This is a genomic window from Bradyrhizobium sp. 132, from assembly GCF_023074185.1.
Classification (GTDB): Bacteria; Pseudomonadota; Alphaproteobacteria; order Rhizobiales; family Xanthobacteraceae; genus Bradyrhizobium.
This window is the reverse complement of record NZ_JADPKY010000116.1, coordinates 1-99,133: the sequence shown is the minus strand read 5'-3', so window position 1 is coordinate 99,133 and position 99,133 is coordinate 1. Positions and strand designations below refer to the sequence as shown.

Sequence of the window (99,133 nt, the reverse complement as noted above, 5' to 3'; positions counted from 1 at the left end):
CCCCGTCAACCTCGATCCCCGCATGGCCAAGCTCGCCGGCGGCGTCCACCGCCTCGACGGACAGCTCATGGTCGTCCTCGACGTCGATCGCGTCCTCGAGCTCGCGCCCGAGATGATGGCGGCCTGATACGGCGGCACTACCGCCGACGTACCTGCAATTGGAAGTGCCCCCGCAAAGGGGGTAGAAGCAGAGGTTCACATGCGAACTTGTCTCGTCGTTGATGATTCCAGCGTCATCCGCAAGGTTGCGCGCCGGATCCTGGAGGGCCTCGACTTCCAGATCCTCGAAGCGGAAGATGGTGAGAAAGCGCTGGAAGCCTGCAAGCGCGGCCTGCCCGACGCAGTGCTGCTCGACTGGAACATGCCCGTGATGGACGGCTACGAGTTCCTCGGCCATCTCAGGCGCATGCCCGGTGGCGACCAGCCCAAGGTCGTGTTCTGCACCACCGAGAACGACGTCGCGCACATCGCGCGCGCACTGCACGCCGGCGCCAACGAGTATATCATGAAGCCGTTCGACAAAGACATCGTGACGGCGAAATTCCAGGAAGTCGGGCTTATCTGAGCGACCGCCCGGAGGCTGAACGGATCCTTCGGCGTTTGTTTTCAACTGAACCGTTTCAGTCCGAGTTGGTGAGTAATGAGCGTTGCGTTCGCAGGTAATTCAACCACGGGTTCGTCGCGCGAAGCCGGCCCGTTGCGGGTGATGATCGTCGACGACTCCGTCGTCATCCGCGGTCTGATCTCGCGCTGGATCGGTGCCGAGCACGACATGGAGGTCGCGGCCTCGCTGCGCACCGGGCTCGAGGCGGTCAACCAGATCGAACGCATCAACCCTGATGTTGCCGTGCTCGACATCGAAATGCCCGAGCTGGACGGCATCTCGGCGCTGCCGCAATTGCTGGCGAAGAAGCGCGATCTCGTCATCATCATGGCCTCGACGCTGACCCGCCGTAACGCGGAGATCAGCTTCAAGGCGCTGTCGCTCGGCGCGGCCGACTACATTCCGAAGCCGGAATCGACGCGCGAGGCGTCGGCTGCGGACATCTTCCATCACGACCTGATCCAGAAGATCCGCCACCTCGGCGCACGTCTGCGCCGGAAGCCCGCCGTTGCGAGCCCGCCGCTGGCGCCCGCAAGCCCGGCATCAGTCGCACGCGGACCGGCTGTCGCGCGGCCTGCTACGCCCGCACCGGCTCCGGCTATACATGCCGTGTCGTCGGGTCCGCTGACCACGCGTCCGTTCTCGACCCAGGCGCCGAAGGTGCTGCTGATCGGCTCGTCGACCGGCGGTCCTCAGGCGCTGATGGCGCTCGTCACCGAGCTCGGTCCGGTGATCGACCGCTTCCCGGTGCTGATCACCCAGCACATGCCGCCGACCTTCACGACCATCCTTGCCGAGCATCTGGCACGCACGAGCCGCAAGCCTGCGGCCGAGGCGGTCGATGGCGAGCCGGTAAAGCCGGGCCGCATCTATCTTGCGCCGGGCGGCAAGCACATGCGCGTCGTGCGCAGCGGCGCCGACGTGGCGATCTCGCTCGATGACGGCCCCGCCGTCAATTTCTGCAAGCCCGCAGTCGATCCGCTGTTCACCTCCGCCATCGGCATCTGGCATGGTGCCATCCTCTCCGTGATCCTGACGGGCATGGGCTCGGACGGCATGCGCGGCGGCAAGGACATCGTTGCCGCCGGCGGCAGCGTCATCGCGCAGGACGAAGCCACGAGCGTGGTCTGGGGCATGCCGGGCGCGGCGGCCCATGCCGGCATCTGCGCGGCGATCCTGCCGCTCAACCAGATCGGCGCCCGGGTCAATCGCCTGTTCGCAGGAGACCGCTCGTGACGCCGGTCGACTACGACTATCTGCGCAAGTTCCTGAAAGAGCGCTCCGGCCTCGATCTCTCCCCGGACAAGCAGTATCTGGTTGAGAGCCGTCTGCTGCCGCTGGCCCGCAAGGCTAGTCTTCCCGGCATTCCCGATCTCGTGCTGAAGATCAGGAACGGCGACGGGCGGCTTGCGACCGACGTGGTCGAAGCGATGACCACCAACGAGACTTTCTTCTACCGCGACAAGATTCCATTCGACCACTTACGCGAAACCATCCTGCCGGGTCTGCTTCGGGCGCGCGCGGCGCGCAGATCGCTGCGCATCTGGTCGGCGGCGTCGTCGACGGGGCAGGAGCCCTATTCGATCGCGATGTGCGTGAAGGAGATGGGCACAGCCTTCGCCGGCTGGCGCATCGAGATCGTCGCCACCGATCTGTCGCAGGAGGTGCTGGAGAAATCCAAGGCCGGCGTCTACAGCCAGTTCGAGGTGCAGCGCGGCCTGCCGATCCAGCACCTGATGAAATACTTCACGCAATCGGGCGACATCTGGCAGCTCAATGCCGACATTCGCGCGATGGTGCAGTTCCGCCAGCTCAATCTGTTGCAGGACTTCTCCCATCTCGGCACGTTCGACGTAATCTTCTGCCGCAACGTGCTGATCTATTTCGACCAGGACACCAAGGCGGTGATCTTCGAGCGCATGACGAAGGGACTGGAAGTCGACGGTACGCTGCTGCTTGGCGCCGCCGAATCCGTCGTCGGCATCACCGACGCGTTCCGCCCGATCGCCGACCGCCGCGGTCTCTATCAGCTCAACCCGACGCGCTCCGGCCGCCCGATGGGCGGATTGATGCCGCCGTCGTTGAAGGTCGCCGCGGCGCGGTAAACTGTCTTCCTTGTCCCCACAAGGTGAGGGGGAAGAGCGTAACTAACAAAATCGCATGCGGCAGAAACCGCGAGCCGTTGCCGGTGATCGGGCTTTCATCCTCGCGGATCGACAGGCCGCAGGGTTCGTGATTCACCAGCCAGCTTCCCACCACCGGATAGAAGCCTGAAAAATTCGGCAGCGGTGACAATGCCTGCCGCACAAATCCTTCGGCGCCGTAAGGGCCGGCCTGCTCGTCGAGCGGCATGCCGCCAGACACCAGCGTGACATTGGCGCCTTCGCGCGACAGCAGCGGCTTGCGCACACAGGAGCTGCCGAGCTCGGCCGCCCGCGGATCGTCCTCGAAGAAGGCCGGCAGCAGATGGGGATGGTTCGGAAACATCTCCCAGAGCAGCGGCAGGATGCCCTTGTTGGAGAGCACCGCCTTCCACGGCGGTTCGATCCAGCGCGTCGTTGCGTCCTTGAGCTTCGCGCCGAAGGCGTCGTGGAACATCCATTCCCAGGGATAGAGCTTGAAGGCGAGCGCTATGTCGCGGCCGTCGATATCGACGAAGCCGCCGGCCTGGTCGCGCCAGCCGATCGCCTCGATGTCGAGCAGTGTGGTTGTCAGTCCCGCCTGGCGCGCCGTGTCTTCGAGATAGGCGAGCGTGCCGGCGTCCTCGTCATTGCCTGTGGTGCCGGCGAGATGGACATGGCGGCCTGCGGCAATCTGCTTCCACGCTTCGATCAGCCGTTCGTGGATGGAGTTGAACTGGTCAGCGCGTGACGGGATGATTTGGCGATCGATCGCCTGTTCGACCCAGGTCCATTGAAACACCGCGGCTTCGAAAACCGAGGTCGGCGTATCCGCGGTGTATTCGAGCAGCTTTGCCGGCCCCTTGCCGTCGAATTTCAGATCGAGCCGGCCATAGAGGCTGCGGTCGTCTCGTGCCCAGCTTTCGGCGATCAAGCTCCAGAACGCGTCCGGTATCTTCAAGCGCTGCAGATGGCGCTCGTCGCCGATCACGCGGCCGGCAAGCTCCAGGCACATCGCGTCGATCTCGCCGGTCGGCGTCTCGATGCCGCGCTCGATCTCGTCGAGCGTGAAGGCGTAGTAGGCGCGCTCGTCCCAATAGCGCTCGCCGTCGATGGTGTGGAAGGCGAAGCCGTATTGTTCGGCAGTCTGCCGCCAGTCGTCGCGCTCGGGGCAGACGATGCGTCGCATGGATCAGCCGCCACCCGAAAAGCCGTGACCAAACGAGCCGAAGCCGCCGCGGCTCACGCCGCCGGAGCCTGAATCGGACGACATTCCCGACGAGGAATGGCTCGAGGAGTCGCTGCTGGAGAAACTCGATCGCGACGACCAGCGCGAGCCGCCGCCGCCTGACGAACCGCTTCTGCTGCTGCACGCGGCGCTTGCCTGCACCGACGCGGCTCCGTGGACTGTCGCCCCGGGAGCAGAGGGCTCGCAATTCTGCCGCGGCATCAGCGTGTAGGCGGTGGCGCCGACCGCGATTGTGCCCATCACCAGCAGCGCGACATGGCCGGAGCGCTTCACCGGCTGTTGCGGAGACGGCGGTCCCGCCGCCGGCCGGCGTTTGCCGAACTCCTTTTTGGAGGGCCTGTCGGCCATGTCAGTAGATCATGCAGGCGGCGTTGAGCAGGCCCGCGGCGAGCGACGACAGCCCGAGCCAGATCGCGGGCGCGAGCTCGCCGGCGGCGATCCGCGCCGACAGGTTCGGCACCGGCACCTTCACCAGAAAGAACACGACGATCTGAACGAGCAGCCCGATCATCGCCCATATCAGGCAGTCCAGCACATTGGCCGAATGCGCGATGGCGCTAACCAGCGGCGCCACGAAGCCCAGCAGGCTGAGGCCGAGCGCGATCGCGGCAGCCGGATCGTTGTCGCGGATCAGCTGGAATTCGTTGTGCGCCGTGATGCGGGTGTAGACGAACAGATACGCCACGATCGCGACCAGCCCGGTGCAGAAATAGACCAGGAAGGCGGGCAAGCCGGCCAGTGATTGCAGGATCATCGTTCCCCCATCGTGCAGCGACCATTCGTCGGCGGGGGAAGGATAGCGGTTCAATGGCGGGCGGACGATGAGGCCGCGTTCGTTCCCAAAAACAAAAACCCCGCCATTTGCGGCGGGGTCCAGGCTGGGAGGAGCAAACCCCTGGGGCTTGCGACGTAAACTGATCAGGCGGGAATGCGCTCTTCGACCTCGTGCGGCTCGCGCAGCACGTAGCCGCGGCCCCACACGGTCTCGATAAAGTTGCGGCCTTCCGAGGCATTCGCGAGCTTCTTGCGGAGCTTGCAGATGAAGACGTCGATGATCTTCAGCTCCGGCTCGTCCATGCCGCCGTAGAGGTGGTTGAGGAACATTTCCTTGGTGAGGGTCGTACCCTTGCGGAGCGAGAGCAGCTCCAGCATCTGGTATTCCTTACCGGTCAGATGCACGCGCTGGCCGCCGACTTCGACCGTCTTGGTGTCGAGGTTGACGACGAGGTCGCCAGTCTGGATGACCGACTGGGCATGGCCCTTGGAACGGCGCACGATCGCGTGGATGCGGGCAACCAGCTCGTCCTTGTGGAACGGCTTGGTCATGTAGTCGTCGGCGCCGACGCCGAGACCCTTGACCTTGTCCTCGATGCCGGCGAGGCCGGAGAGGATCAGAATTGGTGTCTTGATCTTGGAGACCCGGAGCTGCTTGAGCACGTCGTAGCCGGACATGTCGGGCAGGTTGAGGTCGAGAAGGATAATGTCGTAATCGTATAATTTACCGAGATCGACGCCTTCTTCCCCCAAATCGGTCGTGTAGACGTTGAAGCTCTCAGACTTCAGCATCAGCTCGATCGACTGCGCGACGGCGCTGTCATCTTCAATCAGCAAAACGCGCATGCCAGTTCCCCATAGTCGCCGCTCCTGGGCGTCAGGTCGGCCGCATTCGCGGCACACAACAAAACGCCTTTGAACAACTGATTCGGATCCTGACAACAGATGGTTAACAAATTCTGATTCTGGAACGCAAGCCCTGTAGATGCAATTTTGGTCGAATCGCCCTAAGGTCTTGTGTGCGAAGCAGCTTTCGTTATCCGGTTGCGTTCAAGTTCCACTTTAAGAGACGGGCCTAACCGACTCCCGCGACTCAACCTTCTTCTGAAGGGGAGTCACGCTCAGTCACAAAGACAGTGACGCAATGATTAACGATGCGGGTAAACACGAAGTTAAGCGCCGTTCAGAAATATGGCGAAATTTAAGGTTTTCGCCACGAACCCCCCGGGATCGCGCAGGCGATCACCCCATCAAGGCCCTCTTATGAAGGCACTCTCTTAATGAAAGCTCTTGCCGAATGAAGGCGCTGGCCGAACAGATCGGCGATATCGACGGCGTCAATATTTATGGCCGTGTGGTCGGCGTGCGCGGCCTGATGGTCGAGGTGGCCGGCCCGATCCACGCGATGTCGGTCGGCGCGCGGCTCGTGATCGAGACCGGCGGCAACCGTTCCATCCCCTGCGAGGTGATCGGCTTCTCCGGCAACAATGCCGTCGTGATGCCGTTCGCCGGCCTCGACGGCGTGCGGCGCGGCTGCAAGGCCGTTATCGCCAATTCCGCAAATCAGGTGCGGCCTTGCGCGGCCTGGCTCGGCCGCGTCGTCAATGCGCTGGGCGAGCCGATCGACGGCAAGGGGCCGCTGCCGCAGGGCCCGGCGCCAATGCCGTACCGCAATTCGCCGCCGCCGGCGCACTCGCGCAAGCGCGTCGGCGCGCCGCTCGATCTCGGCGTGCGCGCGATGAACACCTTTCTCACCTGTTGCCGCGGCCAGCGCATGGGCATCTTCGCAGGGTCCGGCGTCGGCAAATCGGTGCTGCTGTCGATGCTCGCGCGCAATGTCGATGCCGCGGTCAGCGTCATCGGGCTGATCGGCGAACGTGGCCGCGAGGTGCAGGAGTTCTTGCAGGACGACCTCGGAGAGGAGGGCCTGGCGCGCTCCGTCGTCGTGGTCGCGACCTCTGACGAGCCGGCGCTGATGCGCCGCCAGGCCGCGTATCTCACGCTCGCGGTCGCCGAATATTTTCGCGACGAGGAGCAGGACGTCCTGTGCCTGATGGATTCGGTGACGCGCTTTGCCATGGCTCAGCGCGAGATCGGTCTGTCCGCCGGCGAACCGCCGACCGCCAAGGGCTACACGCCGACCGTGTTCACCGAGCTGCCGAAGCTTCTGGAGCGCGCCGGACCGGGCCTGGGCGAGGGCGCCATCACCGCGATCTTCACCGTGCTGGTCGACGGCGACGACCATAACGAGCCGATCGCGGATGCTGTCCGCGGCATCCTCGACGGCCACATCGTGATGCAGCGCTCGATCGCCGAGCGCGGCCGCTACCCCGCCATCAACATCCTCAAATCCGTCTCCCGCACCATGCCGAAATCGGCCGACCCGCAATTCTGGCCGACCATCCAGCGGGCGCGCCAGGTGATGGCGACCTATGCCGACATGGAGGAATTGATCCGGCTCGGGGCCTACCGCGCCGGCTCCAGCCCCGAGGTCGACGAGGCGATCCGCCTGCACGAGCCGCTGGAGGCCTTCCTGCGCCAGCGCAAGGACGAAAATGCATCACTGGCGGACGGCTACCGCCAGTTGGCGCTAATCCTCGGCAATTTGGAAACGGAACGCTAACTTTGTCCCGTCATCATCCCATCCCACAGAGTAGCAGAGCCGGTCTTGGCCCCAGTCGGGCCCGTGGGGAGACCGGTGTTGTCCCACGTGCAGCCAAGGGACTTCTGGGGAGTACGAGTCGATGAAGTCACGTGATACCCTCATTCGCCTGAAGAAATTTCAGGTCGACGAGAAGCGCCGCCGGGTCACCCAGATCGAGACCATGATTGCCGACTTCCAGCGGATGTCGACCGATCTCGAACGCGAGATCTCGACCGAGCAGGAGCGTGCCGGGATCAACGATCCCTCGCACTTCGCCTATCCGACCTATGCCAAGGCGGCGATCCAGCGCCGCGAGAACCTGACCCGTTCGGCCGACGAGCTGAAGGGCCAGCTCGACGAAGCCAAGGCCGCGCTGGCCGAAGCCTTCGAGGAACTGAAGAAGGTCGAGCTCCTCGACGAGCGGGACCAGGCCCGCGAACGCGCCGAGGAAAACGCCCGCGAGCAGGCCGACCTCGACAGCATCGGCCTGATGCGTGCCCGCATGGGCGCCGTTGCCTGAGGCGCTAGCCGCCAGACCTGCGAGAATTTTGCAGAACCCGGACCCGCAAGGGCCGGGTTTTCGCATGTGCTGTCCACAGCGCGGCGACGCGCCCCCTTGGTGGTCGGCTTTGTCGCGCGCTATGGTGGCGGAGTGCCAGAGCCTGCGCGGAACGCGACGGGCCGCGCATTGGGGGGCTGAATGCTGACGCCAGCAGAGCTGGTCGGGCTGATTGGGGCGGTAGCGCAGGGCGATCAGGCCGCGTTCGAACGCCTCTACGTCGCCACGCGCGCGAAACTCTTTGGCGTCGTGCTCCGTATCTTACGCCGACAGGATATCGCAGAGGAGGTCATTCAGGAGACCTACGTCAAGATCTGGAACAGCGCCGGCCAGTTCAATCCCGCTCTTTCGTCGCCGATTACGTGGATGGCGTCGATCGCGCGCAACCGCGCCATCGACATCGTGCGCAAGAAGACGGAAGTCTCCATCGAGGAAGAGCCGCAGGCGATGGAAGTCGCAGGCGACAGCCCCGATCCGCTGGCGCGGAGGGAGATGACCGAGGAATTGAAGCGGCTCCTGGAATGTATCGGCCGGCTCGAGCCGGACCGTCAGAGGCTCGTGCTTCTCGCCTATTACAACGGCTGGAGCCGCGAGCAATTGGCGGAGAAATTCGCGGTGCCCGTCAACACGGTGAAGACGTGGCTCCGCCGCAGCATGTTGGATATTCGCGCATGTCTTGGACTATGAGGCTTGGGCTATGAGGGCTTGGGCTATGAGAGCTCATACTGTGAGGGTGGGTCTGGACCGCAAGTGATGGCCTATACGGAGGACCATATCGCGCTCGCCGCGGAATATGCGCTCGGTACGCTCGACGCCGACGAGCGCGCGCAGGTCGAGACCATGATGGCGGTGGACAAGGCGTTCGCCGAGATCGTGCAGGCGTGGGCGTACCGGATCGGCGTGCTCAACCAGATGGTCGGCTCGATCGAGCCGCGTCCGATCGTGTGGGAGAACATCAGGTCCGAGCTCGCGCGGACGGACTTTGCGCAGGAGCCGCCGGCGTTGCAGGACGTCGCGCCGCCGCTACCGCCATCTGTGCCGGAACTTTCCTCGCTCGACACCGTGTCTCCGGAGCTGCCGTCGCAGGATATGCAACAACCGGGGCCGCAGCCTCCCGAAGCGGAGCAGGGCGAAACGGCGCGCTCCGAGCGCGATGCGATTCCCGACGTCGTGCCGATATTCATGCCGCAGGTCCATGCGCCAGACCCGCAGGTCGCGCGTGTGCCGCCGGCGCCGGTCGCCGACAACAGCAATGTGATTCGGCTCGAGGGCCGTGTGAAGCGCTGGCGCACCATCGCATCCGCCGTCGGTGCACTCGCGGCCGCGCTGCTCGTGACGCTGTCGCTTCAGATATTCCGGCCCGAGGCGCTGCCGGGCGGCTTGCGTCCGCCCGTGCGCATCCAGACGGTCGAGGTGAAGACACCGGCGTCGCTTCCGCCTTCGTCGCAATACGTCGCGCTGTTGCAGGGCCAGGGCGGCGGTCCCGCCTTCATCCTCACCATCGACGGTGCGTCCAGGAATTTTACCGTGCGCAAGGTCGGCGCGACGCCGGAGCCCGGCAAGAGTTTCGAGCTCTGGCTGATCTCCGACAGGCTGCCGGGCCCGCGCTCGCTGGGCGTGATCGGCGCAGGCGATTTCACCGCACGACCGGTGCTCGGTTCGTACGATGCCGACGTCGTCAACGGCGCGACCTACGCCGTCACTGTCGAGCAGACGGGCGGCTCGCCCAACGGGCAGCCGACCTCGGCGCCGGTATTTTCCGGCAAGCTGATCGAGACCGTGCCGCCGTCCCAGCCGCAGGCGCCCGCGAAGAAGTAGACGCGCTGTCGCCACGGTCCGTTCCGCCGTCGCATCCCGACAAGTCCCGCCGAATCCGCCCCCGATTTGAACCTCTGCGCATTTCGCCGCGTCAAATGCCCGGAATTTGCAGTCGGCGCCGCCGATCATGGTGCCGGAGAGGGGCGAGAAATCAGATGGATGCAGCGAAAACGTCGGGCATCTTCGTTCACCAATATGCAGGGCTGCCACACGGCCCGGCCTTCGAACATTGGCGCGAGCGGACCTTCGGTTGCTGCGGCCTGGATATCGGGCCGAGCCGGGGCGACAGCATCGATTGCCGGCTCCAGGTCAGCATGGTCGATAATATCGCGCTCGCCATTCCCGAAGGTGCCTCCGCGCAATATTCACGCACCCAGAGCCACCTTGCCGACGGCAGCGACGATCTCGTCCTGATCGCGGGCCATGCGGGCCTCGTCCGCGTCGGGCAGAACGGCCATGCCGTGGAGCTTGCACCCGCGCAGATGGTGCTCGTCGACATGGGCATCACCGGCACCGTCGGCCATAGCGACGAAGATCGCTTCACCACCATCCGCATGCCGCGTCGCGCCCTGCTCGAGATCAATCCGCGCGCCGAGGACAAGCTGTCGCAAGTGCTCTCGGACGGCGCGGTCGCCGAGACGATCTTCCGCTACCATTCCCTTGCCGCCCATCAGGCGCCGCATCTCGATGCCGTCGGCCAGCGCCTCACCGCGCAGCACATGGTCGATCTCGTCGGCCTCCTGCTCGGCACCGACGCCGAACATGCAAGTCTCGCGCGCGGCCGCGGGCAGGCGGCGGCCCGCCTCGATCTCATGCGCGCCGACGTGATGGCTGCGCTTGGCCGCAACGATCTCTGCCTGTCCGAGATCGCCACGCGCTCCGGCCTGAGCCCGCGCCAGGCACAGCGCCTGTTCGAGCAGGCCGGAACGACCTTTACCGAATTCGTGCTGGAGCAGCGCCTGCTGCAAGCGCGCAAGCTGCTCGGCGATCCTCGCGCCAGGGCCCGCAAGATCAGCGACATCGCGCACTCATCAGGCTTCTCCGATCTGTCCTATTTCAACCGTGCCTTCCGCAAGCGCTTTGGCGCGACGCCGTCGGAACTGCGCGAGGCCTGAGCCGCGCTGAGAATTTGTGCTGCGCGCCGGTGCCACTGCAGTTGGTCCGCCCGGCCGGATGAGCTATACCTGTCTGAATGGTCAGACGGCTTGATCGTTCGTCGCTTCGTCGGCGCTCTCTTGGGAATGCAGTCAACGGACATGGCGCGTATTGTCGTGCTCGGCGCCGGGTTTGCAGGTCTGTGGGCGGCCATCGGTGCCGCACGCAAGCGCGACGAGATCGGTGCGGCCGGTCGTGACATCGAGATCTGTGTCGTCGATCGCAATCCCTATCACAACATCCGCGTTCGCAATTACGAGGCCGACCTCAGCGAGGTCGCGCTTCCGCTATCGCAACTGCTCGATCCGATCGGCGTCCGTCACGGGATCGGCGAGGTCGAAGCCATCGATCCGGCCCGGCGCGAGATTTCGCTGGTCACGGGTAGCGGCGACGAGACGCTGGCTTATGACCGGCTGGTGCTGGCGCTCGGCAGCGAAGTGATGCGTCCCGCCATTCCTGGCCTTGTCGAGCATGCTTTCGATGTCGACACCTATCCTGCCGCGCTCCGCCTCGAGGATCATCTCACTTCGCTCGGACGCAGCGCGCCTTCGCCGGGGCGCTCGACGGTCGTCGTGGTCGGCGCCGGCTTCACCGGCATCGAGGTCGCGGCCGAGATGCCCGACAGGCTGGCGCGCGCCGGCATCACCGGCAGCCGCCGTATCGTCCTGGTCGATCCCAATCCGGCGGTAGGCGCCACCATCGGCGCGCACGCGCGTCCCGTGATCGAGACGGCGTTGGCCTCGCTCGACGTCGAGACACGGCTCGGCGTCCGCGTCGTATCCGTCGAGGCCGCCGGCCTGCGCCTGAACTCGGGCGAGTTCATTCCGACGCGGACGGTGATCTGGTGTGCCGGGATGCGCGCGAGCCCCCTGGCGGCGAGCTTTCCGGACGCACGCGATCGCCTCGGGCGCCTTCTCGTCGATCCCCTGTTGCGGGTTGCGGATGTCGGCGGTGTGTTCGCCGCCGGCGACGTCGCCTCGAGCGTGGTCGATGGCTTGCATCCGACCGTGATGTCCTGCCAGTTCGCCCGCCCCATGGGCCGCTTTGCCGGCCACAATGTCGTCGCCGATCTCGCAGGCCTGCCGATGCTGCCGCTGCGCATCGACTGGTACGTGACCGTGCTCGATCTCGGCGGCTGGGGCGCGCTCTATACGGAAGGGTGGGACCGCGAAGTCCGTGCTATCGGCGCGGCCGCGAAGGCAACCAAACAGACCATCAACCGCAAGCGCATCTATCCGCCGCTCTCGGGGCGCAAGGACGAGCTGTTCGCCGCGGCAGCGCCGACAGTGCAGGCGCCGCCGCCGACCTATGGGGCGCGGTAGGCATCTGATCGGTGGCCGGTTAGAGCACGACGGCCGGGCACCTCCGTCATGGCCACCCCGTTACTGCATCTACAAGCCCTTGCGTTGCGCGACGGGCAAAACACGCGAGCGGTGGGTCAACGCGCGGGGTCAAAAATATTCCACTTTACCGAAATTCGGAAACGGCGTATGTGTCGTCTCACTCCGGCCCAAGGAAGAGGGGCGTATCGCGATCGTCACGAACGCGGGCCGGACGGCGGTGGACGCGGATCACACCGGCGCGAACGGCTTCGCAGGGCGGGCAACCGTGAGCGAAGGCCTCGCGCACACGACCGGTGTGATCGGCGTACGGCAAAATCGTGTGGTCCTGGCGCCCGGGGTCTGTGCGCCAAGTGTTGCGGTGATGTGGCGGCCCAACCGGGTCCGCACATCAGCCATCCGCAAGGCGACGGGGGCAATAGTGCATCGCTCCCCGGGGAGAGCACGACATAAGCCGTAAAACCGCTGCGCAGGGAAGGCCGGTTGTTTGGCTTCACCTGTATGCCGCTGTGCAATTTTCTTACGACAACTTCGCACAGTGGACCGCGGGTGCCAGCCGGCACCCGGTCTTCCCTGCGCCCTCTTTCTTGAGAGGGCAAGGCGACGAAGCAAAGCTCGGGCGAAACAAGCCGCGAGAGGGCGAAGGTGTGTCTACTGAAGAGAGGTCTCGTGCCCCGGACGCTGCGCAGCACGAAGTGATGCGCTGCAGAGCCGGGGCCCATGCATCAGCGGTTTGCGTGGCCTTCTGGGTCCCGGCTCGGCGCAGCAGCGTAAGAACGCTGCAGCGTGTCCGGGACAGGAGAGATGAATTCAGTCACGCGACGGAGGTACCTCCAGACATGAGAAAGCGCCCGTGGGGGGCGGGCGCTTTCTGTAGTCGACTTGGGGTTGGGGTCGTCTACATATCCACGTGGCGACTTTGGGGGGCTGATAAAGAGCCGCGTGAATTCCTGAAACTCAAATCTCCTTAACGAACGAGCGAAACGTTCGAGCTGGTGATAGCGACCGGCTTGCCGGCCTTCATGACGCGCGCGGTCTGGGTCAGGCCTTCGTCTGAACTCGTACGCGCCGTGATGCCGAGACCCGCCACCACGATGCCGGCAACAAGCGCGACGACCACGATCTTGAGGTGGGTCGACCGATCTGCGCTGTAAATCGAGTGGTTCATGGAAGGCTCCTGCCGCCATCTACCCGAAGTAGTCGCCTGCTTGTTTGGACAGGTTCATACTCCCGGTGCCCAACAACCTAGTATTGGGCGGATTCGTTCCCAAGAGGCGATCACAAGAGCGTGACAGGACGTGAAGATCCGCGATCAAAAGCGGTCCTTGTTCGTGCGATTTGGCAATTATTTCAAAGCGGTAATGTATCTGTCAGGTGCCTTGCCAGCCGTTCGTCGACAAGGCGCCCGAAACTGAAAAACCATTTGCCTGTGGCCAAAAAACACACGGCTTCTTAAGGCAAATCAGATGCTTCCGACTGTTTTCAACCTCGCCCGGGGGTGGATTTCGGCCTGCGACAGCACCGTCGTCTGGGCACGGAACCGCTCGACCAGGGAGCGCACGAAGGGACGAATTGCCGCAGAGGTAACCAGCACCGGGGCCTCGCCTTCGCGCGCGGCCCGCTCGAAGGCCTCGCGCACGCCGGTCATGAACTCCGACAGCTTTGAGGGCTGCATCGCGAGGCTGCGCTCTTCGCCTTGGCCGATAATGGATTCGGCAAAGGCTTGCTCCCAACGGGCCGACAGCGCAATCAGCGGCAGGTAGCCGTTGTAGGAGGTGTTCTGCGCACAGATCTGCCGTGCCAGACGGGCGCGGACGTGTTCGACCATGGTGGCGGGATTGCGCGAGAAGGCGAGCGAGTCGGCGATGCCTTCGAGGATGGTCGAGAGGTCGCGGATCGAGACGCGCTCGGCGAGCAGCAGCTGCAGCACGCGCTGGATGCCGGAGACCGTGACCTGTCCCGGCACGATGTCCTTGACCAGTTCGCCCTGCTCCTTCGGCAGCTCCTTGAGCAGCTTCTGCACCTCGCCATAGGAGAGCAGGTCCGACATGTTGGCTTTGAGCAACTCGGTGAGATGGGTCGAGAGCACGGTCGCGGCGTCGACGACAGTGTAGCCCTTGAGCGAGGCCTCCTCCTTGAGGCTGGCATCGACCCAGGTCGCGGGCAGGCCGAAGGTCGGCTCGGTGGTGTGGATGCCGGGCACCTGCACCTGGCTGCCGCCGGGGTCCATGACCATGAACTGGTTCGGCCAGATCTTGCCGGTGCCCGCGTCGACCTCCTTGATCTTGATGATGTAGGTGTTGGCTTCGAGCTGGACGTTGTCGAGGATGCGCACGGCCGGCATCACAAAGCCCATCTCGATCGCGAGCGAGCGGCGCAGCGCCTTGATCTGCTCGGTGAGGCGGTCGGTGCCGTCGGGGCCGTTGACGAGCGGCAGCAGGGCATAGCCGAGCTCGATCTTGAGGTCGTCGATCTTCAACGCCGAGGAGATCGGCTCCTCCGCCGCAGCGGAGCCCGATGCGCCCGGCGTTCCCGGCGCGGGCGCAGCCTTGGCGGCTTCGTCGGCCTTGGCGGTCGCCCGCTTGCGGTTGCGCGCGTTCCAGGCAAGTGCGCCGGCGCCGGCGCCGAGCGCCAGGAAGGGGATGGTCGGAATGCCCGGCAGCGCGGCCAGCACCAGCATGACCGCCGAGGACATTGCGAGCGCCTGCGGATAGCCGGAGAACTGCTTCATCAGCGCCTTGTCGGCGGCGCCGGAAACGCCGGCCTTGGAGACAAGCAGGCCCGCCGCGGTCGAAACGATCAGCGCCGGCACCTGGGTGACGAGGCCGTCACCGACGGTCAGCAGCGTGTAGCTGCGGCCGGCGTCGGCAAAGGAGAGGCCCTGCTGCGCCACGCCGATGATCATGCCGCCGACGACGTTGATGAAGACGATCAAGAGGCCGGCGATGGCATCGCCGCGGACGAACTTGGAGGCGCCGTCCATGGCACCGAAGAAGCCGCTCTCGTCCTCCAGCTCCTTGCGCCGCTCCTTGGCGACCTTCTCGTCGATCAGGCCGGCGGAGAGATCGGCGTCGATCGCCATCTGCTTGCCGGGCATGGCGTCAAGGTGGAAGCGGGCCGCGACTTCGGCGATACGGCCCGAACCCTTGGTGATGACGACGAAGTTGACGATGATCAGGATGGCGAACACGATGATGCCGATGACGAAATTGCCGCCCATTACGAAGCTGCCGAAGGCCTCGATGACGTGACCGGCCGCGTCCGTGCCCTCATGCCCGTGCGACAGGATCAGGCGGGTCGAGGCCATGTTGAGCGACAGCCGCAACATGGTCGAGATCAGCAGGACAGTCGGGAAGGCGGAGAATTCCAGCGGCGTCTGGATGAACAGCGACGTCATCAGGATCAGGATCGAAAGCGTGATCGAGATCGCCAGGAACAGGTCCAGCACGATCGCGGGCAGCGGCAGGATCAGCACCACCAGGATGGTGAGGACGCCGAGCGCTAGCGCGATGTCGCCGCGCCTGAGGATGTTGCCGATCTCGGCAAGGGTGGGGAAGCCGGCATTCGTGCTGCCTGCGCCCTGTCCCGCGGTGACATCGACCATGGTAGCTGCCTCTCCGCGCGACTGCCGTCCGCGCGCCCCAAACGTCTGCGCGGCGGCCGAAGGGCCGCCGTTCCGAAAGTGAGGCACCGCACTGGCGTCCACAGGGAACTCCCCGTTCTACGCGGCTGACGACACTCGACTCCACTCGGCAATTCTTGCCGGGTGTATGGTTAGCAAAGTGTTAACAGAGGGTGCGGCAGGAGGCCGGACCGGGGTATTTCGCGGCAGGTCAGGGACGAAAATCGTCATGCCCCGGGCTGGTCCGGACAAGCCCGGGCAATTCATCCCTGATCTGTCTGAAGACCAGAGGTCCGCGCGCAGATGCGCGCTCGTCCTGACGTAGCCTTACCGTGGTGATGATGCGGAGCGGGCGCGTCCTGCGCGGCGGTCTGGTGATGCGCATGTGCCCCGCATGGTCGTGCGAGGAATCGCCATGCATATGGCTCGTCTGCATCTTCTGATGCCACGCGCTGATTGCAAATTAATGGCAGCCGTGCGTTCGCCAAGCTCCTTCTTACCGCAGTGCACCGTGCATGCCCAATATCGCGCCACAATGCTTGACCCTGTGGTGATCCGCGACCATGGTCCGCCCGTGCACGCACCAAATCATTCAGGACAAACGCCTGAGACATTCAGCCCTGATTCCCGTCAGGCCTGGATGCGGCTTGTGATTGCGCTTCTGATCGGCTCGATCGGCGGCGTCGGCATGTGGGCCATCGTGGTCATGATTCCCGCGGTGCAGACCGAATTCGCCGCCACGCGCGGCGCGGTGTCGCTGGCGTTCACTCTCATGATGTTCGGCTTCGGGCTTGGCGGCGTGATCGCCGGCAAGATCACGGATCGCTTCGGCATCGTGTGGGCGATGGCGATCAGCATCGCTTTCCTCGGCGTCGCCAATGTGCTCGCGGGTCTGTCGACCCAGCTCTGGCAGTTCGTGGCGGCGTATTTCCTGATCGGGCTCGGCACCTCCGCAACCTTCGCGCCGCTGATGGCGGAGGCCTCGCACTGGTTCGAGCGCTATCGCGGCCTTGCCGTGACCATCGTTGCGAGCGGCAATTACGTCGCCGGCACGATGTGGCCGCCGATGGTGAATTGGGGCATGCAGACGATCGGCTGGCGCTACACGCATATCGGCATCGGCCTCGTCTGCGTGAGCTTGATGACCATCCTGGTGCTGGTCCTGCGCACGCAGATGGGCGACGACAAGGTGCGCAATCATGCCAATGCTCCGCCGCCGCGGGTCGATCTCAAGCTTTCGACCAACACGCTGACGGTGCTGCTCTCGATCGCCAGCATCTCCTGCTGCGTGGCGATGGCGATGCCGCAGGTGCATATCGTCGCTTATTGCGGCGATCTCGGCTACGGCGTGGCACGTGGCGCCGAGATGCTGTCGTTGATGATGGCCTGCGGCATCGTCAGCCGGATCGGCTCGGGCTTCCTTGCCGACAAGATCGGCGGCATCCCCACGTTGCTGATCGGGGCATTGGCGCAAGGCTTTGCGCTGGTGTTCTATTTGTTCTTCGACAGCCTCGCCTCTCTCTACCTGATCTCCGCGATGTTCGGCCTGTTCCAGGGCGGCATCGTACCGAGCTACGCCATCATCGTGCGCGAGGCGATGCCGGCGAGCCAGGCCGCAACGCGCGTCGGCATCGTGATCTTCGCCTCGGTGTTCGGCATGTCCTTCGGCGGCTGGGTGTCCGGGATGATCTTCGATGCCACCGGCTCCTACGCCGCAGCGTTCGCGAACGGCGTGGCGTGGAACGCGCTCAATATCGGCATCGTTCTGACGCTCCTGATCCGGTCGCGAATGAACGCGGTCAGGGCGAGACCGGGTTTCGCAACCTAAACCTCTCGCCCTGCCTTCAGCAGCGAGCAGCCGGTGATCTTGTAGCTGCCGTCGCCCTGCTGTTCGAGCGTGTAGAGCGCCTCCCAGGCTTCGCCATCGGCATCGACGATGTGAACGCGCTGCGAAATCGAATTGCCTTCGCTCTTGCTGTCGCCGAACTCAAAGCTCTTGTGCCGGTAAACCGGCGCGTAGCCGTTTTGCACCATGGACATGAAGATATCGGGCGCGGGGAATAACTCCCTGACCGCCGGTGCGGCGTAGGAATAGGCGGCTGCCGCATCGCCGCGGCCGAACGCCTGCTCCTGGGCGCGAATCACGCCCTGCGCCGTTGCGACATCGTCGGCGCGTGCCGAGACAGAGCTGAAGGCGACAATGAGACAGACGAGCAAGGCGGCGATGCGCATGACAGGCTCCGCGTTGGTATCCGGCGGTGCCGATCCTAGCACATCTGCGCAGCTATCGCTTCCGTTTCGCGACCGGCTTCGCCGCTTTGGCGGCGGGCGCCTTGGCTTTCGCGACCGGCTGCACGCGCAAGCCGTCGACGAACACGTCGAGCATCCGCAGCACCGAGGATTGCCAGCCGGGCTGGTCGTGCATGTAGCACATGCCGACGAGGGCCCGCAGCAGGTCCTCCGGACTGACGTCGCTGCGCATCTGGCCCGCCGCGACCGCGCGGTCGAGCAGCGAGCCGATTGCCTTGGTCAGACGGTCCATCGAGAAGGCAGCCAGATCCGACGAACTCTGGAACGTCAGCGCCAGCGCGGCCGACATGCCCTTTTTCGTGGCAACGAATTCGACGTTGGAGCGCAGCCAGCGCCGCAGCGCATCGACCGGGTCCTTCGCATTCTTCAACTGCTCGGCAAGCTCGCTGAGGTGTTCGACCTCGCGCCGGTACACCGCCTCGAACAAATCCTCGCGCGTCGGGAAATGGCGATAGAGCGTGCCAATGCCGACGCCGGCGCGTTTTGCGACGGCCTCCAGGCTCGCCTCGGGGCCGCCCGCATTGAACACGGCTTTCGCCGCCTCGAGCACGCGCTCGCGATTGCGCAGGGCATCGGCGCGGGGCTTCCGGGTCTGGGCGGTGTGCTCGTCCATCCACGCAATGTAGATCACGAATTGGTTAGATTGAACCCTTGGCTAGCTGCATCGCGTTGATGCGCACGGGCTTTTGACGAATTCCAAATATTTCCTGCCGGCCCTTGTTAAGCGGAGGATGCCTCCGTATCTTCGCGGAAGACGTTGGCTCGGATAATGTTCGGGCGGCGCGTATCGACGGCGGCCACGGCGGTGGCGCGCCGCGCGATCACTCATGTCCATCTCTGATCGGAGCCTTGTATGAACCACTCCATCAGCCTCACCGTGAACGGTGCGCGGCGCGAATTCGTCCTGGACGATCCGCGCGTCACGCTGCTCGATCTCCTGCGTGAGCGCCTGCATCTGACCGGAACCAAGATGGGATGCGACCGCGGCCAATGCGGCGCCTGCACCATTCTCGTCGACGGCAAGCGCATCAACTCCTGCCTCGCGCTCGCCATCAGCCATGACGGCGCCGATATTCTCACCATCGAAGGCGTCGCGCGCGGCGACCAGCTTCATCCCGTGCAGGCCGCCTTCATCGCCCATGACGGTTTTCAGTGCGGCTTCTGCACGCCCGGCCAAATCATGAGCGCCATCGGCATGATGAGCGAGGCGCAGGCCGGCAACGATCCCGAGCGCATCCGTGAATGCATGAGCGGCAATCTGTGCCGCTGCGGCGCCTATGCCGGCATCGTCGATGCCGTGCTCGACGCCCAGGCGAGTATGGACGAATCCAATCAGAGGTGCTCCGTCAGAGGTGCTCCGCATGAAGCAATTTGATTACGTCAGGCCTGCCACGGTCGCCGAGGCCGTCGCTGCCGCCGCGCAGCCGGGTGCGGCCTATCTCGCTGCCGGCACCAATCTGCTCGATCTGATGAAGGGCGGCGTCAGCCGTCCGGATCGTCTGGTCGACGTTACGCATCTCGACGGGCTCGATCAAATCGAATGCCTCGCCGACGGTGGTGTGCGCATCGGAGCACTGGTGAGCAACGCCGATCTTGCGCATGACGCCCACTTTGCAAAGTCCTACCCGGCCGTCGCCGAAGCGCTGCTCTCCGGCGCGTCAGCGCAACTGCGCAATGCCGCCACCATCGGCGGCAATCTCCTGCAACGGACGCGCTGCGCTTATTTCTACGACGCGGCCAGCCGTTGCAACAAGCGCGAGGCCGGCAGCGGCTGCGACGCGCGCGATGGCGAGAATCGCACCCACGCCGTGCTTGGCTGGAGCGAAAACTGCATCGCTACGCATCCGTCCGACTTTTGCGTACCGCTGGTCGCGCTTGACGCCGTCGTCGAGATCGAGGGCAGGAACGGGCGGCGCGAGATCGCGCTCGACGAACTGCACCGTCTGCCCGGCAATACGCCCGAGCGTGAATCCGCACTCGAGCCCGGCGACCTCATCGTCGCGGTGCGTTTGCCGGCCGCGGCCCGCGGCTTTGCCGCGCATGCACGCTATCTCAAGGTTCGCGATAGAACCTCCTACGCCTTCGCCGTCGTCTCCGCTGCGGCTGCGTTGCAGATCGAGAACGGCAAGATCGTGGAGGCGCGGCTTGCGCTCGGCGGCGTCGCCGCAAAGCCCTGGCGTGCCCGCGCCGCGGAGGACGTGCTCAGGAACGTCGCGCCAACAGCCGACGCTTTCCAGGAGACCGCATGGCGTGCGCTCACCGACGCAAAGCCGTCCGGCGACAACGCCTTCAAGATCGAGCTCGCGCGCCGCATCGTCGTGCGCGCGCTGAGCCTCGCCGCCGCCGGTACGCCCGCGCGTATCGCCGCGCTGCCGGCCTCTCCCTTTGCCTCGACGTCCGGAGCCATTCATGCCCGAGCTTAATCTCACCAGCGCGCCCGCCCATCTGCGCCACGGCTCGAATATCGGCCAGCCTCTGACCCGCCGGGACGGGGTCCTCAAGGTCAGGGGCCAGGCAACCTACGCTGCCGATAATCATCCGCCCGGCATGCTGTTTGCGGTGATGGCCGTCGCCAGCATCGCGCGCGGCCGTGTGACCTCGCTCGATGTCGCCGCTGCCAGGCGCCATCCCGGCGTGGTTGATGTCATGACATCAGACCACAAGCCTGAGCTCGCGATCGACCCCGAGATCAAGACCAATCCATTCGTATTCCGGATGGAGGTGTTGCAGAGCAATGAGGTCCGCTACGCCAACCAGCCCATCGCCGTCGTGATCGCCGAGACGCTGGAAGCGGCCACGGAAGGCGCGGCGTTGCTGGCGCCGCGCTATGAGACGCTGCCCGCGCTCGTGGGACTCGACGCCGGCGAAAGTTTCGTGCCGCCGGTTGTGGGCGTGGGCAATCCGACCGAAAATCACCGCGGCGATGTCGAGGCCGGCCTTGCCGCCGCCGAGAAGCAGATCGACGCGATTTACGAGACGCCGCCGCAATATCACAACGCGATGGAGCCGCATGCGATCGTGGCAAGCTGGAATGGCGACAGTCTGCAGATCGACATGCCGACCCAGGGTCTCATGCTGTCCCTTGCGCGTGTTGCCGAGTTGTTCGGCATCGCGCACGACAAGATCCACATCCGCAGCCCGTTCCTCGGCGGCGGCTTCGGCTCGAAGGGGCTCATGGCTGGTCCTCCGGTCCTCGGCATCATGGCGGCAAAGCTCGTCGGCAAACCGGTCAAGCTGGTGCTGCGCCGCGAGCAGATGTACGGCCCGGTCGGTCATCGCGCGCCGACGCGGCAGCGGCTGCGCATCGGCGCCGACGGCGAGGGGCGCCTGACCGCGCTCGATCACCATGCGAGGACCGTGTCGAGCACGTTCGACGATTTTTACGAGCCCGCAGCGGATGCCTCGCACACGCTCTATGCAGCGCCTGCAATCCGCACCTCGCACGACGCCGTGCGCGTCAACACAGGCACGCCGCTATTCATGCGCGCGCCCGGCGAGGCGACCGGATCGATCGCGCTGGAGAGCGCGATCGACGAGATGGCTTGGGCCTGCGGCATCGATCCGCTCGCCTTCCGCCTGAAGAATTATGCCGAGGTCGAGCCGATCACCGGCAAGCCGTTCTCGTCCAAGGCGCTGCGCGCCTGTTACGAGCAGGGCGCGGCGCGGTTCGGCTGGGCGAAGCGACCGCTTCAGCCGCGGCAGATGCGCGACGACGATGGCCTTCTGGTCGGCTGGGGCATGGGCACCGCGACCTTCCCGGCGCTGATGTTCCAGGCCGAGGCACGTGCGGTTCTTCGCCGCGACGGCTCCGGCGCGATGGAGATCGGCGCGCATGATATGGGGCAGGGGGCCTGGACGGCGCTTGCGCAAATCGCGGCCGACGAACTTGGGCTTGATATCGACCGCGTCGAGTTCAAGGCGGGTTCATCCGATCTGCCCGATGCCGGCATTGCCGGTGGCTCCGCGCATACGGCGACCGCAGGTGCCGCAATCCATAGCGCGGGCGCGGCCGTGATCGCAAAGCTCGCCGATCTCGCCGCCAACGATGAGCGCTCGCCGCTGTTCGGTGCCGGCAATGCCGGCGTGATCGCGCGCGATGGCAGGCTGATCCGACGCGACGACGAAAGCCGCGGCGAGGGCTATTCCGAGATTCTCGCGCGCGCCGACGTTGCCGAGGTCGAGGCGCGCGGCACCGGCGCGCCGAATCCGGCGGCGATGGAGGAGTATGCGATGCACGCCCATGGCGCCGTGTTCGCGGAGGTGAAAGTCGATCCCGAACTCGGCCAAGTCCGCGTCACCCGCATGGTCGGCGCCTTCGCCGCGGGGCGTATCGTCAATCCGCGCATGGTGCAGAGCCAGCTGTTCGGCGGCATGATCTGGGGCATGTCGTTCGCGCTGCACGAGGAGGCCATCACCGACCGCCGCAGCGGCCGGGTCATGAATGCCAATCTCGGCGAGTACCACATCCCGGTGAATGCCGACGTGCCGCCGCTCGACGCGATCATGGTCGAGGAGCACGATCCGCATGTGAACGCGCTCGGCATCAAGGGCGTCGGCGAGATCGGCATCACGGGCAGCGCAGGCGCGGTCGCCAACGCGGTCTGGCACGCGACCGGCGTGCGTGTGCGTCGTTTCCCGATCCGGATCGAGGAGCTGCTGACGAAGCTCTGAGGCCGCGGGCGGGCGAGGCCGTCTCGTTCCGCCGCGTGCTAGTGCAGCCTCTTGCGAAGAGCCTTGAGCGCTTCTCGCTGCGACTCGATGTAGTTCGCGATGGCCTTGCGCAGCTCCTCCGAATGGAGCTTGTCGCTATCGCGCTGCACTTCATCGAGTGCAGCCTCTGCATTTGCGAGCGTGATCTTCATAGCGAGCCCTGTTACGAAGCGGCTCCGGAAAGCGGAGGCTGCTTGGCTATGGCTCGAAACATATAGAGGATCAGGCTGCGGAAATTGAGATGGCTCAAGCTCCGTAAGATACCGGTGGCTCCGTAGGATCGCGGATAGCTTCAAAACGTCGGCGGTGTGCAGGCCGAGATCACTTCGCACGGTTTGCCGCCGACGCAGCGAAAACGATGCGGACGACGGCTCTCGAAATAATAGGCATCGCCGGGGTTGAGGATGCGCCGCTCGTCCTCGACGGTGACTTCGAGCTTTCCGGAGATCACGATGCCGCCTTCCTCGCCGTCATGGACGAGATGGACGCGCCCGGTGTCGCCGCCAGGCTCGTAGCGCTCCTTCAGGATCTGAAGGCTGCGGCCGAACAGATTGTCGCCGATCTGGCGATAAGAGATCGGCTTCTTGCCGACCTCGGTCAGCTCTTCCGAGCGATAGAAGATCTTGCGCCGGCTCTCCGGCTCCAGCGCAAAGAATTCGGCGAGCCCCATCGGAATGCCGTCGAGGATGCGCTTGAGCGCCCCCACGGACGGGTTCATCTGGTTGGACTCGATCAGCGAGATCGTCGAATTGGTGACGCCCGCACGCTTGGCGAGCTCGCGCTGCGACAGCTTCTGGCGCGCCCGGATAAATCGCAGCCGTCCACCGATATCGACGCTCATGTCCTGGTCCTTGCCCTGGTCCCGTGTTGCAGGTGTTGCGGATCGCGCAAATATGGCCCGGCAGCCCCAGTCAAATCAATGGTTTACAGGTCATCAGAAAAGGACTTGTTGCGCTTTTAAAGCCGTGGCTCTGGTAGCATGTCAGCAAAGGAGCGTGGCCCGTGACCCTTCATCAGATTCCGAACACCATCAAGACCGACTCGTTCTGGATGCCGTTCACGGCCAACCGGCAGTTCAAGAAGGCGCCGCGCCTGTTTTCCTCGGCCGAGGGCATGCACTACACCACCGTCGACGGCCGCAAGGTGATCGACGCTTCCGCCGGCCTCTGGTGCGTCAATGCCGGCCATGGCCGCAAGCAGATCGCCGCCGCGGTCGAGCGGCAGCTGATGACGCTGGACTTCGCGCCGTCGTTCCAGATGGGCCACCCGCTGGCGTTCGATTTCGCCGAACGCCTCGCCGAGATCGCGCCCAAGGGCCTCGACCGCATCTTCTTCACCAATTCCGGCTCCGAGTCGGTCGACACCGCGCTGAAGATCGCGCTCGCCTATCACCGGGCTAACGGTCAGGCGAGCCGCACCCGCCTGATCGGCCGTGAGCGCGGCTATCACGGCGTCGGCTTCGGCGGCACCTCGGTCGGCGGCATGGTCGCCAACCGCCGCGCCTTCGCAACCCTGCTGCCGGGCGTCGACCACATCCGCCACACCCACGATCTCACCCGCAACGCTTTCGCCAAGGACCAGCCGGAACACGGCGCCGAGCTCGCCGACGATCTCGAACGTCTGGTGGCCTTGCACGGAGCCGAGACCATCGCCGCCGTCATCGTCGAGCCGGTCCCGGGCTCGACCGCGGTGCTGCCGCCGCCGAAGGGCTATCTCCAGCGCCTGCGCGAGATCTGCGACAAGCACGGCATCCTCCTGATCTTCGACGAGGTCATCACCGGCTTCGGCCGCCTCGGCACCCCGTTCGCAGCCAACTTCTTCGGCGTCACGCCTGATATGATGACGACCGCCAAGGGCATCACCAACGGCACCGTTCCCTGCGGCGCGGTGTTCGCAAGCCGCAAGGTGCATGACGGCCTGATGGTCGGCCCGGAGAACGCGATGGAGCTGTTCCACGGCTACACTTATTCGGCGCATCCGGTCGCCTGCGCCGCGGGTATCGCCACGCTCGACATCTACAAGGACGAAGGCCTGCTGACGCGCGGCGCGTCGATCGCCGAATACTGGCGCGATGCGCTGCATTCGCTGAAGGGCCTGCCCAACGTCGTCGACATCCGCAATTGCGGCCTGATGGGCGCGGTCGAGCTGTCGTCGCGTGACGGCACCGTCGGTGCGCGTGGCTACGATGTCATGGTCGACTGCTTCAATCGCGGGCTGTACTTCCGCATGAGCGGCGACTCCTTTGCGCTGTCGCCGCCGCTGATCGTCGAGAAGAGCCACATCGACGATATCGTCTCGATCCTTGGCGACGCCATCAAGCGGGTGGCCTGATAATTGCTCTCGCCGTTGCGGAGTGTCCTCTTGCAGCGGCGAGCGTAATGCCGCGGGAGTTTGACGAAGCGTGAAAGTTTTGATCCTCGGCAGCGGTGTCATCGGTGTCACCTCTGCCTACTACCTCGCGCGTGCCGGTCATGAGGTAACGGTCGTCGACCGTCAGCCAGAGCCGGCGCTCGAGACCTCCTTTGCCAACGCCGGCGAAGTGTCGCCCGGCTATTCGTCGCCGTGGGCCGGCCCCGGCGTACCGGTGAAGGCAGTCAAATGGCTGCTGATGAAGCACGGCCCGCTGGTGATCCGGCCGAAGCTCGACCCCGTGATGTGGGTCTGGCTGCTTAAAATGCTGCGCAATTGCACCAGCGAGCGCTATGCGATCAACAAGAGCCGGATGATCCCGATCGCGGAGTACAGCCGCGATTGCCTGCGCGACCTGCGCCGCGACATCGGCATCCAGTATGACGAGCGCTCGCAGGGCACGCTGCAGCTGTTCCGCTATCAGGCTCAGCTCGACGGCACTGGCGAGGACATCGCCGTGCTCAAGCAATATGGCGTGCCTTACGAGGTGCTGAGCCGCGAGGGCTGCGTCGCGGTTGAGCCGGCTCTGGCGGGCGTGAAGGAGAAGTTCGCCGGTGGACTTCGCTTGCCGCAGGACGAGACCGGCGACTGCCACATGTTCGCGCAGGCGCTGGCCAAGCATGCCGAAGCGCTCGGCGTGCGCTTCATGTTCAACACCGGCGTCGATCGTATCGTCACCGACGGCGCGCGCGTCAGCGGTGTCGCGACCAGCGCCGGATTGTTGCAGGCAGATAGCTATGTCCTCGCGCTCGGAAGCTGGTCGTCGCGTCTGGTCGCGCCGCTCGGCATCTCGCTGCCGGTCTATCCGGTGAAGGGCTATTCGATCACGGTGCCGATCAAGGACGCCTCCGGCGCACCGGAATCGACCGTAATGGACGAGAGCTACAAAGTGGCCATCACCCGCCTCGGCAATCGCATCCGCGTCGGCGGCACCGCCGAAATCTCCGGCTTCTCGAGCCAGCTCTATGATGCGCGGCGCGCCACGCTCGATCATTCGCTGACCGATCTGTTCCCGCGCGGCGGCGATCTCTCCAAGGCGACGTTCTGGAGCGGTCTGCGGCCGATGACACCGGACGGCCCGCCTGTGATCGGGGCAACGCAATACGCCAACCTCCATCTCAACACGGGCCACGGCACGCTCGGCTGGACCATGTCCTGCGGCTCCGGCCGCGTGCTCGCGGACATGCTGTCGGGCAAGAAGCCGGACGTCGATGTCAGCGCGTTGACGGTGGATCGATACAAATATCGGTTCGGCTAGAGCTTATCCTCTCGTCATTGCGAGGGGCGAAGCGACGAAGCAATCCAGAGTGTCTCCGCGGTGAGAGTCTGGATTGCTTCGCTTCGCTCGCAATGACGGCGTGGAAGCTCCGCGTATTCCATCCATCACCGTCACCCTGAGGTGGCCGCTTCTTCGGCGGCCCTCGAAGGGCGACGGCCCGGCTCTATCGGGGCTGTGCATCCTTCGAGGCTCGCTTTGCTCGCACCTCAGGATGACGGGACTGAGATCGTGCTCGCGGAGCGAAAAGAAACTACCCCGCCCCCGTCACGCAATTCACCCACAGCACCACGGCTTTCGCATCCTCAGCCGGATTTGAAAACCGGTGCGGCCGCCGGCTCGCGAATCTAAAACTGTCGCCCGTCTTCAGCGACCATGTCTCGCTGTCCACCGTCAGCATCATCTCGCCTTCGAGCACGAGGCCGGCTTCCTCGCCGTCATGGGCGTAGAGCTCATCACCAGTGGAGCCGCCGGGCTCCAGATGCACCAGGAACAGATTGAGCCGGTTGTCGGCACTGGCCGGACTCAGCAATTGCTTCGACACGCCGGTGCGCCAGAGTTTCAGTTCGGGTCGCTGAAGCCCGCGCGTGACGATTTGGTTGGATGCACCGTCGGCGTTCGGGCTCGCGCCGAACAGCGCCGCGATGCCGACGCCGAGCACGTCGGAAAGCGTCGCCAGCACGCGCAGCGACGGCGACGACAAGCCGCGTTCGATCTGGCTGAGGAAGCCGATCGACAGGTCCGTGCGCGAAGCGACCGTCTCGAGCGAGAATTGCCGGATGCGCCTGAGATCGCGAATACGACGCCCGACCGCAACGTCCATCGCCGGCTCGGCCGCTTTGGCGATAGCCTTGGTGTTGGCTTTGGCCTTCACCTTCTTTGCCGGCTTTGCGGCGGCCGGTCTGCGCATTCTTTTGCCACCGCTCACGTCAAACCGCTTCCTTCATATGCATGAAAACCGCTTGCATCGGTCGTGAAAGTGTGACCAAATTTTCATATTGGTGAAAATAGGCCGAAACGGCTTGGCCCGCAACGTCTGAGATTATGACACGCGCGAGCGCCGCCATCGGCCGGACCCAAAGGGGAATGCGATGAAGCGTTTTGGTCTGGCCGCGGTCGCGGCACTCGCGATTGCAGCAATGTTGCCGGCTTCGGCGCAGCAAGTGCTGAAGGTCGGCTCGACGCCGACTGGAATTCCTTTCACCTTCCTCGACACCAAGACCAATACCATCCAGGGCATCATGGTCGATCTCGTCACTGAAGTGGGCAAGGATGCCGGCTTCAACGTGCAGATCGAGCCGATGCAATTCTCGACGCTGATCCCGTCGCTGACTTCGAGCAAGATCGACATCATCGCTGCCGCGATGTTCATCACGGCGCCGCGCAAGGAAGTCGTCGACTTCTCCGACCCGATCTACGCCTATGGCGAAGGCCTCGTGGTGCCGAAGAGCGACACCAAGGCCTACGCCACGCAGGATGATCTGAAGGGCGAGACGGTCGGTGCCCAGGTCGGCACCGCCTTCGTCGACGCGCTGAAGAAGTCCGGCCTGTTCGCCGACGTCAAGGCCTACGACACCATCCCCGACATCCTGCGCGACGTGAACACCGGCCGCCTCAAGGCCGGCTACGCCGACTATCCGATCCTCGCCTACAATCTCAAGCAGGGCGGTTTCCCCGAGGTGCGTCTCGTCGACGGCTACAAGCCCGTCACTGTCGGTTCGGTCGGCATCGGCGTGCGCAAGGGCGAGACCGCATTGCTCGGCAAGATCAACGCCTCGCTCGCGAAGCTGAAGGCCAACGGCACCATCGACAAGATCCTCGATAAATGGGGCCTGAAGGCACAGGGCTGATCGACGCTGATCGACAGAGCCAATCGATGAAAGCTGATCGATGAAAGGCTTCTGGCACGACGCGGCTGAATTCTTCCCGATTCTGATGAGCGGCGTCGTGCTGACGATCGTCGTCACCATCGGCTCGCTACTGCTCTCGACGGTGCTTGGCCTCGTTTGGGCGATGATGCGGGTCTCCGGCATCCGCGTCCTGTCGATGCTCAGCGCCAGCCTGATCAATGTGATCCGCGGCATTCCGATCATCGTGCTGTTGTTCTACCTCTACTTCGTGATGCCGGATCTCGGCGTCACGCTCAGCGCGTTGCAGGCCGCGATCCTCGGGCTCGGCATCGCCTACTCGGCCTATCAGGCGGAAAATTTTCGCGCCGGCATCGAGGCGATCGACAAGGGGCAGATCGAGGCGGCGCAGTCGATCGGCATGGGCTGGTGGCTCACCATGCGCCGCGTGGTGCTGCCGCAGGCGGTGCGCATCGTGCTGCCGCCTTACGGCAACGTCATGATCATGATGCTGAAGGATTCGTCGCAGGCCTCGACCATCACGGTCGCCGAGCTCGCCCTTCAGGGCAAGCTGATCGCGTCCTCGACCTTCAAGAACACCAACGTGTTCACGCTTGTCGCCCTGATGTATCTCACCATGAGCATTCCGCTGATCCTGCTGGTCCGTCACTTCGAGAAACGGGCCGGCAAGAAATGATCGAGCTTACCGACGTCCACAAGAGTTTTGGCGAGAACGAGGTGCTCAAGGGCATCACGGCGTCGGTGCAGAAGGGCGAGGTGGTCTGCATCGTCGGTCCGTCCGGCTCCGGCAAGTCCACCATCTTGCGCTGTATCAACGGGCTCGAAAGCTACGACCGCGGCGAGATCAGCGTCGAGGGATTGAAAGTCGACCGCGACGCGCCGTCGATCGTGAAAATCCGCACCCAGGTCTCGATGGTGTTCCAGCGCTTCAATTTGTTTCCGCACCGGACGGTTCTGGAGAACGTCATCGAAGGTCCGCTCTATGTGAAGAAGGAGCCGCGTGCGCACGCACTCGAGCGCGGCCGTGCCCTGCTGGTGCAAGTGGGGCTTGCCGAGAAGGCCGACGCACATCCGCCGCAACTCTCCGGCGGCCAGCAGCAGCGCGTCGCGATTGCGCGCGCGCTGGCGATGCAGCCCAAGGCCATCCTGTTCGACGAGCCCACCTCGGCGCTCGATCCTGAATTGGTCGGCGACGTTCTCGGCGTGATGCGCAAGCTCGCCGACGACGGCATGACCATGGTCGTCGTCACCCACGAGATGGGCTTTGCCCGCGACGTCGCCGACCGCGTGCTGTTCATCGACGGCGGCGTCATCGTCGAGCAGGGGCCGGCCAAGGCGCTGCTCAATCAACCCCAGCATCCGCGCACGCAGGACTTTTTGCGCCGCGTGCTGCATCCGCTCTGACCGGTCTTCGCCATGAATGCGCGCCTGCCTCTGCCGCCCTCGCTCTATGCCGATACTGCCGTCGCGCCGGTTGCCACGCCGCCGCTCGACGTCGACAAGACGGCCTCGGTCGCCATCATTGGCGGTGGCTACACCGGTCTGTCCACCGCGTTGCATCTGGCGGAGCAGGGTGTCGAGGCACTGGTGCTGGAGGCGCAGGAGCCGGGCTGGGGCGCCTCCGGCAATAACGGTGGCCACACCAATCCCGGTCTGAAGCACGACCCCGATCAGATCGAGGCCGATTTCGGCGTTGAGCTTGGCCGCCGCATGATCGATTTCTCCTACGGCACGACGAATTTCACCCACGATTTGATCCGCCGTTACCAGATCCCGTGCGAGGCGCGGCAGAACGGCACGCTGCGCGCGGCCTATAACGAGGCCAGCGCCGCTGCGATCGAGACAACCGCGCAGCAGTGCATCAGCCGGGGCATGCCGGTGTCGTACCTGAATCGCGAGCAGTTGCGCGAGATGACCGGTACAGATCGCTACATCGGTGCCATGCTGGACACCCGCGGCGGCGATCTGCATCCGCTCAGCTACGCCCGCGGGCTTGCGCGCGCCGCGATCTCGGCAGGCGCGAAGGTCCATGGTGAGACACCAGCGCTGTCGCTGCGCCGTGAGGGCAGCCGCTGGCGTATCGAAACGCCGCGTGCGGTGGTGCATGCCGACAAGGTGCTGCTCGCGACAAACGGTTTCACCGACGATCTCTGGCCGGCGCTCCGCCGCACCATCGTGCCGGTGTTTTCCTCGATCGCCGCCACCGCGCCGCTTTCGGATGAGATCGCGCGTTCGATCATGCCGACGCGTCCCGTCCTCTATGAGAGCGGCCACATCACCGTCTATTACCGCATCGATCAGCAGAATCGGCTGTTGATGGGCGGGCGCGGCCCGATGCGCTGGATCAGCTCGCCCACCGACGTCGCCTATCTCATGCGTTATGCAGAACGGCTATGGCCGCAGCTCAGGGGCATTGCCTGGACCCATGGCTGGAACAGCCGGCTCGCCATCACCGGGGATCATTATCCGCATGTGCACGAGCCGGCGGACAACGTCCTGATCTCGCTCGGCTGCAATGGTCGCGGCGTCGCGCTCTCGACCGCGATGGGCGCGCAGCTCGCGCGCCGCCTGATCGGCGGCGCCAAGGCCGAGATCGACATGCCCGTCACCGGCATCAAGCCGATTCCGATGCACGCGTTCTGGCCTGTGGGCGTGACGACCGCGGTAATCGCGGGCCGGGTGCGCGACCGGCTGGGGATCTAAGCTCAGCCCTCCGCCACTGCATCGGCCCAGGGCTGGAAAATCTCGACCGCGCCAAAATTCGTGTCGCCGTCGCGCATCACCACGCTCGGGCAGGCGAATTTTTGCGGCAATGACTGCACCCGCGCTTCTTCGTAGTCGAAGCGCGCCGCGAGCGTCTCGCGTATGTCCGCCGGCAGTCTGATATCGCCGATCACGATCGCGCCTTCGCTGGCGTCGATGCGCGGCTGATGGATGGCGGTATCGAGGTCCATGCCAAAATCCATCGCAAAGGACACGAGCTGCATCACCGAGGGCAGAATGCGGCGACCGCCGGAAGCTCCGACCGCGAGCCGCTTGCCGTCTTTGGTCTCCGCGATGACGGGCGTGTAGTTGGTGAGGCAGCGCTTGCCTGATACGAGCGAGTTGGTGGTGCCCGGCGTCGGGTCGAACCACATGATGCCGTTGTTCATGGCGATGCCACTGTGCGGCGTCACGTATTTCGAGCCGAAGGATGACAGCAGCGTCTGCGTCACCGCCGCCATGTTGCCGTGGCGGTCGACCACGGAGAAATGGGTGGTGCAGGCGGGTGCCAGATATTCCGCGCCGAGCGAGCGCTTGCCGTCGGCATCCCCCATGTCCTTGAGCCGCTCGCGATAGGCCGATTGCAGGGCCACCGCATATTCGGCATAGGCGGCCGCATCCGGCGCGCTCGCCGGCTCCAAATTCTGTTGCAACAGGCGCAGCGCATGAGCCATCGTCGGTCCGGCCGTGAGCTCGGGCGTCGCAAACACCTTTCCGCCGCGATAGGGAATCGCCAGCGGCTCGCGCAGATGGGCCCGGAACGCGGCGAGGTTCTCTACCGACAGCGAGCCACCGTCGGCCTTGATGTCGGAAGCGATGCTTTTGGCGAGGTCGCCCTGGTAGAAATCGCGCGGACCGGCGGCCGCGAGATGCGATAACGTCGCCTTCAGCGTGTCCAGCGGCAGTCGCGTCTCGGACTTGATGCCCCACGGCGCGCTCGGTGGCAGGCCGTCCTTCAGAAATGTTGCCGCGCTCGCGGGATAGCGTCGAAGGTCCGCCGCCGATGCAGTGATCATCAGCGTGGTCCACCAATCGACCAGCAGGCCTTCGCCGGCGAGGGCCGCTGCCGGCGCGACCAGATCTTTCCACGGCAGCGTGGCGTGGCGGCGATGCGCCTCCTCCATGCCGGCGACGACGCCGGGCACGGCAATCGCGCCGGGACCATGGATGTTGCGGTCGTCCTTCACCCGCTGCCAAGGGAACAGATCGGAGGCCGCGCCTTCGCCGCTGAGCGGATAGTCGGCGGCGCGCAGGCTTTGCGGCGCGCACATGCCGTAGTCGATCACCTCATAGCGATTTTCCGCGGCGCGGTAGAGCACCATCGCGCCGCCCCCGCCCATGCCGCTGTTCCAGGGCTCCAGCACGTTGAGCGCGAAGGTGGTCGCGACGATCGCGTCCACGCAATCTCCGCCCGCGGCCAGCACTTGTGCCCCCACTTCGGCCGCCCGCCGGGATTGCGAGGCGACGATGCCGCCTTTGGATGTGACGGCGGGCTTGCGGACGGTTTGGGCGTGGCTGAACTGGTGCGGCATGATGATGTCTGTGTGTCTTGGCTTGAATTGTCTGGGCTTCGTTGCGCTGAGCTCCGCAATTTGGCGGAGTGCTCGGACAATGGCACATCGCCCCCAATGAGAACATCGAAAGGGAGGCGCGACATGGCTGGTGTGAAGCAGGCGGGGAGGCGCCAAGACGCGAATGCCCGGGGCATAGGCGAGCGGAAGCGACGTCGTCCTTCGGACGGCTATGCCCGGGCATGACGAATTGAGAGACCGATCAGTGGGGAACAGAAGCCGCAGCGCTCAGCGGGCGCGATCCAGCCGGCTGGCCTCATACTTGGCGTGCCATTTCGGGCCGGGCCCGCGCATATAGTGAATCTCGGGGCGGTAGGGATTGCCCGCGACCCGGATCAACGTCTGCCATTTGGCGGCGACGAAGTTCAGGGGCTGGCGGAGCAGGCTCAGTGACGCGAGCAACATGGCATCACCTCAGTGCGGCTTGCCGAGCATGGCAGTGAAGGGGAGGTCGAAGATCTCCTCGCCGTCGTCGCCGCTGATATGGATCACCCAGTCACGCCAGTCCTCAGTGCCGGGCGTCAGGATCATCGAGCGCATGATCTGAGCAGCACGGTCACGGGCCTCGTTCAGATTGGCGACGGGGGTGCCGTACCGATCGACCAGCGTGCCTTCGGCATTGGAACAATGGAAATACATCTGAACCATACACGCCTCCTCGGAAATCCATTGGGACGGCAAAGCAATACCACCCGAAGCATTCGCGAAACATTCGGGCCGAGCCCGGTAAGGGAATCTACGGAGATTGGTCGGGACGAAGACCCCTGCGGGTTTGATCACAAGGGGGTGTTGATCAACTGGACGGCGTTGCCGCAGCATGGAACAACTTTGAACGGAAAGTCCGGGAGGCGCCGTGAACTACCTCACATTCTCGCGTCAGCGCCGAAGCCTGCGCGCATGCGCGGGCGCCTTGGTGGTCCTCCTGCCCCTCGCCTCGGTAGGCTCATCAGAACCGGTCCGCAAGAGCGGCTATGCGATCGGTCCGGAGACCTGCGGCAGCGCCGATCTCGCCTTTCCAAAAATCCAGATCGACATGAAAGCGGGATTTTGCGCCGGTCTCGTCGCCAGCGAGGAGGATCGGCTGAAATTCCCGCGCTCGATCATCCAGGTGCCCGGCCGTGACCTGTTCGTGGTCGCCGACATGGCCGGCTGGGGCCACACCGATGGCCGGCTGCTGCTGCTCGACCCGCATGCACCCCAAGGCCAGCGGTTCAGGGAATTGCTGACCGGTGTTGAGTATCCGTTCGGCCTCGTGATCGGCCCGGACAAGAAGCTCTATGCCTCGACCGCCGAGACGATCTTCCGGTTCGATCCGCTCGCCGCCAATCCGCGCGACACGGTCGAGACCGTCATCCGTCACATGCCGGGCCGCCGGATCACATTGCCCGACGGCACCAGGCTCGACGAGAGCGCGCATCCGCTCAAGCAGTTTGTGTTCGACAGGAACGGCCGGTTGTTCGTCAATGTCGGCTCGCACAGCGACGACTGCATCACGCCGGCACCGATCACAAAGCCTTGCGCAGCGGCCGAGGGTGCTTCCGCGATGGCATCGATCTGGCTGTTCACGCCGCCCCCGGGCGGCGTAGCCTGGCGATACCGACCCGCCGCACAGCGTCTATGCGCGTGGCCTGCGCAATTCGATGGCGCTGGCGCTGCACCCGAACTTTCCCGATGCCGGCTATGCCTTCCTGCAAGCCGAGAACGGCCGCGACCTGCCTGACGTCTTCAAGCCGAACGAGGAGATCAACGCGATCGAGCAGGGCCGGCACTATGGCTGGCCCTATTGCTACGATTTGTCGACGCCGAGCCCCGAGTTCAGGATCGTATTGCAGTCGGGGGTCTACAGATCGCTGTGCACCGCCAACGCCCTCTACAAGGCGCCGTTCTCGCTGCTGCCGCCGCACGGCGCGCCGCTCGCGATGCTCTATTATCACGGCGCGAAATTTCCGGAGCTCGAGGGCAAGCTGCTGGTCGGCCTGCATGGCTATCGTCCGACCGGCAGCCGTGTCCTCGTCTACGACGTTGACGACCACGGCTTCCCGAAGCCCGCCCCGGCGCCGGTGCGTTACCACGTCAGCTGCGCGGCCGATCCGACCCACAGCTTTCAGACCGAGGCCGGCGACGTCGCCGCCGCGCCGTTCGAGGAACTGATCGCCGGCTGGTACCGCGTCAACGGCGTGCGCCCGCTGGGCGCTCCGGTCGGCATGACGGTCGCGGAAGACGGCGCAATCTGGCTGGTCGAGGACAAGAACCAGACCGTGATCCGGATCGACCGTGCCGCGGGTGATGCGACGCCGCCGCTGCCCTGCGACATGCGCAGCCAGGCGCTGATCGATCAACTCGCGAACTTCGTTGCCGGGGACGCGCAGAACGGTGTCCGCCTCACGACGTTGCGCAAGGGCCTCGTCGAGAAGCACTGCGTTGGCTGTCACTCGGATTTCGGGCTGAAGCCCGGCCAATCGGACGCACAGAAGGACGCGACGGTGCTTCGCTTCATGCTGTCGCAGGACGGCTGGATCTATCCGGGTGATCCCGATTCCGGCAAGCTGCGCATGCGGCTTCGTGGGTTAGGCGCGGAGAAGCTGATGCCCCCGGGCGGGGAAAAATTGCCGAAGACCGAGCCCGGCTATGCGGGCCTGCGCGACACGGCGGATCTGCTGGTGGCGAAAATGGTTCCGGGCACCCGGATGCGGATCAAGTCCGGCCCGCCGCAGCGCAAGTTCTTTGGGAAAACGAACAAGGAATGCGGCGAAATACCGGCCGCCAAGGTCGTCGTCGTGACACAAAGGAACGTTGTAGACAAACCCGGCTTCAGCCGCTTCTTTCGGCCGGCCGATCCCTATCTGAATGGCGAGTGCAGCGACGACGATGGCTATTACATCCGGCAGGAATTTCTGGTGCCTGTGCAGTAGCGTTCTTCTCTTCCTTGCGACGGCGCCGGCCCGAGCGGAAACAAAGCTGTTCGAAAGCGTGCAGGTGACGCCACCGGGCGAATACACCTTCGGCATCGAAGGGCCGGCCGCCGACCTCGACGGCAATCTCTTCGTCGTCAATTTTGGCAAGCCCGGCACCATCGGCAAGCTGCCCGCGGGCAGGGCGACGTCGGAGCCGTTCACGGTGCTGCCCGAGGGCAGTGTCGGCAACGCCATCCGCTTCGCGCGCGACGGCACCATGTTCATCGCCGACTACAAGAAGCACAACATCTTCGCGATCCCGAAGGGATCAACCAACCCCGCGATCTGGTTTCATTCCGACGAGATGAACCAGCCCAACGACATCACGATCGCCCGCGACGGCACGATCTATGCGAGCGATCCGAACTGGAAGGGCAGGGAAGGTCACATCTGGCGTATTGCGAAAGCTGCCGACGGAACGGTGCAGGGACAGGTCATGTCGGCGCCGCGCGCGATGGGCACCACCAACGGCATCGATCTCAGCCCTGATGGCAAGACGCTCTATGTCGGCGAATCCAGCAACGGCCAAATCTGGTCCTACACCATCAGCGGCAACGAGCTGACAGGCGCAAAACTCGTCAAGGCGTTTCAGCCCGACACCGTCGATGGTTTGCGCACCGACATGGCCGGCCGCCTCTATGTCGCGCGTATTCTCAAGGGCACGATCACGTTGATGAAGGCCAACGGCGCGGTCGAGCGGGAGATCGCGTTGAGGGCCAAGGAGCCGACCAACCTCGCCTTCGGCGGCAGCGACGGGAAGACCGTCTTCGTCACCCAGCGTCAGGGCGGCTTCGTCGAGTCCTTCCGCACCGACCAGCAGGGCCGCGAGCACTGTCTTCAGCGCGGGCGCTGCTGAGCATCAGAGGCGATCTGCTTCCGGCGCAGGGCGGTGCGACGGGGGCGGCATTCTTCTTGCTTGCGTCTGGCCGCCGCAGGGATTTAGACCACTGTGGCACCATCAAAGCGACCACGGAGTGTCTGAGTGAAAGCCGTCCATACCGAACTGCATCGCAGCCACGATCCGCAATTCTTCCTGGTTCGCGGTGTCGTCAAGCGCACCACCGAGCAGCCTGAACGTGCCGACCGCCTGCTCAAGGGGCTGAAGGACGGCAAGCATCAGCTGGTCGAACCGACCACATTCGGGCAGGGGCCCCGCGCGCGCATTCACAGCCCGGAATATCTGTCGTTCCTGAGCGAAGCCTGGGAGGCCTGGACCGCGCTTGGCGATTCCGGTCCGGAGATGATCGGCAACATCCATCCGGTGCGCCATGCCGCGACTTATCCTACTCACATCATAGGCCGGCTCGGCTGGCACACCGCCGACACCGCGGCGCCAATCGGGGCGGGCACATGGGCTGCGGCCTGCGCAGCCACCGACGTCGCGGTCACCGCGGCACAGATGGTGCTGGACGGCGAGGATGCGACCTATGCTCTCTGCCGTCCGCCCGGCCATCACGCCTATCGCGACATGGCCGGCGGCTTCTGCTTCCTCAACAACAGCGCGATCGCGGCGGCGCATCTGCGGCAGAGGCACGAGCGTGTCGTGATCCTCGACGTCGACGTCCATCACGGCAACGGCACGCAAGGCATCTTCTACGCGCGGCCCGATGTCTACACGGTCTCGATCCATGCCGATCCCGTCGCGTATTATCCTTACGTGTGGGGCTACGCCCATGAGCGCGGTGAAGGTCCCGGCCTCGGTACCAACCTCAATATCCCCCTGGCGATCGGCACCGGCGACGACGGTTACATCCAGGCCATGGACGTCGCGCGCAAGGCGATCGAATCCTTTGCGCCCGGCGCCCTCGTCATCGCGCTTGGCCTCGATGCCTCCGAGCACGATCCGCTGAAGGGATTGGCCGTCACCACGCCCGGCTTCCGCCGCATCGGCCAGGCCATCGCGAAGATGGGCCTGCCGACCGTGTTCGTGCAGGAGGGCGGCTATCTCTCGGATATTCTGGGCGCCAATCTGACTTCGGTATTGGCGGGATTCGAAGAGGCGCGGTGAGGGGGCAGCCCTCTAATCCCTGAACAAAATCTGCTCCAGCAGATCGATCCGCTTGATCCGGATGCTGCTGCCGTCGATGGCGATGATGCGGCGGTTCTGGAAGCGCTTCAGCATCATCGTGACCCATTGCCGGGTCGAGCCGACCATGGCCGCGATCTGGTCATGGGTGATCTTGCGGTTGATGACGATGCTGTCGCCATCGGCAACGCCATGAAGCTCCGACAAAGTGAGCAGGAACTGCGCCAGCCGTTCGATCACCGAGCGCGTGCCGAGGATCTGCGCCATCGAGGAGTAGCACTTGCCCTTGGCAATCAGGCCGTCGATCAGCGCCAGCGCGAAGCTCGGCATGGCGGTCAACAACTTCTCGAGCGCAGGGCCGGAGAGTGCCGTGATCTCACAGGCCTCGATCGCAATGCCGGACCACATGTGAATGCCGCCGCCAGAAATCTCCGGACCGCCGATGAAATGTCCAGGCGTCCAGTAGGCGAGTGTGATTTCGCGCCCCGAGGGCGCTGTATAGTAGACCCGCACCTGACCGCCGCGGATGATGAAGATGCCGTCGTGGCCGTCGCCCTGGCTGAATACCATCCCGCCCTGGGGCACCGTGATCGTGCGGCCGGCCGCGTGAACGCGCGATTGCTCGAGCGGCGACAAACGGCCGAGGAAATGCGCACCGGCATTCAATCCGTCGATTGTCTCGCTCATGAACAGCGCCGAGCTCGCCGTCTTCGCACGTGTGCCGCGGACGGCATGCGTCTTCTCGCGTTCGGTCCAGTCGAACTGAACGCCTGGGTGAGGCTGGTCGGTGAAAGCAGCAGGCTCGATCGCGGCAGCTTCCTTGAGTATGGTCATCGCAATCCGTTTAGGTCTCAGAGGTCTTGCGAACAGGTAAGAGCGGCGGTGGTGCGATGTCCATCTCTTTGCGATCGTTCCAAATCACTTAGCAAAGCTTGATACGCGCGACGATCGACCGCGAAACGTTTCCTCTGCCGATGGCTTTGTCTTGAGAAAATCCTTTGCGCCGCTGCATGACGAAATCACGACGTGAGCGGTCTGCGACAGCGATGCAAGTAATTGCTTCAACCCTGGCGCCACGCCTTCGATAGTCCCAGCTCGCGTCGCCGCCGGCATGGGCCGGCCTCCGAGGACAGTTTGATGATCGATTTGAGCTCTGTGAGAATGAGTGCAGCCGTCATGGCCATCACCGTCGCCATGTTGGGTCCGTCGCAGGCCGAGACGATCCGGGTGGCGGTCGGCACGCAGGATACGACCATCAACTGCGCGACCGGCGGGCTGCTCATTCGCGAGCTGAAGCTGCTGGAGAAATTCCTACCCCGTGAAGGCAAGTACAAGGATGTGGCCTACGACATCCAGTGGAAGAACTTTACCAGCGGCGCGCCGCTCACCAACGAGATGGTCGCAGGCAAGCTTGATTTCGGCGCGATGGCGGATTTTCCAGGATCGCTGAACGGCGTTGCGTTCCAGAAGGCGGGGCGCCGCAGCCTCTTCATCAGCGTGCTGTCCGGCAGCACCAAGGGCAGCGGCAACGGAATTGTGGTGCCGTTAAATTCGCCGGTGCAGTCGCTCGACGAGCTCAAAGGCAAGACCATCTCCGTACCCTTTGCCTCGACCTCGCACGGCATGTTGCTCCGCGCCATCGAGGCCAAGGGCTGGAATCCCGAGACCGATGTCAACATCATCACGCAGGTGCCCGAAGTTGCAGGGCCGGCCTTGCAGACCGGCAAGATCGAGGCGCATGCCGATTTCGTCCCGTTCGCCGAACTGTTTCCGTGGCGCGGTTTTGCGCGCAAGATTTTTGACGGCGCGCAGGCAAGCGCGCCGACGTTCCACGGCGGACTGGTCGACGCCGACTATGCCGAAAAATACCCGGAGATCGTCGTCGCCTATTTACGCGCTGCGCTCGAGGCGGATCGTCTGATCGCGGAGGAACCAGAAAAGTACAGTGAGCTGATCGCGAAGGTGACCGGCATTGACGCCGAGGTCGACTATCTCTTCCACGGCCCGCTCGGTCTTCAGACCCGCGACGTGACCTGGAAGCCGGAATACCGCCAGGCAGTCGCAACCTCGATCAAGACGCTGAAGCTGCTCAAGCGGGCGGATAGCGATCTCGATATTGACCAGTTCGTCACGGACAAGTTCATCCGCGTGGCGGCCGCTCAAGCGGGGCGGGATTACGACTCCGAGCTGAAGAACTATGCGCAGCTTCCGCTTCGGGCCAAGGACGCGGCGACGGGCGCCGAGATCGGCGACGTCACGCGCGTTGCGCAGATCTGGGTCAGGGACGAGGCTCATGTCCGCCATTACGCGTCGCCCGAGAACGCGCTCAAGGCGCTCGCCGGCCTTGAGAAGGACGGCAAGATCATCCGCGTCGTCTACGCTCAGGATCGTGAGAGCGGCATCAAGCTGTTCGCAAACCAGGCCTGGTTCGTGCGATCGTCCAGCGGCGAGCTGAGCGCGTTCCTGCTCAAGGACGCGGCCGAACGCTGGTCGAAGCAGCATGGCGGCGCGGTGCTCGACTTCACGGCGGCGCGTGAGTCGCTCATTGCGAGCCGGTAAAGCGATGGCCATCGTAATCCAGGCGCGGCCCGCTGGCATCCGATGGGTGATCCGCGGCCTGTCGATCCTTGCCTGCATTGCCCTGTGGCAGGTCGCCTCGACGACGCACCTCAATCTGGGGATCGTCACCTTCCGCAACGTGCCGCCGCCGGTCGAGGTCGTTCAATCCGCCGTCGCCTTGTTTCGGTCGCCAAAACTGACAGCGCATATCACCAGTAGTCTCTGGCGCGTGTTAGCGGGCTACGGTGCGGCGGTGGTGATCGGCGTGATCCTGGGTTTTGCGATTGGCCGGTCGCGCGCCGCGAGCGACCTGTTGCTGCCGCCGCTCGAATTGCTGCGGCCGATACCGGCAGTGGCGTGGATACCGCTGTCGATCCTGATGTTCCCGTCGTCCGAGCTCTCGATGATTTACATCACCTTCATCGGTGCCCTGTTTCCGATCGTGCTGAACACGGTCCATGGTGTTGCGAATGTCGACCGCCGGCTGGTCGCCTCCGCCCGCAGCCTCGGTGCAGGCGGTTTCGCGATTCTCACGCAAGTGGTGTTGCCGGACGCCGCGCCGAGCATCGTCACCGGGCTTGCGATCGGTATGGGGACGTCGTGGTTCTGTCTCGTCACCGCGGAGATGATCTCCGGTCAGTTCGGGATCGGCTATTATACCTGGGAGGCTTACACGCTGCAGAATTATGCCGACATCATCGTCGGCATGCTGATCATTGGCCTGCTCGGCATGGGCTCCAGCTGGCTGCTGACGACCGCCGGGCGGCTTCTGATGCCCTGGCGCAACCCGCGGGTGGCGCGATGAATATTCGGGTCGCGGATGTCGACGCGAAGAGCGTCGGTCGCATCGACATTGCTGATGTCTCGATCTCGCTCGGCGAAGGCAGCGATGCGTTCGAGGCGGTGAGTGGTCTCGACTTTGCCATCGCGCCGGGCGAGCTCGTCTGCATCCTCGGTCCCTCCGGCTGCGGCAAGTCCACGCTGCTCGGCGCACTGGCCGGACATCTGCCGATTACGGCCGGCCGACTCGAGATCGATGGGCAGAAGGTCCAGGGACCGAGTCCGGACCGTGGCATGGTGTTTCAACAGCACACGCTGTTTCCCTGGAAGCGGGTGCGCGACAATGTCGCCTTTGGCCCGAAGATGCGGGGCCTGGCGAGAAGAGAGCGCGACCGCGCCGCCGACACCATCCTGAAGCTGGTCGGCCTTTCCGGCTTCGAGGCGTTCTATCCGGCGCAACTGTCGGGCGGCATGCAGCAGCGCGTCGAAATCGCGCGGGTCCTGATCAACCAGCCGCGGGTGCTGCTGATGGACGAACCTTTCAGTGCGCTGGACGCGCAGACGCGCGCCATGATGCAGGAGGTCCTGCTCGACATCTTGGGCAAGATCCCGACCACCACGGTCTTCGTCACCCACGATATCGACGAGGCATTGTTCCTCGCCGATCGCATCGTTGTGATGAGTGCGAGGCCCGGCCGGGTGATTGAGGATGTCGTGCTGCCCTTCGCACGGCCACGCAGCCACGATCTCGTGACCGAGCCCGAGTTCGTGCGCCTGAAGCGGCATGTCATGCAGCTTCTACGGCGGCCGGAAGGCAGCGAGCCGTTGGCACGGCTCAGTCCGCTCGGCGTCTGACCTCAAAACATTCCGCTCGCCGCGAGCGCCTTGCAGACGTGCTGCATCTCGGTCTCGTCTGCGACCATGTCGAGCATGATCGTGGTGAGCCCCTTCGCCGCAAACTCCTTCAGCTTCGCGCCGATCTCGGCGTAGCTGCCGACGAGGTAGGGACAGTCGGCCTGGAAGGTCAGGAACGGCAGCAGCCAGTAGCCATTGTCCGCGAGCTCGCCGCTCTGGCCCTCGAACAGGCGCCGCTTCCACACGGAATCGCTGTTCTCCACGGTGAGCGCGAGCAACTCACGATCGTCGGGGTTGTCGCGGAAACGCACCTTCGCCGCTTGCCGGGCGTCGTCGCGTCCCTCGCGCGCAAAAATTCCAAAATTCATGCCTGATACATCGAGGCCGCCTTCAAGATCGGGCGGCAGCATCTGCATCTTGATGCAGCCGGTCTCCTTCGCCACGCGCTGTGCCGGCTCGGACTGGCCGGCGACCAGAAATTCCGGCATCAGCTCCGGCGGCAGGCGCGGGCGCAGTTGCAGATTGCTTGCGCGGTAGAACCGGCCCGCGAAAGTCGCTGGCCGCGGGCTTGCCAGCAATTGGCGCATCAGCGCGACGAATTCGCCGAGCCGGACATAGCGGTCGGCATGCGACTGCTCGTCGCCCAGCCCCTGCAGATCGCTGACCGCGGTGCCCGTGATCATGTTGAGATAGACCTTGCGGCCATGGAGCTGCGCAAAGGACGAGACGAATTTCGCCGCCGTGAACGGGTGCATGTAGACCGGATTGACCGCGATCAGCGGCGAGGACCGCGTCGTTTCCGCCATGATGTGCTGGGCCATCGCCCAGGGCTCGACGAACACGTCGTTGCCTTCGAACAGAAGGATGCCTTCAAAGCCGTTGCGGTCGGCAAACTGGGCCACGCGCATCAGCTCGCCGACATATTTCTCGGGATCGCGGTTGCGCGAAATCGCGGGAAAGACGCGCAGCCGCGGCGGCGTCATTCAGCCGCTTCCTGGAGCGGCCAGGCATTGCGGGTGATGGGCAGGCCGCCGGTGGCGCGGGAGCCGTCGGCGATCGCGAGGCGATGCGAGGGCGACGGCGAGAATAGCTGGAATCGCCACCCTTGCGGATCGTCGGCGATATCGGGCTTGAAGCTGATCTCGATCGCCTCTCGCGACACCTGCATCGCAAAGGCGTCGAGCGGCAAATTGAGGCCGAAACCCCTGGCCTTCAAATAAGCCTCCTTGAGCGTCCAGTAGTCGAAGAAGCGCTCGATCGCGGCGGGCTCCGGAAGTCCACGCAGGGTTTCGACTTCTTCCGGCGCGAAGAACCGAAGCGCGGTGGACAGCGGCGCGACGCGCCGTGACACGGTCTCGACGTCGACGCCGACGGTCTCATGCCCTGACACGACGCAGGCAACGCAGCCATCGGCATGGGACAGGCTGAAATGCAGCGCGCTCGAGATCTTGGGCGATGCGACAAACGGCCTCCCGTAACGCCCGGCCGCAAATGACCAGTCGGTGGGCGCGACATTCGGCGCGACGTGCGAGAGCGCAAGCCGCAACATCGCGTGCGCGAAAACATACTGCCGCCGGTGCCGTTCGAACTTGAAGCGGTCGGCTCGTACCCGTTCGTCGACCGAGAGCAAACGCCGGCACGTATCGACCGCACCCGGCGCGTCAAAAGTCTCGATCAGTCCGACAAACAGTTCAATCCTGTCGTCTGCCATCAATTGGGCCCATGGCGTCAGGCCGGGGCCAAATCCCCTGCCATGACGGAAGAATCAACTGAGCAAGAATCAACTGAGCGGACCGCTTCTAGCGGTCCACTCGGGCGAATCCTTGTCGATTGCTGGTCGGTTTACGGGCGCAAGCTTGTGCGAGACACCAACTCGGCAAGCGAGCGGCCCATTTCCGAAACTGAAGCCTGAAGATTTCGAGCGGCGTCCGGGCCGCCGAGCCTTACTTCTTCTTCTTCTTGGCCTTCTTGGAGCTGCCGAGCATCGAAATGCTGGCGTCGACGTCCTTCAGCGCGGACTGCAGCTTCTTCTTCTCGGCGCCGAGCAGCTTCTGCAGGGCCTTGCGGTCCTTGTCGCTCAACGAGGCGCCCTTGGTAAATTTGATGAAACCCATAACTAACGCTCCCGGTTGAAAATAATCGTCCAAATCAAAACGCGAGAATAATCTCGCGCGGTGGCACCAAATAATCAAGATGCAACTTGGTCATTCACAGCTATGGCGAGTGAACCCGTATTCGCCCGTGCTTTGCGGCCGGTCATGCCGCCCTGCGATTGAGCAATCGGCCGAGCGGCGCGTTGGGTTGAGCGACGGCGGCCCCGAGCAGCGCCACGAGATCCTCCATCCACAGGCCGACCGTAGCGCCATCGAGCAGCTCGCTCTTGTAATTGCATGAACCGGTGATTCCGGTCGGCCGCTCCTTGAGCATCAGCGACAGCCAGGTCTGGTCGATCGGCAGCACCGGCTGGCCTTCGCGCGCGATGTTGCCGATCGATGCTGTCGTGAGATCGGGCAGATCGAGCGGCTGGCGCAGCGGATTTTGCAGCGTGAAATAGACCTGGAGCAGCGAGGCCGGATTGACCCCCTCCTGCTCCAGATGATCGGCCAGGATGTTGAACGGCAGCTCCTGGCGCGCATACGCATCGAGCACGCTCTGACGGACCCGGGCCAGGGCCTGCACGAACGACAGCTCCGGCGTGATTTTGGTGCGAACGATCACCGTGTTCTCGAACGGACCGACGATCCGGTCGGTGTCTGGCTGGGCGCGATTGGCCATGCCGGTGGCGATCGAGATGTCGTTGTGGCCGGTCCGCGCCAGCAGCTGGGCTTTCAGGCCGGTCAGCAGGCACATGAACAGCGTGCAATTGTGCTGGCCGGCGAACGCGGTGAGCCGGCCGATCAGCTCACGTTCGAGACTGACCGGACGGTGTCCCGTGGACGCGCCCGGGCTTGATCCCCCGTCGAAAACGGGTGTCGCCCCGCGCAAATTCTCCGTCCATTCGGCCGCCTGACGGCGGGCGGCATCGGTGCCGCACCACCAGTGCTGCCAGCGCACCATGTCTGAAAAGGCCGGCGGCAGTTTCGGCAGCGGCACCGACGGATAGCCGGCCAGCGCCGCATAGCGGTTGGACAATTCCTCGAACAGCACGCCGATCGACCAGCCGTCGACGATTGCGTGGTGCAATGTCAGCAGCAACACATGATCGCCGTCGTGGAGCCGCAACAGCCGGGCGCGCAGCAGCGGCGCGCGTGTGGTGTCGATCGGGGCATAGGTCTCCTGTTCGATCAGGAGATCGATCTTGCGGAGCTCCAGCGCCTTGCGCCGCTTGTTGTTGTGGGGCTGGCCCTCGCCGATCGTCTCGACAGTCAGGACACGGCCCAGGGTGCCGGGCGCGGCGATGCGGCTGACGGGCTCCCCGCCGCTCCAGCCGAAACTGGTTCGCAGCGATTCGTGCCGGCGCACGGCGTCGTCGATCGCCTGCGCCAGGGCGGCCAGATTGAGCGGCCCCTGGAGACGAAAGGCGAAAGGCAGGTTGAACAGCGGCAGTCTGGGAAGATTCTGCTCGATCCGGAGCATCTGGTCCTGCGCGATCGAGAGCGCGGGAGGGCCGCTTTCGGCCAGGCTCGCTCTCGCCAATCTTGCTGCGCTTGCAGCTGGCTTGCGCGGCTTTGCCGCCGCGGCCTCGTCGATCCGCCGGGCAAGCTCTTCGATCGTCGGCGCCTCGAAGATGGTCTTGATCGGCAGCGACACGCCGAGCGCACGGGCGACGCGCGCCGTCGCCTGGCCCGCCAGCAGCGAATGGCCGCCGAGGTCGAAGAAATTGTCGGTGACGCCGAGGCTCTCGACCTTCAGCAGGTCGATCCAGATGTCGGACAGCACCTTTTCGGTGAAGCCCCGCGCCGGCACGGCCGCGTCAGGTTCGGGCGCTTCCTGCTGCGCCGGCGCCAGCAGCGCGGTCCGGTCGATTTTGCCATGGGCGTTGAGCGGTACCTGATCCAGGAACAGGAACGCGGACGGGATGGCATGGCCCTGCAGCCGGCTCTTCAGGAATTCGCGCAACTCGCTGGCGCTGCTCCGGCTGCCTGACCTTGCGACGACATGGGCGATCAGTCTGACATCGCCGCTTGCTTCGCGACGCGGCTCGACGATGCCGGCGCGCACACTCGGATGGTCGGCAAGCGCGTTCTCGATCTCCTTGAGTTCGATACGGTAGCCGCGAACCTTGACCTGATGGTCGGCGCGGCCGAGGCATTCGGTCGTGCCGTCGGCGCGGCGGCGGGCGAGGTCGCCGGTCCGGTACAGCCGGCTGCTTGCTTTGCGCGAGAACGGATCGGGCAGGAAGCGCTGCCGGTTCTGTGCGGGGTCGTTGACATAGCCGCGGCCGACACCGGCGCCGCCGATGCAGAGCTCACCGGTCACGCCGACCGGTTGCGGCTGCAGGCCTGCGTCGAGCACGTAGAGCTGGGTGTTCGGCAGCGGCGCGCCGACCGGGACATGGCCCGTCCTGGTCGCCGGCGCCTTGGTCAGGCGATGCAGCGAGACGTCATCGGAACATTCCGACGCGCCATAGGCGTTGATCAAGGGCACTTTCGGACAGCGCGCGAACCAGGCCTTGCAGAGATCGACCGGCAGCGGCTCGCCGGTCGAGATCAGGAGGCGCAGCCTCGCAAAGGCGCGCCGGATCGGTGCCTCGTCCATGCGATCGAGGATCACGCGCAGCAGCGATGGGACGATCTCGAGCACCGTGATGCCCTCGCGCTCGATCTCCCGCGCGAGCAAGATCGGGTCCCGCACGGTCGCGCTGCCGCAGACATGAACGCGCGCGCCGACCATGGGCCCCGCGAGGAACTGCCACACCGAGATGACAAAGCTCTGCGGCGCGGTCTGCGCGATCACGTCCCGGAACGAGAGGCCGAACTCGGAGATGAGCGAGGCCAGATGGTTCGAAAGCCCGCGCTGCTCGATCATCACGCCCTTCGGCGCGCCGGAGGATCCGGAGGTATAGATGAGATAAGCGAGGCTGGAAGCCGTGCGCCGCGCCGCGCGGGCCGGATTGGTCAGCCCCGGCGCGATCGCGTCTTCGAGCGCGGCAACGTGGATGCGCTCGACCAGCGGTTCGAGCAGCGCCTCGACCATGGATGACTGCGCGCGTCCGGTCAGCAGCATGCGGGCACAGCTCGATCCGAGGATAGTCGCGAGCCGTGCCGGCGGCTGGTCGGGATCGAGATTGAGGAAGGCCGCGCCCACGCGCTGCACGGCGATCATCGCGGCGAGCAGGTCGGGCCCGCGATCCGCAAGCAAGGCGACCACGGCCTCGGCACCAACGCCCTCCCGGGCCAGCCAGCGCGCGGCCGCCTGGCTGCGGCGCGCCAACTCGCGATAACTCAGGGATGTGCTGCCGTCCGACACCGCGATCGCGTTCGGCGTTTTCCTGGCCTGACGGTCGAAGCGTTCGCTTAGGTTGTCGCGCGAGGTGACATTGGCCGGCACGCCGCGGCCTTGCGCCAGCAGCTGCCGGCGTTCGGCCGCGGTCAGGAGTGGCAGGTGCGAGATGCGCTGCTCCGGATCGGCGATGACGGATTTGAGCAGAGTCTTGAACTGAGCGGCCATGCCCTCGATCGTCGCTGCGTCGAACAGATCGGTAGCGTATTCGAAGAATCCGGCGAAACGGCCGTCGGCCTCGACCAGTTCGAGCGTGATGTCGAAGCGCGCCACTTTTGGATCGATCTCGATCCGCCGCGTCGACAAGCCGGAGAAACGTGCCGCCTCGATCGATGCGTTCTGGAGGATGAACATGATCCGGAACAGCGGATTGCCGTCGCTCCGGCGCGCGATCTGAAGCGCGCGCAGGACTTCCTCGATCGCAAGGTCCTGGTTGCGGTAGGCATCGAGCGTGACCTGCCGCACCCGTCGCAACATGTCGCCGAAGCTCGGATCGCCGCCGAAATCGTTGCGCAGGATCAGGGTGTTGGCGAACAGCCCGATCAGCCGCTCGCTCTCGATCTGGTTACGGTTGGCGATGAGCGATCCCGTCGCGACATCCTCGTGGCCGGTGTGGCGGAATAGTAGGTACTGGAACACCGCGAGCAGGGTCATGAAGGGCGTGACGCCCTGGTTCTGGCTCAGCGCATGCAGGTCGGCCGACAGCGTCCTGGAGAACTCGAGATAGCGACGGGCACCGTGTCCGCTCCAGACCTCCGGCCTTGACCGGTCGGTCCGCAGCGGCAGCGTGGTGACGCCGTCGAGCTGCGCCCGCCAGTAATCGAGTTGCTCCTTTGCGGCCGGCGTGTGCGCCCAGCTCTGCTGCCAGAGCGCAAAGTCGCGGTACTGGAAGGCGGGCGAAGGCAGTGCCATCACGTCGTTCTTGCGCGCTGCCGAATAATGGGCGGCGAGTTCTTCCCAGAACAGCCGCTGCGACCAGCCGTCGGTGACGAGGTGATGGACATTGACCACCAGCGCATGGCTGCTTTTGTCGAACGACAGCAGCGTGACCTTCAGCGGCGGCTCGCGCGCAAGGTCGAACGGATATTGCGCGAGCTTGAGGGCCTCGCGCCTGATCACAGCAGCTCGCTTGTCCGCGGAGCAGGGCTTGAGCTTGATCCGCTCGAACCGCGGCGGCGATTGCAGCACAAGCTGCGCCGGCTCACCCTCGCGTTCGACGAAGACCGACCGCAGTGCCTCATTGCGCGCAGCGACCGCAGTGAGGGCGGCAGAAAGCGCGGCGACGTCGACCTGGCCCTTGAGGAGCGCGACTTCGACGACGTTATAATTGTAGCGCGTTGGGTCGAGCCGCGAGAGCACGTACATCCGCTGCTGCTGGAACGACAGCGGCGCGTCTGTTTCCGCGGCTTTGCGCCAGGCCGGCAGCATCGTCTCGCGATGGGTTGTGGCGGTCTCGACCCGGGCCGCCAGGGCTGAGACCGTGGCGCAATCAAAGATGTCCTCGAATGAGAAGACGACGTTGAAACGTTCGCGCAGGCGCGAGCGCATCTGTGTGGCCGCGAGCGAGTCCGCGCCGAGCGCAAACACGTCCTGATCGACGCCGACCTGTGGAAGCTCCAGCAGCCCGGCCCAAATCCCCGCGAGCTGGGTCTCCAGTTCGGTTCGTGGCAGCCGCGTCCCGTCGCCGCCGTCCACTGTCACGACCAGCTCGGCGAGCGCATTGCGCTTGACCTTGCCACTGGCGCCTTTCGGCAGCGTGGCGACGCTGCGGATCAGGCTCGGCACCTTGTAGGCCGCGAGTCGTTTCCGCGCGAACTGGCGCAACTGATCCGAGGTCGCCTCGGAATTCGGCCGTAGCACCACGACCGCGGCGACATTCTCGCCGAGCTTCTGGTGCGGGACGGCAAACACGCCGGCCTCCAGCACCGCGGGATGACTGAGCAGGACCTCTTCGATCTCCAGCGGCGAGATCTTCTGCCCGCCGCGGTTGATAACGTCCTTGATACGGCCAACGATGAAGAGATAGCCGTCGGCGTCGAGATAGCCGAGATCGCCGGTCCGGAACCAGCCGTTGCGGAAGGCCGCCTGTGTTGCCGCCTCGTCATTATAGTAGCCGCGGCTCATATTCGGTCCGCGAAGCATGATTTCGCCGTGCTCGCCGCTCGCGAGCGTACGGCCAGTCTCATCCATGATCGCGATCTCGGGGCCCGCGGCGCGGCCGACCGATCCGGCCTTGCGCAGTTCGAACGGATTGGCCGCGATCTGCGAGGCCGCCTCCGTCATGCCGTAGGTTTCGAGCACGGGAACGCCGAACGTCGCCTCCAGCCCGTCGAGGATCGCAGGCGCAAGCGAGGCGGAGGCCGAGCGGATCACGCGCAACGACGACGATCGGGCAAGGTCCGGGTTCGCTTCCGCCGCCGTCAGCAGCGCGCGATGGATGGTCGGCACCGCCGTGTACCAGGTGAGTTGCAGCTGCCGCATCCAGCCGAAGAAGGATGATGCGTCGAAACCGTCGGTGCAGATCACGCTGGAGCCCGCGGCCAACGCCGTCAGCAGACCGGAAATCAGACCATGGGCGTGAAACAGAGGTAGCGCGTTGAGCAGGCGATCGTGCGACGTCAGCGACAGCACGCGGCCGGCGTTGTAAGCGGAGAGGCACACATTGCGGTGCGTCAGCGGCACCATCTTCGGCCGCGCTGCCGTGCCCGATGTCAGCAGGATGAACGCGTCGTCGTCGCCGCGCGAGGTGCCGCTGTTGTTTGCCGGCCCAACCTCCGGTCCGACGAACGTGCAGCCGCCGAGATCGTCTTGCGGCCCCGGCATGAAATCGATCACAGCGATATCGAGCGCTTTCGCGACGTCACGGCTCGCCGAGTTCGTATCAGCTCGGGTGATCAGCGCCGTCAACTTCAATTCGCTGAAATAGCGTTGCAGCTCGTCCGCGGTCAGGTCGGGATTGACGGGAACGCAGGCGCAGCTCGAGGCGACCGCGATCAGGGCCAGTGCGCTGTCGGCGCCACGCGGCAGCGCAACCGCAACCCGGTCGGAAGGGACTATGCCGAGCCTGCGCAGCGTACGGACGAGATCCTGCGTCCGGTCGCCAATCGCGCCGTAGTTGAGGACTGGCCGGCCAGGGGCGAGGAGGGCGGGCGCCGCCGGCGTCTTGCGGGCATGGAAATCGAGAAGGCCGCCGATATCCGCGAATATCTTCGTTTCGGCCGTTGTGCTGGCTGACCCCTGCGGCGCTGGAAGCGTGACGTCCGACAATTCCGTTCCCTTTTGATCCGATTGGGCTATTCTTCCAAGAAGTAAGGGAACGCGTCCAGTCTGAGGTGAAGTTTTGGCCCCAAAATCTGTGGTTGAGGGGCCCTAAGCGCTTCGACGGAGTGATGGTCGGGCAGAAATCACCATGCTGGAGAATGAGCCGGTCACGGGAACGGAAGGCGGGCTGAAGCGCTGGCTCGAAGGCGTCGGTCTCGGCCACTATACCGATCTCTTCGCAGAGCACCGTCTCGATCTCGACGTCATGGGAGATCTGACCGAATCCGATCTGGTCGAGCTCGGATTGCCGCTCGGTGATCGGAAGCGGCTCCAGCGGGCCATGACCGCGTTGTTCCGGGCCGAAACAGCGGAGAAGTCCGACGCGGCGGCGCGCCCTCAACCCCGCACGGAAGTCGGGGCCGAGCGGCGTCAGCTCACCACCATGTTCTGCGACATGGTGGATTCCACTTCGCTGTCGGTGCAGTTCGATCCCGAAGACGTGCGCGACATGATCGCGAGCTTCCGCGAAACCTGTGTCCGCGTGGTGAAGCATTACGAAGGTTTTGCTGCTCGCTTCGTCGGCGACGGTATTTTGGTCTATTTCGGCTATCCGACCGCACATGAGGATGACGCCGAGCGCGCGGTGCGCGCGGGGCTCGAGATCGTGCGGGTGCTATCGACAGCGCGCGCGGTCGAGCCGCGTGGTGCGCTCAGCCACTCACCCGCCGTCCGCATCGGCATCGCGACCGGTCTCGTCGTGGTTGGCGACCTCGTCGGGCAGGGCACCGAAGAGCGCGACTCCGCGGTCGGAGAAACCGTCAATCTCGCCGCGCGCCTCCAAGGTCTGGCGCCGCCCAACGGTGTGGTGATTTCCGCCTCGACCCAGTCGCTGCTGAAGGGGAAGTTCGACTACCGCGATCTCGGCGTCCACGCGCTGAAGGGTATCTCGGACAAGGCGCAGGCTTGGCACGTGATGCGGGCGTCGCGGGTGGAGACCCGCTTCGCCGCTGCCATGGGCACGCGGCTGACCCCGCTCGTCAACCGCGAGGAAGAGATTGCGCTACTGATGGGCCGCTGGCAGCAGGTCAAGGAGGGCGACGGCCAGGTCGTGGTCAAGTTCGGCGAGCCCGGCATCGGCAAGTCGCGCATCATCCAGGAAATCTTCGAGCGGATCGCCGGCGACCGCCATGGACAGGTCTCATTCCAGTGCTCGCCCTATTACACCTCCACCGCGTTCTATCCGTTCGCCGAGCAGCTCAAATTCTCTCTCGGTCTCGATCGCGAGGATGCGTCCGCGCAGTCGCTCGCGAACCTGGAGATCGCGATCTCCGCCGCTCATGGCGACATCGAGCAGGTTGCGCCGCTGTTGGCCGCGCTGTTGTCCATTCCGATCGGTGACCGCTATCCGCCGCTCGAGCTGTCGCCGCAGCAGCAAAAGGATGCGACCGTCGCCGCGCTGGTCAATCATTTCCTCGGCCTTGCGCGCGAGCAGCCGCTGGTGATCGCATTCGAGGATTTGCACTGGATCGACCCAACTTCCCGTGAGGTGATCGATCTCCTGGTCGACCGGGCACAGAACCGGCCGATCCTGGTGATCATGACCGCGCGCACCGAATTCCAGCCGAGCTGGAGCGCCCATTCGCACATTACGACGCTGGTGCTGAACCGGTTGAGCCGGCAGTTGCGCGCGACGCTGGTCCAGCGCGTGGCGGGACGCGAGCTTCCCAAGGAGGTCGTCGAGGAGATCATCGTCAAGACCGACGGCGTGCCGCTGTTTCTGGAAGAGCTGACCAAGACGGTTCTGGAATCCAACCTCCTGACCGAGCGGCACGGGCGCTACGTGCTGTCGGGCCCGTGGCGGCAGCTCGCGATCCCGGCGACGCTGACGGACTCGCTGATGGCGCGACTGGACCGGATGGGGCCGTTCAAGCGGATCGCGCAGATCGGCGCCACCATCGGCCGCGAATTCTCCTACGAGACGCTGCACGCGGTCGCTAATACGCCCGCCGAACAGATCGAGGCCGCGCTCAATCATCTGGAGGAGGCCGGGCTGATCATGCGCCGCGGCCATCCGCCGGACGCGCTCTACTCCTTCAAGCACGTGATGATCCAGAACGCCGCGCATGCGAGCCTGTTGCACAGCGAGCGGCGCAAGCTGCATTCCCGGATTGCCCAGGTGCTCGCCGAGATGTATCCGGAGAAGACCGAGCGCGAACCGGAGCTGCTCGCCCATCATTTGACCGAATCCGGCCAGAGCGAGGGGGCCGCCAGCTTCTGGCTCAAGGCCGGCAAGCAAGCGGCCAAGAGCGGCGCCAATCTGGAGGCGATCGGCCATCTGCGCCGGGGCTTAAGCGTCGTCCAGGCCAATGCGCGCATGCAGGGCGCCGACGAGATGGAGCTCGAGCTGCGCATCGCGCTCGGCAACGCACTGATCGCCGCCAAGGGCTATGCCGTGCAGGAGGTCGAGGAGAACTACATCCGCGCCCTCGAACTCGGCCAGCAGCTTGACGATGACGAAAAGGCCTTCGCCGCCACGCGCGGGCTCTGGGTCTGTCATTTTATCCGCGCCGATCTCACCCGCGCGCACGATCTCAGTGTCGAGCTGTTGAAATTCGCCAAGCGCGAGCGGCTGAACGAGCGGACGCAGCCGGCGCAGCAGACCGGCTATCTGATCGAGGCGCACCGCTCGATCGCGATGACCATGCTCTATCGCGGGCGCTTTGCCGCGTCCCAGCATCATTTGCACCGTTGCATCAATCTCTACAGCCCCGATCTGCACTCCGACCTGATGGAGCGGCACGGCACCGATCCCGGCGTCGTCTCGCTGTCCTATCTCGGCTATCTCCTGTGGTTCCTCGGCCGGCCCGACGCGGCGCGCCAGCACAGCGAGCAGGCGATCGCGAACGCCGAGAAGATCCGCCACCCCTTCACGCTCGCCTTCGCGCTCGTGTTCGGCGCCTATCTGTGCCAGCATTTGCGCGATGTCGAGGGCACGCGCGACCACGCCAACCGCGCCATGATCATCGCCACCGAGCACAACTTCCTGCACTGGAAGCAGCAGGCGGCGATCCTGCGCGGCTGGGCGCTGACGCAGCTCGGCGAGGCCGACGAAGGCCTCAGCCAGATGCGCTTCGGCCTCGACGAATACGAGGCGATGGATTCCTGGCTCGCCGGTTGCTGGTTCCGCTGCCTGCTCGCGGAGGCCTACGCCAAGGTCGGGATGCGCGACGCCGCGTTGCGCGCGCTGGACGGTGCGCTCGCGACCGCGCGACGGACCGGCGACCATTCCTACCTCGCCGAGGTCTACCGCCTGCAAGGCGAGATCACCCTGTCGGACGGGAATCCGGTCTCGGTGCAGGAGGCCGAGGAGCTGTTCGGCCTGTCGCTGGAGATCGCCCGCAAGCAGGGCGCGCTGTCCTGGGAGCTTCGCACCGCCGTCAGCCTCGCGCGGCTGTCGCACCAAGCTGGCAAGCGCGAGCACGCAAGCCTGCTGCTCGCGCCGATCGTCGGCAAGTTCAGCGAGGGGTTCTATACGCCGGACCTGAAACAGGCGATGCAGCTGGTCAACGAGCTCGGCGCGGACGCGCCCGTTCGTGAACACGCCGATCCCGCGCGATGAGCGATCTTGCCGCCGCGCGTGCGCGTTACGTGGAGCTGATCGCAAAGCGCGAGCGGATCTCCTCAAAGCGCCTGCTCGAAGCTCTCGCCATCGTTCCGCGCGAAAGGTTTCTGGCGAAGGGACCCTGGCGCGTCAAGAGCGAGGCGGCGCGCGGCTATCGGCTGACGCCGGATGCCGATCCCGTTCATCTCCAGGACAATGTGCTGGTCGCGATCGATGCGCGCCGCAAGCTCGATACCGGACTGCCGAGCCTGTGGGCGCACTTCATCGATTTGCTCGACGTCGGGGAGAAGGATCGCGTGGTCCAGATCGGCTGCGGGCTCGGCTATTTCTCGGCAGTGCTTTCGGAGATCGTGGGCCCCAAGGGCAGGGTGCATGCAATCGAATGCGACGCGCGGCTTGCGGCGCGCGCCGCGACCTATCTTCGCGCCTATCGCAACGTCGTGGTCGTCCATGGTGACGGATGCGAGGACATCGGCGAACCCGCCGACGTCATCATCGTGCATGCCGGATTCTCTCAACCGCATCCGCTCTGGCTTCAGTCGCTTCGTCCGCGTGGCCGCCTCTTGGTGCCGCTGACCCAGCGGGACCGCGAAGGCGCTGCCCTCAAGATCACCGGCAAGGGCAAGGGGTTCGAAGCCGAGGCGGTGCAGCAGATCCGGATCTTCCCCGGCCAGGGTCGAGGTGTGACCGCGCTCGACGACCGCGTCGCCGATTGGTGGCAGCGGGCCTCCGCCCTGGCCCCGCTACGCTTTCACGGCATCGAGCAGGGGCTGCCATCGGATGGCTAATGCTTCGTTACGTTTTACCTTGATCGCGAATGTAAGTATGCAGCACCTCGCAATGCAGCTATGACTACGGCCTGATCGCCATTCGAGCGTGCCCATGCATTCCGTTGCCCTGCTGACTGCCAGCTACGCCAAGGATATCGAGCGCTTTTCGCTGCTCAGCGAGAGCATCGACACCTGGTTGACGGGCTACACGCGGCATTATGTTCTCGTTAACGATGAGGATGTGCCGCTGTTCGCGCGGTTCGCTTCCGACAAGCGGGTCATCGTTCCGGCTTCGCATTACTTGCCGAAATGGCTCTGGGCGCTGCCGCCGGCTCTCCAGTTCATCAGCAAACGGCGCGTCTGGCTGTCGCTGCTGTCGTCACCCGTCCATGGCTGGCACATCCAGCAGATCCTGAAGATCGCCGGTGTCCTCAACGCGCCGGAGCAGCGCGTCTGCATCCTGGATTCGGACAATCTGTTCTTCCGCGAATTCGACGTCGGTCAGTACGCCGGCGCCGAGAAGACGCCGCTGTTCGTTACCCCGAAGGCCATCAGCGCCGATGCGCCCCTGCACGGCCTGTGGCTGCGCACGGTCGACCAACTCCTCGGCGTGAAGGACAGGTCCTTCCCCGCGGACGATTATGTCGGCAACGCGCTGGTCTGGGACAAGGACACCGCGCGCGCGATGACCGACGCGATCAAGTCGGCAACGGGATTGAACTGGGTTCTGGCACTGTGCCGGAAGAAGAAGTTCTCGGAATATCTCATGTACGGCCATTTCGTCGCGAACTCGCCCGCGCATCTGGCCGCCCATCGGGTCACCGAAGACAGCATCGCGGTCTCGCATTGGGACGACACGCGCCTCGACCGCCCGGCCATCGAAGCGATGATGCGCGCCGCTTCGCCCGAGCAGGTCGCGCTCTGCATCCAGTCCTATTCGTCGACCTCGATCGACGACATCCGCGATGTGTTCCGGCTGAACTCGCGCGACCGTCGCGGTCCGAGCCTGTCGCCCGATCACATGGGCGATGCGGTTGAATTTGAAGTACCGACCAAGACGCGCTGAAGAACAGCGCGCTTAAGCGTCTCTCGTAAATTTGCTGATCACGTCCATGAATGGCTTCGGCTTGAACTCGCCGTCGAGCGGCAGGGGACGGTTCGGCTGCTTGTCGGCACGGGCGAAGGTGCCGTTGATCCAGCTATAGCGATCCGAGAGTCCCCAGGTCAGGATCGAGCGTACCGGACCGCTGGTCGAGATCGCGGTCAGGAGGTCATTGACGCGCTTGGCGACGACGGCGTCGCGCTCTGCCGGCGTTCCCGTCAGCTTCTGGTCGTCGACATCGAGTTCGGTGACGAGCACCTCAAGGCCCCAGGAGCGCAGCTCGGTGACGAATTCTGCGAGCCCATGGGTGTCGATATCGAGCTCGGCGTGCAGATGCGATTGCAGCCCCACGGCGTGCAACGGCACGCCTTGGTCGAGCAGGTCCATGATGAGATTGCGGTACGCCGCGCGCTTCGCAATGAACGAATCCTTCGCGGACTCGATGTCGTATTCGTTGATCGCGAGCTTGACGAAAGGATCTGCAGCGGCCGCCGTGCGGAACGCCAGCGGAATCCAGCCGTTGCCCAGGTGCTGGGTCCAGAACGTGTCGCGCCGATCTTTTGGACTGCGGGGATTGTCCGGGATCGGCTCGTTGACGACGTCCCACGACGTCAGCTTGTCTTTATAATAGGAGACGACGGTGCCGATGTGATCGACATAGGCGCGCTCGACGCCTTTGGAATCCTTGATCTGCTTGGTCCAGTCCGGAATGTCGTAATACCAGGCGAGCGCGTGGCCGCGCATCGTCAGATCGTTCTGCCGGGCGAAGTCCAGGATCGCGTCGGCGCGCTCGAACGCGAAGGTGTGCGCGTCCGGGCGCAGCATCGGCCACTTCAGCTCGAGCACCGGAACCACCTGCGTGCAATAGGTGCTGATGGCTTCTCCGAGCCTCGGATCGGCTTGCAGGTCCCAGAGCGTGGCCGCGGCGCCAAATCCCGGACGACGCTCGGCGAGTTTCGACGCCGGTGCTGCGGACGCCGATGTGCCCGCGGCGAGTGCTGCGGCGCTGCCGAGGAGAAATTCGCGTCTGTCGAGCCTGGTCACGGCATTCCTTATCGAGCCCACGCGCCATCGTACCAAGCGGTGCCTTGCAACGCCGGGGTTTTCCCTCGTTGGGTTAACTTTGCCATCTACGAAGCATGGTTCCTTTTGAGGTCGCGCGCTCCCGTTCCGGGAAGGGCAAATTTAACGCTACCGCGCGAAAGCGGCCTCAAAGCCTCATTTGCCGCCCGATCTCCAGACTTATGTGACACTCTTGAGAGATGCTGCGGCGCAGTTCGTTCGCCCCGCCAAGGTCCGATTGATTAACGGCCGTCACATTCTCAACATCGTTGCCGGTCCCGTGCTCGCATGCTGAATCGCCATTTCTCGATTTATCTGGTCGCCTACATCCTGCCTGCGGCCGTGGGCTTCTTCGCCGTCACGGCCTACACACGACTGCTGACGCCGGCGGAGTACGGCGTCTATGTCGTCGGCATCAGCCTTGCCGGCATTCTGGGCGCGATCTTCTTTGCCTGGATCAAGCTCTCGGTGTCGCGCTATCAGGCGATGTCGGCCGAGATCGATTTCCGCGGCACGGCGATGGTTGCTTTCGGGCTCACCGTGGCCGTCCTCTGCGCCACGACGCCGCTGGTCTTCCTGTTTCGCAGCGATCTCAGCGTCGGGCTGCTGCTTGCCAGCATGTTCGTCGCGATCATGGCGAATGCCGTCGATGTCGGCCAGGAGTTCGAGCGCGCCAAATTGCGTCCCTACAGGTTTGCGGCGATCTCGATCGTGCGCAGCGTGTCGAGCGTCGGCTTTGGCCTGCTCGGCGTCTGGCTCGGCTGGGGTGGATTGGGGCTGCTCGCCGCATTCGGCCTGGGTTCGCTCACCGGGATCATCCTCAACCTCGTCGGCGACCGCAGCAGGATCGCGCGGTTCCAGCGCAGCCAGTTCATGCAGCTTGCGCGCTACGGCCTGCCGTTGACGCTGGCCGGATTGTCCGTTGCGGTCTATTCGGCCTGCGACCGGCTCATTGTCGCTTATTTGCTCGGCAAGGACGCCGCAGGCATCTTTGGCGTCGCCGCTGATCTGCCGCGCCAGTTCATGGTCATGATTGCCTCCAGCGTCGCCGCGGCGACCGTGCCACTGGTGTTCCGGTCATTGTCGGAGAAAAACAACGAGACGACACGGGACCGGCTGAGCGAGAGCCTCGAGCTGCTGCTCGTCGTGGTCGCGCCCGTCGCCGTCTGGCTCGCGCTTGCAGCCGATCAGGTCGCCGGCACGCTCGTCGGCGTCGACTTTCGCGCCGGCGTGTCGGCGCTGCTGCCGACCCTGGTGCTCGCGCGCTTTTTCGGCATCGCCAATCAATTCTACGTGCAGATCAGCTTCCAGCTCGCCGAACGGCCGTTCATGCTGGCCGCGCAGTCTTTCCTCACGCTGGTCGTCAGCGTGGCGTTGATGTTCGCGCTTGTGGCCGGCTACGGCCTCTACGGCGCGGCGCTGGCGACGCTCGCGACCGAGGCGATCGGCCTCCTTGTTGCCGTCGTCCTGATGCATCGCGCCCACCCGCTCCCGTTCGATCTCCACCGCCTCGCCGGTGTTGCCGCCTCCGCTGCGGCGATGGCGGTTGCTATTCTCGTTGCACGATCGCAGGTCGATGGCTCCGGCTTCGTCCCGCTCGTCGTCGTGAGCCTCGCCGGCGGCCTCGCTTATGCGGCTGGCGCCTGGTTGCTGAATGTCGCAAATGTCCGGACGCTGTCGCTGCGTTTCCTGCGAACCTTCAACCGTAAGGCGCTGGGCGTTTAGCATGCGTCCGTCGGGGGCCTCGGCGCCCGACGCCAGGCCTTGGCGGCAGCTGCGTCACCGAACCCCGGACATTCTGCCGCCGAGTTAGACCGCTAGCTTCGGGCCAGCCACGGCTGCACGCCGCCCTTCCGCCTGCGCGAGCCGTCCTATATGAGAGATTTTGTCGCCGGAACGTGCCGAATCTCGCCACAGACGGAACGTAAGGCGGCTGCGATTTCTTAATGTAAAGATAGCAATCTGACACGTGACGGCACAACGGACTGGCATTTCGACCGAGGATGGCATGAAAAACCGACTGACAACGACGCAATCCACCATGACGATGCGGCGTTGGGGGCCTCCCGGAATTGCGACCTTGGCGGCGATTGTCGCATTGGCGGCGGCGTCCCCGGCCATCGCGGCCAAGCAGGCGCGCCAGCCGGCCGAGGCGGTGGCGCAGCGCGCGGCCGGCGAGCCGATCATGGCAATCGTGTCGATCAAGAGCCAGCAGGTCACCTTCTACGACGCCGACGGCTGGATTTTTCGCGCGCCGGTGTCCACGGGCACCACGGGTCGCGAGACGCCCGCCGGCGTGTTCGCCATCGTCGAGAAGGACAAGGACCACCATTCGACGATGTATGACGATGCCTGGATGCCGAACATGCAGCGCATCACCTGGAACGGCATCGCGCTGCATGGCGGGCCGTTGCCCGGCTATGCCGCTTCGCACGGCTGCGTGCGCATGCCCTTTGGCTTCGCGGAAGGCCTGTTCGAAAAGACGAACATCGGGATGCGGGTGATCATCTCGCCGAACGACGCCGCCCCGGTCGATTTCTCCCACCCCTCGCTGTTCGTACCGAAGCGGGAGGCCATTACGGCCGCGCCCGGCCGGATCGACAAGCTCTCCGGCGAGGCCGAGGAGGCCACCCGCGCCGCGGATGATGCCAAGAAAGCCGCCTCGGCCGCCGCGAAAGACGCCGTCTCGCTCCCGGCATCGCTGCGCAAGCTGGAACAGCAGAAGACTCGCGCCGACGCCGAACTCGCCTTCGCCGACAAGAAGCTCGCGACTGCCAAGACCGATCAGGCGCGGGCGCAGGCCGAGGAGCTGAAGCAGAAGGTTGCCACCAAGGCTGCTGACGCCGCGTCGGCGCTTGATGCTGCCAAGGCCGCCGCGCAGCCGAAGCGCGACGCCGTCGCCGCCACCAAGGAAGCCGCGAAGGTCGCGGCGACGAAGAAGGCGGATGCCGTGAAGGCTGCGACCGACGCAAAACTCGCGCTCGAGCCGGTCTCTGTCTACATCAGCCGTGCGACGCAGAAACTCTACGTGCGGCGGAACACGCACAAGCCGGCGCCGGATGGCGGCGGCGAGGTGTTCGACACCAGCATCGAGGTTCCCGTCACCATCCGCAATCCCGACCAGCCGCTCGGCACACATATTTTCACGGCGATGGCGAAGAACGACACGGGCCTGCGCTGGAGCGTGGTCACGATCGAAAGCGGCGACGACGCCAAGGACGCGCTCGACCGCATCACCATCCCGCAGGAGGTGTGGGATCGCATCGCGCCGACGGCATTGCCGCGCTCGTCGATCGTCATCTCGGACGAGCCGCTGAGCGCCGAGACCAACTACCGAACCGAGTTCGTTGCCGTGCTGAGCAACCATCCGCAGGGCGGCTTCATCACGCGCAAGCCGACTGCGGCGCCGCCGATGGAAATGGCAAGCGACGACGGCTGGGACAATGGCGGCAACGGTTTTGGTTTCTTTTTCCAGCAGCCGGCCCCGCAACCGGTCAATCCGCGCCGCCAGCGCGGCGGGCAGTATCAGTATTATCAGCCCGCACAGCCGATGCAGCGGAGTTTTTGGTAAGGCGCGCCAGACCGAAGCCCGCCGCTACCGGCGCGCTTCGATCACGATAGCCTGGATCTTGCCCTCGACCGCTCCGGACCCATGGCGTGTCCGGATCGCCTCGGCAACGATGCCGGTTGCAGCCTGAAGCTTGCTGGCATCCCTTGCCTCGATCTCGCTCCGCAGCGGCGTGCCCTGGCAGAGGGCGATTGCGACGTACTCGGGCGACGGCGCGCGGCTTATCTCGGATCGCGTTTCGATCGCTATGTCATGGAAGCCTGCGCGTTCGAGGTCGGTTCTGATCACGGCCTTGTCGTAATAGCCGTGCGGCGTCCGGACCATGAAACGGGGCGGGTCATCGGGAAACAGCTTTTCGAGCGCGACCGTTGCCTCATGCGTCAGCACATTGTCCTCGATGCGGTCCCAGACGTTGAACACGAACGTGCCATCGCCCTTCAGGACGCGCTTCACTTCGCCGTAAGCCTTGATGCGGTCCGGAAAGAACATGGCGCCGAACTGGCAGCAGACCACGTCGAAGGCGGCGTCGTCGAAGGGCAAGGCCGACCCGTCCGCCTGGCGCCATGAGATGCGATCGTCATCTGCCTGACGTTGCGCCGCGACCGCGAGCATCGGCTCGTTGAGGTCGGTCGCGACATAACGGACGCCGCGCGGCAACGCCGCCGCCACGGCGCGCGTCACTGCGCCCGTGCCTGCCGCGATCTCGAGCAGCACGGAGGGAGAGCGGGCCGCGACACGTCTTGCGATGTCCTCCGCGTAGACGGCGAAGATCATCGGTACCAGATATTCGTCGTAGAGTTTTGGGATCGAGCCGGCGAAAACCTTGTCAGTGTTGGACATGCTTGCCTCGCTGAAGGTTCGGACACGAGGCTCATGTTACCATGGATTGCCGTCTACCGCGCCAGCAGCGAGGTGGACCCGCTCGGTGACCTGCCCTACGATTTCGTCCCGCCGACCTCGCGGATCGGCCGCGTGCCGTCCCAGTTCATCGCCGCCTGCCTGACACGCTCGAAGAACGGCCCCTTGGTGCCGCTGATGTCGGAGATCTCGATCACGGTGCCCGGGTGGGCCTGGGTGTCGAAATAGGCAAAGCGCCCCTTGTCGCCGCCGATCTGGCCCTCATGGCCGATCCTGTAGCCGAGCCCGAGCGCCCTGTCGTAGAGCGCCTGGTAGTCGTGACTCCAGTAGGACATGTGCTGGAGGCCTTCGTGGCCGGAATCGAGAAACTCCCTGTAGAGCGAGGGCGCGTCGTTGCGCTGCTGGATCAACTCGATCTGGAGATCGCCGGAATTGGCCAGCGCAATGCTCATCTCGACAGCGGAATTTTCGCCGCGATGCCGGAACCAGTCGGTCTTGACGCGGTCCATGTAGTACCAGGGACCGACGCCCATCACGTCGATCCAGTGCTTCATCGCGGCGTGGATGTCCCGCACCACATATCCGTTCTGGCGCACCGCGCCGAAGATGCGGCTCATGCCCGCGCTCCCCTTGTCAGTCCAATCACGTCAGCACTATCGCACATGACAGCGGGACGCTGTCGGGCGAGTTCGGCCTGCATGGTTCGAGACGCCCGCTTTGCGGGCTCCTCACCATGAGGGTCTGATACCTTGCCGCGAAACGGGACCTCATCCTGAGGGCCCGCCGCAGGCGGGCGTCTCGAAGGATGGCCGCACGCAAGCTTTCCGCTACGTTCCTTGCTCACTTGACCTCGATGCCCGCATCCTTGGCAACCTGCTTCCAGGCCGCGATATCGCGGGCGTTGATGTCGCGCTGCTCGTCGCCGGGCACGAATTGCGGCGTGATACCGAGGCCGAGAAGCTTCTGCTTCACCTCGGCATCGCCGAGTGCGTCCTTCAACGCCGCGGACAATTTTTGTGCGATCGGCGGAGCAAGGCCCGCTGGGGCATACATCGCCCAGGACAGGCTGCGGTCGAACGGCACGCCCTGCTCCTTGTAGCTCAAGACATCCGGCAGGCTCGGCGAGCGCTCGCCGCAGGCGGCCAGCGCCTTGATCGAGCCGTCCTTCACCAACGGCGTCGCGGTCGCCATGTCGAGCGTCGCCAGCGAAATGTGGCCGCCGAGCAAATCGCCGGCCAGTTTAGCGATGCCGTTGAACGGCACGTGATCCATCTTGATTCCGGTCTGCTGCATCAGGATTTCCGCGCAGAATTGTCCGGTCGAGCCCACGCCCCAGCTTCCATACTGGATCGGTTCGCCCTTCTTGGCGAGCGCGATCAGGCCCTTGATGTCGTTGGCGGCAAAGTCCTTGGTCGCCACCAGCATGATCGAGGACGTCCCGATGCGTCCGATCGTCGTGAAATCCTTGATCGAATCGTAGGGCAGTTTTGGATAGATCGCCGGCGCCAGCACGTGCGTGGTCATGCCGCCGACAGTGATTGTGTAGCCGTCATTCGCCGACGCCACGACCATCTGCGTGCCGAGCGTGCCGGCAGCTCCGGTGTGGTTCTCGATATAGACGCTCTGTCCAAGCGTCTTGCCCATCTTGTCGCCGAGCAGCCGCCCGATCACGTCGCCGCCGCCACCGGCCGCATAAGGCAGCAGCATCCTGATCTTGTGCGTGGGATAGGCGGCTGGATCCTCGGCGCGCGCAGGCAGCGCCGCCGAGAGCAATGCGAGCAATGAGAGCGTGATCGTGCGCAGCTTCATGGTGTTTCCCCTAATCCTCGAACCGAAACCGGAATGCCTCGCCATGCCGTATCACGCGCCCGGCGGTCGGCGCCGGAAAATGGCCGGTGAGCAGAGAGCTCGGCGTATCCGCGAGCTCTTCGAGCAACGCGAGCCGCGTTGCGATCGCCGCGGCCGGATCGACATCGGCGGCGTTCGACAGCCACGGCGCAGCACACTGGATCGGATGATGGATGACATCGCCCGACATCACCGCGTGATCGTGGCCGCCATTGAGATGGATCTGCATGTTGCCGGCGGTGTGGCCCGGCGCCGGCGCGAAGCGCAAGGCGGCATCGCGATCGCTAAACAGGCGATGATCGGTCTCGACGAGCTCGGCAAGGCCGGCCGCGACTACCGGCAGCACCGAATCCTCGAACGAGCCGTGGTTCACCGGGTTGTTCGGCGCGGCATTGTGCGCGGCTTCGAAATGCCGGTACTCGTCTCGGCCCATCAGATAGCGCGCGTTGGGGAAGGTCGGCACCCAGCGGCCGTCGAGGAGGCGCGTGTTCCAGCCGACGTGGTCAACATGCAAATGCGTGCACATCACGAAGTCGACTTGTTCGGGCTTGACGCCGAGCGCCTGCATGTTTTCGAGATAGGGCTGGTTGAGGTTGTTCCACGCCAGGACGCGCGGCCGCTGCTTGTGATTGCCGCAGCAGGTGTCGACGATGGCGGTCCAGCGCGGCGTGCGCACGAGATACGAATGGTGGCTGAGGATGAAGCGGCCGGTCTCCGGCTCGATATAGCGACGATCGAGCCAGCTCCGGTTCGCCGCGATCACCTCGTCGGTGACGTTGGCGAACAGCCAGGTCTTGTCGAACGCGAGCGCGGGGATCTCGCTGACGAGATCGACCCGCATGCTGCCGATCCTGACCTGCCGCATTTGCTCAGTTCTTCAGGAGATCGCCGAACGGCACCCAGCGCGTGCCGTCGAAACGGATCAGCTGGAGACTCGTCATCGGCGTGTAATGCTCGGGCGAATTGTTGACCGCGGTGCCGTTGATCAGCATCGGCAGGCGCACGTCCTTCATGGTCGTTGCCTGTTTCATCACATTGGCGCGGGTGAGGTCGTTGCCGGCACTTTTCAGCACGGTGACCAGCGTCTGCGCGATGGTGTAGCCATAGACGTTGAGCCAGTCGCTCTTGTTGGCCTCGGGCAGGTATTTGTCCATGAAGGCGAGCCATTCCTTGTAGCCGGCATCGTCCTTTGACGCCGGGTCGGTCGCGTCCTTCAGATATTGGCTGGAGATGACGCCGGTGGAATTGTCCTTGCCCGCCGGCGCCAGCACGCCGCTGATCGAGGCCGAGACGTTGGAGATGATGGTGACAGGCTTCCAGCCGATTTCGCCGATCTTGCGGATCGCCTGCGCGGCAAATTTCGGCGTTGCCGCCACCAGCACCACATCGGCGCCGGCGGTCTTCAGTTGCAGGATCTGGGTGTCCACCGTCGGCGCCGAGGTCTCGTAGGCCGCGCGCGCCACGATCGCCTCGCCACTGCCGAGGCCTTCCTCCAGCGCCCTCAGATAATCTTTGCCGAGATCGTCGTTCTGATAGAGCACGCCGATCTTCGCGCTGGAATGGCTGGCCTTGATGTATCTGGCGTAAGCGATCGCCTCGTCGCGATAGGTCGGCTGCCAGCCGACGGTCCACGGAAAGTTCTTCGGATCGTCCCACTTGGCGGCGCCGGACCCTAGGAAGAGCTGGGGCACCTTGCGGTCGTTGAGATATCTGTGCACGGCGCTGTTGGTCGGTGTGCCGACGCCGCCGAAGATCAGCAGCACTTCCTCGCTCTCGACCAGCCGCCGCGTCTGCTCCACCGTCTTCGGCGGGCTGTAGGCATCATCCGCGATGATCATCTGGATGCGGCGTCCGTTGACGCCACCGTCGTCGTTCACCTTGCGGAAATACGCCTCCGCCGATTTCGCGATCTGCGCGAAGGCCGACACTGGGCCGCTCAGCGGCGCGGTGGTGCCGATCTTGATGGTCTTGTCGTCGGCGCCGGGATCGTATTTGCTTTGGGCCTGAGCGGTGCTTGTTGCGAGCATCGGCAACAGGATGCAGGCCGCGCGAAGGCGGGCGAAGCGCGCCATGACGTCGTCTCCCCAAATTTGCTCTCCGCTTCTCAAAGGCGCGGAGTTGAAACGAACGATCGTTCGTACGGTTGACTAGCGAACGATCGTTCGTTAGTCAAGCACCATGGCTGTCCACACCACCAGCGCGGCAGAAGCGGCTGCGCCCACCACCCGCGAGCGCATCCTCGCCGAAGCGCTCGATCTGTTTGCGCACAGCGGATATGGCGGCGCCTCGATGCGCGAGCTCGCGCGTCGCGTCGGCATCCGCGAGAGCAGTCTCTACAACCATTTCGCCGGCAAGGCCGCGATCCTGGAGGCGATCGTCAGCGAGCACGGTCCCGCCAGCTCGGCGAGCAGGCTGGAGGAGCCGCGCTACAAGCAGCTCGCGCGTCAGCCCGCCGCGTTTTGCCGGCAGTTTGCATTGGACCTCGTCGAGCAATGGTCCGATCCGCGCGAGCACCAGTTCCAGAAGGTCATCACCGCCGAGCGCAACCGCGTGCCCGGCATCCGCGCCAAATTCGCCGATCATTTTTACGCGCGCGAGCAGAGCATGATGACGGATTATTTTCGCGGCTTTGCGCTCGCCGGCCTGGTCTCGACGCCGGATCCGCGTGAGACCGCGCGGCTGTTCGCGGCCGGGCTCATCTACATCCGTCTCGAACATTACGTGATGGGCGCGGCACCGTCGCCGCGGCCGAAGGTGATCGAGGCGATCGACCGCTATCTCGCCTTCTTCCTGTCGCTGATCGCGGCGGATGGCGGGACAAACGACAACAAGAAACGAAAAGCCAAGGGAGAGAATCGTGGCAAGGCTGCCCCTGATTGATCCGGAGACGACCAGCGGCGACATCCGCGCTTCGTTCGACCGCATGCCGGTCAAGCTGAATATTTTCCGCATGATGGCCCACGCCGAGGCCAACATGATCCCGGCGATGCGGCTCGGCAATTCGATCTTGCACAAGCAGAAGCTCAGCGCTGTCAACCGCGAGCTCCTGATCCTGCAGGCCGCGCAGCTCGAAGGCGGCGCCTATGAATGGCGCCAGCACGTGCCGATCGCGCTTGGCGTCGGCTGCACGCAAGCACAGATCGATGCGGTCGAACGCGCCGACTACGATGCCGCCGGCTTAAGCGATGCCCAGCGCGCGCTGCTGAAGCTCGGCCGCGAGGTAGTCGAGAACGTCCGCGTTCCCGAAGCCACGTTCGCTGCCGCGCGAAAACACTTCAGCGACCAGGAGATCGTCGAATCCATCGTCGCCCTCGGCTTCTACATGATGATGGCGCGTCTCACCGAGGCGACCGAGACCGATCTCGATCCTGCCGCCGGCATGAAAGTCTACGACGGCGGCAAGAAGCCGGGCGCCTGAGATGACGGATACCGATAGCAAGCCGGACCGTTACGTCCGCCCGCCAAGCGCCGAGTCATTGGGCGAAGCGCCGGGCAGGGGACGTCTCAAAGGGCGCCGCATCCTGATCGTCGGCGGTGGACAACGCGTGTTCGACGCCGCCACCGATCCGATCGGCAATGGCCGCGCCATGAGCATTCTTTGCGCCCGCGAAGGCGCGAAGGTTGCGGTCGCCGACCTCAACCACACCTCGGCCGAGCAGACGGTGAAGCGCATCACGGACGAAGGCCGCGAAGCTTTTGCGATCGCGGCCGACGTCACGTCCGAAGCCGACGTCGTGCGCATGATCGACGAGGCGCATCGCGCCATGGGCGGCCTCGACGGCATGGTGCTCAATATCGGCACCTTCGGCAAGGTCGGCCTCGATGCCGTCAGCCCCGAGGAGTGGAACAGGATCTACGACGTCAACGTCCGCGGCCCGATGCTGTGCTGCCGCGCCGCGATGCCGAAGTTCGACGATGGCGGTGCCGTCGTGTTCATCTCCTCGATCGCCGCACTGAAGGCCGGCTCGCAGATGGCGGTGTATGATTCATCGAAAGCCGCGCTCGGCGGCTTGATGCGCAACATCGCCCATCTCGGATCGCGCCGCGGCATCCGCGCCAATCTTGTCTATCCCGGCCTCATCGACACGCCGAATGGCCGCGAGGCCGGCGCCGGCCGACCCAACCGCGGCAAGGGCCACGTCCCCTTCGGCCGCCAGGCGACAGCCTGGGAAGTCGCCTACGCCGTGCTGTTCTTCCTCTCGGACGAGAGCGTCTACGTCACCGCGCAAACGCTCGCGGTGGATAGTGGTTTGAGCGGAATGTAAGACGCAAGCGCAATCCTGCACCGCGGAATTGGACGCACCCGCCGAAGCAGAGGCCTCTCTTCATTGCGGCGAGGCCGCAATCGTTCGGGTTTGCAATGCGTTCATCTGCTCAAGTGCTTTCAGGAGAGCCTCGCACGCCTTCTCGGCTTCAGCGAAGGTATTGAAGGGTGAGCCGCCAAGTTTGATTGCGGACTTGTTCACCTGGACGGGTCGCCATGAGGCAACCAGGCCCGGCTTTCCGTGAAGGCCAGGACCGGTGCGGTTTTCGTTACTGATCACAAACGAAAATCCGCCGCTGCATGCCATCCAGATTTCAAGCTCATTCACCGGAGTATCGATGCGAGCAAAGTGCAGGGCCATATGACTCTCCAGAGTTTGCTCCGCGGAATTGGCCACGGGCGCAAGTCGTCAGTGCTCACCTGTGCGAATCCCGGGCGGCCGCAATGCCCGAGGTCTCTGATCCCTCGGCTCTCCATGCCGTTAAGTCGCCCGGGAGCAGAATGGGATCGGTCTCAACTTGCTTGTTGCGGTTAACCCCTAAGCCAATGAGCCCGCCCAATACCAACGCGGAGCCTGCAATCATCAACCAGTGCGGCAAGTCCAACACGGGCATTGCAATTCTCCCACTGAAAGGAGCGCGTTACGCAATTGCCTAGCCGAAGCGCGAACGGATAACCCAATGTATGGATTATTACGGTACTCCGAACTTCGTGCAAGGCACCAAAAAGGGGTGTACTTCTGACCTAAATTCCACCGGACAAGGGCAAGAGGAGGCGGCCCCTCAGTTGGCCGACGCCGGTTTCCATCCGTACCGCCATCCCGAGATTCAGATTGCGCGCGATAGCCATTCCCTCTAATGATTTGTACAATTGACCAAATAAAATGGTCGCGCGCCGAAGGGCGCGGTTTGGGTGGAAGCGCAGCATGCCGCAGGCGGATGGGTTTGGTTTGGCGGGCGTGATCGGCATGCCGGTCGCGCATTCGCGCTCGCCCGTCATTCACAATTACTGGCTGAAGGCCCACGGCATCCGCGGCGCCTATGTCCCGCTCGCGGTGGGGCCGGAGCGGCTGGAGGATGCGCTCCGCGGACTTGTCGCGCTCGGCTTCCGCGGATGCAACGTCACCATGCCGCACAAGCAGACGGCGATGCCGCTGCTCGACCACGTCAACGAGACCGCGAGGCGCATCGGTGCCGTCAACACCATCGTCGTCGAAGAAGACGGCACGCTCTCCGGCTTCAACAATGACGGCAACGGTTTTGTCCAGAGCCTGCGCGATGCCAGGCCCGACTGGCGCGGCGACGCCGGGCCGATTCTTTTGTTGGGCGCCGGCGGCGCATCGCGTGCTGTGGTCGTGGCGCTGCTCGAAAACGGCGCGCGCGAGATACGCATCGCCAACCGCACGGCGGAGAAGGCGCAGGCCCTTGCAAACGACTTCGGTTCCGCCATCCGCCCGGTTGCCTGGGACGATCGCGGCGCGGCGCTCGGCGATGTCGCCCTCCTCGTCAACTGCACCGATCGTGGCATGGTCGGCAAGAGCGCGCTGGAGATCGATCTGTCGCGCTTGAGGCCCGAAACGCTCACCGCCGATCTCATCTACACGCCGCTGGAGACGCCGTTCCTGGCTGACGCGCGTGCGCGCGGCTGCATGACCGTGAACGGGCTCGGCCTCCTGCTCAACCAGGCCCGGCTCGCCTTCAAGGCCTGGTTCGGCGTGATGCCCGACGTGACGCCCGCGCTGATCAAGGCGATCGAAGCGACGTTCTGACACGCACAATGGGGAGTTCTGCGCCATGACACTGCCGGCGTCCCCCAGGATCGATTGCCACGTCCACGCCATCGATCCCGTCCGCTTTCCCTATTCGGACGACACGCCATACCGTCCGAGCGGGCAGGAGATCGCGCCCGCGTCACAGCTCATCCGCGTGTTCGACGCCTTCGACATCAAGCACGCGCTGATCGTCGCCACCAACACCGGTTATGGCAGCGACAGCCGAATCCTGATCGATACCCTGAGTCAGGGTGGCGGCCGCTTCAAGGGTGTCGCCGTGGTCGAGAACGACGTCGGTATCAGCGAGCTCGAACGCTTGAAGGCGGCCGGCGCGATCGGCGTCGCCTTCAACGTGCCGTTCCACGGCGCCGATTATTATCGCGACACCGCGCCGCTGCTGGAGAAGCTGACCAGGCTCGGCCTGTTCCTCCAGATCCAGGTCGAGCAGGACCAGCTGCTCGACCTTCTGCCGCTGATCGAAAAATCACATGTGCGCCTGGTGTTCGACCATTGCGGTCGTCCCTCGGTCGCGCAGGGCGTGACGGGCAAAGCATTCCAGGCGCTGCTGGCGATCGGCCGCGAGCGCGACGCGCATGTCAAGCTGTCCGGCTATTACAAGTTCTCGCAGCAGGCACATCCTTATGAGGACACCTGGCCGTTCATCGCCGCACTGGTCGAAGCCTTCACGCTCGATCGCTGCGTCTGGGGCTCGGACTATCCGTTCCTGCGCGCAGCCGAACGGCTTGACTACGGGCCGCTGCTCGCGGTGCTGACAAAACTGTTTCCGGATCCGGACGACCAGCACCGCCTGCTCTGGCGCACGCCGGCAAGGCTGCTCGGCTTCGACGGCGCGGCAGATCAAGCATAACAAGGCAACATAGGGGAGGAGACATCATGAGGCACCTTGCAGGGACGGCCGTCATGGCGATCGCGGCAGCGCTAGGCGCAAATGGCGCGCAGGCGCAGAGCACGGTCTACATCCCCGATGTCATCGAGCTCTCCGGCCCCGGCGCGGTGTCGGGCACCAACTGGCGCGACGGCGTCGCGCTCGCCGTTGACGAGATCAACACTGCCGGCGGCATCCTGGGCCGAAAGATCCAGACCGAGCATCTGGATACCCAGAGCAACCCCGGCGTCTCGCGTGCGCAGGTGCAGAAGGTTTTGGACAGGGATCCCTATGTCGTGCTCGGGCCGATCTATTCCGGCTCGGTCAAGGTCAACATGGCGCTGACGCAACAAGCCGAGATCCCGCAGATCGTCGGCGCCGAGGCGGCCGACATCACCACGCAAGGAAACCCCTGGGTGTTCCGCACCGCCTTCGGCCAGCAATTCTCGATGCCGAAGATCGCCAACTATCTGCACGACAAGCTCAAGGTGAAGACGGTTGCGCTGGTCTGGGTCAACAATGATTTCGGCAAGGGCGGCCACGACAATTTCGCCAAGGAGATAAAGGCGCGCAATATCGAGATCGCGGCCGACATCTCCACCGAGCAGGGCCAGGTCGATTTCGGCTCCGACGTGATCAAGCTCAAGGGCGCCAAGGCCGACGCCGTTTTCGTCTACACCAACGAGGAGGAGAGCGCCCGCTTTCTGATCGAGGCGAAGCGGCAGGGTCTTTCGACCCCGCTGTTCGGCGAGACCACGCTGCTCAGCCAGAAGGTGGTCGAGCTCGCCGGTCCCGCCGCCAACGGCGTGCGCGGCCATGTCGGCCTTTCCGCCGATGCACCGGTGCCGGCGATCGAGGATTTCACCAGGAAGTTCAGCGAGCGCTACAAATACCGGCCCGACCATAACGGCATCAAGGGCTACACCGCCGTCTATCTCGTCAAATACGTCACCGAGAAAATCGGAAAGTTCGACAGCAAGGCGTTTGGCGCCGCGATGAAGGGCCTGGCGCTGGCGCCGGACAAGGCGCCTGGCATGCTGATGGAGGCAAGCTGGGACCAGAACGGCGACATCGACCGCGCCAGTTTTCTCGCCGAGATCGTCGACGGCAAGCAGAAGATCGTCGAGACGCTGCCGAAGCTGAAGAGCGGCAAGGGCGAGTGAGCAGCCCTACCGCTGCAATGACGCAAGCCTCGGGCAATCACGCGGTGGGATCAAACTGCCGGGCATTTTTTGCAGCGTTGCACGACGCGGCAACGTCTGCCCGCCAGCTCCGGAGAAGAAAGTCGAGGCAAATCAACTGATCCTTCGCTGGCACAAAAATTGCTAAATGTTTCCGCGCAATGAACACAGGAATGACGACGTGACCAGCGTCAGCTACACCGTCCCGCCGAACTGGACCGCAGGCTCCGACAAATCAGGCGCGGGCAAGAACAAGAATCCGAACGATCCGAACATGCTGACGACGGGCGCCTATGGCAGCGCGTTCGAGCTGATGCTCGACAGCAAAGCCAATGCCGACGGCACCAGCACGGAGACGCTGACCTACAAGAGCTATTCCGGCAAGACCAACGGCACCTTCTCCGCCACGGCCGAGACAGTTACGGGAGCCGATCTCGGCAGTGCCTATCAGTCGCTGCTTGCCACGCTTCAGGCCAATGGTGAGATGGACGACAAGACCTCCGCGCAGCTCAACGACGCTATGGGCCAGCTCGATGCCAAGTCCGAAGGCGGAGCCAAAGATGCCGCCATCTCCGGCGGCGGCATGCTGGTGCAGGCCGGCGGCCCCGTGTATTTCAGCGGCATCTCGGCCTATCAGAACCAGTTCGTGGATTCGCTCGTCAACGAGCTGAGCAGCAGGCTCGACGCGAAGGTGTGAGATGATTAACGATGTGCGGGTGATCCCCGTCGGACGCCCATACCAATGAAAACCACGCTGCTGAAATCCGAAGACTACGCCCGTTCGCCCTGGAAGAACGGCGGCGGCATCTTTACCGATGTCGCGGATGCGCATCGCCCAGGCAGCCCGGTGAAGGATTGGGACAGCCTACTGTGGCGCTTCGCGTCCACGCCGATCGTGGCGCCCGGGCCGTTCTCCCATATGTCCGGCATCGACCGCTTGCAGATGGTGATCGGCGGGCGCGGGCTGGTGCTCAAAGCCCCGGAGCGGGAGTTCGACGAGCGCGAGCCGTTCACGACCGTGCGCTTCACCGGCGAGATGGAGATCGTCACCGAGCTCGAGGCCGGCCCGGTCGAGGTCGTCAATCTGATGGCGCGGCGCGGTGCGGCGGAGATCGAGCTGTTGGCACTCCGGGAGCCCGGTGAGCGGCAACTGCCCGCCGGCACGCATCTCATCCATGCGGTGTCCGGCGATTGCAGCATTCGTCTCGACGGCGTGGGTTTTGCGATTTCGCACGAAAACACGTTGAAGGTCGAACTGACCGGGGCATCGACGCTCGTGCTCGTTTCGGGGCTGGCCGTGCTGGGGTCTATCCGGATCGTCGGTTGAACGGCGATCCTGCCCACCGAGCGATGCGCACAATCCGTGCATCTGGCCAGGTTGACGCCGCAGCGTCGGAGCACGATATCTGGCCTGATGCAGACCGCCGCTGAAGGGCAGGATATGACCGCGCCAGACAAAAACTCCGCCACGCTGTCCGACGGCGTCGTCGACTGGCTGACCAACGGCACGCGCGACCAGCGCTTCATCGACAACATCTTTGCCGAGATGTGCATCCGGCTCCAGCAGGCCGGCATTCCGCTGGCGCGGTCGACGCTTCACGTGCTGATCCAGCACCCGCAATGGCTCGGGGCCCGCTTCATGTGGTCCGACGGCATGCGCGAGGCGGAGATCGCGCGGGTCGACTATGACGTTCGCGAGCGGTCCGAATTTATCGGCAGTCCCGCCAACGAAATGTTCGACGGCGCAACCGAGGTGCGCGAGAATCTCGAACGCGACCCCTCGCTCGGCCGCAAGCACGCCCTCTACGACGAGATGCGCGCGAAAGGCCTGACCGAATACGTGGCCTGGCCGCTCTATCACACGCTCGGCAAGCGCCATCTCGTCACCTTCGCGACCGATCGGCCCGGCGGCTTCGACGCCGCGCATATCGCCGCCCTCAAGAACATATTGCCGGTGCTGTCGCTGGTCAGCGAAATCCGCGTCAAAAACCGCCTGGCGCGGACGCTGCTCGAGACCTATGTCGGCTCCCACGCCGGCGAGCTCATCCTGGCCGGCGCCACCAGGCGCGGCACCGGCACGACGGTGCGCGCCGCGATCATGATCTGCGATCTGCGCGAGTTCACGAAAATCTCCGACAACTGGCCGCGCGACGACGTCATCGATCTGCTCAACGACTATTTCGACGCGATGTCGGAGCCGATCGCGCGGCACGGCGGTGAGATCCTGAAATTCATCGGCGACGGCCTGCTCGCCATCTTCCCGCTCAGCGAGCCCAACGCCTGCGCAAACCTGCTGCATGCCGTGACCGAAGCCCGTCGCGCCATGGTCGTCCTGAACGAACGCAACAACGGCACCGGCCGCGCACCGCTGAACTACGGCATCGGCGTCCATGTCGGCGACGTCATGTACGGCAATATCGGATCGAGCACCCGGCTCGACTTCACCGTGATCGGCCCCGCCGTCAACATGGCCTCGCGGCTCGAAGCTTTGACCAAGCAATTGGGAAAGACGGTGCTGCTGTCGCGCGACTTCGCCGATCTGGTCGATCGCCAGTTCGATCTGGAGCGCTTGGGCGAGCACGGGGTGCGCGGCTTCAGTGAGCCGATCGAGCTGTTTGCGTATCACGGCTGAGGCGGGATGCCCGCGGCCACGCAGGTGTCCCCAATCGCGGGAAGCAAGATTTGCTGCTCTCGCCGCACGCGTCAAGCGCGTCCTGTTGCCAACGCAGGATTGTGTGACTACGCTTGGCGCCAGGCCCGCCCAAGCGTTTGATCGATCGGCCGCACGTTCATGCCAAAATTCCTTCGCATCGGACTCCATCAGTCGAACATATCCGGATACACGTCGAAGGCGTGGTGTGTCCGGCGCGTGGGCACGGCAATTTTCCTGAAATGGGGCGCCGTCGAGGTCCAGGGCGCGGGCGACGGCCGGAAGGTCTACTGGACGCGTCTGCCGCAGGAGAAAACAATTCGCTGCGGCAGCGCGCAGCGTGCCCAGGATTATGCAAAGGCCGCGATCGCGCGGCGCCGCAACCATCGCTATGAGCCGCTGGTTGGCGCGATCGTGCTCCGGCGCCGACCCGCGGGGGGCAACACCGAACTCAAGCAAGCCCTCGCCACAATCCTGATCGTCGATATCGTCGGTTCCACCGCAAAAGCGGCAAAGCTCGGCGATGTCCGCTGGACCAAGGTGATGGGCCATTATTACGCAGCGGTCCGCAAGGAGCTGAAGAGTTCGCGCGGCAAGGAAGTCGTGACGACGGGCGACGGCGTGCTGGCGACCTTCAAGAAGCCCGCCGCTGGCGTCTCTTGCGCGACCGCGATCCGGAAGGCCGTGCGCACGCTCGGCCTCGAGATCAGGGTTGGTCTGCATGCCGGCGAATACACGGTGAGCGGCACTGAGGCGGTCGGCCTCGCATTCCACATCGGCACCCGCGTCGCCGCCAAAGCGCGCGCCGGCGAGGTGCTGGTCTCGAGCGCGGTCAAGGAGCTACTGGTGTCGCAGCCCGAGATCCGCTTCAGGGATCACGGCGTGCACCAGCTCAAGGGCGTGCCGGAAAGGTGGAGGCTCTATAGGGTGGAAGGGTGAGGAGCTTGCGCGAGGGTCGGCGTCAATCCACTTCAACACGATCGCATTCGACGCACTGATACACACGTTGTCCCGTACTCAGCACGGTCGCGAGGCGCAGTTTCCGCACGGCCTGGAGAAAGGAGACCGGAGAAAACCGCTTGTGCAGGAACGTCGTATGGGCGGGCAGGGGACCGGTGAGGCTGCCGGGCATGACGACGATATTGAGTTTCGGCACACGAGCGCCAGCTTCAAATCTCCCGTGCAGATGGCGCCCGCCCGGCGCAGGACCAGCCGCAGCATTTCGAGAGAGCCTGGCCGGGGAGCCCAGGCTATTGGTCAATCGACCTCACCTCGACAGTACAGAGGCCAGCAACTCAACATCACCGCACCCCCGTGCCCTTGCAGCGCTGGCACTTCACCACCTTGTCGCCCTTCTTGAGCAAGCCTTTGCCCTCGCAATTTTTGCATTTCTGCTTCTTCTTGATGTTCGGGCCTTTTTCACTCGTCATGAAATTCTCCTCCCGCCAGAGAGCGGTGTTGTGCGGTCGTTCAGCGGATAGCTGAGCGGGCTCGGATAAGCCCTACACTGATGCCGGCTTCGGCACCACCAGCACGGGTACGCTTCCGTCCACCAGGACCTCGGATGTCTGGCTGCCCAAAAACAGCTTCCTGAGGCCGCGACGCCCATGGGAGGCCATGACGATCAGGTCGCAGCCCCTGGACTTAGCCGTTTCAATGATCGCAGTCGCCGGGTGCGCATTGGGAACATGCAAAAGTTCTGCAGGCGCGCCGATCTGCTCCGACATCGCGCGGGCTTCGTCGAGCACCTTGCCCGCACGGGCCTTGCAGGCGGCGTCAAAGCTATCGATCTCGTCCCGGCTCGGAATCCATCCCGAGTCGTGCCCGCCGCCATAGTCGACCGGCAGCGCTTCCGTCACGGTGATGATTGTCAGCTTGGCGTTCAAGGCCTTCGCCAGGGCGATGCCATGCTCAACGCCCTTTCTCGCGACGTCCGATCCATCCGTGCTCAAGAGAATGTTGGCGTACATGTGGTGGCTCCGTTGCCTGTCGAACAAAGTGGTGCCTGGCCAATATGGTCCGATACGCGCCGTGGGTCCACGCGCGTTTTCTTTGGTTTGCGCCGGCGAGGCCGTGCCTGAACTGTTATTGAAACCTTACAGGCTCAACTTCGCTAGCGCCGCCATCATGCGCTTTGCGTCGTCCAGGCGCGTCAATTCGCCGGCCGCCGTCGCCCCGAGCACTTTTCGCGCCAGGCAGCATCAATAAACGCCCCAGCGTCTGGCAAGGGGTTTTACTGGCTGGATTGCCCTCGCGTCGCCGGTATATTCATCTTCATCTATCCATGGAGGTCGAGATGCATCGCGTCGTTCCGATGCTGGCGTTACTCACCACCGCTATATCTCTTGCTTTCTTGGAGCCGGTCCGGGCTGCCGAGGCAGATCGATACTGCCTGCGAGGTCGCAATTGGGGCTTTCCGGGCAATTGTCAGTTCGCCACTCGCTCGCAATGCCTGGCTGCCGCTTCTGGCACGAACGCATATTGCGGCATCAATCCGCGCTATGCCGCTTCGCGGCGACGCTAATAACCGCTCGGAGCTAAGCCATTCGGCGCTACCGCATGGCAGAAGCGGTCAATCAAGGAAAACCCCCGATGCGAAAACTTGCACTGTTCGTCATCCTGCTCTCGTTCGCAGGAATGGTTCCTTCCAGCGAATCATTTGCTCAGAGTGCGCTTCGAGGTGCCGTCATTGGTGGTGCTGTCGGTGGTCGCCGCGGTGCTGCCATAGGAGCTACGGCCGGAGCCATCGCTGGCGCCCACCGGCGACATCAGCATTGGCATCGATATTATTGGAGGAACGGCAGCTGCTGGCATCGCTCGACCAGCGGAAGGTCGCACCGTGTGTCGCATCGATACTGCCGTTGAGCCAGCGCGGAGTGGGTCGCGCGACTGGCGTGCGGCAAAGATCGAGAACGGCAACTCAATAGGGGATCGCAATGTTCTTCGCTCAGGAAGGATTCACATATCGAAATTTTCTGATGGATATGATTGCCGTATTCGCATTTGTCGTCTGGTTCTGGCTGCTCATCGTCATCTATGGCGACCTGTTCAGGCGCCACGACATTTCCGGATGGGGCAAGGCACTGTGGGTGCTCGCGCTGGTTCTAACCTCCTATCTGGGCATCTTTGCCTACCTCATCACCCAAGGCAGGGGGATGGCGGAACGCAGCGCCGAGCAGGCTCAGCGGGCGCGCGAGGAATTACGGCACGTCGTCGGCTTTAGTGTCGCCGACGAGCTTTCCAAGCTCGATCAGCTCAAACAATCGGGATCCATAACCGATATCGAGTACGGGCGCCTTCGCACCAAGCTGGTCTCTTAACCGTCGGTGCGCGACGCATGCGAAGCGGTGAGGGAAGCACGGAGGCCTATGATGCTCGCAAAGCCTTTTGGCACCGTTGGAGCTTTTATAGCTGGCTTTGCGATTGCGTGGACTGAAAGCGCGCATGCGGAAATATTCATAACAACCGCCACCATATCGCAGGGCGAGCTGGTCATCGTCGGAAGAGTAAGACGACCCCGCGAGCCCAGCGTGGAGATCAGGATCAGTCCAAGCAAAACCGTGAAAGTCGAGAGCACTTCGACCGGAGGGTTTCGGTGGATCGGACCGGAGTTTCCGTCCACTTGTATCGTAAAGATCACGTCCGGACCGGATACGAGAGACGTGGTGATACAGAACTGCGGCCTCCCCGGACCGGCGGGTCCCCCAGGTCCGGCCGGACCTGCAGGCCCGATCGGACCGCCCGGGCCCAAAGGGAATTAGAAGGCAGATTTTCGTCTTCCAGGTTTGCAGGTTGCCCGCCGGATCGCTCTCGCATCGCGAACCAGACGTCCCCGCCCTCGGCCTTGTTGAATTCGCGCAAGCTGTTGAACGGCACCACGCAGCGGTGCTCCGAACCCAGCCAGCGGGTTCAGTGCTTGCTGTTCACGTTGCGGATGTTGGCCGTGCCGCCGTCGGGCTCCATCCGGAGCAGTTCCTTGCGATAGCGCGGTTGAACAGATGGGCACGCATCTGTGGCGGTAACCGAGGCGGTCGATTGCTAAGGACCGCGGATCTCCAGCTAAATAAGCTCTGGTGGGCCCGGCAGGACTCGAACCTGCAACCAGACCGTTATGAGCGATAACGGACGTGGTTGTTAATTTTGCTGGGCGTTCGTCTGAGATCAATCGCATTCGGCGCGCTTTGTCGAGGTCGTTTCTGGTGCGAAACGGGTGCGGTACCTGATCACGAAGGCAGCCGTTCCAGTAGCTCCTTCGTCGTCAGGATCGCATGGGCAAACATTGGGGCGTTAGTTTCGGCAGCCTTCATGCCTTCGGCGCTGAATGCGGCTGTCGCATCTTTCACAAGCGTGACGTGATACCCGAGCTCCATGCCGAAGCGGCCGGTCGACTCGATGCAACTATTCGCAATTAGGCCCACGAGGATGATCTTTTGGATTCCATGCTGCTTCAACTGGAGGTCGAGATCCGTATTTGCGAAGCCGCTTTGCGCCCAATGTTCCTTGACAACTACATCTCCTTCCTGGGGGCCAAATTCGGGATTGAACTCTCCGCCCCACGTCCCGGCTTCGAACGCCTTGGTTGGCAAGCCTGCCTTCTGGAACATGTTGATGTGCTCCCAGCCGTTGAAATCGTGCGGATGTGAGCGATGATGCGGCACAATGAAAACCTGGATCTTGGCTGAACGCACTTTAGGCAACAACTTGCGGAGATTTCCGAACATTCCTGACGCGTCGGCAGTTTCCTTGATGGCATTGAAGAGCTTTCCGCCTTCGCTCATGAAGTCGTTATACGGATCGACGACGAGAAGCGCAGTGCGGTCGGCGGCGTAGGTGTGGGTTGTCATATTGTCCTCGTTCTTTCATCATGATTGTTGGTGCGACAGGCTTGCTAGGTGCCCGATTTGGGAGAGAACGGTCCGACGGGCGGCGGATTCATGAAGGCAACGCAGACCAGGGCAAGGATAGCAAACCAGGTCGTGAGCCAGAATGCGTCGATATAGGCCAAGGTGTTGGCCTCCCGCTGCATGGCGGCTGCGAGCGTGCTTGTTGCGCGCGTTGCGGTGGCAGACGCGCCGTGTGAGGCGAAGGGGGCTGCCATTTGCGACAGCGTGTGAACGAGGTCCGCGTCTCCGCGGGCAACATTCAAGCCAAGCAGATTGGACGAGACTTGTTCGCGTATCCTCAGCCAGGTCGCCATCAAGGAAACGCCAAATTCGGCACCACAGAGGCGCATCACTTGAATATATGCGGCGAAGGCTGTGGAGCGGTCAGGGTTCGAGTTGGCCAGGGCGAACATGACGGCGGCAAACAGGGCAAAGCACTGCCCAACGGATTGCAGCAACGCCATCGGAATGAAGTCGGCAAGCGACCACTCGTGCGTCAATTGCGTGCCGAGGAGGCCCGCCGCCGCAAACGCAGCAAGCCCGACGATCAAGGTGATCCGCAGGTCGTGTGTCTTGACCAGGTAGACCGACAGGGGCACGAGCACCAGCATTGGCAGCGTCGCGTAGATCAGGAACAGCGGACCTGACTGATCCAGCCGTAGTTGCGTTATGTTTGTGAGGAAGCCGGGCGCCAGGGAGGAATTAGAAAGGCTCGTCAGCGTGAACAGCAGCACCGTCAGCAAGGCGAGCCCGATGTTGCGGGACAAGAGGACGGTGGCGTACGCCCACGGCTTCTCGACGAGCGCTTCGTTGACGAAGAATCCGACAGTCAATACGCCACCGCTCACCAGCAGTGAAACGACCGTACCCGAATTGAGCCAATCGAGACGGTTTCCCTGATCGAGACCGGCGAATATCATGGCCGTTCCGCAACCTAGCAGAAGCATTCCGCCCCAATCCGCATCTTTTACGAGTTCCTCGTTGACGGGCTCGTGTGGGGTGCCCCAATAAGTGAGCAGCGCCATCAAAGGAGCTATCAGCGCGCCTTGCCAATAGATCCATTCCCAGCCGGCGTGCTCCAGATAAAAACCGACTAGCGCAACGCCCGAATTCATTGAGAACCCGACGCGGATACAATAGATCGCCAGCGCCGGCACCCACCATTGGATCGGGAGCGCACGGATGATTACCAGGAGCGTCGCTGGAATGAAGATGCCGAGAAGAAATCCGTGAACAATATTCAACGCCAGAAGCGCGTGAAAGTCGCGGACCAAGGGGATAAGGAGTGACACGACGGCGTAAATCAAGCTCGGAATTCCGAGAACCCGGCGCACGCCGAAGGCTGTCGCCAACCAAGCTACGGCGGGAGCGATCAGGATTTGTGGCGCGGTACCAGCCGTGTTGAACCAGGCGCTTTCGTCGAAGCTCATGGCCATGGCGCCACGGATATCGGGGAGCGCCAGCGAGAACAGCCGGGTGTCGAAGCTTGCGAGAAACGCCCCGAGCATGACAGCCGCAACCGCAACGAGAGGTCTCTGCGAGACTTTTCCGACGGAAATCGGGCCGCTTTCGATGACATTAGTTCGTGACATCTATTCACCGATCCCTTCGATATGGATTCGGGTCGTGGCCGACATGCCGGGCAGCAACCGTGCGAGGAGAGGCTGACCCGCGTCCAGTTCGATCCGCACCGGGATTCTTTGCACTACCTTCGTGAAGTTGCCCGTCGCGTTGTCTGGTGGAAGCAGCGCGAACTGTGATCCGCTTGCCGGCGCGATGCGCTCGACCCGGCCATGCAGGGTCTGGTCTCCGAAGGTGTCCACGATAATGTCGACGTTCTGACCGGCTCGGACCCGCCTGAGCTGGGTCTCCTTGTAACTCGCCATGACGTAGACGTTAGGCAGCGGAACCACGTTGATCAGGCTGCTGCCGATCGTGACGTAATCCCCCGGCTGCACCTGTCGTTCACTGACGACGCCGTCGAAGGGAGCCACGATGGTCGTGTAGCCGAACCGAAGCTTGGCTGCTTCCAGGGCCGCTTGAACTCCGAGCAGGTCGCCCGCGCGCTGCTGCCTGGTTCCTGCCAGCACTTCCAGTTGATGACGCTGGGCGGAGACGAGGGCCGTGCTTGCATTGACGTCGGCTTGGGCCTTGGCATAGGCGGCGACCGCCTGCTCAAGCTTCTGTCGCGAACGCAGCGGGCCTGCTGTTTCCGATCGGTTGGCCCGAGCCGTTCGGTCTGGTCATGATCGAGGCGATGGCGTGCGGAACGCCCGTGATCGCCTATCGATCAGGCTCGGTGCCGGAAGTCGTGGAGGACGGCGTCACGGGTTTCATTGTCGATGGTGAGGAGCAGGCGATCAGGGCAGTGAAAGAACTGGGCCGCCTGGACAGACGAGTGGTCCGGGCCCGGTTCGAGGAGTGCTTCGCCGCAAGCCGGATGGCGAAGGAGTACGAGACCCGATATCGCGACTTGGTCGCTCGCGGAGGACGCCTTGCGTGAGAGATCTATTCCGCGGCTGGCTTGTGGGACCGGCGCGAATCCGAATCCTTGGCCATCCGTTCCGGGCACGAGCAATTGGCAATTCCAGAGGTGAGGTCGGCATCCGAACGGGCGCGGCTCACGTTGGACGTACTCTGCGATCGCTCTCAATACCTGCTCTCGGGAGCACCCGCGAAAGCACGTCACTGAGTATGCCGGAGACTATGGTTCCGTCGCGCGGAACTTTTGCCCCGAAACAACATTGTGGTCAGGGCAAAGGCTGAAATCATGAGATACGAACCCTCCTCGATTTCAAAATTCTTCGGTGATTTGGCTAACCAGACTTCGCTCGCGGCTGGGCGCGCCTCGACCTTCCTGTTAGCCGCGGGCGTGGTGGTAGTATGGGGCATCAGCGGCCCCCTCTTCCAGTTCTCGGACACTTGGCAGTTGGTCATTAATACTGGGACCACGATCGTAACTTTCCTTATGGTATTTCTGATTCAGAATTCGCAAAACCGGGACAGCGCGGCCATTCAGGTGAAGCTGGACGAGCTCATTCGCGTGAGCGCGGCGCGCAATAGTCTCGTGGGAATCGAGCACCTCACAGATGATGAGATTGAGGAGCTTCGCTCGAAATGTGAAGCGCGTGCCCAAGCCGAGAAAGCCGGAGATGAGACACTCGACCGGACCCGACAGTCAGCGCGGCAAGCCGCCGAGCAGATCGCCAGCTGACGATGTCAGCGCCGGCATCATCGCAAAGACCGGTAGAAAATATCGACGCTATCCTGCGGCTTGAACAGCAGGATGAGGAAAAGATCGCTCTTCATCATCGTGTTTTTCATGCAATCGGATCGTTCGCGGGCACTCCGCAGTTTGTTGTGCTGCAGTGCGCGGCGGTGGTGTGTTGGATTGCCTTCTGCGGGGTGTTCCCCGATCGCGCGCTTGATCCATTCCCGTTCCCGCTGCTCGCGACGTTCCTCGCCCTGGAGACGGTACTTCTCACCTCCTGCGTCCTCATTCGTCAAAATGCGACTGACCGCATTCTGGAGAAGCGAGATCGTCTAGAACTTCAGATAAATCTCCTCTCCGAACGGGAGGCGACGCGGTCTTTGAGAATATTGCAGAAGCTTGCCAAGCGACTGAATGTTGATGACGAGGATTGCCAGCAAGACGAATTGGCGCAGGAGACGTCTGTTGATCAAATTGCCCGAGGCTTGCGCGAGCGCGATGAGGCTGAAAAGGCTCAATGAGATATACGTCCCAAGTAAGCCGATATAGCGGTCGCCCTGATGCCACCTGGACCATCGTCTTCATCTACACGAGTTAAGCATGAACTTTCTCGAACAGAGTCCGTGCGATGCGCACGGCGCTAGAATTTCAACGTGGTCCTAAGACCGAACACCGACGCGTTTTTAAGCACCTTTCCGGCGAATGGCGTCGCCGGCCCCGTGGCGCCGCCGCCAGGGTGGATGATGTATTGGAAGTTCGGCTGCAACGACCAGCCGTCCTTTATCTGGTATTGGTAGACCGTCGTCAGCAATCCCTCGAAGTTTCGCAAGGGCCAATTGGGATTCACCAGCGTGCGGTAGTCGGCGTCGAGCGCCTGCGCCCGTTTGGACACATGGGCATAGCCCGCGGCGATCCCGAACTTATCATCGGGCCGGTCGTCACGAAGCCCGATGAACTCGACGCCGGCATCAGCGTAGAGATCGATCAGGTTGCGATCAGCGGGCGCGCCGGCGGCCCTTGCGAACACACCGATCCCGCGATCGTCGCTGTGAGGCACGCGGTAGATCTGTTGCTCGAAGACTGCCCAAGCACCAATGTCTCCTGCCAGCAATAAGGGCTCGCCGCTGCTACCGGAAGCCGCGAGCGAGACGCCGTTCGACGCGAGCTGTTGATCCGCGAAAGAGCCGAAGTGCCGCCACCCGCCGAACTTGATCTGCCCGGTCAGGTTGGGATCGCCCTTCTTGTTGTTCCAGGCGTACTGGATCTGACCCAGTAACAACGGCGGATCGTTGACGCGGAAATTCACGCCGTACCGATTGCGCTCCTGCGGGTCGCCCGATCCGGGTCCGGCTTGGTCGCCGTCGAAGATCCCGCCCAGAAGGGAAAGCTGGTCGGTCACGTTGACCAGTAGCCTTGCGCCCATAGCCGCCAAAGGTGGCGAAGGTCCGCCGCTGGGAAGATCGAGCGAGGTGATCGCGGGCCAACCCATTGAGGCGTTGGTGAACACGTCTGTATATTTGGTGTTGAAGAATTCGCTGTCGGCGGCGAGCTGGCCGACTTTGAGCGAGATCCTCTTCGCGCCCCACTGCTTCTCGAAATAGGCTTCGTAGAGACGCGTTGAGGGCAGCGCCTCGATTCCGCTGACCACGAAGAAGTTCTGAAGATTGCTCCGGGACAGGCCGTCGCCATGGATCTGGAACATGTTGGCGTGAAAAGTGAGCTTGTCGATGCCGACGAGCTTCTGCAGATCGACATCCACCGCCAGGTTGAGACGGCCTTCGTAGATAGCACCCTTTTTCAGACCGCCGGCAGCGTTACCAAACGCCTCGCCGATGTAAGTGGCCGCGAACTTCACGCCGTACTTCTGCAGCGGGTTGGGAAGAAGGCCGAGCGTCTTTTCCTCTACCGTGCTCTCACCCGTATCCGGATCGGCCGGTTTGTCGTCGTCGGTCTTCTTATCCTCCTGGGCGGCGGCGCCGGCTGCCAGAACTAAGACGACCGCTGTCGAAAGAACGACCTGCCTATAGAATCGCTGAGGTCTCGACATGCGAGTTCCTGATCTCGAGGATAGCCTTACGAATTGCCTGATCTTGCAAGGCAAGTCCACCGTGCAGGCACCTTCCAAAGGTACGGGTCAGACCAGCTGGCCTATCGCGATCTACATTGTTGAGTCGCCCCGTGCGAACTGTCGGCTATAGTGGGACTTTCGCTTTCTGGGGGAGCATTGATGTTCGACGCGGCAACCACTGCGCTATTGCGCGCTGTCTTAGACGAGGTCTGCGAGAGCGTTTCGCACCGCGAGATCGGACCGCGTACCCATATCGCCTCAAAGACAGTGGACGCGGCTACCAGAGGCGAAGTATCGCTGGACGAACTCGGACACGGCGGGCGTGACGCCCTTTCGCGGGCGCCCATGGTGTGGCGCTGATCGGTCGAGGCGGGCGTGAACTTCCAGGTCACGGTCCTCAAGATCCTGGTGAGCTATCCGGATGGCTTCGCCGTCATGGAGGACCTCAAACGCGACATGGCCATCCTGGCGACCAGTGGCCGCGAATGGGCGGACCGGACCAGGCGCCTCGCCGCACGGGTGCCCGATCTCGACATCTTTTCACACGGGCTGGTCGAACGAACCAGCGGCGGGTGGCAGATCACAGCCAAGGGACGGGTGGTGCTCGAGTTCATGGAAGCCCGCCCCGCTGCGCCCGCACCGGTCCAAGCTCCCTTGCTCGAGGACGCTGCGGCTGTGATAGCCCCTACAAGTCACGTTCTTTCGTTCCGGCAGCCTGCTGACCGTGCCAAGCGGCGCCGAGAACGCCGCGAACGTCGTCGGAAGGCTCGCGAGCGAGCGAGCGAGGGCGAACGCTTCCTGAGGCGAGATCGAGAGCGAGAAACAAGCCCCAGACAAGGTCCGGCGGCTTAGATTCGCGGACCGTCGATGAGCGAGCCCGAAGCGCACTTAACGCGAGGCGGCTGACCTCTAAGCCGCGCCTGAAATGGCGGGTGGACCGACAACACCTGATTGAATCAGAAGGCGCCTAACGCCCTTCTACGTTTCGCCGACGTTAGAAAGCGCGAAGGCCGCGAGCAAGCCGACAACCACGAGCACGCCGGCCAGCTTCTGTTCGCCTTCGACAGCTTCCGGCACCATGGTGTTTACCACCATCGTGAGAAGAGCGCTCGCAGCTAAGGCACTTACGGTAGCAACGACCTGAGGAGCAGCGCCGCCCAGGAAAGCTGCTCCTAAGGCGGCGGCAACTCCCGAAAGGATGGTGATCGCGCCCCAAAATCCAAAGATATAGGTAGCCGAACGGCCAGCGGCCCGCATGCCGAGCGCACTAGAAAGCCCCTCCGGGAAGTCGGACAGAAAGATAGCGGCGAGCATCGCGATGCTGATGCCCTTTCCGCTCAACAGCCCCCAACCCAGGACAACGCTTTCCGGAATACCGTCGAGAAGTGAGCCGACGGCAATCGCCAGGCCTCCGCCTTCGCCGGCGTTGACCTGCTGGCCGCCGGACCGCTTGCGCAAGCGCGCTCCTTGTCGAGAGACTGCCCAATCGGAAAGAGCATAGGCGGCAGAGCAGCGATCGCACCCGCAATGATGGGCCAGATACCGCCTTCCTGGTATCCGTCCTCCAGAAGGTCATGGGCCACGGCCGAAAATCAGCACGCCGCAGCCGAAAGACATGATCGCTGCAGTAACGTAGCGAGGCATCCTGAATACGAATGCGACCGCTGCTCCCAGGAGCAATGATGAGGCCCCAAGCAGCCCCCAAAGACCCGCAGTAAGCCAGATGGGCATGGGAGCTACCGCTACTTTTCGGCGCGTAGCGAGGGCGAGGTCTGGCGAGGTGCTTTCTCCTCTTTTCGATGACCCTTCTTGGGAGAGATGGATTGGCGCTTCAGAGCGGACGCGAGCGCTCTCGCTGCCTCGCGGGCGATCTTGCCTGCGGCCACTGCCCGCGCGCCATTTGGCAATGCTCATTCCTCCTCTTGCCGAAGGGGCCGATGCCGCAACACCCGCATGGTTAAGCCGTTCCGATGGGCCCCTAACACTTTCGTTGAGAATGGTGCCGTGCGGCTGTGTCTATCCCCCGCTTGCAAAGCTCGGGAAAAGCATCATGCCGCCGTCGATGAACAAGGTGGTGCCAACTACGTAGTCAGCCGCATCCGAAACCAGCCAGGCGACCGCTTGGGCGACATCGTTTGGCTCACCGATGCGCCGATCGGGGATCAGTGTCATCAGACCATCGTAGGCTTCCTTGGTCTCCCACGCGGGTCGGTTGATCGGTGTACGGATCGCTCCAGGCGCGACGCCATTGACCCGGATGGCCAGCGGAGCAACTTCCTACGCCAGGCTTCGCATCATCTGCATGACCCCGCCCTTTGAAGCCGCATAGTTCGCATGACCCGCCCAAGGGATCTCCTGATGGACGGAGCTCATGCAGACGAGTTTGCCAGCTGCCGCCGAGATGTTCTTCACCACACCTCGTTTCTTAAATACACGGACGGCTTCTCTGGCACAGAGGAAGTGCCCGGTGAGACTGACGCCATTGCGCAAGCTCAGATTGCAGCTGGCCTGCTCCCGCTAATTCCCGCTGAAGGAATTTGTGCGATGCGTCTAACTTAGCTTTTTTTCCCTCGTGACATCAACCGGCTCGCAGGTTTCGTTGCTGCCGCGGACGTTTCCCATGCATACTCTCTACTGCGCGCTGAACAGCTCACCAGAATGGCTGAAACAGCTTGGCTTTAAGGGAGGACAACGATGCGTGGTTCGTACGTCAACTTTGTCTATTCGACCGCAATCACAGCGGCACTTTTTGCAACGATCTCATCAAATGCTAGTGCCCAAAAGAAACACGATCCCGGTGCAACGGACACTGAGATCAAGGTTGGCAACATCATGCCGTACTCTGGTCCGGCATCCGCCTATGCCACGATCGGGAAGACCGAAGCCGCCTACTTCAACAAGATTAACTCTGAAGGTGGCATCAACGGCCGCAAGATCAACTTCGTCTCTTATGACGATACGTACAGCCCGCCTAAGACGGTCGAGCAGGCCCGCAAGCTGGTTGAGAGCGACGAAGTGCTGCTCATCTTCAACCCGTTGGGCACGCCCGGTAACACAGCAATCCAGAAGTACATGAACTCCAAGAAGGTGCCGCAACTATTTGTCTCCACTGGAGCAGCCAAATGGAATGACCCGAAGAACTTCCCTTGGACTATGGGATGGCAGCCGAGCTACCAGGTGGAGGCTCGTATCTACGGCAAGTACATCCTGCAAAATTACCCGGGTAAGACGGTCGGCGTGCTCTACCAGAACGATGACTTCGGAAAGGACTACGTTACCGGCCTAAAGGACGGCCTCGGCGATCAAGCCACGAAGCTTATCGTTGCTGAGGCAGCTTATGAGACGAGTTCGCCTACCGTCGATTCCCAGGTAGTGCAGATCAAGGGCGCAAACCCGGACATCTTCGTCAATATCGCAACACCAAAGTTTGCCGCTCAGGCCATCAAGAAAGTTGCTGAATTGGGCTGGCATCCCGTGCAGTTCCTGACCAACGTCTCAGGTTCTATAGGCGGGGTCATCAAACCTGCCGGCTTCGAGGCCAGCCAGGGCATCCTGTCTACTGCATACCTCAAGGACCCCAAGGATTCAGAGTGGAAGAACGATGCATCGATGAGCGAGTGGCGATCTTTCATGACGAAGTGGTACCCTGAAGGTGATCTCGACGACTCTGCGACTGTTTTTGGCTACGGTGTGGCTAAGGGCCTCGAGCAAGTCCTCCGTCAGTGCGGTGACACGCTGACCCGTGAGAATGTAATGAAGCAGGCGGCCAACCTCGATTTTGAGATTGGAATCTACATCACGGGCACGCGTATCAAGACAGGCCCTGACGATTTCGCTCCGATCGAGCAGCTCCAGATGATGCGATTCAAGGGAGAAAGCTGGGAGAGGTTCGGGCCGATCATGAGTGGTGCCAAAGGATCCTGATCGACCATTAACGGTTGTCCCTGGGCCCGCACCGCTTTCCGATTGAGCACGTGCGGGCCAGAGCGGCCGAGCGTCATTCTTCAAGAGTCGTTTGAGAAACGTTCAAAGCCCCAAATGCGCGAACCAGAAATGACACAGGCTGAAATGGAAACCGAGCTGCGCGCAGTGCGTTCGGAGCTGGACGCTCAGGTTGCTGGGGCCGTGGCTCGTGACATCGAATGGCGTCGGCTCGGATTGATTGCTAAACTCAGCGGCATACTATCCTCTTTTGCTGGGCTAGGCTTCATCATCACCAACCTTGTGGTCTCAAAAGCACCAGCAAATTCTATTTTCCACGACCAGCTCGTGATGATGTCCATCTTTTTTATCTTGTTGGCCGTTCCCCTGATGATTATGGGCCAGGCGCTGCACAGGTCGCAGCAACTGAGTATCGGACGATCCCGAACGCCGCCATCGTAGCCGCTGACTTGGTTCGACGTGACGTGCCGCACATACAAGACTTCGGTGAGTTCCCATTCTCACGGCACGGGCGCGCAATAGTGCGGCGCCTGATTTGGGACCACGAACATGACTAGCTTTCGTACAGGATTATTCGCCATCGCAACTGCAGCGGTGATCGTTTGCACCGGCGGCTCGGTCTCCACTGCAACAGCTGGAGCTTATGATTGGATGAGCAACAAACCCTATGTTGCTTGCGTGCAACGGGCTCACAGCAACGGCCAGGTAATTACGCAGCTCTACGGTCATACGGCAGGTGTAATCGCATACAACCGCGATCGCCGCACTTGCAACAGGCAGAATGGCTACCCGGATGCCTGATTTGTTCATGCGGTGAGCCGATGAATCCCAATCGGCTCACCATGATTCCGAACGTGCCCTGACATGAACACTTCTAATTGCCCAGCAGAGGGATATCTCAGATGCGTTGGTTGTTTGTCAGTGTTATCGGCATGTCGGTTGGGCTAGGAACGCTGCTCATCACATTGCTGGATAACTTGTTGAGGGGTTACAGCGTGTCTTGGTGGGTTATGCTGACGCTTCTCACCTTGTTCTCGATCCTAGTCACCGGTTTCACCGTGATGACGCGGATTAAGTGAGTCTGGAAGCATTATTACGCGGCTCCAGGGCAGTGGCGATACGAGCCGGTGACTGCTCAGTGCAACTAGAGAAGGACCCAAAATCGTTCACTTCCAGCAAGTCGCAACTCAAACCCACCAGTACAGCGAAATCGGCTCGTCTATCGTTGATGGCCTAATCCGATCCCGATCTTCAACGCCTTCTGACGCAAGGAACCCACGGACCTCTTCGTGAGCTTGGCGATCTTGGTTACAGGCGTTCGTGCCTTCGAATGGGCACGCAACTCCTTCACGTCTTCCTTGGTGTATTCCCGTCTGCCTGTCGTCTTCGATTTTTTGGCCATGTCTACTCCGCTAATTGGAGTGGCCTTCTATCATGATTGCTTCGATGTGCAACTTGAGTGCCTTGTTAGTTGATCATCTGCAAAGATGCACCTTCGGCACTCTGCAGTCCTAGCGAGCGTGGAGGTGGCTTCAACTCTTCAAGAGCTGCTTCGATGATTTCGACGTCACTCTGAACCAAGTCTATCGGATTAGCAGCATTGATCCTCGAGACTTGCTTGCAGCTGGCTCAGCATCCTGCGCCTGTGCGTCAGCTGTTCGCAAGAGCGCGGCTGTCTGTCACTTACGTAGCCCGAAACGATCGATTCAATTGCTTGCGACATCTGGATCCGTCCAAGGTCGTGCACGCTTACTTTACCAGTGTTTCCCCGCGTCGAGTCTATTTCGAGGCTCTCCCGCGGTTGATGAAATGCACCCAGACGAACTCGCCGTTCACCCACGAAAGCTCGCATGCGCGTGTGCGCGTCGGTCCTCACGAAGCAGCGCAGATCGTCGCCCATCGCGCTGAGCAGATGTCGTGCATGAAGTTAGGCGCGGCCATCGATGAACTGACCGAGATCCGCGAGATTTTACATGCGCGGGATGAGCATCCTCAGAGAGGGTCGGCGGTTTGCGCGACGACAAGCTCTTCCGGCCGGGTTTGCCGGACTTCAGGCCTCGCCTGGTCCAGAGGGCCGATGATGGCGCCGTCGTGCGCGGCGCCGGCAGTGGACGGCGCAGTCGGACTGGAGCGCGAGGAGCCATCGCCTTTGGTGTCGTACCGGTTGGCAAGATCCAGCAGACCTCGCCTGGTGAACGGATCGGCCTTCTCGGCGAGGTTCCGGACCCGGTGGTCGAGGCCCCGGTAGAATTCCTGCTCCATGACGCAACCCCACGACGTTGATAGGTGGAGTTGAGTATGCCGATGCTCCCGGAGTCAAGACTGGCAGGACCGTGCGTGGTTCGGCGTGTTTGGTGGCAATCGCTCAGAAGAGGGCGGACCAGAAGTCCGGACCAAACACCGTGGCTGCTGCGAGGGATAGCAGCAGCCCGGCTCCGCAGAAGATCGCGAGCGCCTTGAATTCTTCGAGGTCCGCATCCGTGCTGGTCGCGCGTGCCAGCGCCTTGGCCGCCCATTCCATGGTTCGGTCTCCTCTGAAAACCACCAACCAGCCGTAGCAGCTCTTCCCACTAACGCGTGCGAACTGGCTCTCACGCGCCAGCACCACCTCGCCCTGACGCTGGCAGAAAAGCGGGCCATCCTCGCGTTCTGGGCCTCGGACGCTTCGGCCATCGCCTCCTGCCAAGCGCCGCTTCTCGGTGTCGCGCCTGCGGCGTGAAGGACGCAGTCATGCGGACAGTTCAATCGGCATGGCAGAGCATCGCCCAGGCCGAAAGCGGCTGGGCCCGCTGTCGATCGCCTTGCGCTGCGCACGGAACGGAGCGTGTTCGAGGCCGTTGCACCCTTAACCTTCAGGATGGAGAACGCTCATGAGACTGATTTTGGCAGCGGCTTGCGCGGTCGCCATTTCGCTGGCTTTCGCACCCGGCGCGGACGCCAAGGGCTGCATCAAGGGGGCCATCGTCGGCGGCGTTGCCGGGCACATGGCGGGACACGGCAAGCTCGGCGCCGCGGCCGGCTGCGCCGTCGGTCATCACGAAGCAAACAAGGCCGACGCCAACAAGGCTAACGCACAGCCGCCTGCGGACCGAAAGTGATCCACCAGCGCCACCGCAAGCCAGGCTGGCATGTGTCGTCCGGATGCATTGTGATCGGCATTGTGCTGGCGGGCGTCACCAGCTCCGCGCGTGCCACTGAAATGAAGCCTGCCGCGATCGACGCGGCCGAGCCCTCGAAGAAGACCCTGTCCAACGAGAAGCCGACCCCGGCGGGGGTCCGGTTGCAGGTCCTGCTCGAGCGGGCGCACTTCTCGCCAGGCGAGATCGACGGAAGGTTCGGTGAGAACGCGAAGAAGGCACTGCGGGCCTTCGAAGAGGCGCAGCAATCGCCGGTCTCCGACGACTCAACGCCGATGTTTGGGGAAAGCTTGCTGCGGACGACCGCCCGGTGACGATGAACTACAGCATCGCGGAGGAGGACGTCGCAGGGCCGTTCCTCAAGAAGCTGCCTGCGAAGATGGAGGACATGAAGGACATTCCGAAGCTGTCCTACGGCAGCCCGCGCGAAGGCTTCGCCGAGAAGTTTCACATGAGCGAGGATCTGCTGTCCGCCCTGAATCCGGGAAGGCACTTCGACCGCGCCGGCGAGGCCATCGTCGTGATCGACTCCGGAGCCAAGCAGAGTTCAGAGAAGGCGGCCAAGGTCGAAGTCGACAAGAGCCGGCAGACGGTCAAGCTGTTCGACAAGTCGAACGCGCTGATGGGATTCTACCCCGCGACGATCGGCAGTGAGGAGAAACCATCCCCCTCCGGCACCTTGAAGGTGACGGAGATCGATCGCAATCCGACCTACCGCTACAATCCGGCTTACCATTTCAAGGGCGTTCACTCCCGCAAGCCGTTCACCATCAGGCCGGGCCCGAACAATCCTGTCGGCTCGATGTGGATCAATCTCTCCGGCGACGGTTACGGGATCCACGGCACGCCGTTCCCGGGAAAAGTTTCCAAGTCGGAATCGCACGGCTGCGTCCGGCTCACGAATTGGGATGCCGAGCGAGTCGCAGAACGCCTCTCCAAGGGCACGCCGGTGGAATTCGTCGACCGCGTGAAATGACCCCCTCGACGACTCTGCTTACGTCGGCGCCTACAGTCCAGAGCCAGCCGCCCCCCTTGAATAAGGCGATAAAGCATCCATTTAGCATCCTATAGCCATCCCACTGGATGGTGAAAGGATGTTGCATGGCCGATAATCTGCGCGAGCTGCGACCCAAAACTTCAGACACCGAGAAGATCACGATCAACCTTGGCTATGTCGACCTCGGTCACGTCGATCTCATGGTGCAGGAGGGGTTCTATTCCAATCGGACCGATTTCATTCGGACCGCCATCCGGAACCAGCTCGAACGCCATGCAGACGTCGTGAGGCAATCCACGGCCCGGAAGAGCCTGGACCTCGGTCTGCGCAATTACACCCGCGAGGATCTCGAAGCGGCGCGGCGCGCCGGCGAGATGCTGCAGATCAACGTCTTGGGCTTGGCCACCATCGCGCAGGACGTCACTCCCGAGTTGGCCCGCGCCACCATCGTGTCGGTGTCGGTGCTTGGAGCGCTTCACGCCACTCCCGCGGTCAAGGCCGCTCTCGCCGACAGAACGAGGTGAACGATGCTGAATCAAGACATGGTCCGCGAAGCCACGCGCCTCACCCGTGCCGGCCAACTGGTCGAAGCCACCGCACTCCTGCAGCGCATGCTTCAGGGCGGCAGCGCCCCAGCACCGACGTCTCGCAGCGGCACTCAGGCTCCGCTCGCGCGGCTCGAGCCGCCAACCATCGATGCCAAGGCCGACGTCGTCGAGGAGAGGGAAAGCCGGCCGACGCCGCCTAGCCCCGTTCAAGGACGCAAACGCAACTCGTCGCTCGATGGCACGAGGAAGTTTTCCGGGTTGGGCCTGCAAGGTCCGATCGGACGCGCTCCGCCGTCAACGTCGGATATCGCGCCCGAGAGCACCCAGTTCATCGCCGGTACCTTCAGCAACGCAGCGGGAAGCCGGACCTACAAGCTGTTCATCCCGAGCCGCGCTCAGGGAAAACAGCTCCCCCTGATCGTCATGCTCCATGGTTGCACCCAGTCGCCGGACGATTTCGCCGCCGGCACCCGGATGAACTTCATGGCAGAGGAGCGGAATTGCTTCGTCGTCTATCCCGAGCAGCCGAGCGGAGCCAATCAGTCGAAGTGCTGGAACTGGTTTCGGACGGGCGACCAGCGCCGCGGCGGAGGCGAGCCGTCTATGATCGCCGGCATCACCCGCCAAGTCATGCGCGACCATGCGATCGATCCGAAGCGCGTCTACGTCGCAGGATTGTCGGCCGGCGGGGCCGCCGCCGCCATCATGGGCGCGACGTATCCCGACCTTTTCGCTGCCGTCGGTGTTCATTCGGGCCTGGCGTGCGGCGCCGCGAGCGATCTTCCCTCTGCGTTCGCCGCCATGCGGCAGGGAGGCGGGTCCAAGGCAATTACCAACGGCAAAACTTCTGTGCCGACCATCGTTTTCCATGGCGATCGCGACACGACGGTGCATCCAAAGAATGGCGATCAGATCATCGAGCAGTCGGCCGGAGCGACGAGACCGACGCGGAAGGTGCTTCGCGGACGCGTACCCGACGGCCATGCCTATACTCGCACCGTTCTGATCGACGGGGGCGGCCGGGCGATCTCCGAACACTGGAACGTCGACGGCGCCGGACACGCGTGGTCGGGCGGCAGTCCCGCAGGCTCCTATACCGATGCTCGGGGGCCGGATGCGACGAGGGAAATGCTGCGCTTCTTCCTCGAGCATTCGCTCGCTGGGTAGGCCGACTTCACCGCGCTCAGATCATCCGGCATGTCCCCGAACTCGTCGCTGAAATCGCCGCTCGACGGGTCTCCCCTCCGCGAGAACGCGACGGCGCCGGCGTGGCCCGGCTTGCGGGAGAGCGCCTCCGCCGCGGAAGAGACAGCTCTGAAGGCGACATGCCGCTTACGGAAGAGACGACGCGGTGAACCCGCACGCCAGGCCGGCGTGACCTTGGCGCCAGAGAGCGTCAGGCCTCGCCCGGTCCGGAGAAGATCGAAGCTGGTGGCGTCGTCCGCGGTACGGGCAGCGGACGCTCGGTCGTTCCGGATCGCGCGGTGCCGCCTTTGGAGTCGTACCGCTTGGCGAGATCCAGGAGACGACGCCGGGTGAACGGATCAGCCTTTTCGGCCATCCCGCGGACCCGCTGCGCGAGACCTTGGTAGAACTCCTGCTCCATGACACGCCCCTCGACATCACTGCCCAGAGTTGAGTGCTCTGCGGTCCCGGAGTCAAGAAGGCCCGCAATAGTGCGTAAACGCGACCAGGAGTTCATCGGCCAGCTTGAGCTCCCGATGTCGGCTGCGGCCTCCGGAGGCATAGTTCTTCGCGTTCCGAGCGGACATCTCGTCTGCATGGAACGGGCTTGGCCGGATGCCGTTGGTGCGGCGGGCCCGCGCGAATGCAAGGCCTGCGTGGCTCCGCCCTCAAGCCCCCAGCCCCCAAAAGGCGGGGCCACGCTCAATCCTCTCCGTCCTTCCGCAGAATTTTTCCTCATCCCTAACTTGCGTGAATCCCAGGCTGGGCGGGTTCAGGCAGGATGCTGGCTTCGCCTGGAGAGACCTCCAATGTTCGATGCTGAAACAACCGCGCTTTTGCGCGCGGTCCTCGAAGATGTGTGCGAGAGCGTGTCTTGCTACGAGACCGCTGCCCGCACCCACGTGACCACCATGATCCTCGAGGCCGCGAGCAAGGGCGAGACCTCGGTCGACGGGCTTAAGCAGATCGGCAGGAGTGCACTTCGCGGAGCGCCGATCGTGTGGAATTGACTGCTCTAAAGCGGAGCAGCGCGCGCCCAGCGCCGCTTCTCTCGAACGAGCCGAGGCTTGTGCCTCGAGCTATCAGGCTCGCGTCCAAGTGCACCTGATCGACACATCGCTGCACCGGACCCGGGTAATCTTGCTCGATCCAGGGCTCATCGGCAAAGCGAACAAGACTTCCGCCACACCGCGACCAAATCGGGCTTTTAGAAGCTGGCACGTCTCGACCAGCACCAAGTCTGTCGTGAGGTATTGGTCGATGCTCTGAAGGATCGACTTGGCGCGCTCGTTCTGAGCATCTCGCGTGGCGGCCGCAGCGAACCAGACGGAGCTGTCAACGAACGCACTCATGCGCGTCACTCCTGAACCGGGTACTGCCAAATGTCGCGCTTTGGCTCGCTGCCCTCAAGCCATTTTTGCGCGCGCTCTTTCGAGGCAAAGAGCTTGATCCAGTCGCGCTCACCGATGGCTCTGGACGCCGGATCGGGCAAGCAGAGCCAAACCGATCCTTCGGCTGGACCGCCTTCCACTTCGTATTCCCAGGCCACGCCTTCGGGGTCGTTGTCCTGGAGCCAGGCGTCGGCGGCACCGCCAGATGCAAACACCTTTACCCAGCCGGCATCGCCCACTGCGCGCGACTCGCCGTTCTCGTAGTCATCAAGGTAGAGCCATACGGTTCTGCCCTCGCGGCGAGCCGTGTCATGGCTGCGGACCGCGTCGTTCACCCTCTGCCGGTCGGATCGATCGATTTCAGGCAGCGACGTCACCGCGGCGTACAGTTCGGCCGGAATGCTGCGCCTGTCGCCGGGAGGCTTGTAGCGCCATTCCACCCATTGATCGAATGCGTCCGCCATATGGCTCACCTCCTTGGTTTGGCGCGGAACGGACCGTCGATGGTGAAGGCGTCCGGCGCGATCCCGCTCTCGATGCGCTTCCAGGTCACGGGCGCTGCGATCGGAAATCCCTCTCGGGCTCGCGGGGAATAGGTGCCGATAGCGGTGGTGCCGCGGCCATTGCGCAGATAATCGAGGAAGATGCGATCGCGACGCTTTGCCTGAGCAGACAGCAGGTAGCGGTCTGGATGGCGCGCTGCGAGGGCGGAGACCAGCTGATGCGCGACCCGATGCGCCTTGTCGTGCAGCACCGGCTGATCCAGCGGCGCCATCAGATGAATTCCTTTGCCGCCGGTGAGCTTGGGCCAGGTCTCAAAACCCTCTCGTTTCATCAGCGCGCGCAGATCGAGCGCGGTCTCCACGACGGCATTCCAATCGACGCCCTCGCCGGGATCGAGATCGATCACGAGGCGGTCGGCATGTTCGAAGTCCTCGACGGTCGCATTCCACGGGTGCAGCTCGACAGCCCCGATCTCCACCAGGCCAAGGAAACCATCCAGGCTGTCGACCCACAGGCGCGTTCCCTGGCCGCCCTCGCGCTTCTGAATGCGGAGCTGATGCACGGCGGCCGGAATGTCCTTCGGCAGCGGCCCCTTGTGATAGAAGGTCGTGGCGTGCACGTGACGCACGAGCTTCAGCGGTCGATGCCCGAGGTGCGGCAGCGCCTTCTTCCAGACCCGGGCCCAATAGTCGGCGAGTTCTTGTTTGGACGGAGCAACGGCGTCCGGCAGAAGTTGCAGGATGTTCTCTCGGGGGACGCCCAGCTTCGGCCGGCCGGCGACGGACGGCACCAGCCGCGGCGCCTTGACCTTGCGCACCGCGAGATCGTCTCGAAACCCCTTGAACACAGCTTCGCGCAGCAGGCCATCATCGGTCAGCGCGCCATATTGGACCTCGATCTCAAGGGTCGGCTCGACCCAGGTCCGGCGGCTTCTCGCGCAACGTGGGATCACACGGCTCGATGTAACCAGGAATAGCAGCTTTGACGGCGCCGTGGACACGCGATACTCCCGAACGAGACTGACGCAACGCCACGGCACACATGGCGATTCAACGTCGTCACGCTGATTCGTTCCGTGTCTCGTCTCCGGATCGCCCGGAACGTGGGTTGCCTCCGGGCGTTGGCGAGCGGTGGTGCAGGGGGAGGAGCGAGTGCGATGATAGAAACGGAGACCCTACTCGAAAAATGTCCCCGGTGCGGCGCATGGCCCATGGCAGCGAATATCCCAAAGTCCGCTTCCGTGCAACGCGAAATCCAGTTCAGGTGTCCGAGGTGCCACGCGGAAGAGGTCGGCTGGCTCCGTCGTCCAACGTCCCCGCTGCGCGCTGCCTAACACCACGCGGCCGAAGAGCCCGGAGGAACTGTCGCCGTCGCGTTCTCCAAGGCGGCAGATGGTTGTCCAGGTTCTAAGATGGCTGGTGCCGTCGAGGAAGGCGAGTAGCTCGCGTGCCTTCGATGGCCAGCAACTGGTGTCTTGGAACGTAGTTGACCTTGCCTGCTTTTTCTCTGTGATCGCCGGAGGAAAATGTGATGAAAACAACGTTGGCGGCTCTCGCAATGACACTTGCAGCCACGTTGGCGGCCTCGGCCCAGCCCGCCAGATGGACCAGATACAACATCCCCGAGAGCGGCACCTCCGTGGACCTTCCGTCCTCGATCTTCACCGAGCCGGCGGGTCGACCCGACGGGTATGGGCAACGGTTCCGAACCGCCGACGGACGCGAAGACCTCACGATCCAGGCCGCGCCCAACGTCGAGAACGATTCTCCCGCTGCTTTTCTGGCAAAGAAGCATCCGCCTCCACGCATTCAATACAAGCGAGTGACACCACGGTTCTTTGCGGTCTCCAGCTACAAGGGCGACAAGGTTTGGTACAACCGCTGCAACTTCTCCGGGCGGCTGGTCCATTGCGTCCTGATCAACTATCCCGCGGACGAAGAGCGCGACTGGGACAAGATCGTCACTCGCATCAGCCTGTCGCTCAGCGGCAAATAGCGTCTCAACCGGCTCACGCTGACATCTTCGCAGTCCGCCATTCAAAGCGCGCTCAGGTCGTCCGGGACTTCGCCGAACTTGCGAATGACGGTGGCGTCTCCGAACTCGCCTGTCGCAGGATCTCCACTACGGCTGAACGCGACCGAGCCTAGGATCCCGGGCTGGCGAGACAGCACCTCGGCACGCATCATGGCGGCGTTGGCCGAGAAGCACTCCGTCGCCTCGCCGGCGGCGATGCCATCGTCGGCGGCAACGAAGGGCAACGCGACGTAGTAGGTGACCTCGGCCATCTCAGTCGTACCAATCCTTCCGATCGCGCGGGACGTTGAGCCGGCGGCGCGAGTAGCCGGCGGAAACCGAGGTGCGTAGCTCCACGACTTGTGCCTCCAGGAAGCCGTTGGCGACAAGCAGCGCTTTGACCGCTTCCCGCGCATCTCCGCCGCAGGCGGCGATGGCCTGGTCGGCGGCGGCCTCCACCTCGAAGGTGGCCGGTTTGGATGGCTCGGGTCGGGTCATCGGAGTATGTTCTCATTTTGTTCGCAAGAGTCAAGGCTGCGCGTGCCGTGTGATGGCGCCTCGCTGGGTGGCCAGGCACGGATATGCGTGGACGGCGGCGGCAGTGTCGGAACTGTGTCGCGCCGTTCGTCTTGAGTCCGAGTCCCTGTACCTGGAGTGTTGCGTAGCCATGGCCCCCCGCGCGAACTGGAAAGGCTTCCTGCGCCTGTCCCTCGTCACCTGTCCGGTGGCGCTGTACCTGGCCACTTCCGAGCGCGAGAAGATCTCGTTTAACCAGCTCAACCGCCAGACCGGCCATCGCATCAAGTACCTGAAGGTCGACGCCGACACCGGCGACGAGGTGCCCAACGAGGACATCGTCAAGGGCTACCAGCTCGAGAAGGACCAGTTCATCGAGGTTTCCAAGGAAGAGCTCGAAGAGATCGCGCTGGAGTCCACGCGGACCATCGAGATCGACGAGTTCGTCGACAAGACCGATATTGACCCGCGATACCTGATCCGCCCC

The 99,133-nt window shown here is 63.6% G+C and carries 95 protein-coding genes and 8 pseudogenes; 58 read left to right on the top strand and 45 right to left on the bottom strand.

The window, feature by feature from the left end:
• The 4 genes and pseudogenes from IVA74_RS25005 to IVA74_RS24990 all read left to right on the top strand — a co-directional run.
• Positions 1-127 (top strand): annotated as a pseudogene (locus IVA74_RS25005) (chemotaxis protein CheW); the annotation flags it as partial.
• 72 nt (positions 128-199) lie between these two features.
• Positions 200-565, top strand: coding sequence for a response regulator (locus tag IVA74_RS25000; protein WP_007600538.1), 366 nt, complete (start codon positions 200-202; stop codon positions 563-565).
• 75 nt (positions 566-640) lie between these two features.
• A complete protein-coding gene (locus tag IVA74_RS24995; protein ID WP_247348973.1) occupies positions 641-1,840 on the top strand; it encodes a chemotaxis response regulator protein-glutamate methylesterase in 1,200 nt (399 codons plus the stop codon).
• Positions 1,837-2,709, top strand: coding sequence for a protein-glutamate O-methyltransferase CheR (locus IVA74_RS24990; protein ID WP_247348971.1), 873 nt, complete (start codon positions 1,837-1,839; stop codon positions 2,707-2,709). Before IVA74_RS24995 ends, IVA74_RS24990 begins: the two co-directional genes overlap by 4 nt.
• Positions 2,710-2,755: 46 nt before the next feature.
• Here the strand turns inward: IVA74_RS24990 and IVA74_RS24985 are convergent.
• From IVA74_RS24985 to IVA74_RS24970, 4 genes and pseudogenes are all read right to left on the bottom strand, one after another.
• A pseudogene (locus IVA74_RS24985) lies at positions 2,756-3,913 on the bottom strand (glutathionylspermidine synthase family protein); the annotation flags it as partial.
• 3 nt (positions 3,914-3,916) lie between these two features.
• Positions 3,917-4,321 (bottom strand): hypothetical protein, encoded by a 405-nt coding sequence (locus IVA74_RS24980; protein ID WP_247348968.1) that lies wholly within the window; start codon positions 4,319-4,321, stop codon positions 3,917-3,919.
• A 1-nt stretch (position 4,322) separates the two neighbouring features.
• Positions 4,323-4,727 carry a DUF350 domain-containing protein gene (locus tag IVA74_RS24975; RefSeq protein ID WP_247348967.1) on the bottom strand — a complete coding sequence of 135 codons (405 nt, stop codon included), beginning with the start codon at positions 4,725-4,727 and terminating at the stop codon, positions 4,323-4,325.
• A gap of 164 nt (positions 4,728-4,891) precedes the next feature.
• On the bottom strand, positions 4,892-5,593 hold the full coding sequence (locus IVA74_RS24970) for a response regulator transcription factor (protein ID WP_007600544.1): 702 nt from the start codon (positions 5,591-5,593) through the stop codon (positions 4,892-4,894).
• A 451-nt stretch (positions 5,594-6,044) separates the two neighbouring features.
• Here IVA74_RS24970 and fliI point away from each other — a divergent pair, with 451 nt between their 5' ends.
• The 6 genes from fliI to IVA74_RS24940 all read left to right on the top strand — a co-directional run bounded on the left by fliI (position 6,045) and on the right by IVA74_RS24940 (position 12,245).
• Positions 6,045-7,370, top strand: coding sequence for a flagellar protein export ATPase FliI (gene fliI / locus IVA74_RS24965; protein WP_247348966.1), 1,326 nt, complete (start codon positions 6,045-6,047; stop codon positions 7,368-7,370).
• 121 nt (positions 7,371-7,491) lie between these two features.
• Positions 7,492-7,911 (top strand): flagellar export protein FliJ, encoded by a 420-nt coding sequence (fliJ, locus tag IVA74_RS24960; protein ID WP_007606301.1) that lies wholly within the window; start codon positions 7,492-7,494, stop codon positions 7,909-7,911.
• A gap of 180 nt (positions 7,912-8,091) precedes the next feature.
• Positions 8,092-8,637: a sigma-70 family RNA polymerase sigma factor gene (locus tag IVA74_RS24955; protein WP_247348965.1), complete on the top strand. Its 546-nt coding sequence runs from the start codon at positions 8,092-8,094 to the stop codon at positions 8,635-8,637.
• A gap of 66 nt (positions 8,638-8,703) precedes the next feature.
• Complete coding sequence (locus IVA74_RS24950; RefSeq protein ID WP_247348964.1) at positions 8,704-9,768, top strand: anti-sigma factor; 1,065 nt, start codon at positions 8,704-8,706, stop codon at positions 9,766-9,768.
• Positions 9,769-9,923: 155 nt separating this feature from the next.
• Positions 9,924-10,883 (top strand): AraC family transcriptional regulator, encoded by a 960-nt coding sequence (locus tag IVA74_RS24945; RefSeq protein WP_247348963.1) that lies wholly within the window; start codon positions 9,924-9,926, stop codon positions 10,881-10,883.
• A 141-nt stretch (positions 10,884-11,024) separates the two neighbouring features.
• Positions 11,025-12,245, top strand: coding sequence for an NAD(P)/FAD-dependent oxidoreductase (locus IVA74_RS24940; protein ID WP_247348962.1), 1,221 nt, complete (start codon positions 11,025-11,027; stop codon positions 12,243-12,245).
• Positions 12,246-13,230: 985 nt separating this feature from the next.
• On the opposite strand, the gene IVA74_RS24935 is transcribed toward IVA74_RS24940, so the two are convergent.
• Together IVA74_RS24935 and flhA are read right to left on the bottom strand one after the other, a co-directional pair.
• Positions 13,231-13,431 (bottom strand): hypothetical protein, encoded by a 201-nt coding sequence (locus tag IVA74_RS24935; RefSeq protein ID WP_247348961.1) that lies wholly within the window; start codon positions 13,429-13,431, stop codon positions 13,231-13,233.
• A gap of 294 nt (positions 13,432-13,725) precedes the next feature.
• The gene (gene flhA, locus IVA74_RS24930) at positions 13,726-15,867 is read right to left on the bottom strand and encodes a flagellar biosynthesis protein FlhA (protein ID WP_247348960.1); all 2,142 of its coding nucleotides are present in this window, start codon (positions 15,865-15,867) and stop codon (positions 13,726-13,728) included.
• Between the two features lie 658 nt (positions 15,868-16,525).
• Between flhA and IVA74_RS24925 the strand changes: the two genes are divergently transcribed.
• Positions 16,526-17,713 carry an MFS transporter gene (locus tag IVA74_RS24925; RefSeq protein ID WP_247348959.1) on the top strand — a complete coding sequence of 396 codons (1,188 nt, stop codon included), beginning with the start codon at positions 16,526-16,528 and terminating at the stop codon, positions 17,711-17,713.
• Here IVA74_RS24925 and IVA74_RS24920 read toward each other — a convergent pair.
• Positions 17,710-18,117, bottom strand: a complete 408-nt coding sequence (locus IVA74_RS24920) for a DUF4864 domain-containing protein (protein ID WP_247348958.1) — start codon at positions 18,115-18,117, stop codon at positions 17,710-17,712. The genes IVA74_RS24925 and IVA74_RS24920 overlap by 4 nt on opposite strands.
• Before the next feature lie 52 nt (positions 18,118-18,169).
• Entirely contained in the window at positions 18,170-18,808 is a 639-nt protein-coding gene (locus tag IVA74_RS24915) for a TetR/AcrR family transcriptional regulator (protein ID WP_247348975.1), read from the bottom strand.
• A gap of 240 nt (positions 18,809-19,048) precedes the next feature.
• On the opposite strand from IVA74_RS24915, the gene IVA74_RS24910 reads away from it, so the two are divergent.
• Genes IVA74_RS24910 through IVA74_RS24900 form a run of 3 tightly spaced genes read left to right on the top strand, consistent with a single transcriptional unit; the run spans position 19,049 to position 22,866 of the window.
• Complete coding sequence (locus tag IVA74_RS24910) at positions 19,049-19,570, top strand: (2Fe-2S)-binding protein (RefSeq protein ID WP_247348956.1); 522 nt, start codon at positions 19,049-19,051, stop codon at positions 19,568-19,570.
• Positions 19,557-20,618, top strand: a complete 1,062-nt coding sequence (locus IVA74_RS24905) for a xanthine dehydrogenase family protein subunit M (RefSeq protein ID WP_247348955.1) — start codon at positions 19,557-19,559, stop codon at positions 20,616-20,618. Before IVA74_RS24910 ends, IVA74_RS24905 begins: the two co-directional genes overlap by 14 nt.
• The gene (locus tag IVA74_RS24900; protein WP_247348954.1) at positions 20,605-22,866 is read left to right on the top strand and encodes a xanthine dehydrogenase family protein molybdopterin-binding subunit; all 2,262 of its coding nucleotides are present in this window, start codon (positions 20,605-20,607) and stop codon (positions 22,864-22,866) included. The genes IVA74_RS24905 and IVA74_RS24900 overlap by 14 nt, the downstream gene beginning before the upstream one ends.
• A gap of 38 nt (positions 22,867-22,904) precedes the next feature.
• On the opposite strand, the gene IVA74_RS24895 is transcribed toward IVA74_RS24900, so the two are convergent.
• On the bottom strand, positions 22,905-23,057 hold the full coding sequence (locus IVA74_RS24895) for a hypothetical protein (protein ID WP_247348953.1): 153 nt from the start codon (positions 23,055-23,057) through the stop codon (positions 22,905-22,907).
• Positions 23,058-23,197: 140 nt separating this feature from the next.
• A complete protein-coding gene (locus IVA74_RS24890; RefSeq protein WP_247348952.1) occupies positions 23,198-23,746 on the bottom strand; it encodes a cupin domain-containing protein in 549 nt (182 codons plus the stop codon).
• 161 nt (positions 23,747-23,907) lie between these two features.
• Here IVA74_RS24890 and IVA74_RS24885 point away from each other — a divergent pair, with 161 nt between their 5' ends.
• Positions 23,908-25,236, top strand: coding sequence for an aspartate aminotransferase family protein (locus IVA74_RS24885; protein ID WP_247348951.1), 1,329 nt, complete (start codon positions 23,908-23,910; stop codon positions 25,234-25,236).
• Between the two features lie 70 nt (positions 25,237-25,306).
• The gene (locus IVA74_RS24880; RefSeq protein ID WP_247348950.1) at positions 25,307-26,572 is read left to right on the top strand and encodes a D-amino acid dehydrogenase; all 1,266 of its coding nucleotides are present in this window, start codon (positions 25,307-25,309) and stop codon (positions 26,570-26,572) included.
• 271 nt (positions 26,573-26,843) lie between these two features.
• Here IVA74_RS24880 and IVA74_RS24875 read toward each other — a convergent pair whose 3' ends face one another.
• Positions 26,844-27,500: an XRE family transcriptional regulator gene (locus IVA74_RS24875; protein ID WP_247348949.1), complete on the bottom strand. Its 657-nt coding sequence runs from the start codon at positions 27,498-27,500 to the stop codon at positions 26,844-26,846.
• Between the two features lie 181 nt (positions 27,501-27,681).
• Here IVA74_RS24875 and IVA74_RS24870 point away from each other — a divergent pair, with 181 nt between their 5' ends.
• From IVA74_RS24870 to IVA74_RS24855, 4 genes are read left to right on the top strand one after another with little or no spacing between them, the layout of a single operon-like run.
• Positions 27,682-28,440: an ABC transporter substrate-binding protein gene (locus tag IVA74_RS24870; RefSeq protein ID WP_247348948.1), complete on the top strand. Its 759-nt coding sequence runs from the start codon at positions 27,682-27,684 to the stop codon at positions 28,438-28,440.
• A 40-nt stretch (positions 28,441-28,480) separates the two neighbouring features.
• A complete protein-coding gene (locus tag IVA74_RS24865; RefSeq protein WP_247348947.1) occupies positions 28,481-29,134 on the top strand; it encodes an amino acid ABC transporter permease in 654 nt (217 codons plus the stop codon).
• On the top strand, positions 29,131-29,862 hold the full coding sequence (locus IVA74_RS24860; protein WP_247348946.1) for an amino acid ABC transporter ATP-binding protein: 732 nt from the start codon (positions 29,131-29,133) through the stop codon (positions 29,860-29,862). Before IVA74_RS24865 ends, IVA74_RS24860 begins: the two co-directional genes overlap by 4 nt.
• A gap of 12 nt (positions 29,863-29,874) precedes the next feature.
• Positions 29,875-31,161 carry an FAD-binding oxidoreductase gene (locus tag IVA74_RS24855; protein WP_247348944.1) on the top strand — a complete coding sequence of 429 codons (1,287 nt, stop codon included), beginning with the start codon at positions 29,875-29,877 and terminating at the stop codon, positions 31,159-31,161.
• A 2-nt stretch (positions 31,162-31,163) separates the two neighbouring features.
• Here the strand turns inward: IVA74_RS24855 and IVA74_RS24850 are convergent, their stop codons facing one another.
• From IVA74_RS24850 to IVA74_RS24840, 3 genes are all read right to left on the bottom strand, one after another.
• On the bottom strand, positions 31,164-32,753 hold the full coding sequence (locus IVA74_RS24850; protein WP_247348942.1) for a gamma-glutamyltransferase: 1,590 nt from the start codon (positions 32,751-32,753) through the stop codon (positions 31,164-31,166).
• A gap of 267 nt (positions 32,754-33,020) precedes the next feature.
• Positions 33,021-33,197: a hypothetical protein gene (locus IVA74_RS24845; RefSeq protein ID WP_247348941.1), complete on the bottom strand. Its 177-nt coding sequence runs from the start codon at positions 33,195-33,197 to the stop codon at positions 33,021-33,023.
• 9 nt (positions 33,198-33,206) lie between these two features.
• Positions 33,207-33,440: a hypothetical protein gene (locus IVA74_RS24840; protein ID WP_247348940.1), complete on the bottom strand. Its 234-nt coding sequence runs from the start codon at positions 33,438-33,440 to the stop codon at positions 33,207-33,209.
• Between the two features lie 205 nt (positions 33,441-33,645).
• Between IVA74_RS24840 and IVA74_RS24835 the strand changes: the two are divergent.
• From IVA74_RS24835 to IVA74_RS24825, 3 genes and pseudogenes are all read left to right on the top strand, one after another.
• Positions 33,646-35,704, top strand: a pseudogene (locus IVA74_RS24835) (PQQ-dependent sugar dehydrogenase).
• Complete coding sequence (locus tag IVA74_RS24830; protein ID WP_247348939.1) at positions 35,661-36,602, top strand: SMP-30/gluconolactonase/LRE family protein; 942 nt, start codon at positions 35,661-35,663, stop codon at positions 36,600-36,602. Before IVA74_RS24835 ends, IVA74_RS24830 begins: the two are co-directional and overlap by 44 nt.
• Before the next feature lie 126 nt (positions 36,603-36,728).
• Positions 36,729-37,754 carry a histone deacetylase family protein gene (locus tag IVA74_RS24825; RefSeq protein WP_247348938.1) on the top strand — a complete coding sequence of 342 codons (1,026 nt, stop codon included), beginning with the start codon at positions 36,729-36,731 and terminating at the stop codon, positions 37,752-37,754.
• A 12-nt stretch (positions 37,755-37,766) separates the two neighbouring features.
• Here IVA74_RS24825 and IVA74_RS24820 read toward each other — a convergent pair whose 3' ends face one another.
• Positions 37,767-38,606 carry a Crp/Fnr family transcriptional regulator gene (locus tag IVA74_RS24820; protein ID WP_247348937.1) on the bottom strand — a complete coding sequence of 280 codons (840 nt, stop codon included), beginning with the start codon at positions 38,604-38,606 and terminating at the stop codon, positions 37,767-37,769.
• Between the two features lie 327 nt (positions 38,607-38,933).
• On the opposite strand from IVA74_RS24820, the gene IVA74_RS24815 reads away from it, so the two are divergent.
• From IVA74_RS24815 to IVA74_RS24805, 3 genes are read left to right on the top strand one after another with little or no spacing between them, the layout of a single operon-like run.
• Positions 38,934-40,331 carry an ABC transporter substrate-binding protein gene (locus tag IVA74_RS24815; protein WP_247348936.1) on the top strand — a complete coding sequence of 466 codons (1,398 nt, stop codon included), beginning with the start codon at positions 38,934-38,936 and terminating at the stop codon, positions 40,329-40,331.
• Between the two features lie 4 nt (positions 40,332-40,335).
• A complete protein-coding gene (locus tag IVA74_RS24810) occupies positions 40,336-41,136 on the top strand; it encodes an ABC transporter permease (protein ID WP_247348935.1) in 801 nt (266 codons plus the stop codon).
• Positions 41,133-41,966 (top strand): ABC transporter ATP-binding protein, encoded by an 834-nt coding sequence (locus IVA74_RS24805; protein ID WP_247348934.1) that lies wholly within the window; start codon positions 41,133-41,135, stop codon positions 41,964-41,966. Before IVA74_RS24810 ends, IVA74_RS24805 begins: the two co-directional genes overlap by 4 nt.
• Positions 41,967-41,968: 2 nt before the next feature.
• On the opposite strand, the gene IVA74_RS24800 is transcribed toward IVA74_RS24805, so the two are convergent.
• The 4 genes from IVA74_RS24800 to IVA74_RS24785 form a co-directional block, all read right to left on the bottom strand.
• Positions 41,969-42,949, bottom strand: a complete 981-nt coding sequence (locus IVA74_RS24800) for an LLM class flavin-dependent oxidoreductase (protein WP_247348933.1) — start codon at positions 42,947-42,949, stop codon at positions 41,969-41,971.
• On the bottom strand, positions 42,946-43,677 hold the full coding sequence (locus IVA74_RS24795; RefSeq protein ID WP_247348932.1) for a 4'-phosphopantetheinyl transferase superfamily protein: 732 nt from the start codon (positions 43,675-43,677) through the stop codon (positions 42,946-42,948). Before IVA74_RS24795 ends, IVA74_RS24800 begins: the two co-directional genes overlap by 4 nt.
• 232 nt (positions 43,678-43,909) lie before the next feature.
• Positions 43,910-44,080, bottom strand: coding sequence for a hypothetical protein (locus IVA74_RS24790; protein ID WP_247348931.1), 171 nt, complete (start codon positions 44,078-44,080; stop codon positions 43,910-43,912).
• 142 nt (positions 44,081-44,222) lie between these two features.
• The gene (locus IVA74_RS24785; RefSeq protein ID WP_247348930.1) at positions 44,223-50,675 is read right to left on the bottom strand and encodes a non-ribosomal peptide synthetase; all 6,453 of its coding nucleotides are present in this window, start codon (positions 50,673-50,675) and stop codon (positions 44,223-44,225) included.
• A 142-nt stretch (positions 50,676-50,817) separates the two neighbouring features.
• On the opposite strand from IVA74_RS24785, the gene IVA74_RS24780 reads away from it, so the two are divergent.
• From IVA74_RS24780 to IVA74_RS24770, 3 genes are all read left to right on the top strand, one after another.
• Positions 50,818-54,288 (top strand): AAA family ATPase, encoded by a 3,471-nt coding sequence (locus IVA74_RS24780; protein ID WP_247348929.1) that lies wholly within the window; start codon positions 50,818-50,820, stop codon positions 54,286-54,288.
• Positions 54,285-55,079 (top strand): rRNA adenine N-6-methyltransferase family protein, encoded by a 795-nt coding sequence (locus IVA74_RS24775; protein ID WP_247348928.1) that lies wholly within the window; start codon positions 54,285-54,287, stop codon positions 55,077-55,079. Before IVA74_RS24780 ends, IVA74_RS24775 begins: the two co-directional genes overlap by 4 nt.
• A 94-nt stretch (positions 55,080-55,173) precedes the next feature.
• Complete coding sequence (locus IVA74_RS24770; RefSeq protein ID WP_247348927.1) at positions 55,174-56,127, top strand: DUF6492 family protein; 954 nt, start codon at positions 55,174-55,176, stop codon at positions 56,125-56,127.
• 12 nt (positions 56,128-56,139) lie between these two features.
• On the opposite strand, the gene IVA74_RS24765 is transcribed toward IVA74_RS24770, so the two are convergent.
• Entirely contained in the window at positions 56,140-57,207 is a 1,068-nt protein-coding gene (locus tag IVA74_RS24765; protein ID WP_247348926.1) for an endo-1,4-beta-xylanase, read from the bottom strand.
• A gap of 306 nt (positions 57,208-57,513) precedes the next feature.
• On the opposite strand from IVA74_RS24765, the gene IVA74_RS24760 reads away from it, so the two are divergent.
• Both IVA74_RS24760 and IVA74_RS24755 read left to right on the top strand, forming a co-directional pair.
• Positions 57,514-58,950, top strand: a complete 1,437-nt coding sequence (locus IVA74_RS24760; RefSeq protein ID WP_247348925.1) for an oligosaccharide flippase family protein — start codon at positions 57,514-57,516, stop codon at positions 58,948-58,950.
• Positions 58,951-59,233: 283 nt separating this feature from the next.
• Positions 59,234-60,796: a L,D-transpeptidase gene (locus IVA74_RS24755; RefSeq protein ID WP_247348924.1), complete on the top strand. Its 1,563-nt coding sequence runs from the start codon at positions 59,234-59,236 to the stop codon at positions 60,794-60,796.
• A gap of 24 nt (positions 60,797-60,820) precedes the next feature.
• Here IVA74_RS24755 and IVA74_RS24750 read toward each other — a convergent pair whose 3' ends face one another.
• The 5 genes from IVA74_RS24750 to IVA74_RS24730 form a co-directional block, all read right to left on the bottom strand.
• A complete protein-coding gene (locus IVA74_RS24750) occupies positions 60,821-61,633 on the bottom strand; it encodes a class I SAM-dependent methyltransferase (RefSeq protein WP_247348922.1) in 813 nt (270 codons plus the stop codon).
• 95 nt (positions 61,634-61,728) lie between these two features.
• Positions 61,729-62,268, bottom strand: coding sequence for a VOC family protein (locus IVA74_RS24745; RefSeq protein WP_247348921.1), 540 nt, complete (start codon positions 62,266-62,268; stop codon positions 61,729-61,731).
• A gap of 223 nt (positions 62,269-62,491) precedes the next feature.
• Positions 62,492-63,460, bottom strand: a complete 969-nt coding sequence (locus IVA74_RS24740) for a tripartite tricarboxylate transporter substrate binding protein (protein ID WP_247348920.1) — start codon at positions 63,458-63,460, stop codon at positions 62,492-62,494.
• 10 nt (positions 63,461-63,470) lie between these two features.
• Positions 63,471-64,364, bottom strand: a complete 894-nt coding sequence (locus IVA74_RS24735; RefSeq protein WP_247348919.1) for an MBL fold metallo-hydrolase — start codon at positions 64,362-64,364, stop codon at positions 63,471-63,473.
• 4 nt (positions 64,365-64,368) lie between these two features.
• The gene (locus tag IVA74_RS24730; protein WP_247348918.1) at positions 64,369-65,571 is read right to left on the bottom strand and encodes an ABC transporter substrate-binding protein; all 1,203 of its coding nucleotides are present in this window, start codon (positions 65,569-65,571) and stop codon (positions 64,369-64,371) included.
• Between the two features lie 106 nt (positions 65,572-65,677).
• On the opposite strand from IVA74_RS24730, the gene IVA74_RS24725 reads away from it, so the two are divergent.
• From IVA74_RS24725 to IVA74_RS24715, 3 genes are read left to right on the top strand one after another with little or no spacing between them, the layout of a single operon-like run.
• Positions 65,678-66,379, top strand: a complete 702-nt coding sequence (locus IVA74_RS24725) for a TetR/AcrR family transcriptional regulator (RefSeq protein WP_247348917.1) — start codon at positions 65,678-65,680, stop codon at positions 66,377-66,379.
• Positions 66,357-66,917 carry a carboxymuconolactone decarboxylase family protein gene (locus IVA74_RS24720; RefSeq protein ID WP_247348916.1) on the top strand — a complete coding sequence of 187 codons (561 nt, stop codon included), beginning with the start codon at positions 66,357-66,359 and terminating at the stop codon, positions 66,915-66,917. Before IVA74_RS24725 ends, IVA74_RS24720 begins: the two co-directional genes overlap by 23 nt.
• A 1-nt stretch (position 66,918) precedes the next feature.
• Positions 66,919-67,764: an SDR family oxidoreductase gene (locus IVA74_RS24715; RefSeq protein ID WP_247348915.1), complete on the top strand. Its 846-nt coding sequence runs from the start codon at positions 66,919-66,921 to the stop codon at positions 67,762-67,764.
• Positions 67,765-67,824: 60 nt separating this feature from the next.
• Here the strand turns inward: IVA74_RS24715 and IVA74_RS24710 are convergent, their stop codons facing one another.
• Entirely contained in the window at positions 67,825-68,124 is a 300-nt protein-coding gene (locus IVA74_RS24710; protein ID WP_247348914.1) for a hypothetical protein, read from the bottom strand.
• 564 nt (positions 68,125-68,688) lie between these two features.
• On the opposite strand from IVA74_RS24710, the gene IVA74_RS24705 reads away from it, so the two are divergent.
• The 7 genes from IVA74_RS24705 to IVA74_RS24675 all read left to right on the top strand — a co-directional run bounded on the left by IVA74_RS24705 (position 68,689) and on the right by IVA74_RS24675 (position 75,190).
• Entirely contained in the window at positions 68,689-69,531 is an 843-nt protein-coding gene (locus IVA74_RS24705; RefSeq protein ID WP_247348913.1) for a shikimate dehydrogenase, read from the top strand.
• Between the two features lie 25 nt (positions 69,532-69,556).
• Positions 69,557-70,402 carry an amidohydrolase family protein gene (locus tag IVA74_RS24700; RefSeq protein ID WP_247348912.1) on the top strand — a complete coding sequence of 282 codons (846 nt, stop codon included), beginning with the start codon at positions 69,557-69,559 and terminating at the stop codon, positions 70,400-70,402.
• Between the two features lie 26 nt (positions 70,403-70,428).
• A complete protein-coding gene (locus IVA74_RS24695) occupies positions 70,429-71,583 on the top strand; it encodes an ABC transporter substrate-binding protein (RefSeq protein ID WP_247348911.1) in 1,155 nt (384 codons plus the stop codon).
• 199 nt (positions 71,584-71,782) lie between these two features.
• Positions 71,783-72,298 carry a hypothetical protein gene (locus IVA74_RS24690; RefSeq protein WP_247348909.1) on the top strand — a complete coding sequence of 172 codons (516 nt, stop codon included), beginning with the start codon at positions 71,783-71,785 and terminating at the stop codon, positions 72,296-72,298.
• Between the two features lie 45 nt (positions 72,299-72,343).
• Positions 72,344-72,928: a HutD family protein gene (locus IVA74_RS24685; protein ID WP_247348908.1), complete on the top strand. Its 585-nt coding sequence runs from the start codon at positions 72,344-72,346 to the stop codon at positions 72,926-72,928.
• 114 nt (positions 72,929-73,042) lie between these two features.
• Entirely contained in the window at positions 73,043-74,233 is a 1,191-nt protein-coding gene (locus IVA74_RS24680) for an adenylate/guanylate cyclase domain-containing protein (protein ID WP_247348907.1), read from the top strand.
• A gap of 159 nt (positions 74,234-74,392) precedes the next feature.
• Positions 74,393-75,190 carry an adenylate/guanylate cyclase domain-containing protein gene (locus IVA74_RS24675; RefSeq protein ID WP_247348906.1) on the top strand — a complete coding sequence of 266 codons (798 nt, stop codon included), beginning with the start codon at positions 74,393-74,395 and terminating at the stop codon, positions 75,188-75,190.
• A gap of 22 nt (positions 75,191-75,212) precedes the next feature.
• Here the strand turns inward: IVA74_RS24675 and IVA74_RS24670 are convergent, their stop codons facing one another.
• The 3 genes from IVA74_RS24670 to IVA74_RS24665 form a co-directional block, all read right to left on the bottom strand.
• The gene (locus IVA74_RS24670; RefSeq protein WP_247348905.1) at positions 75,213-75,407 is read right to left on the bottom strand and encodes a hypothetical protein; all 195 of its coding nucleotides are present in this window, start codon (positions 75,405-75,407) and stop codon (positions 75,213-75,215) included.
• Between the two features lie 145 nt (positions 75,408-75,552).
• Entirely contained in the window at positions 75,553-75,681 is a 129-nt protein-coding gene (locus tag IVA74_RS41020; RefSeq protein ID WP_007600646.1) for a hypothetical protein, read from the bottom strand.
• Positions 75,682-75,753: 72 nt separating this feature from the next.
• Positions 75,754-76,221, bottom strand: a complete 468-nt coding sequence (locus tag IVA74_RS24665; RefSeq protein ID WP_247348904.1) for a universal stress protein — start codon at positions 76,219-76,221, stop codon at positions 75,754-75,756.
• 326 nt (positions 76,222-76,547) lie between these two features.
• On the opposite strand from IVA74_RS24665, the gene IVA74_RS24660 reads away from it, so the two are divergent.
• On the top strand, positions 76,548-76,775 hold the full coding sequence (locus IVA74_RS24660; protein ID WP_247348903.1) for a DUF3551 domain-containing protein: 228 nt from the start codon (positions 76,548-76,550) through the stop codon (positions 76,773-76,775).
• Positions 76,776-76,906: 131 nt separating this feature from the next.
• On the opposite strand, the gene IVA74_RS41015 is transcribed toward IVA74_RS24660, so the two are convergent.
• The gene (locus IVA74_RS41015; protein ID WP_256467604.1) at positions 76,907-77,032 is read right to left on the bottom strand and encodes a hypothetical protein; all 126 of its coding nucleotides are present in this window, start codon (positions 77,030-77,032) and stop codon (positions 76,907-76,909) included.
• 197 nt (positions 77,033-77,229) lie between these two features.
• On the opposite strand from IVA74_RS41015, the gene IVA74_RS24655 reads away from it, so the two are divergent.
• The gene (locus IVA74_RS24655) at positions 77,230-77,571 is read left to right on the top strand and encodes a PLD nuclease N-terminal domain-containing protein (RefSeq protein ID WP_247348902.1); all 342 of its coding nucleotides are present in this window, start codon (positions 77,230-77,232) and stop codon (positions 77,569-77,571) included.
• A gap of 493 nt (positions 77,572-78,064) precedes the next feature.
• Here IVA74_RS24655 and IVA74_RS24650 read toward each other — a convergent pair.
• The 4 genes and pseudogenes from IVA74_RS24650 to IVA74_RS24635 all read right to left on the bottom strand — a co-directional run.
• Positions 78,065-78,229: pseudogene (locus IVA74_RS24650) on the bottom strand (SOS response-associated peptidase); the annotation flags it as partial.
• Positions 78,230-78,474: 245 nt separating this feature from the next.
• Entirely contained in the window at positions 78,475-79,095 is a 621-nt protein-coding gene (locus IVA74_RS24645) for a cysteine hydrolase (RefSeq protein ID WP_247348901.1), read from the bottom strand.
• Between the two features lie 44 nt (positions 79,096-79,139).
• The gene (locus IVA74_RS24640; RefSeq protein ID WP_247348900.1) at positions 79,140-80,726 is read right to left on the bottom strand and encodes an MFS transporter; all 1,587 of its coding nucleotides are present in this window, start codon (positions 80,724-80,726) and stop codon (positions 79,140-79,142) included.
• Positions 80,727-81,326: pseudogene (locus IVA74_RS24635) on the bottom strand (HlyD family secretion protein); the annotation flags it as partial.
• Between IVA74_RS24635 and IVA74_RS24630 the strand changes: the two are divergent.
• The 3 genes and pseudogenes from IVA74_RS24630 to IVA74_RS24620 all read left to right on the top strand — a co-directional run.
• Positions 81,320-81,637 (top strand): annotated as a pseudogene (locus IVA74_RS24630) (glycosyltransferase); the annotation flags it as partial. The pseudogenes IVA74_RS24635 and IVA74_RS24630 sit on opposite strands and share 7 nt — an antisense overlap.
• A gap of 267 nt (positions 81,638-81,904) precedes the next feature.
• Positions 81,905-82,348, top strand: coding sequence for a low affinity iron permease family protein (locus IVA74_RS24625; protein WP_247348898.1), 444 nt, complete (start codon positions 81,905-81,907; stop codon positions 82,346-82,348).
• Between the two features lie 2 nt (positions 82,349-82,350).
• Complete coding sequence (locus tag IVA74_RS24620; protein ID WP_247348896.1) at positions 82,351-82,866, top strand: DUF1003 domain-containing protein; 516 nt, start codon at positions 82,351-82,353, stop codon at positions 82,864-82,866.
• Between the two features lie 119 nt (positions 82,867-82,985).
• Here IVA74_RS24620 and IVA74_RS24615 read toward each other — a convergent pair whose 3' ends face one another.
• Positions 82,986-84,392 (bottom strand): carbohydrate porin, encoded by a 1,407-nt coding sequence (locus IVA74_RS24615; RefSeq protein ID WP_247348894.1) that lies wholly within the window; start codon positions 84,390-84,392, stop codon positions 82,986-82,988.
• 396 nt (positions 84,393-84,788) lie between these two features.
• On the opposite strand from IVA74_RS24615, the gene IVA74_RS24605 reads away from it, so the two are divergent.
• Positions 84,789-85,265: a hypothetical protein gene (locus IVA74_RS24605; RefSeq protein WP_247348890.1), complete on the top strand. Its 477-nt coding sequence runs from the start codon at positions 84,789-84,791 to the stop codon at positions 85,263-85,265.
• A 126-nt stretch (positions 85,266-85,391) separates the two neighbouring features.
• On the opposite strand, the gene IVA74_RS24600 is transcribed toward IVA74_RS24605, so the two are convergent.
• Together IVA74_RS24600 and IVA74_RS24595 are read right to left on the bottom strand one after the other, a co-directional pair.
• Entirely contained in the window at positions 85,392-85,871 is a 480-nt protein-coding gene (locus IVA74_RS24600; protein ID WP_247348888.1) for a hypothetical protein, read from the bottom strand.
• Between the two features lie 558 nt (positions 85,872-86,429).
• Positions 86,430-86,903: pseudogene (locus IVA74_RS24595) on the bottom strand (SDR family oxidoreductase).
• Between the two features lie 204 nt (positions 86,904-87,107).
• Here IVA74_RS24595 and IVA74_RS24590 point away from each other — a divergent pair.
• From IVA74_RS24590 to IVA74_RS24580, 3 genes are all read left to right on the top strand, one after another.
• Complete coding sequence (locus IVA74_RS24590) at positions 87,108-88,337, top strand: ABC transporter substrate-binding protein (protein ID WP_247348887.1); 1,230 nt, start codon at positions 87,108-87,110, stop codon at positions 88,335-88,337.
• 114 nt (positions 88,338-88,451) lie between these two features.
• Positions 88,452-88,796, top strand: a complete 345-nt coding sequence (locus IVA74_RS24585) for a hypothetical protein (protein WP_247348886.1) — start codon at positions 88,452-88,454, stop codon at positions 88,794-88,796.
• Positions 88,797-88,904: 108 nt separating this feature from the next.
• On the top strand, positions 88,905-89,156 hold the full coding sequence (locus tag IVA74_RS24580) for a hypothetical protein (RefSeq protein WP_247348885.1): 252 nt from the start codon (positions 88,905-88,907) through the stop codon (positions 89,154-89,156).
• Between the two features lie 418 nt (positions 89,157-89,574).
• On the opposite strand, the gene IVA74_RS24575 is transcribed toward IVA74_RS24580, so the two are convergent.
• The 3 genes from IVA74_RS24575 to IVA74_RS24565 all read right to left on the bottom strand — a co-directional run bounded on the left by IVA74_RS24575 (position 89,575) and on the right by IVA74_RS24565 (position 90,876).
• The gene (locus IVA74_RS24575) at positions 89,575-89,757 is read right to left on the bottom strand and encodes a hypothetical protein (RefSeq protein ID WP_247348884.1); all 183 of its coding nucleotides are present in this window, start codon (positions 89,755-89,757) and stop codon (positions 89,575-89,577) included.
• Positions 89,758-90,347: 590 nt separating this feature from the next.
• Positions 90,348-90,617, bottom strand: a complete 270-nt coding sequence (locus IVA74_RS24570; RefSeq protein WP_247348883.1) for a hypothetical protein — start codon at positions 90,615-90,617, stop codon at positions 90,348-90,350.
• A 103-nt stretch (positions 90,618-90,720) separates the two neighbouring features.
• Positions 90,721-90,876 (bottom strand): hypothetical protein, encoded by a 156-nt coding sequence (locus tag IVA74_RS24565; RefSeq protein WP_247348882.1) that lies wholly within the window; start codon positions 90,874-90,876, stop codon positions 90,721-90,723.
• Between the two features lie 349 nt (positions 90,877-91,225).
• Between IVA74_RS24565 and IVA74_RS24560 the strand changes: the two genes are divergently transcribed.
• From IVA74_RS24560 to IVA74_RS24540, 5 genes are all read left to right on the top strand, one after another.
• Entirely contained in the window at positions 91,226-91,453 is a 228-nt protein-coding gene (locus IVA74_RS24560) for a hypothetical protein (protein WP_247348881.1), read from the top strand.
• The gene (locus IVA74_RS24555; protein WP_247348880.1) at positions 91,450-91,806 is read left to right on the top strand and encodes a peptidoglycan-binding protein; all 357 of its coding nucleotides are present in this window, start codon (positions 91,450-91,452) and stop codon (positions 91,804-91,806) included. The genes IVA74_RS24560 and IVA74_RS24555 overlap by 4 nt, the downstream gene beginning before the upstream one ends.
• Positions 91,807-91,808: 2 nt before the next feature.
• Positions 91,809-92,468, top strand: coding sequence for a L,D-transpeptidase (locus IVA74_RS24550; RefSeq protein WP_247348878.1), 660 nt, complete (start codon positions 91,809-91,811; stop codon positions 92,466-92,468).
• A gap of 125 nt (positions 92,469-92,593) precedes the next feature.
• On the top strand, positions 92,594-93,013 hold the full coding sequence (locus tag IVA74_RS24545; RefSeq protein ID WP_247348876.1) for a CopG family transcriptional regulator: 420 nt from the start codon (positions 92,594-92,596) through the stop codon (positions 93,011-93,013).
• 3 nt (positions 93,014-93,016) lie between these two features.
• A complete protein-coding gene (locus tag IVA74_RS24540; RefSeq protein ID WP_247348875.1) occupies positions 93,017-94,204 on the top strand; it encodes a PHB depolymerase family esterase in 1,188 nt (395 codons plus the stop codon).
• A 229-nt stretch (positions 94,205-94,433) separates the two neighbouring features.
• Here the strand turns inward: IVA74_RS24540 and IVA74_RS24535 are convergent, their stop codons facing one another.
• Positions 94,434-94,643, bottom strand: coding sequence for a hypothetical protein (locus IVA74_RS24535; protein WP_247348874.1), 210 nt, complete (start codon positions 94,641-94,643; stop codon positions 94,434-94,436).
• A 388-nt stretch (positions 94,644-95,031) separates the two neighbouring features.
• Between IVA74_RS24535 and IVA74_RS24530 the strand changes: the two genes are divergently transcribed.
• Positions 95,032-95,232: a hypothetical protein gene (locus tag IVA74_RS24530; protein WP_247348873.1), complete on the top strand. Its 201-nt coding sequence runs from the start codon at positions 95,032-95,034 to the stop codon at positions 95,230-95,232.
• 347 nt (positions 95,233-95,579) lie between these two features.
• Here IVA74_RS24530 and IVA74_RS24525 read toward each other — a convergent pair whose 3' ends face one another.
• Together IVA74_RS24525 and IVA74_RS24520 are read right to left on the bottom strand one after the other, a co-directional pair.
• Complete coding sequence (locus tag IVA74_RS24525; RefSeq protein ID WP_247348872.1) at positions 95,580-96,077, bottom strand: hypothetical protein; 498 nt, start codon at positions 96,075-96,077, stop codon at positions 95,580-95,582.
• Between the two features lie 5 nt (positions 96,078-96,082).
• A pseudogene (locus tag IVA74_RS24520) lies at positions 96,083-97,051 on the bottom strand (DNA ligase D); the annotation flags it as partial.
• A 596-nt stretch (positions 97,052-97,647) separates the two neighbouring features.
• Between IVA74_RS24520 and IVA74_RS24515 the strand changes: the two are divergent.
• Positions 97,648-98,112, top strand: a complete 465-nt coding sequence (locus IVA74_RS24515) for a hypothetical protein (RefSeq protein WP_247348871.1) — start codon at positions 97,648-97,650, stop codon at positions 98,110-98,112.
• Between the two features lie 41 nt (positions 98,113-98,153).
• On the opposite strand, the gene IVA74_RS24510 is transcribed toward IVA74_RS24515, so the two are convergent.
• Both IVA74_RS24510 and IVA74_RS24505 read right to left on the bottom strand, forming a co-directional pair.
• Entirely contained in the window at positions 98,154-98,402 is a 249-nt protein-coding gene (locus IVA74_RS24510; RefSeq protein ID WP_247348870.1) for a hypothetical protein, read from the bottom strand.
• Between the two features lies 1 nt (position 98,403).
• Positions 98,404-98,628 (bottom strand): hypothetical protein, encoded by a 225-nt coding sequence (locus IVA74_RS24505; RefSeq protein ID WP_247348869.1) that lies wholly within the window; start codon positions 98,626-98,628, stop codon positions 98,404-98,406.
• Between the two features lie 169 nt (positions 98,629-98,797).
• Between IVA74_RS24505 and IVA74_RS24500 the strand changes: the two genes are divergently transcribed.
• The coding region (locus IVA74_RS24500) for a Ku protein (RefSeq protein ID WP_346730977.1) at positions 98,798-99,133 on the top strand (336 nt) is incomplete at its 3' end.

What these genes read in the sequence shown, in the direction of transcription:
- IVA74_RS24680 (WP_247348907.1), top strand. Translation starts at nt 73,043, where the DNA reads ATGACCGCGCCAGACAAAAACTCCGCCACGCTGTCCGACGGCGTCGTC.
- IVA74_RS24840 (WP_247348940.1), bottom strand. Translation starts at nt 33,440, where the DNA reads ATGGTTCAGATGTATTTCCATTGTTCCAATGCCGAAGGCACGCTGGTC.
- IVA74_RS24725 (WP_247348917.1), top strand. Translation starts at nt 65,678, where the DNA reads ATGGCTGTCCACACCACCAGCGCGGCAGAAGCGGCTGCGCCCACCACC.
- IVA74_RS24955 (WP_247348965.1), top strand. Translation starts at nt 8,092, where the DNA reads ATGCTGACGCCAGCAGAGCTGGTCGGGCTGATTGGGGCGGTAGCGCAG.
- IVA74_RS24780 (WP_247348929.1), top strand. Translation starts at nt 50,818, where the DNA reads ATGCTGGAGAATGAGCCGGTCACGGGAACGGAAGGCGGGCTGAAGCGC.
- IVA74_RS24565 (WP_247348882.1), bottom strand. Translation starts at nt 90,876, where the DNA reads ATGGAATGGGCGGCCAAGGCGCTGGCACGCGCGACCAGCACGGATGCG.
- IVA74_RS24770 (WP_247348927.1), top strand. Translation starts at nt 55,174, where the DNA reads ATGCATTCCGTTGCCCTGCTGACTGCCAGCTACGCCAAGGATATCGAG.
- IVA74_RS24695 (WP_247348911.1), top strand. Translation starts at nt 70,429, where the DNA reads ATGAGGCACCTTGCAGGGACGGCCGTCATGGCGATCGCGGCAGCGCTA.
- IVA74_RS24735 (WP_247348919.1), bottom strand. Translation starts at nt 64,364, where the DNA reads ATGCGGCAGGTCAGGATCGGCAGCATGCGGGTCGATCTCGTCAGCGAG.
- IVA74_RS24865 (WP_247348947.1), top strand. Translation starts at nt 28,481, where the DNA reads ATGAAAGGCTTCTGGCACGACGCGGCTGAATTCTTCCCGATTCTGATG.
- flhA (WP_247348960.1), bottom strand. Translation starts at nt 15,867, where the DNA reads ATGGTCGATGTCACCGCGGGACAGGGCGCAGGCAGCACGAATGCCGGC.
- IVA74_RS41020 (WP_007600646.1), bottom strand. Translation starts at nt 75,681, where the DNA reads ATGACGAGTGAAAAAGGCCCGAACATCAAGAAGAAGCAGAAATGCAAA.
- IVA74_RS24715 (WP_247348915.1), top strand. Translation starts at nt 66,919, where the DNA reads ATGACGGATACCGATAGCAAGCCGGACCGTTACGTCCGCCCGCCAAGC.
- IVA74_RS24710 (WP_247348914.1), bottom strand. Translation starts at nt 68,124, where the DNA reads ATGGCCCTGCACTTTGCTCGCATCGATACTCCGGTGAATGAGCTTGAA.
- IVA74_RS24700 (WP_247348912.1), top strand. Translation starts at nt 69,557, where the DNA reads ATGACACTGCCGGCGTCCCCCAGGATCGATTGCCACGTCCACGCCATC.
- IVA74_RS24875 (WP_247348949.1), bottom strand. Translation starts at nt 27,500, where the DNA reads ATGCGCAGACCGGCCGCCGCAAAGCCGGCAAAGAAGGTGAAGGCCAAA.
- IVA74_RS24505 (WP_247348869.1), bottom strand. Translation starts at nt 98,628, where the DNA reads ATGACCCGACCCGAGCCATCCAAACCGGCCACCTTCGAGGTGGAGGCC.
- IVA74_RS24655 (WP_247348902.1), top strand. Translation starts at nt 77,230, where the DNA reads ATGGATATGATTGCCGTATTCGCATTTGTCGTCTGGTTCTGGCTGCTC.
- IVA74_RS24950 (WP_247348964.1), top strand. Translation starts at nt 8,704, where the DNA reads ATGGCCTATACGGAGGACCATATCGCGCTCGCCGCGGAATATGCGCTC.
- IVA74_RS24510 (WP_247348870.1), bottom strand. Translation starts at nt 98,402, where the DNA reads ATGGCCGAGGTCACCTACTACGTCGCGTTGCCCTTCGTTGCCGCCGAC.
- fliJ (WP_007606301.1), top strand. Translation starts at nt 7,492, where the DNA reads ATGAAGTCACGTGATACCCTCATTCGCCTGAAGAAATTTCAGGTCGAC.
- IVA74_RS24760 (WP_247348925.1), top strand. Translation starts at nt 57,514, where the DNA reads ATGCTGAATCGCCATTTCTCGATTTATCTGGTCGCCTACATCCTGCCT.
- IVA74_RS24550 (WP_247348878.1), top strand. Translation starts at nt 91,809, where the DNA reads ATGAACTACAGCATCGCGGAGGAGGACGTCGCAGGGCCGTTCCTCAAG.
- IVA74_RS24820 (WP_247348937.1), bottom strand. Translation starts at nt 38,606, where the DNA reads ATGACCATACTCAAGGAAGCTGCCGCGATCGAGCCTGCTGCTTTCACC.
- IVA74_RS24830 (WP_247348939.1), top strand. Translation starts at nt 35,661, where the DNA reads ATGGCTATTACATCCGGCAGGAATTTCTGGTGCCTGTGCAGTAGCGTT.
- IVA74_RS24620 (WP_247348896.1), top strand. Translation starts at nt 82,351, where the DNA reads ATGTCAGCGCCGGCATCATCGCAAAGACCGGTAGAAAATATCGACGCT.
- IVA74_RS24745 (WP_247348921.1), bottom strand. Translation starts at nt 62,268, where the DNA reads ATGAGCCGCATCTTCGGCGCGGTGCGCCAGAACGGATATGTGGTGCGG.
- IVA74_RS24915 (WP_247348975.1), bottom strand. Translation starts at nt 18,808, where the DNA reads ATGGACGAGCACACCGCCCAGACCCGGAAGCCCCGCGCCGATGCCCTG.
- IVA74_RS24855 (WP_247348944.1), top strand. Translation starts at nt 29,875, where the DNA reads ATGAATGCGCGCCTGCCTCTGCCGCCCTCGCTCTATGCCGATACTGCC.
- IVA74_RS24640 (WP_247348900.1), bottom strand. Translation starts at nt 80,726, where the DNA reads ATGTCACGAACTAATGTCATCGAAAGCGGCCCGATTTCCGTCGGAAAA.
- IVA74_RS24560 (WP_247348881.1), top strand. Translation starts at nt 91,226, where the DNA reads ATGAGACTGATTTTGGCAGCGGCTTGCGCGGTCGCCATTTCGCTGGCT.
- IVA74_RS24890 (WP_247348952.1), bottom strand. Translation starts at nt 23,746, where the DNA reads ATGAGCGTCGATATCGGTGGACGGCTGCGATTTATCCGGGCGCGCCAG.
- IVA74_RS24920 (WP_247348958.1), bottom strand. Translation starts at nt 18,117, where the DNA reads ATGCGCATCGCCGCCTTGCTCGTCTGTCTCATTGTCGCCTTCAGCTCT.
- IVA74_RS24515 (WP_247348871.1), top strand. Translation starts at nt 97,648, where the DNA reads ATGAAAACAACGTTGGCGGCTCTCGCAATGACACTTGCAGCCACGTTG.
- IVA74_RS24790 (WP_247348931.1), bottom strand. Translation starts at nt 44,080, where the DNA reads ATGGGTTTCATCAAATTTACCAAGGGCGCCTCGTTGAGCGACAAGGAC.
- IVA74_RS24815 (WP_247348936.1), top strand. Translation starts at nt 38,934, where the DNA reads ATGAGTGCAGCCGTCATGGCCATCACCGTCGCCATGTTGGGTCCGTCG.
- IVA74_RS24525 (WP_247348872.1), bottom strand. Translation starts at nt 96,077, where the DNA reads ATGGCGGACGCATTCGATCAATGGGTGGAATGGCGCTACAAGCCTCCC.
- IVA74_RS24705 (WP_247348913.1), top strand. Translation starts at nt 68,689, where the DNA reads ATGCCGCAGGCGGATGGGTTTGGTTTGGCGGGCGTGATCGGCATGCCG.
- IVA74_RS24675 (WP_247348906.1), top strand. Translation starts at nt 74,393, where the DNA reads ATGCCAAAATTCCTTCGCATCGGACTCCATCAGTCGAACATATCCGGA.
- IVA74_RS24980 (WP_247348968.1), bottom strand. Translation starts at nt 4,321, where the DNA reads ATGGCCGACAGGCCCTCCAAAAAGGAGTTCGGCAAACGCCGGCCGGCG.
- IVA74_RS41015 (WP_256467604.1), bottom strand. Translation starts at nt 77,032, where the DNA reads ATGCCAATGCTGATGTCGCCGGTGGGCGCCAGCGATGGCTCCGGCCGT.
- IVA74_RS24905 (WP_247348955.1), top strand. Translation starts at nt 19,557, where the DNA reads ATGAAGCAATTTGATTACGTCAGGCCTGCCACGGTCGCCGAGGCCGTC.
- IVA74_RS24755 (WP_247348924.1), top strand. Translation starts at nt 59,234, where the DNA reads ATGAAAAACCGACTGACAACGACGCAATCCACCATGACGATGCGGCGT.
- IVA74_RS24590 (WP_247348887.1), top strand. Translation starts at nt 87,108, where the DNA reads ATGCGTGGTTCGTACGTCAACTTTGTCTATTCGACCGCAATCACAGCG.
- IVA74_RS24685 (WP_247348908.1), top strand. Translation starts at nt 72,344, where the DNA reads ATGAAAACCACGCTGCTGAAATCCGAAGACTACGCCCGTTCGCCCTGG.
- IVA74_RS24730 (WP_247348918.1), bottom strand. Translation starts at nt 65,571, where the DNA reads ATGGCGCGCTTCGCCCGCCTTCGCGCGGCCTGCATCCTGTTGCCGATG.
- IVA74_RS24945 (WP_247348963.1), top strand. Translation starts at nt 9,924, where the DNA reads ATGGATGCAGCGAAAACGTCGGGCATCTTCGTTCACCAATATGCAGGG.
- IVA74_RS24750 (WP_247348922.1), bottom strand. Translation starts at nt 61,633, where the DNA reads ATGTCCAACACTGACAAGGTTTTCGCCGGCTCGATCCCAAAACTCTAC.
- IVA74_RS24545 (WP_247348876.1), top strand. Translation starts at nt 92,594, where the DNA reads ATGGCCGATAATCTGCGCGAGCTGCGACCCAAAACTTCAGACACCGAG.
- IVA74_RS24860 (WP_247348946.1), top strand. Translation starts at nt 29,131, where the DNA reads ATGATCGAGCTTACCGACGTCCACAAGAGTTTTGGCGAGAACGAGGTG.
- IVA74_RS24665 (WP_247348904.1), bottom strand. Translation starts at nt 76,221, where the DNA reads ATGTACGCCAACATTCTCTTGAGCACGGATGGATCGGACGTCGCGAGA.
- IVA74_RS24935 (WP_247348961.1), bottom strand. Translation starts at nt 13,431, where the DNA reads ATGAACCACTCGATTTACAGCGCAGATCGGTCGACCCACCTCAAGATC.
- IVA74_RS24800 (WP_247348933.1), bottom strand. Translation starts at nt 42,949, where the DNA reads ATGACGCCGCCGCGGCTGCGCGTCTTTCCCGCGATTTCGCGCAACCGC.
- IVA74_RS24900 (WP_247348954.1), top strand. Translation starts at nt 20,605, where the DNA reads ATGCCCGAGCTTAATCTCACCAGCGCGCCCGCCCATCTGCGCCACGGC.
- IVA74_RS24625 (WP_247348898.1), top strand. Translation starts at nt 81,905, where the DNA reads ATGAGATACGAACCCTCCTCGATTTCAAAATTCTTCGGTGATTTGGCT.
- IVA74_RS24910 (WP_247348956.1), top strand. Translation starts at nt 19,049, where the DNA reads ATGAACCACTCCATCAGCCTCACCGTGAACGGTGCGCGGCGCGAATTC.
- fliI (WP_247348966.1), top strand. Translation starts at nt 6,045, where the DNA reads ATGAAGGCGCTGGCCGAACAGATCGGCGATATCGACGGCGTCAATATT.
- IVA74_RS24795 (WP_247348932.1), bottom strand. Translation starts at nt 43,677, where the DNA reads ATGGCAGACGACAGGATTGAACTGTTTGTCGGACTGATCGAGACTTTT.
- IVA74_RS24895 (WP_247348953.1), bottom strand. Translation starts at nt 23,057, where the DNA reads ATGAAGATCACGCTCGCAAATGCAGAGGCTGCACTCGATGAAGTGCAG.
- IVA74_RS24615 (WP_247348894.1), bottom strand. Translation starts at nt 84,392, where the DNA reads ATGTCGAGACCTCAGCGATTCTATAGGCAGGTCGTTCTTTCGACAGCG.
- IVA74_RS24540 (WP_247348875.1), top strand. Translation starts at nt 93,017, where the DNA reads ATGCTGAATCAAGACATGGTCCGCGAAGCCACGCGCCTCACCCGTGCC.
- IVA74_RS24845 (WP_247348941.1), bottom strand. Translation starts at nt 33,197, where the DNA reads ATGTTGCTCGCGTCACTGAGCCTGCTCCGCCAGCCCCTGAACTTCGTC.
- IVA74_RS24975 (WP_247348967.1), bottom strand. Translation starts at nt 4,727, where the DNA reads ATGATCCTGCAATCACTGGCCGGCTTGCCCGCCTTCCTGGTCTATTTC.
- IVA74_RS24995 (WP_247348973.1), top strand. Translation starts at nt 641, where the DNA reads ATGAGCGTTGCGTTCGCAGGTAATTCAACCACGGGTTCGTCGCGCGAA.
- IVA74_RS24660 (WP_247348903.1), top strand. Translation starts at nt 76,548, where the DNA reads ATGCATCGCGTCGTTCCGATGCTGGCGTTACTCACCACCGCTATATCT.
- IVA74_RS24530 (WP_247348873.1), top strand. Translation starts at nt 95,032, where the DNA reads ATGTTCGATGCTGAAACAACCGCGCTTTTGCGCGCGGTCCTCGAAGAT.
- IVA74_RS24805 (WP_247348934.1), top strand. Translation starts at nt 41,133, where the DNA reads ATGAATATTCGGGTCGCGGATGTCGACGCGAAGAGCGTCGGTCGCATC.
- IVA74_RS24940 (WP_247348962.1), top strand. Translation starts at nt 11,025, where the DNA reads ATGGCGCGTATTGTCGTGCTCGGCGCCGGGTTTGCAGGTCTGTGGGCG.
- IVA74_RS24850 (WP_247348942.1), bottom strand. Translation starts at nt 32,753, where the DNA reads ATGCCGCACCAGTTCAGCCACGCCCAAACCGTCCGCAAGCCCGCCGTC.
- IVA74_RS24925 (WP_247348959.1), top strand. Translation starts at nt 16,526, where the DNA reads ATGCGGCTTGTGATTGCGCTTCTGATCGGCTCGATCGGCGGCGTCGGC.
- IVA74_RS24585 (WP_247348886.1), top strand. Translation starts at nt 88,452, where the DNA reads ATGCGCGAACCAGAAATGACACAGGCTGAAATGGAAACCGAGCTGCGC.
- IVA74_RS24645 (WP_247348901.1), bottom strand. Translation starts at nt 79,095, where the DNA reads ATGACAACCCACACCTACGCCGCCGACCGCACTGCGCTTCTCGTCGTC.
- IVA74_RS24570 (WP_247348883.1), bottom strand. Translation starts at nt 90,617, where the DNA reads ATGGAGCAGGAATTCTACCGGGGCCTCGACCACCGGGTCCGGAACCTC.
- IVA74_RS25000 (WP_007600538.1), top strand. Translation starts at nt 200, where the DNA reads ATGCGAACTTGTCTCGTCGTTGATGATTCCAGCGTCATCCGCAAGGTT.
- IVA74_RS24535 (WP_247348874.1), bottom strand. Translation starts at nt 94,643, where the DNA reads ATGGAGCAGGAGTTCTACCAAGGTCTCGCGCAGCGGGTCCGCGGGATG.
- IVA74_RS24870 (WP_247348948.1), top strand. Translation starts at nt 27,682, where the DNA reads ATGAAGCGTTTTGGTCTGGCCGCGGTCGCGGCACTCGCGATTGCAGCA.
- IVA74_RS24575 (WP_247348884.1), bottom strand. Translation starts at nt 89,757, where the DNA reads ATGGCCAAAAAATCGAAGACGACAGGCAGACGGGAATACACCAAGGAA.
- IVA74_RS24970 (WP_007600544.1), bottom strand. Translation starts at nt 5,593, where the DNA reads ATGCGCGTTTTGCTGATTGAAGATGACAGCGCCGTCGCGCAGTCGATC.
- IVA74_RS24775 (WP_247348928.1), top strand. Translation starts at nt 54,285, where the DNA reads ATGAGCGATCTTGCCGCCGCGCGTGCGCGTTACGTGGAGCTGATCGCA.
- IVA74_RS24580 (WP_247348885.1), top strand. Translation starts at nt 88,905, where the DNA reads ATGACTAGCTTTCGTACAGGATTATTCGCCATCGCAACTGCAGCGGTG.
- IVA74_RS24740 (WP_247348920.1), bottom strand. Translation starts at nt 63,460, where the DNA reads ATGAAGCTGCGCACGATCACGCTCTCATTGCTCGCATTGCTCTCGGCG.
- IVA74_RS24810 (WP_247348935.1), top strand. Translation starts at nt 40,336, where the DNA reads ATGGCCATCGTAATCCAGGCGCGGCCCGCTGGCATCCGATGGGTGATC.